Raw genomic sequence first — 113,094 nt, 5'->3', positions numbered from 1 at the left:
TCATTGATGTCGGTCATTGGTTACTCGCTTAACGATAAGATCGTGGTCTCCGACCGTATTCGTGAGAACTTCCGCAAGATCCGCCGCGGTTCTTCTTACGACATCACTAACGTGTCGCTGACCCAGACGCTGAGCCGTACCTTGATCACCTCCATCACTACGCTGGCGATGATCATGATCCTGTTCGTGTTTGGTGGTGCGTTGCTGAAAGGTTTCTCACTGACCATGCTGATCGGTGTCACCATTGGTACCATTTCATCGATTTATGTCTCTTCAGCGCTGGCGCTGAAACTCGGCATGAAGCGTGAACATATGCTGGTACAGAAAGTGGAAAAAGAGGGCGCAGATCAGCCTTCGATTCTGCCGTAACGCGGAGTCAGAAAGTAAACGGGCTGCCATTGGCAGCCCGTTTTTTTATGCCTGTCGATCAGGGCGTGGTTTTCGTCGCTGGAGGCTCAACATCGTGCACGCGCACGTAGCCGAGTTGCTCCGGGGTTAACCCGCTGAGTCGCAGCGGTACGCTAACGGAACTGCGCGGCATTAACTGTGCAGGAACCTCGATGGTCTGGCTCAGGCTGCCCGCGTTAAGCGGTTTGCCGCTGGCCGGATCCATTTCGCCCCATACCACGGTCGCGCGCAGTGCCGGAATCGGCTGATCATTGGTTGAGCGGATATTCAGATTGGCGCGACTGCCGCTGGCTTCACCCGCCACCTGCGAGAGTGACAAACGCAATTTACCTAGCTGCGTCTGTAACTCCACCGGCGTATTGGCTTGCGGCAACAGCCACGCGCCCTGGGTGGATTGGCTGTTCAGCTGTCCCTGAATCTCCAGCGCCGTTGCCTGATTGGTCAGCTTGCGCATCTGCTGATTAAGCTGACTCACCTCCTGATGCAACTCTTTGACCTGCGGTGAAACCGGCGTTGAACTGCAACCACTGAGAACCAGCAAAGAGAGTGCTGCCGGAGCCCAAAACGTCCTGATCGTCATGCAATGTCCTTTCTTTATTCGGGAATTCGTAAAACCTGGCCAGGGTAGATCTTATCAGGATGCGTCAGCATTGGCTTGTTCGCCTCGAAAATCTTGTTGTATTGATTAGGATTTCCGTAGACCTCTTTCGATACCGCACTCAAGGTATCGCCTTTTTTCACGGTATAGAATTTCGCGGGCGTAGCGGCATCGCTGGCGGTGACCTTGTCATCCACCTTGGTGATGCCCGCGACGTTACCGGCGGCCACCAGAATCTTCTCTTTTAACTCCTGAGAGATGCCATCACCAGTCACAGTAACGGTATCGCCTTTGACATCCACCTTGACCTTATCGCTGTCGGGCAAACCGAGTTTGTTGATGTGATCCTGCAATTTCTTGCTGGCATCGTCGCCGCCGCCACTGACGGCATCCCACAGTTTTTCTCCAGCATCTTTCACGAAATCAAACAGACCCATACATCCTCCAGATTTTTATGATGTTGGCCGCCTTGCTGGCGGCTCTTTAAGCGTAGTGGTTTTTTGCCTGTGGTCATGTAGGTGATGTCTTGCATTTGGCTTAACGTCACAAACGGGGATTCACACATTATGTGCCACACACATACATTTTGTGGCGCGATCGCGCTACACTGTGTGGCCTATTTATCTCGCATCAGGAAGCCTCATGCATTGCCCATTCTGCTCCGCTGTGGACACCAAAGTGATTGATTCTCGTCTGGTTAGTGAAGGATCGTCGGTGCGTCGCCGTCGTCAGTGTCTGGTGTGTCATGAGCGTTTTACCACCTTTGAAGTGGCAGAGTTGGTGATGCCGCGCGTGGTAAAAAGCAACGATGTGCGTGAACCCTTCAATGAAGACAAGCTCAGCAGCGGCATGATTAAGGCGCTGGAAAAACGCCCCGTCAGCGCCGATGCGGTTGAAAGCGCGGTCAATCATATTAAAACTCAGCTGCGTGCCACCGGTGAACGCGAAGTGCCAAGCGCACTGATCGGCAATCTGGTGATGGATGAGCTGAAAAAGCTCGATAAAGTGGCCTACATTCGCTTTGCCTCGGTCTATCGCAGCTTCGAAGATATTCGCGATTTTGGTGAAGAGATCGCCCGCCTACAGGACTAATCCATGACTGACGAACGCTATATGGCGCGCGCGCTGGAACTGGCGCGGCGCGGACGCTTTACCACCACACCTAACCCCAACGTCGGCTGCGTGATTGTGCGCGAGGGCGAGATTGTCGGCGAAGGCTGGCATCAGCGCGCCGGCGAACCGCATGCCGAAGTGCATGCGCTGCGTATGGCGGGCGAACGAGCTGCTGGCGCAACCGCGTATGTCACGCTGGAACCTTGTAGCCACCATGGACGCACGCCGCCGTGCTGCGATGCGCTGATTGCCGCAGGCGTGACGCGCGTGGTCGCCGCGATGCAGGATCCCAATCCGCAGGTGGCAGGACGTGGACTCTACCGTTTACAGCAGGCGGGCATCGACGTCAGTCATGGCCTGATGATGAACGAAGCGGAAGCGCTGAACCGGGGTTTTCTCAAACGTATGCGGACCGGATTCCCGTGGATCCAGCTGAAACTCGGCGCATCCCTTGATGGCCGCACCGCCATGGCGAGTGGCGAAAGTCAGTGGATCACATCCGCGGCCGCAAGGCGCGATGTGCAACGTTTACGCGCCCAGAGTTCAGCTATTCTTAGCACCAGCGCCACGGTGTTGGCTGACAATCCGTCGCTCACGGTACGCTGGAGTGAATTGAATGAAGAGGTGCGTGCGCAGCTTGATGAAAGCCAGCTGCGTCAGCCGGTGCGCGTGGTGATTGACAGCCAACAGCGCGTCACGCCGCAACACCGTTTGATTGACCAGCCAGGCGAAACCTGGCTGATGCGCAGCGAGCCCGATCAACACGCATGGCCCGCCAGCGTGACCCAGATTGCGGTGCCGCAGCGTGGTGAACAGCTTGATTTGGTCGCGGTGATGATGTTGCTCGGCCAGCGCCAGATCAACAGCGTGTGGGTGGAAGCGGGTGCCGGATTAGCGGGTGCTTTGCTGCAAGCGGGCCTGGTGGATGAGCTGATTGTTTACATGGCGCCAAAGCTGTTAGGGAATGCCGCACGCGGCCTGTGCACGCTGCCCGGACTGGAACAGCTGGCCGATGCGCCGGCCCTGAATTTTAGCGATGTGCGCCTGGTTGGCGAGGACCTGCGCCTGACGCTTACGCCGCGCTGAAAGCGCGCGGAAAAGCCTGAGCGCGTCGCCAAAGAGTATGATAGAATCCGCCCCCTTCTGCGGGGCCATAAAACAACCCAAAGGATATGTATGAAAGTTATCGAAGCTCCTGTTGCCACGCCTGATGCAAACATTGCCATCGTAATTGCGCGTTTTAACAACTTCATTAATGACAGCCTGCTGGACGGCGCGATTGACGCACTTAAGCGCATCGGCCAGGTGAAAGCAGATAACATCACCGTTGTCTGGGTTCCAGGTGCATACGAACTGCCGCTGGCAGCACGCGCACTGGCGAAAGCCGGTAAGCACGACGCCATTGTTGCGTTGGGCACTGTCATCCGTGGCGGCACCGCACATTTCGAATATGTGGCCGGTGAAGCCAGCTCGGGCATTGCGCACGTCGCGATGACCAGCGAAATCCCGGTGACCTTCGGCGTGTTGACCACTGAAAATATCGAGCAGGCGATTGAACGCGCCGGCACGAAAGCAGGTAATAAAGGTGCCGAAGCGGCCCTGACTGCACTCGAAATGATCAACGTATTGAAAGCCATCAAAGCCTGATTTTTGTAAGGGGAATTTTGTGAAACCTGCTGCTCGTCGTCGCGCCCGTGAGTGCGCTGTCCAGGCGCTTTACTCCTGGCAGCTGTCTAAGAACGACATTGCCGATGTGGAATACCAGTTTCTGGCGGAACAAGACGTCAAAGACGTCGATATTAGCTATTTCCGCGAATTGCTGGCCGGTGTGGCGACTAACAGCGCGTACCTGGACGGTCTGATGAAGCCTTACCTGTCGCGTCAGCTGGAAGAGCTGGGCCAGGTAGAAAAAGCCATCCTGCGTATTTCGCTGTATGAGCTGAGCAAGCGTTCTGATGTGCCTTATAAAGTGGCCATCAACGAAGGCATCGAGTTGGCAAAAGTGTTTGGTGCTGAAGACAGCCACAAATTCGTCAACGGTGTGCTCGACAAAGCTGCCCCGCAAATTCGACCAAACAAAAAATAGCGTTAAAGGCCGGTTATCCGGCCTTTTTCTCATTGAGACCTGACTTATGTCTTGTGGTGAATTCGAACTGATTGCACGTTACTTTAACCGCGTCACCAGCTCCCGCCGCGATGTGGAGAAAGGAATTGGTGACGACTGCGCGTTACTTAACGTGCCAGAAAAACAGACACTTGCCATCAGCACCGACACGCTGGTTGCAGGCGTCCACTTCTTACGTGATATCCATCCCGCCGATCTCGGCTACAAAGCCGTCGCCGTTAATCTCAGTGATTTAGCCGCCATGGGCGCCGATCCGGCCTGGCTGACGCTGGCATTAACGCTGCCTGAAATCGATGAACCGTGGGTGGCGGCCTTTAGCGACAGCCTGTTTGAGCTGCTGGATTATTACGATATGCAGCTGATTGGTGGCGATACCACGCGCGGACCGCTGAGCATGACGCTCGGCATTCACGGTTTAGTGCCAGTGGGAAGGGCGCTGAAACGTTCGGGCGCGAAGCCAGGCGACTGGATCTTTGTCACCGGCACCTTGGGTGACAGCGCGGCCGGTTTATCGCTGCTGCAGCATCGCCATCGCCTGAACGATCCGGCGGTGCACGAAGCGTTGATCAAACGCCATTTGCGTCCAATGCCGCGCGTGCTGCAAGGCCAGGCGCTGCGCGGTCTGGCAACCTCGGCGATCGATATCTCTGATGGCCTGATTTCCGATCTCGGCCATGTGCTGACCGCCAGCCGCGTTGGCGCTCGCATCAATCTCGACGCGTTACCGCTTTCAGCGGCCCTGCGCGATCACTTCGAGCCTGAACTGGTACTGAAATGGGCGTTGAGCGGTGGCGAAGATTACGAGCTGTGCTTTACCGTGCCAGAAGTGAACCGTGGCGCGATTGACGTGGCGCTCGGCCATTTTGGTGTGCCTTATACTTGTATTGGGCAGATTGCACCCGAATCGGAAGGGCTGAGTTTGCTGGAGAACGGCAAGCCGCGCAGTGTAGATGTGAAAGGGTTTGATCACTTCGGCGCGAAGTAAATTGCCCTCACCCTAACCCTCTCCCACAAGTGGGAGAGGGGACAATTAGGTGGGTACTGCACGTTCTACTCCCTCGCCCGCTTGCGGGAGAGGGCTGGGGTGAGGGGAATGGTCCACCTTACTCAAACCCCACCACCGGATGCGGTTGATATACCGTTTCCAGCTCGGCAATCTCATTCTCACTCAATTCAACATCCACTGCTTTCACCAACTCGGCGAACTGTTGCTCGCGCGAAGCGCCAATGATCGGCGCGGTGACCGCCGGTTTATGTAATAGCCACGCCAGCGCCACCTGCGCGCGCGTCACGCCTTTGTCGGCGGCTACGTTAGCCAGACGCTCAGCAATTGCCGCATCGTTCTCTTCGGTGCCGGTATACAGCTTCTCCATCACATTATCTGATACCGAACGTGCGGTGGTTTCGCCCCATGGACGCGTGAGTTTACCGCGCGCCAGCGGGCTCCACGGCAACACCGCGATGCCTTCGCGCTGACACAGCGGATGCATGTCATTCTCTTCCTCACGCTGAATCAGGTTGTACTGATCCTGCATGCTGACAAAGCGTGCCCAGTTATTTTGCTTTTGCAGCTCCAGCGCCTGAGCAAACTGCGATGCGTGCATTGATGATGCGCCGATGTAACGCGCCTTGCCGGATTTCACCACTTCATGCAGCGCTTCCAGCGTCTCTTCAATCGGCGTGGCGTAATCCCAGCGGTGAATCTGCAGCAGATCGACATACTCCATACCAAGGCGCGTCAGGCTGTCATCAATCGATTGCAAGATATTCTGGCGCGACAAGCCTTGTGACAGATTACTCAGCGGAAAATAGACCTTGGTGGCGACCACAACCTGATCGCGGCGGGCAAAATCTTTCAGCGCCCGGCCCACAATCTCTTCGCTGCTGCCATCGGAATAGCTGTTAGCGGTATCGAAGAAGTTGATGCCGGCTTCCAGCGCCTGCTTGATCAACGGTCGGCTGCTCTCTTCAGGCAGCGTCCACGCGTGATTGCCGCGCGTGGGATCGCCGTAAGTCATGCAGCCTAAACAGAGACGTGAAACCTGTAAGTCGGTTTGGCCTAGGGGAATGGTTTTCATCTATTTGGGCTCCTGCTCTTATGCTTGAGGGAAATCGTTCCCTAAGCATAGCAGCAGGCTCGCTCACCGGGCGGTGAGCGAGTCGGGCAGATTACTGGGCGAGCCAGTCAGTGATTTGCTGCTGAATACCGGCGGCATCCAGCTGATAATCCTGACGTACTTCTTCCTGCGTGCCTTGTGGGATGAACTCATCCGGCAGGCCGAGGTTGAGCACCGGCACGCGCAGGCGTTTTGCCATCACGTACTCATTGACGCCGCTGCCGGCGCCGCCTTTGATGGCGCCTTCTTCCAGCGTAACCAGCGAATCGTGGCTGGCCGCCAGCTCGGCAATCAGTGCTTCATCGAGTGGCTTCACAAAACGCATATCCACCAGCGTGGCATTTAGCGCTTCCGCAGCGGCAGCGGCTTCTGGCAGCAAAGTACCGAAGTTAAGGATCGCCAGCTTTTCGCCGCGACGCTTCACGATACCTTTGCCCAGCGGCAAGCTAGCCAGCGGTTCCAGCGTTGCGCCGGTGCCGGTACCGCGCGGGTAACGCACCGCACTTGGGCCATCCTGATAGTGATATCCGGTGTAAAGCATCAGACGACATTCGTTTTCATCGCTTGGCGTCATGATCACCATCTCTGGCACGCAGCGTAAGAACGCGATATCAAATGCGCCCTGATGAGTTTGACCATCCGCGCCGACAATACCGCCGCGATCGATAGCAAACAGCACCGGCAATTTCTGGATGGCGACATCGTGGATCAGCTGATCGTAGGCGCGCTGCAGGAAGGTCGAGTAGATCGCCACAACCGGTTTGTAACCACCAATCGCCATACCCGCCGCGAACGTTACCGCGTGCTGCTCGGCAATCGCCACATCAAAATATTGCTGCGGATAGTCGCGTGAGTAGCTCACCATGCCCGAGCCTTCGCGCATCGCTGGCGTGACCGCCATCAGGCGCGGATCGTCAGCCGCCATTTCGCTCAGCCAGTTGCCGAAAATCTTCGAGTAGCTTGGTAAGCCCGGCACGCTTTTCGGCAGCGCCAGGCTGGCGGGATCGAACTTCGGTACCGCATGCCAGGTAATCGGATCTTCTTCCGCAGGGGCATAACCTTTGCCCTTTTTGGTCATGATGTGCAGGAACTGCGGACCTTTCAGATCGCGCATGTTCTTCAGCGTGCTCACCAGCGTCAGCACGTCGTGACCATCTACCGGGCCGATGTAGTTAAAGCCCAGCTCTTCAAACAGCGTACCCGGCACCACCATGCCTTTCAGGTGCTCTTCTGTGCGCTTCACCAGCTCTTTAATCGGCGGCAAACCGCCCAATACACGCTTGCCGCCTTCGCGCAGGCGTGAATAGGTTTTCCCGGAGAGAATCTGTGCCAGACGATTGTTGAGTGCGCCCACGTTCTCGGAGATCGACATCTCGTTGTCGTTGAGGATCACCAGCATGTCCGGCTTGATGTCACCGGCGTGGTTCATGGCTTCAAACGCCATGCCGGCGGTGATCGCGCCATCGCCAATAATACAGGCGGTGCGACGGCCTTTGCCTTCACGTTCGGCGGCAACCGCCATGCCAAGCCCGGCGCTGATCGAGGTGGAGGAGTGACCTACGCTCAGCACGTCGTACTCACTCTCACCGCGCCACGGGAACGGATGCAGGCCATTTTTCTGGCGGATGGTGCCGATACGATCGCGGCGTCCGGTCAGGATTTTATGCGGATAGGCCTGATGGCCTACGTCCCACACCAGATGATCAAAGGGGGTGTTATAAACATAATGCAGCGCCACTGTTAGCTCGACGACGCCCAGACCCGATGCAAAGTGGCCGGAAGATCGGCTCACGCTATCCAGCAGATACTGACGCAGTTCGTCACACAGCTCCGGAAGTTTTTCTTTCGGTAATAAACGTAATTCCTGAACCGTGTTGGCTAACGCCAGTGTCGGGTATTTTGCAATATCAAAACTCATCAGAGACTCATTATGAAAGTTATTTATCGCGTTCAATTATGAAGCTTGCCAGCGCTTGTAAGGCGAGTGTGTTGTAAGACTGTGCCGCCAGAATATCGAGCGCGCCGAGCGCCTCTTGATAAAGATCCCAGGCTTTACTGCGGGCATTTTCCAGCCCCATCAATGAAGGATAGGTGCTTTTACCCAATGCCTGATCCGCGCCCTGTGTTTTTCCTAACACGGCGGTATCGCCGACCACATCGAGGATGTCATCCTGCACCTGAAACGCCAGTCCGATGGCATTGGCGTAGGTATCCAGTAGCGGCATCGCGGCGCGACCACGATCGCCGGCGGCTAATGCGCCAAGACGTACCGCGACGCGAATTAACGCGCCGGTTTTATGGCGGTGAATCTGTTCCAGCTGCGCCAGATCGATGCTTTTGCCTTCCGCCGCCAAATCCAGTGCCTGACCGCCGCACATGCCTGCCACGCCGCTGGCCTGCGCCAGTTCGGAAATCATCGCAATACGCGCGTCGGCGCTGACGCCGGGCATCGGCTGATCGGCCAGAATCGAAAAGGCCAAAGTTTGCAGAGCATCGCCGGCGAGAATCGCCGTGTCTTCACCATATTTAATATGGCAGGTTGGCTGCCCGCGGCGTAACGCATCGTCGTCCATCGCCGGCAGATCGTCATGAATCAGGGAATAAGCATGGATGCATTCCACGGCCGCAGCCGGCACATCGAGGCTGGCGGCATCGGCCTTTAGCATTTCGCCTGTTGCGTACACCAGAAAGGGACGCAGACGCTTACCGCCTAATAATGCCCCATACTCCATGGCATTCACCAGAGGAGAACTCTGAAAAGGAAGTGGATCTATTAAGCGCGTCAATGCCTGATTAACGCGTTGATGGTAAGCGCTCAGCAGTTTAGCAAAATCCATTACTCATTTTCCGGGGTAAAAGGGGCGAGGGCGGCATCTTTCTCATCGCTAAGCAGAATTTGCACACGCTGCTCTGCCTGCTGCAGGGTTTGCTGACCGGTACGTGCCAATTGTACGCCGCGTTCAAATTCGTTCAGCGCCTGCTCTAACGGCAGCTCGCCACTTTCCAGGCGGCTAACAATCTGTTCCAGCTGCTCTAATGCGCTTTCAAAACTGGCAGGCGCTTCGGCTTTTTTCGGCATAATCAGTGTCGACTCACAGGTTAGGAGATCATCTTGCAATCGGTCATGGTAGCTGACGAGGATTAATTAGCAAAATAATGAATGTGATGAAGGTTGCTTAAAGCAGTCACCCGGCAAAGGTGATATACTTTTGCGCCTCGGATGCGGGGGCTCCTGAATTAACCCGCAATTATATGATTTTAACAGTTAAGTGCCGATGCTTTTAGCACTTATTTGTCCAAACGAACCCCTGTCGCCATGAAGTTTATCGTCAAGCTGTTTCCAGAAATCACCATCAAAAGTCAGTCGGTGCGTCTGCGCTTTATCAAAATTCTCTCCAGTAGCATTCGTAATATTCTGCGCACCGTGGATGAAGAGATCAAAGTCGTGCGCCATTGGGACCACATTGAAGTGCGTTCTAAGAATGAGTCGCTGCGCGAGACCCTTGTCACCGAACTGACGCGCATTCCGGGCATTCACCATGTGCTGGCGGTGGAAGATCGCGCCTACACCGATATGCACGACATTTTCGAGCAGACGCTGGTGCTGAACCGCGAGCGTCTGGAAGGCAAAAGCTTCTGCGTGCGCGTCAAGCGTCGCGGCAAGCACAGCTTCAGCTCGCAGGACGTGGAACGCTACGTTGGCGGCGGCCTTAACCAACACATCGCCAGCGCGCGCGTGCAGCTCAATCGTCCGGAAGAAACGGTGAATCTGGAGATCGACGACGATCGTCTGTTGCTGATCACCGCACGCTATGAAGGCTTAGGCGGATTCCCGATTGGTACCCAGGAAGATGTTCTGTCACTGATTTCCGGCGGTTTTGATTCTGGCGTGTCGAGCTACATGCTGATGCGTCGCGGCTGCCGCGTGCATTACTGCTTCTTCAACCTTGGCGGTGCGGCACACGAGATTGGCGTGCGCCAGGTTGCACATTACCTGTGGCAGCGCTTTGGTCGCTCACACCGCGTACGCTTCGTAGCGATCAACTTCGAGCCGGTAGTCGGTGAGATTCTTGAGAAAGTGGACGACGGCCAAATGGGCGTGGTGCTGAAGCGTATGATGGTGCGTGCGGCGTCAATGGTGGCGGAACGTTACGGCGTGCAGGCGCTGGTGACCGGCGAAGCGCTGGGCCAGGTTTCCAGCCAGACGCTGACCAACCTGCGTTTGATCGATAACGCCTCCGATACGCTGATTCTGCGTCCGCTGATCTCCCATGACAAAGAGCACATCATTGATGTGGCACGTAAGATCGGCACCGAAGATTTTGCCCGCACCATGCCAGAATATTGCGGCGTGATTTCGAAAAGCCCAACCGTTAAAGCGGTGAAGGGCAAGATCGAAGCGGAAGAGCAAAACTTCGATTTCGAGATCCTTCATCGCGTGGTGCAGGAAGCCAGCAACGTCGATATCCGTGAAATCGCCGAGCAGACGGAAGAAGAAGTGGTGGAAGTTGAAACCGTTGACTCCTTCATCAGCAACGACGTGGTGCTGGATATCCGTTCGGCCGATGAGCAGGAGGCGAATCCGCTGATCGTCGAAGGCGTTGAAGTGAAAACTCTGGCGTTCTACAAACTCAGCACCCAGTTTGGCGACCTTGACCAGAGTAAAACCTGGCTGCTGTATTGCGATCGCGGTGTGATGAGTCGTCTGCAGGCGCTCTATCTGCATGAGCAGGGCTTCAAAAACGTGAAGGTTTATCGTCCATAAGCGATAAACCGTAGCGGCGCGATGAATCACGCGTATTTCATGCGGCATCAGTGTTGCAGTGAAATGCGCAATTAATCACGCCGCTACAATCATGTGCAGTGTGCTGTAACAACGTTACCGCTCTTCAAACTCCTGATAATTATAAATCCCTGCTGCCAACACCAGCTGTGAAGCCACTTCACGCGCGGTCTCTTTATCCACCAGCAAATCAATCAGCTTCAACGCAAAATCCATTGCGGTGCCCGGTCCCTGGCTGGTCAGCAGATTAACGCGCGGATCCCACACCACGCGGCGCTCCATCCATTTGCTGTCGGGGATGGTGTCACGCAGGCCGGGAAAACCGGTCATATTGCCGACGGGAAACAGATCGTGCGCGACCAAAACCGTGCCCGGCGCGGCACAAATCGCCGCCACAATCTTGCTGGAGAGATGGAACTGGCGCACGGTTTCCACCAGCAGCGGGCTGTCGCGGAAGGTCTGCGCGCCTTTTAAACCGCCGGGCAGCACAATCGCATCGTAGTCGTTATCTGCCACCTCAACCAAAGGCGCATCCGCCAGCAGCCGCACGCCGCGCGAACAAACGATCTCACGCGTGCCATCGCTCTCCACGCTGGCGGTGGTGACGCTTAATCCGCCGCGTACCAGCAAATCGATAGTGGTGACCGCTTCGGTCTCTTCACTTCCATGTGCCAGGCAAACCAGAACCGATGCGTTCGCGCTCATAGTGGAACTCCTTACGTTTAATCAGATCGTACAAACGGGTGTTTTCCGGCAGTGAAATGCCCTGTGCGCGGGCGCGACGCAACAGGTAGCCGGTGATGTAATCAATTTCGGTCAGACGCTGCGCGCGCACATCCTGCAACATTGATGAGGTATTGGCGGCGGTGCTATCGATCACGTCGTAAATGATGTCGCGCAGATTATCCACCGCCATGTGCTGGCCTTCGCGCTCCATCACCCAGGCGATCTCTTCGCACAGCAGCGCGACTTGTTCCGGCCAGGCGCGCAGCGCCCCGTTTTGGCAATCGTGCTCAACGGTCATCGGATTGATCACGCAGTTGATTGCCAGCTTGCGCCAGCTGGCGGCGGCGATATTGTCATGCCAGGCCACATCCGGCAGCGCCTGATGCAGAATATCAGCGATATCGCTCTGTGCGGCGCTCTCACGATTAGCAGGGCCGATATGGGTGATGCCGTGCGCAATATGCTTAATCACCGTGCCGTCGCGCATTGCCGCGTGCGTGGTGATGCCGCGCAACAGCGGCTGACGCAAATCTTTCAGCTCTTCCAACGTTCCCATGCCGTTATGCAGCAGCAGAATTGGCGCGTGCGTCGGCAGCACGCTTTGCAGATTTTTCACCGCAGGTGAAACCTGGGGCGCTTTGAGCGTCACCAGTAACAGCTGGCTTTCGGCGAGGAACAGCGGATCATTGGCAATAAAGGTGTGATTGCTCACCTCGCCTTGCGGATCGACTACGTTGGCTGAGCAATAGGGCTGCGGTACACGTAACCAGCCCTGCACCTCATGTCCCTGACGGGCGAGAGCGGCGAGCCAAATTTGACCTAAGGCGCCACACCCCAACACGGTAATTTTCATTTTGCCTCCCGTGGGCGGGTTCCTGTTTTCACGTTACGGGTAAGTATAGCTTTCCGCGTATCGTGTTTTATTAGCGCCACAAGACGCGTATTATGCATGTCACTTTAGTATCAGGAGAAGAAAAGATGCCATCTTTCGATATCGTTTCCGAAGTCGAATTGTCGGAAGTGCGAAATGCCGTGGAGAATGCGAACCGCGAGATCTCAACTCGTTTCGATTTCCGTAACGTGAGTGCAACCATTGAGCTCAACGAAAAGAACGAGACCATCAAACTCAGCAGCGAATCTGATTTCCAGGTCAAGCAGCTGGTGGATATTCTGCGCGAAAAGCTGCTGAAGCGTGGCATTGAAGGCGCAGCGATTGAAGTGCCAGAAGAGATCGTGCACAGCGGTAAAAGCTGGTCGGTGGAAGCCAAGCTGAAGAAAGGTATCGAAAGCGATATCGCGAAAAAGCTGGTGAAGCTGATTAAAGACAGCAAGCTGAAAGTGCAGACGCAGATTCAGGGTGAAGAACTGCGCGTAACCGGTAAGTCACGCGACGACCTGCAAGGTGCGATGGCGCTGGTGCGCGGTGGCAACCTCGGTCAGCCTTTCCAGTTCAAAAACTTCCGCGACTAATCGCGTTTGTCGCGCGCCGCACGACGATAAAGCGTGCTGCGCGCGACGCCTAAGGCTTCCGCCGTTTTACTGATATTACCATTGAAGCGCTGCAGCGTTTCGCTGATCAACCGCCTATCATGACTCTGCCGATCGGACTGTGGCTGCACCGCCGCACGCCGATACTCTGCCGGTAAATGCACCTCTGTCACTTCTTCACCTTCATCCGCCAGCGCCAATAGCACGCGTAACAAGCTGCGCAATTGCCGCACGTTACCCGGCCACGGCAGCTGCGCCAGAGCCGTCAACAGCGCAGGTGAGAGCTGAATATCGCGATCCGCGCCGCCCAGCTCCAGCCATAATCGACGGATAAAACCTTCCACATCCGGCCAGGCGCGCAGCGGCGGAATGGTCATCGAGAATTCCTGCAGGCGATAGAGCAAATCTTCGCGGAATTCGCCTTCGGCCACGCGCTGTGCCAAATCGCGGTGCGTGGCGCTGATCACCGCGAAATTCACCGGCCAGCTGCGGCTGGATCCGAGCGGCGCCACCTCTTTCTCCTGCAACACGCGTAGCAAGCGGGTTTGTAGTGCCAGCGGCATATCGCCAATTTCATCAAGGAACAGCACGCCGCCATCCGCTTCACGGATTTTGCCGATGTAACCATTCTTGCTCGCGCCGGTGAACGCGCCGGGTTGATAGCCAAACAGCTCAGATTCAATCAGCGCTTCGGGGATGGCCGCGCAGTTAATGGCAACGAATTTGCCTTCGCGCCAGCGGCTTTGCTGATGCAGTGCGCGGCTGACATACTCTTTGCCGCTGCCGGTTTCGCCGTGAATGCACAGTGAAACGCCGGCATTGAGCAGTCGCACCATCTTCTCGCCATCGCGCCCCAGCGAGAAAGGCAGCTCGCTGGCGGGTTCGCTCGGCGTGGCAAAATGGCTGCGCTGCGGTGCTCGCAGGCGAAAATAGTAGCGCTGCGTAGCGTAATCGAGCGGAGCGGGAATGCTGTTGGCGTGCTGCTGCTGTTGCGGAAACAGTTGTTGAAAGGTCACGCTGCCGAGTTGCCCGACGCTCAGCGCCAGTTCGCGCATCGCCAGCCTGTTGGCGGCGGTCAGGACGTTATCCGAGAACACCAGCAGCAGTTCATCGCTGGTATCGATGCCCTGCGGCTGCAGATGCAGGCTCATCAACCATTGCTGCGGATGCAGGCTCTGCTTCACCCACAGATATTCGATCTGTTTCGCCGCCGCTTTCACCCAGCTAAAGGTCTGCGGATGCGGGAAGTGCGCCGGGCCGGAAATATCCAGCACGCCAGCAATCTGACCGTTGGGCATTTGCAGCGGCATCGCCGCACAGTACAAACCTTGATTGAGCGTCAGGAAGTGCTGATGACCTTGAATCTCGCAGCCATCATCAATCGCCAGCGCGGTGCCAATCGCATTGGTGCCGCGCCCGCATTCACTCCACAAATTGCCTGGCGCCAGCGCATAACGTTGAGCTTTTTCCATCGAAGGCATATCGCCAAAGGTATTGAGTACCAAACCGGTGGCATCCGACAGAATCACCACCGATTGCTTCTCGGCCAGTTTCTGCGCCAGCTGTTTGATCACCGGCTGCGCGAACTGCTGCAGCCCGGCATTGCTGGCAAGCACATCGGCCAGTTCACCCTGGCGAACACGCGGAAAATCATCGGCGGTGCGATCGAGGCCATACAGCTGGCTACGGAACCAGGAGTCGCTTAACAGCGGATTGGCGTTAACGGCAGACGCGGATGGATTTCCCTGCATTGATGACCTCATGCCCAAGCGAAAGTGTTGCGACATTGTAGCGGGTCGGTTTCTGTACTGTTGCGATACGCAACACAGATGGTGAACTTTTCTGCACAACATAGCCAGGTCATGTTGTGCGTCGGCTCTTAACTTAATGATCATATTGGTTTTTTAACAAAACATCCTCTGATGAAAAAAGCTGGCACGCCCGCTGCAATAGCTCCTCTGACAGCACGTTCTCTGTAAGGCGACTGAGCCTTCAGATTATCTGACCCTACATAAAGGAGTTTGCGATGCGTTATGCACATCCCGGTACGCCCGGCGCTTTGGTTTCATTCCAGGCGATTTACGGCAACTACATTGCGGGCAAATTCGTCGAGCCGCTCAGCGGCCAATACTTCACTAACACCTCGCCAGTGAATGGCAGCGATATCGCGCAGTTCCCGCGTTCGGATGCGCGCGATATCGATTTAGCGCTGGATGCGGCGCATCAGGCGGCTGATGCCTGGGGAAAAACCAGCGTGCAGCATCGCGCCAACATCCTGTTGCAGGTGGCGGATCGCATTGAGGCCAATCTCGAAAAACTGGCGGTAGCGGAGAGCTGGGATAACGGCAAACCGATTCGCGAAACCCTGAACGCCGATCTGCCGCTGGCGGTGGATCACTTCCGTTACTTCGCCGGTTGCCTGCGCGCGCAAGAGGGCAGCACCGCGGAGATCGATGAAACCACCGTGGCATATCACTTCCATGAACCGCTCGGTGTGGTTGGGCAAATCATTCCGTGGAACTTCCCGCTGTTAATGGCGGCGTGGAAACTGGCGCCAGCGCTGGCGGCGGGCAACTGTGTGGTGCTGAAACCGGCGGAACAGACGCCGCTGGGCATTACGCTGCTGATGGAGATGATTGGCGATCTGTTCCCGGCTGGCGTGTTGAATGTGGTGCAGGGCTTTGGTCGTGAAGCGGGTGAAGCGCTGGCGACCAGCAAACGCATCGCCAAAATCGCCTTTACCGGTTCAACGCCGGTGGGGCGCCACATTATGGCCTGCGCTGCTGAAAACATCATTCCCTGCACCGTCGAGCTGGGCGGCAAGTCGCCGAATATCTACTTCGCTGATGTGATGGATGGTGAGGACGAGTTTATTGAGAAGGCGGTGGAAGGGTTAGTACTCGGTTTCTTCAATCAGGGGGAAGTCTGTACCTGTCCATCGCGCGCCTTGATTCATGAATCGATCTATCAACCCTTTATGGATCGCGTGATGGCCAAGGTGGCGAACATCCGTCGCGGCGATCCGCTCGATAGCGACACCATGATTGGTGCACAGGCTTCACGCCAGCAATTCGATAAAATCCTGTCGTATATCAACATCGCACGCGACGAAGGCGGGCAAATTCTCACCGGTGGCGATCGCGCCAGCATGGCCACCGAGCTGAATGATGGATTCTACATTCAGCCGACCTTAATCAAAGGAACCAACCAGATGCGCTGTTTCCAGGAGGAGATTTTTGGGCCGGTGATTGGTGTTACCACCTTTAAGGATGAGGCAGAAGCGCTCGCCATCGCCAACGAAACCCAGTTCGGTCTTGGTGCGGGCGTGTGGACGCGCGATACCAATCTGGCTTATCGCATGGGACGCGGCATCAAAGCCGGGCGCGTCTGGACCAACTGTTATCACATCTATCCCGCTCACGCGGCATTCGGCGGTTACAAGCAGTCGGGTGTAGGCCGTGAGACGCACAAAATGGCGCTCAGCGCCTATCAACAAACCAAAAATCTGCTGGTTAGCTATGGCACCGCGCCTTTGGGCCTGTTCTAAGTCCGCATCCGTTCAAATGGAGAGTGAAAGATGAATATGCAAATCAAAACCACCATGAAAGCCGCTGTTGTGAAGGCTTTTGGTGAACCGTTAGTGATTGAGCAGGTGCCGGTGCCGCAGGTCGGGCCGGGGCAGATTTTAGTGAAAATTGCGGCTACCGGCGTGTGCCATACCGATCTTCACGCGGCCGAAGGCGACTGGCCGATTAAACCCAATCCGCCGTTTATTCCGGGCCACGAAGGTGTGGGCCAGGTTGTGGCGCTCGGCGAGGGCGTTAAGCACCTGAAAATGGGCGATCGCGTCGGTGTGCCATGGCTCTATTCGGCGTGCGGTCACTGCGAACACTGTCTCGATAGCTGGGAAACGCTGTGTCTGTCGCAGCAAAATGCCGGTTACTCAGTGAATGGCAGCTTCGCGGAATACTGCCTCGCCGATGCCAACTATGTCGGCATCATTCCAGATAACGTCGATTACAACGAAATCGCGCCGATCCTCTGTGCCGGCGTCACCGTGTATAAAGGGCTGAAAATGACCGACACCAAACCCGGCGATTGGGTGGTGATTTCCGGTATTGGCGGTTTAGGGCATATGGCGGTGCAGTACGCGGTTGCCATGGGTCTGAACGTGGCGGCGGTGGATATTGATGATGAGAAACTGGCGTTCGCTAAACGTCTCGGTGCCAGCGTGGTGGCGAATGCGAAAAATGTCGATCCGGCCAAGGTGTTCCAGGAGAGTTTTGGCGGTGCGCATGGCGTGCTGGTCACGGCGGTTTCACCAAAAGCGTTCGAACAGGCGATTGGTACGCTGCGTCGTGGCGGCACCATGGTGCTGAACGGTTTGCCGCCGGGCAAATTCGATCTGTCGATTTTCGATATGGTGTTGGACGGCATTACGGTGCGCGGTTCCATCGTCGGGACGCGCAAAGATCTGCAGGAAGCGCTGGATTTCGCCGGTCGTCACAAGGTGAAAGCCACCGTAGCGGTGGAACCGCTGACTAACATCAACGATATCTTTGCGCGGATGCACGCTGGCAAGATTGAAGGGCGCATCGTGGTGGATATGTCGCTGTAACAAAAAGCCCGACGCGATAGTCGGGATGGTCATTTAGCAGCTGGCGAGCAGCGCTTCGAGTTCGACGCGGCTCGTCACTTTACTGTCGATTTTGATGTAAGCACTTTTCTCTTCTGGCACGATAAACACCGACGCCACGCCGGGCTGCGCTTTCAAACGCTTCTCCAGATTCGGCACCGCCAGCACCGCATCGCTGAGCATAATGCGCAGGCTGCTGACGTAAGGCGGTTCCTGCATCGACATCGCCACAAACAGCCAGGCAGCCGCGACAATCGCACCGACCAGGAACACGGTTTGAGCATCAACATGACCATAGATCCATCCGCCCATGCTGCCGCCAATCGCCACACCAATGAACTGGCTGGTGGAGTAGATGCCCATCGCGGTGCCTTTGTAGCCCGGCGGCGACTCTTTGCTGATCAGTGATGGCAGAATCGCTTCCATCAGGTTGAAAGCGAGGAAGAACAGCTGCACGCCAATAACCAGCGTCCAGAAGTGGCCTGCCGCGCCCCACAATACGATTTCTGCAATGATGATGATCGCCACGCAGCCGACAAACACGCGCTTCATGCGGCGCTTCACTTCGGCATAGATAATGAAAGGCACCACGGCAACAAAGGCCACCAACATCGTCACCAGATAGACTTTCCAGTGCTCGGCCGCCGGTAAACCGGCTTGTTCAAACTGTCCCGGCAGCGCCACGAAGCTCGACATCAGCAGAATGTGCAGGCAGAGAATGCCGATATTCAGTTTTAACAGTTTTGGATTGGTCAACACCGCGCGGATACTGCCTTTCACCATGCCGGATTCGCGGTTCAATACGTGGTTTGGTGCTTTCGGCACCACTAATAAGGTGATGACGATGCCCAGCGTCGCGAGGATGGCGATCATCCAGAACAGCGCGTGCAAGCCGAGTGCGTGGGTGACAATCGGGCCAACTACCATCGCAATAGCAAAAGTGACGCCAAAGCTGATGCCGATAAACGCCATCGCCTTGGTGCGGTTTTGTTCACGGGTTAAATCTGACAGCAACGCCATTACCGCAGCGGCAATCGCGCCGGAGCCTTGTAACGCGCGGCCTAAAATCACGCCCCAAATGGTGTCGGAGGTGGCGGCGATCACGCTGCCGAAAACGAACAGCAGCAGCCCGCCAACGATCAGCGGCTTTCGGCCGACGCGATCGGAGAGCAGACCAAAAGGAATCTGGAAGATGGCTTGTGCCAAACCATAGATACCGATTGCGAGACCAATCAGTGTTTCACTGGCGCCCTGTAACGCCATGCCGTACGTGGTGAGTACCGGCAAGACCATAAACATTCCCAACATGCGCAGGGAAAAAACGGTACCTAAACCCCATGTAGCACGAAGCTCTACTGGCGTCATTTTATTGTCGTTCATGTTTACCTCAAAATTATACTGCGCCCATTTTAGGCAGCAGGGCAGGGCGGGTAAAACATTTGTTCTTAAGCAGTGGTAACAAAAAGAAAGGGCGCGAAATTCGCGCCCTTTCTGGTTTTGCGGAGCTGAATTACCAGACGTAAGTCAGTAAATCTTTCGACGCCGGCGTCATGAAATCAACGGACATCATCACGCTCAGAGCGGTGATAGCGACAATCGAGAACACAAACAGTTTACGCGCCCAAACTTTATCGTTTGAGGTTTTGTAACCTGAAAGCGCCATCCCGAGCCACCACACGCTAACGGCCGCAGCCACCACCAGATATTTGTAGCCCGCGTAACCGCCAAGGGTCAGCATCAGCGTGGCAATCATGAACGCCAGGATATACAGCGTAATATGATTTTTTGCCACCGAGATGCCTTTCACCACTGGCAGAACCGGGATGTTGGCAGCCTGGTAATCTTTAAAGCGGAAGATGGCAATCGCATAGGAGTGCGGCATCTGCCACAGGCTAAAGATAGCCAGTAAAATCAACGCGCCAGCATCAAACTGGTTGGTCACTGCGCAGTAGCCAATCACCGGCGGCGCAGCGCCAGAGAGACTACCAATCAGCGTGCCGTAGACAGAGTTACGCTTCATATAGAGGCTATAAACGCCTACGTAAACCACGAAGCCCATCACCGCCAGCCACATGGCCAGCGGGTTAGCGCCGAAATACAGCAACGCAAAGCCAGCAATACCCAATGCGGTTGCATAAACCAGGCTTACTTTCGCCGAGATCAGGCCTTTGACCAGAACACGGTTCCGCGTTCTCTCCATTTTGATGTCGATATCGCGGTCAATCACGTTGTTGAAAACACAACCTGATGCGACAACCAGCGATACGCCAACCAGCGAGGCGAGAAACAGGGTGTAATCAATGCTGCCTTTCGAAGCCAGCAGGAATCCACCGATCACAGAAATTAAATTGCCGAAAATAATTCCTGGTTTTGTTACTTGCAGGTATTGCTTAATCATTACGCGACTCTTTAGTGGGCCATCATGTTGTAGTTGAGGTTCCACATAATCCACAGTGAGCCTACGACAACAATCAAGATGATGAGTGCTGAGAAGACAATGGCCACCATGTTCCAGCCACCTTCTGATTTGCTGTCTAAGTGCAGGAAGTAGACCAGGTGAACCAGCACCTGAACTACCGCACACACCAGAACCACACCCAGAATAGTGCCGTGTGAAGCGCCGCCATCCATGACCATCCAGAACGGAATACCGGTCAGGATGATGGAGAGGACGAAGCCGATCATGTAAGACTTCACGCTACCGTGAGAAGCGCCATGTTCGTTAACAGAATGACTCATTACATGGCTCCCATCAGGTAGACAACGGTGAATACGCAGATCCAAACCACATCCAGGAAGTGCCAGAACAAGCTCAGGCACATGATACGGGTGCGGTTGGTTGCAGTCAGACCACGTTTAGAAATCTGGAACATCATCACTGCCATCCAGATCAGGCCAGAAGTCACGTGCAGACCGTGCGTGCCGACCAGCGTAAAGAACGCTGACAGGAAGCCGCTGCGATCGGGACCGAAGCCTTCTTTGATCAGGTGATGGAATTCATAGATTTCCATGCCGATAAAGCCAGCACCGAACAGGAAGGTCAAGGCTAACCAGCTGATGACTGAGCCCTTGTTCTGGTTGTTCATCGCAATCACTGCCATACCATAGGTAATGGAGCTGAGCAGCAGCAGCGCGGTTTCGACCAGAACGAACGGCAGTTCGAAGATGTCTTTACCTGCCGGGCCACCGGCAGTGTTATTGACCATAACTGCATAGGTCGCAAACAGGGTTGCGAAGATAATGCAGTCACTCATCAGGTAGATCCAGAAGCCAAAGACTTTATTGGCTCCTGCATCGTGATGCCCATGCTCCGCATGGGCGTCGTGGTGGTGTTTTGCAGTTTCAGTTGACATTATTTCAGACCTGCTTTGCTGATTTCGTCAAAGTGCTTCTTCTCGATCTGCTCGACTTCAGCAACCGGTACGTAGTAATCCACGTCTTCATCGAAGCTCTTCACAATCCAGGTGACGATAGTGCCCACGAAGGTGAGGCCAGCCAGCCACCAGATATGCCAGATCATGGCGAAACCGAATACAGTCATCAGAGCCGCGATAACAACAGCTGCGCCACTGTTTTTCGGCATATGAATTTCTTCATATTTTTCTGGCTGCTTGTACGCTTCGCCTTTCTCTTTCATTTCCCAGAACGCATCGCGCTCATGGATATGCGGGATAACAGCAAAGTTGTAGAACGGCGGCGGTGAAGAGGTTGCCCACTCCAGCGTACGTCCACCCCACGGGTCACCGGTCAGATCACGGTTCTGGTCGCGGTCACGCACAGAAACGTAGAACTGGGTAACCTGGCACAGGATACCGCAAGCGATCAGCGCCGCACCGCCTGCTGCAACCACCAGCAGTGAGTGGAACTGAGGATCGATGTCCTGGCTGATACGACGCGTCATGCCCATGAAGCCCAGCGCATACAGCGGCATGAATGCCACGAAGAAGCCGATGATCCAGAACCAGAACGCGCGGATACCCCATTTTTCATTCAGCGTGAAGCCGAACGCTTTCGGGAACCAGTAGGTCACGCCAGCCATACAACCGAACACCACACCACCGATAATCACGTTATGGAAGTGCGCGATCAGGAACAGGCTGTTGTGCAGAATGAAGTCCGCACCTGGAACCGCCAGCAGAACACCTGTCATACCACCAATAGAGAAGGTAACCAGGAAGCCGATGGTCCACAGCATCGCTGAGTGGAACTCAACGCGACCCTGATACATGGTGAACAGCCAGTTGAAGATTTTCACGCCGGTCGGGATAGCGATGATCATCGTCATGATACCGAAGAAGGCGTTTACGTTCGCGCCCGCACCCATGGTGAAGAAGTGGTGCAGCCAAACAATGAACGACAGAACGGTAATCGCGATGGTCGCCCACACCAGAGAGGTGTAACCGAACAGACGCTTTTTAGAGAAGGTCGCCGTGACTTCAGCGAAGACACCAAACACCGGCAGAACCAGGATGTACACTTCCGGGTGACCCCAGACCCAAATCAGGTTGACGTACATCATCATGTTACCGCCCATTTCATTGGTGAAGAAATGGAAGCCAAGGTAACGGTCAAGCGTCAACAGTGCCAGCGTAACGGTCAGTACCGGGAACGCAGCGATGATCAGGACGTTAGTACACAGTGATGCCCAGGTGAATACCGGCATTTTGAACAGGTCCATGCCCGGCGCACGCATCTTCAGAATGGTCACGAAGAAGTTGATACCGGTCAGTGTCGTACCGATACCGGACAGCTGGAGACTCCAGATCCAGTAATCGACCCCGACGCCAGGACTGTACTCCGCACCCGAAAGCGGCGGATAAGCCAACCAGCCGGTCTGTGCGAACTCGCCCACACCCAGAGAGATGTTCACCAGGATCACACCGATCGCGGTAAACCAGAAGCTCAGGTTGTTCAGGAACGGGAAGGCAACGTCACGAGCACCGATTTGCAGCGGTACCGCGATGTTCATCAGACCTACCACGAACGGCATCGCCACGAAGAAGATCATGATCACGCCGTGAGCGGTGAAGATCTGGTCGTAGTGGTGCGGCGGTAGTATGCCGGCTTCCCCAGCGGAAGCCATCACTTGTTGGGTACGCATCATTACCGCATCGGCAAAGCCGCGCAGCAACATGACGAAAGCCATGATGATGTACATGATACCCAGTTTTTTGTGGTCAATGGAGGTGAACCATTCTGACCACAGGTACTGCCACTTACCAAAGTAGGTAATCGCAGCAACCAGCGCCAGACCACCTAAGATGATAGCGGCGACCGTAACCACGATAATGGGTTCGTGGTATGGCACTGCATCCAGTGTTAATTTTCCGAACATCGTATTATTCCTCGGCTCCCGCGGAAGCGGCGTGACTCATGTCCATGCCTTTATGTTCTGGCATGTCCATCTTCCCGTGGCTCATCATGAACTTATCAATCACTTGCTTGAACAGTTCTGGATTTGCCGTTGAGAAATATTCCACCGGGTGATTTTCGCTTGGCGTAGCCAGTTTCTCGAAATCATCCATGGTGTTCAGCGCGTTAGGTGCCGCTTTAACTTTGGCAACCCACTGCTGGAATTCCGCATCGTCTTTAGTTGCAATGGCTTTGAACTTCATGCCAGAGAAACCACGACCACTGAAGTTCGCAGAGATACCGTCAAATGTTCCTGGCTCGTTGGCGATCAGATGCAATTTGGTCTGCATACCGGCCATCGCATAAATCTGGCTGCCGAGAGTAGGAATAAAGAAGGAGTTCATCACGGAGTTGGAGGTGATCTTGAAGTTCACCGGAGTGTTTGCCGGGAAGGCAATCTGGTTGACGGTTGCAATACCCTGTTCCGGGTAAATGAACAGCCATTTCCAGTCCAGTGCCACTACGTCGATCTCAACCGGTTTAACGTCAGAAACCAGCGGTTTGCTCGGCTCCAGCGCGTGGGTTGATTTCCAGGTCAAAACGCCGAGGAAGATAATGATCAGGATCGGAATGGTCCAGACCACGGCTTCCACTTTGTTTGAGTGTGACCAGTTAGGGCTATATGTTGCGTTAGTATTGGTTGCCCGATATTTCCAGGCAAAGAATACTGCCATGAAGACTGCCGGGATAACTACGATCATCATCAAGCCGAAAGCTGTCAGAATCAACGAACGTTGCTCCAGTGCAATCTGTCCTTTGGGATTTAACAACGCACTATCGCAGCCACTGAGTAATACAGCGCCTGCAATTAATGACAAAATCCCCAAACTTTTATTGTATTTACTGAGTCTCATTTAACGACCTCAATGACAAAGGGCTCTATTGTCGTTTAAGTGTGCGCGCATTTTACGGGAAGGTTTATGCAGTGTAAACCAGCTTAAGGATGTGTCAGAAGGCTGTTGACACCTTTTGCTAAGGGTGTCACAGATGTTACGCAGGGTGACAAATTATTAACTGCGACAAGCAGTTGGCATCAATATAACAAAAACCAATGGTAGAAACCGCAGAAAAATCAGGGAAAGTATAAACCGTACTCTTAATACTCATTTATTTAACATTTCTGCATCATTTCGGCGATGACTTTTATACAAAGTAATTGCGCACCGGATTTAAATATTCGCTCGCAGTTGTTAATTTAATGTTTCTAATTCGCTTTAAAAAAAATGCTATTGGGAAAATGAGCAACTGATATTTTTAGCCCATTATTTCGTTATGAAAATTGGCTTACTCAACCCAGATTTTCCCGCGCCGCTTTTTTTAATGCCAAACTATCCAAAATAACACCGAGTGCGACCGCCAACAGCGCAAATGCCATGCCGGCTTCAAACAGTGGCGTAAGTAGCGCATCAATCTGCACAACGCCGCTGGCGTTAAGGGCTAAAGCCAGTAACCACAAGGCCAGTAAGCCGCAGCCGATGCTAAACAGACGCACCGTCCAGCGGTAACCTTGCGGCCACAAGCTGCGCATCACAAACTCCCCGCTTTGCTGCATGCTATGTAAAGTGCCGCGACACAGCCATAACAGCAGTAATCCCGGTACGCCAGCAAACACGGTGAAAGCATAGAAGGTCGGCCAGCCCCACATTTCAACCAGCCAACCGGCGGCGGGACCGACGTAAACGCGGCCCACGGCGGAGAGGGCAGAGAGCAGTGCGAACTGCGTCGCCGAGAAGGATTTGTTGCACAATGTCATCAGCAACGCGACAAAGGCCGCGGTGCCCATGCCGCCGCACAGGTTTTCAATGAAGACCGCGCTGGCCATGCTCCACAAGTGCGGTGGCGTTACCGCCAGCAACCAGTAAGCAAAATTCGACACCGCTTGCAGCACGCCAAAAATCATCAGGGCGCGGAACAAACTCAGGCGCTGCATCAGCACGCCGCCATACAGCGCACCAATAATGGTGGCCAACAAACCCAGCGTTTTGTTCACCAGACCGACATCGCCCGCGCTAAAGCCGACGCCGCGAATCAGGAAGGTGGTGGTGAGCGAGGCGGCAAATGCATCGCCAAGCTTGTAAAGGATAATTAGCGTGATCAGCAGCCAGGCATTGTTACGCTGGAAGAAGTCTTTCAGCGGGAATGTCACGGCCTGGCGTAGCGAGTGCGGTTCGCGCGCTGGCGCCACCGGTTCTTTCGCCAGCAACGTGGCGATCAGGCCCGGCACCATCAGCAACGCCATCAGCCAGTAAGTGGCTTGCCAGCCGAGATAGCGATCCGCAATCCACAGCGCCAGTCCGCCTGAGATCAACATCGCCAGACGATAGCCCAGCACGGTGATTGCCGCGCCGCTGCCGCGCTCCTCCGGCGGCAGCACATCGGTTTTCCAGGCATCAAACACGATATCCTGTGAAGCCGAACAGAAGGCAACCAGCACCGCCAGCGCGGCCAACAGCGTTAAGTCACGCGAAGGCTGCATAAAGCCCATGGCAATAATGCCACCTATCAGCGCCAGCTGCGTGACCAGCAGCCAGCCGCGACGGCGGCCAAGAAACGGTGGCGTATAGCGATCCATCATCGGCGACCACAGGAACTTAAACACGTAAGCCTGACCGACAAGGGAGAAGAAACCGATGGTTTTCAGGTCAACATTCTCTACCGTCATCCACGCTTGTAATGTTCCGGCGGTTAACGCCAGCGGTAAGCCTGAGGCAAAACCCAGCAGCAGCAATACCGCCGCATTACGTTGGGTAAAAATTCGCAGATAGTGAGATGTCATAGCCAACCTGAAATGAAGCCCGGCTGAGAGTCGCCGGGCAAAATACTGCGGAAATTAGCGGGCGTTCTGCTTAATGAAGTTGTGAACGCTGGTGTCCTGCGCCATATCAGCAATCACGTCACTCAGGGTTGAGTTAACCGCGTTGGTGATCTTCGCGTTGGTGGCGGTAAACGCGCCTTCTACGCTGTAAGTCTGGCGATAGTTTTTCACCTGCTTGTTACCGTTTTTCGCGGTGGCGATGATGGAGATATCCGCCTTGGTGGTAATGCTGTAGCGTACGTTGCCTTGAGTCACATCCGCATACAGACCATTCACCACGATCTGCAGATCAACGGCACCGCTTGGGCCGATCATATAGCCGCGTGACGTCATCTGCTTCTCTAACACTTCCTGCAGCAGGAAGCGCAGATCGCGTGATGGTGTCAGCGTGATCAACTGACCGTCGCGGTTTACTTTGGCCAGCGCCTGATCGGAACGTTGATCGGCACCGTTAACGCTGATGGTGACGCCCATCAGGCTTGGATCTTGCTGCGGTAATTGAATCTTCGGCTGAATATCCAATGTGGTGTTGTTGCTGGCACAGCCGGCCAAAATAAAAGCAGCCAGCAGAGGGAATAACAGTTTTTTCAACATACTCATTCTCGTTAGCATATGGGTTGGTTTGCAAAACTGCGGCGCATCATAGCATTGCGCAGCGGTGAAAAAAGCCCCGGGCCAATGGAAATTGATTGTAAAGGCTTTTTTCGGACAGGATGAAACGCCAGCCAGTTGACCTGAGAGATAAGCAAGTTACTATGCGCAGCGCTGGCGGATTTATTTACGGCCAACCTGCGGAAGCGGTGAAAAACCTACTAATATTTAAACAGATGGGCACAGCGCTCGCCGGAAAGGAGTGTTAATCATGATTCGCGAACAAATAGAAGAAAAGTTGCGTAACGCTTTCGAGCCTGCACATCTTGAAGTGCATGATGAAAGCTACCGTCATAACGTGCCCGCCGGTTCTGAAAGTCACTTTAAAGTGGTGATTGTCAGCGATCGATTTACCGGTCAGCGCTTTCTGCAACGTCATCGCGCTATTTATGGCGAACTGGCAACCGAATTAGCGGGCAGCGTACACGCGCTGGCACTGCATACCTACACGCAAAAAGAGTGGGATGGATTACAGGATACGGTTTTGGCCTCGCCGAATTGTCGCGGCGCGGGAACGCTCGCCTGAATTCCCTTTTTACTCATCCTTAAAAACGGCCTGCGGGCCGTTTTCTTTTCATTTATTACACTCAAACGCGATCTACGGCGCAAAAAAGCAGCAAAACCGCTAAAAAGTGGTGAGTTTGCAGCCTCGACTCATTCCAGCGATGCCGCTATAATGCTGCGTCTATTTTTCCGGAATGTCTTCGGGACGCTTCTGGTGACAGGGATTTGGTTCTGCCTGCAGAGGCCGTCCCGGTTGTTGGATACGGCGCATTTTATGTGTGGTGTCTGAAGTTGACCGAGCACGTGATTTTTTGAGGTAACAAGATGACAGTTTCAGTAGAAACCACTCAGGGTCTGGGCCGTCGCATTTCGATTACTGTTGCAGCTGACAGCATCGAAAGCGCAGTGAAGAAAGAACTGGTGGAAGTGGCTAAGAAAGTCCGTATCGACGGTTTCCGTAAAGGCAAAGTGCCGGCACACATCATTTCTCAGCGCTACGGTGCTTCTGTTCGCCAGGACGTGCTGGGCGAGCTGATGACGCGCAACTTCGTTGACGCCATCATCAAAGAGAAAATCAATCCGGCTGGCGCACCAAACTATGTGCCGGGCGAATATAAAGAAGGCGAAGACTTCACCTACGCGGTTGAGTTCGAAGTGTATCCAGAAGTTGAGCTGAAAGGCCTGGATGCAATCGAAGTTGAGAAGCCAGTGGTAGAAGTGACTGACGCTGACGTTGATACCATGCTGGAAACCCTGCAGAAGCAGCAGGCGACCTGGAAAGAGAGCGATGCCGCAGCGACAGCTGAAGATCGCGCGACCATCGATTTCAGCGGTTCTGTTGACGGCGAAGAGTTTGAAGGCGGCAAAGCCTCTGACTTCGTGCTGGCAATGGGCCAGGGCCGTATGATCCCAGGCTTCGAAGAGGGCGTTGTTGGCCACAAAGCCGGTGAAACCTTCACTATCGACGTGAAATTCCCAGACGATTACCATGCAGAAAACCTGAAAGGGAAAGATGCGAAGTTCGAAATCGTGCTGAAGAAAGTTGAAACTCGCGAACTGCCAGAGCTGACTGAAGAGTTCATCAAGCGCTTTGGCGTGGAAGATGGTTCAGTTGCCGGTCTGCGTGCTGAAGTGCGTAAGAACATGGATCGCGAGCTGAAAGGTGCTATCCGTAACCGCGTCAAGACGCAGGCAATCGACGGTCTGGTTAACGCCAACGACATCGACGTTCCGGTTGCGCTGATCGACAGCGAAATTGACGTTCTGCGTCGTCAGGCTGCACAGCGTTTTGGTGGCAACGAGAAGCAAGCGCTGGAACTGCCACGCGAACTGTTCGAAGAGCAGGCTAAACGTCGCGTCGTTGTGGGTCTGCTGTTGGGCGAAGTGATTCGTATCAACGAACTGCAGGCTGACGAAGAACGCGTTAAAACGCTGATCGAAGAGATGGCTTCTGCGTACGAAGATCCGCAGGAAGTGATCGAGTTCTACAGCAAGAACAGCGAGCTGATGAACAACATGCGCAACGTGGCTCTGGAAGAGCAAGCGGTTGAAGCGGTACTGGCGAAAGCGAAAGTGACCGATAAAGCCACTAACTTCCAGGAACTGATGAACCAGACCTCTGCGGCCTGATTCATTCGTTAACCGTTAGTGCTAAGCCCGTGACTGAAAAGTCGCGGGCTTTTTCGTTTCTGGCGCCAAATACACCGATTTGCCCTCTATTTGCTTAATTAATCGGCAAATTATCCGCTAAGCTCTTTTTCCGTGTTAGCGAATGGGCAAAAGGTTGTTATGCTTGAAACAACTGGGCAGCATCCCCAGATACAGGGAGAATGCATGAAAACAGTGAGACTGACTGATTAACCGTCTTGTTACTGCGGAGTGAGACTGCAGCGCATAGTTTTCCCGGCGCGCCTCACGTAAAATCGGTACAGAATGTTGCCAATGAAATTTATCAGGAGACGGTAATGTCATACAGTGGCGATCGTGAATTTACTGCACCGCACATGGCGCTGGTGCCAATGGTGGTCGAACAAACCTCGCGCGGCGAGCGTTCTTACGACATCTACTCTCGCCTGCTCAAAGAGCGTGTGATCTTCCTGACTGGTCAGGTTGAAGATCATATGGCTAACCTGATCGTGGCGCAGATGCTGTTTCTGGAAGCTGAGAATCCTGAAAAAGACATTTACCTCTACATTAACTCGCCAGGCGGCGTGATTACTGCTGGGATGTCGATTTATGACACAATGAAGTTTATCAAGCCGGATGTCAGCACCATCTGTATGGGTCAGGCTTGTTCAATGGGTGCGTTCCTGCTGACAGCAGGCACCAAAGGCAAACGTTTCTGCCTGCCTAATTCACGTGTGATGATTCATCAGCCGTTGGGCGGCTATCAGGGCCAGGCGACGGATATCGAAATCCATGCGCGCGAAATCCTGAAAGTGAAGCAGCGCATGAATGAGCTGATGGCTGAGCACACTGGCAAATCGCTGGAAGAGATTGAACGCGACACTGAGCGCGATCGTTTCCTCTCTGCGGGCGAAGCGGTTGAGTACGGTTTGGTTGACTCAATCCTGACGCATCGCCAATAAGACACATCTGTCTGCCCCTTACGCTATAGTTAACGGGTAGCAGGCAGATGGGTTGAATGCATATCGGCCGTTGATGTACGGCCAGCGCCGTACAACAAATTTGGTCTGAGAAAGAAAAGAGGTTAGCTGATGACAGATAAGCGCAAAGACGGTTCAGGTAAGTTGCTGTACTGCTCTTTCTGCGGCAAAAGCCAGCATGAAGTCCGTAAGCTAATTGCCGGGCCGTCAGTGTACATTTGTGATGAGTGCGTTGATCTTTGCAACGACATCATTCGCGAAGAGATTAAGGAAGTTGCGCCGCACCGCGAGCGTAGCTCACTGCCGACGCCGCATGAAATCCGCCATCACCTTGATGACTATGTTATTGGTCAGGAAAGGGCGAAGAAAGTGCTGGCAGTAGCGGTGTATAACCACTACAAACGCCTGCGCAATGGCGATACCAGCAACGGTATTGAACTGGGCAAAAGTAACATTTTGCTTATCGGTCCAACCGGTAGCGGTAAAACATTGTTGGCAGAAACGCTGGCGCGCTTGCTGGATGTGCCCTTCACGATGGCGGATGCCACCACGCTGACCGAAGCGGGTTATGTGGGTGAAGACGTTGAAAACATCATCCAGAAGCTGCTGCAGAAGTGTGATTACGACGTGCAGAAAGCGCAGCGCGGCATTGTCTATATTGATGAAATCGACAAGATTTCTCGTAAGTCTGACAACCCGTCTATCACCCGTGACGTCTCGGGCGAAGGCGTACAGCAAGCGCTGTTGAAACTGATTGAAGGCACCGTGGCTGCCGTACCGCCGCAGGGCGGACGTAAACATCCGCAGCAGGAGTTTTTGCAGGTTGATACCTCCAAGATTCTGTTTATCTGTGGTGGCGCATTCGCCGGTCTCGATAAGGTGATTTCCCAGCGTGTTGAAACCGGGTCCGGCATCGGCTTCGGCGCAACCGTGAAGGGCAAATCCCAGAAGGCGAGTGAAGGCGAATTGCTGTCGCAGGTTGAGCCAGAAGATTTGATCAAGTTTGGCCTGATTCCTGAGTTCATCGGTCGTTTGCCGGTTGTGGCAACGCTGAGCGAACTGAGTGAAGAAGCGCTGATTCAGATCCTGCGTGAGCCGAAGAATGCGCTGACCAAACAGTATCAGGCGCTGTTCAATCTGGAAGGCGTAGAACTGGAATTCCGCGACGAAGCCTTAACGGCAATCGCTAAAAAAGCGATGTCACGTAAAACCGGTGCGCGTGGTCTGCGTTCTATCGTTGAAGGTGCGTTACTTGAAACTATGTACGACCTGCCTTCGATGGATGACGTTGAAAAAGTGGTGATTGATGAATCAGTCATTGAAGGTCAATCCGAGCCGATGTTGATTTATGGAAAGCATGAAGCCCAGGCTTCTGGTGAATAAATAAACAATTGCACCACGTTGTTATCTTAAAAAAGGGGAAAAATCTTTCCCCTTTTGTTTTTCTCTCGCCAGTGACATTGAATGTCGTACAAGCATCCCCATATACTCAATATCCTGTGGGTTTAACTGCAAAACCTCTATTGCGCGGTACCCATCACCTGGCGGACATTAAACTAAGAGAGAGCTCTATGAATCCTGAGCGTTCTGAACGCATTGAAATCCCCGTGTTGCCGTTGCGCGACGTGGTGGTTTATCCGCACATGGTAATTCCGTTGTTTGTTGGCCGGGAAAAATCGATTCGGTGCCTCGAAGCCGCGATGGATCATGATAAAAAGATCATGCTGGTTGCACAGAAAGAGGCTTCAACGGATGAACCTGGCATTAACGATCTCTTCTCAGTAGGGACCGTCGCTTCTGTATTGCAGATGCTGAAACTTCCAGACGGCACGGTAAAAGTGCTGGTCGAAGGTTTACAGCGCGCGCACATCACCACGCTGGCTGATAATGGCGACCATTTTGTTGCCCAGGCCGAATACCTTGTCTCGCCAGAAATTGAAGAGCGCGAGCAGGAAGTGCTGGTGCGCACGGCCATCAACCAGTTCGAAGGCTACATCAAGCTCAATAAAAAAATCCCACCTGAGGTCTTAACCTCCCTCAACAGCATCGACGATGCGGCCCGTCTGGCCGATACCGTCGCAGCGCATATGCCGCTGAAACTGGCTGATAAACAGTCCGTGCTGGAGATGTCCGACGTCAATGAACGTCTGGAATATCTGATGGCGATGATGGAATCAGAAATCGATCTGCTGCAGGTTGAGAAGCGCATTCGCAACCGCGTTAAAAAGCAGATGGAAAAAAGCCAGCGTGAGTACTATCTGAATGAGCAAATGAAAGCCATTCAGAAAGAGCTGGGCGAAATGGATGATGCGCCGGATGAGTACGAGGCGCTGAAACGTAAGATTGAAGCGGCCAAAATGCCGACCGAAGCGCGTGAAAAAGCCGAAGCTGAGCTGCAGAAGCTGAAGATGATGTCGCCGATGTCTGCAGAAGCGACCGTGGTGCGTGGCTACATCGACTGGATGGTTCAGGTTCCGTGGGTGGCGCGCAGCAAGGTGAAAAAAGACCTGCGTAAAGCGCAGGAAACGCTGGATATCGACCATTACGGTCTGGAGCGCGTCAAAGATCGCATCCTTGAGTATCTTGCGGTGCAGAGTCGCGTTAGCAAAATCAAAGGCCCAATTCTGTGCCTCGTTGGACCGCCGGGCGTTGGTAAAACCTCGCTGGGACAGTCGATTGCTAAGGCCACCGGACGTAAATACGTGCGTATGGCGCTGGGTGGCGTGCGTGATGAAGCGGAAATCCGCGGACATCGTCGTACCTACATCGGTTCTATGCCTGGCAAGTTGATCCAGAAAATGGCGAAAGTGGGCGTCAAAAACCCGCTGTTCCTGCTGGATGAGATCGACAAAATGTCTTCTGACATGCGTGGCGATCCGGCTTCAGCGCTGCTTGAGGTGCTGGATCCTGAGCAGAACATCGCGTTTAACGATCACTATCTGGAAGTGGATTACGATCTCTCTGACGTTATGTTCGTGGCGACCTCAAACTCCATGAACATCCCAGCACCGTTGCTTGACCGTATGGAAGTGATTCGTCTCTCCGGTTACACCGAAGATGAAAAGCTGAACATCGCGAAGCAACATTTGCTGCCGAAGCAGATTGAACGTAATGCGCTGAAAGAGAAAGAGATCACTGTCGACGACAGCGCGATTGTTGGCATCATCCGCTACTACACGCGTGAAGCGGGCGTGCGTAGTCTGGAGCGCGAACTCTCCAAGCTGTGCCGTAAAGCAGTGAAGGCGCTGCTGATGGATAAGTCGAAAAAGCACATCGTGATCAATGGCGATAATCTCAAGGATTTCCTTGGCGTGCAGCGCTTTGATTATGGTCGCGCAGAGAGCGAAAGCCGTGTGGGTCAGGTGACCGGACTGGCGTGGACGGAAGTGGGCGGCGATCTGCTGACCATTGAAACCGCCTGCGTACCAGGTAAAGGCAAGCTGACGTACACCGGTTCGCTGGGCGAAGTGATGCAGGAATCGATTCAGGCCGCGCTGACTGTGGTGCGCGCGCGTGCAGAGAAACTGGGCATCAACGGTGATTTCTACGAGAAACGCGACATCCACGTGCACGTACCAGAAGGTGCGACACCGAAAGATGGCCCGAGCGCCGGTATCGCTATGTGCACCGCGCTGGTGTCTTGCTTAACCGGTAACCCGGTGCGTTCTGATGTCGCAATGACCGGTGAAATCACCTTGCGTGGTCTGGTTCTGCCGATTGGTGGCCTGAAAGAGAAGTTGCTGGCGGCACACCGTGGCGGCATCAAAACCGTGCTGATCCCGGACGAAAACAAGCGCGATCTAGAGGATATTCCCCAGAACGTGATTGCCGATCTCGAGATTCATCCGGTGAAGCGTATTGAAGAAGTGCTGAACCTGGCACTGGAAAATGCGCCTTACGGCATGCAGGTTGCGACCGCAAAATAGTGATTAGCGGCATAAACCGCTAAAAAGCGAAGCTGGCAGGCAAAATGGTGCTTGCCAGCTTTTTTTTGTGCCGCTAACTTAGTGGGCTGCTGGATCAACGATTAAGATGAATACCGTTGTTTCAGCTCCACAGGCTTGATATAACTGGCTGCGCGTTCGCACCGGGCGGGAAGCACGGGTGCGATGTGAATAATAAAAGAGGGGATGAAGAGAGTGAATAAGTCACAGTTGATCGACAAAATTGCTGCAGATGCTGACATTTCTAAAGCGGCAGCGGGACGTGTTTTAGATGCATTCATGGACTCCGTTACCGAAGCTCTGAAGGGCGGTGATGAAGTGGCACTGGTTGGTTTCGGTACTTTCTCTGTACGTGAGCGTGCAGCTCGTACTGGCCGTAACCCACAAACGGGTAAAGAGCTCACCATTCCGGCTGGTAAAGTTCCGGGCTTCCGTGCTGGTAAAGCACTGAAAGATTCCGTCAATTAATGACCGCTGATACATCCATTGAAGCATTTTCTTCCGTGGATTGAGGACGCAAAAGCCGTTCTCATGTAACATACGGGCACATCATTTTTGATGTGCCTTTTTTATTCTTGATGCGCGGCGATAGCCTTTGGTTGTTGTCTCCGCATGGTTGCCAACTGCCAGCCTGAACAGCAGTTGCACGATGATGACATCGTGTTAGAGCTTTACATTCACACTACAGCGGAGTGTTGTCATACCATGATGGACAATTTACGCGCGGCGTCGAATCATGTCGTGCTCAAGATTATTCTGGGATTGATCATCCTGTCTTTCGTACTCACCGGGGTGGGCAACTACCTGATCGGTGGCGGCGGTGATTATGCTGCCAAAGTTAACGGCCACGAGATCAGCCGTGCAGAGCTAGAGCAGGGTTATAACAACGAGCGCAATCGTCAGCAGCAGATGCTGGGCGATCAGTTCTCGCAGTTAGCCAGCAACGAAGGCTACATGCAGCAGATGCGCCAGCAGGCGCTGTCGCAGTTGATCGATCAGGCGTTACTTGATCAGTACATCAAAGATCTGCACATCGGCATCAGCGATGATCAGGTGAAACAGGCGATCTTCAATCAGAAAGCTTTCCAGACCAACGGTAAATTCGACAACGCCAAATACAGCGGCCTGATCACCAGCATGGGCTTCACTGCCGATCAGTATGCCGAAGCGCTGCGCAAGCAGCTGGCGACGCAGCAGCTGATTAACGCAATTGCTAACACCGATTTCATGCTAAAAGGCGAAACCAGCAAGCTGGTGGATCTGGTGTCTCAGCAGCGTGAAGTGCGTCAGGCGGTGATTGATGTCAACGCGCTGGCGGCTAAGCAGACGGTCAGCGACAACGAAGTCAGCCAATATTACCAGCAGCATCAGAATAGCTTCATGGCGCCTGAACAGTTCCGCGTGAGCTACATCAAAATGGATGCCGCTAGCATGCAGGAAACGGCCAGCGAAGCGGACATTCAGAGCTGGTACGATCAACATAAAGCGGATTATTCACAGCCACAGCGTAATCGCTACAGCGTGATCCAGACCAGGACGGAAGCTGACGCTAACGCCGTGGTTGACGCGCTGAAGAAAGGCGAAGATTTCGCCGCGCTGGCAAAAAGCAAATCCATCGACCCAATTTCAGCCCGCAAAGGCGGTGACATGGGTTGGCTGGAGCCGAGCACTACGCCAGACGAGCTGAAAAACGCCAATCTGACGCAGAAAGGCCAGCTTTCCGGCGCTATCAAATCGTCGGTTGGCTTCCTGGTGGTGCGTCTGGATGATATCCAGCCGGAGCAGGTTAAGCCGTTGGCCGATGTTCATGACATCGTTGCCGATAAAGTGAAACAAGAGAAAGCGGTTGATGCCTTCTACAAAATTCAGCAGAAAGTCAGCGAAGCAGCCAGCAACGACAACGAATCGTTGGCGGGCGCCGCGCAGGCTTCCGGCTTGAAAGTGGTAGAAACCAATTGGATCACCCGTGATAACCTGCCAGACGAGTTGAATTTCGATCAGGTTAAACAGGCGATCTTCAACGGTGGTCTGGTAGGCCAGAATGGTGCGCCGGGTAACAACTCCGACATCATCTCTGTGGATGGCGATCGTGCCTTTGTCCTGCGTATCAGCGAGCACAAACCAGAAGCGGTGAAGCCGCTGGATCAGGTAAAAGCGCAGATCGTAGACTCGCTGAAGCATGATAAAGCGACACAGCAGGCGAAAGCACAAGCAGATAAGCTGCTGGCCGATTTGAAAGCCGGTAAAGCGGATGCACTGAAGGCTGCAGGCCTGACGCTCAGCGCCAGCAAATCGTTCGATCGCAACGCGCAGGATCCTGTTGCTCAGTCAGCCTTCAATCTGCCACAACCTGCCGACAATAAACCGTCGTGGGGCGTGAGCGAAGATATGCAGGGCAATGTGGTGCTGATCGCGCTGGATAAAGTCAGCGCGGGCAACATGCCGCAGGCGCAGATCGATGAGATGGTAAAAGGCGTAACGCAGAATAACGCGCAAATCGCCTTTGAAGCGCTGCTGGAAAACCTGCGTAAAGAGGCGAAGATTAAGTACGGCGCCGCCGCACAAAACCAGTAAGCCTCACAAAAAAAGTTAAATCACTGCAATACCCGAAAGGCCGCTTATGCGGCCTTTTCCATTTCTATAATTGCCCTTTTGAGCGTTGAATTGTGCTGTGACACCCTGCTGTTGCTGTCAAACACAAGGAGAAACACAGCATGGTTAAATCAACGTTTCAAGCCCTATGCATTACGCTGGCGCTGAGCGGCGCAGTTTATACCACCGGACTGGCGGCTGCCGAAAGTCCCAGTGAAACGCAGGCGACGCAAGTCTCCACGCCACAGGAAGGCCAGGTTAGCATCAATTCAGCCACCGCCGAACAACTGGCGGCTGGTATGAACGGTATCGGGCTGAAGAAGGCGCAGGCGATTGTCAGTTATCGCGAACAATACGGGCCCTTTACCGCCATTGAACAGCTCAAGGAGGTGCCGGGCATTGGTAGCGCCCTGATTGAGCGCAACAGCGCCCGGCTTAAACTGTGAAGCGTCTCGCGACTTTGAAGGATTGAAAAAGCCCGGATTCAGGCTGTGCTATGCTCAACAGGTCTTACCAGTTGTCATTCTCAGCCTGAACAAGGAGCAACAATGCAAACCACAATTAAAGTGCGCGGTTATCATCTGGATGTTTATCAGCACGTGAATAACGCGCGCTATCTGGAATTTCTGGAAGAGGCGCGCTGGCAGTGGCTGGAGGATGTCGATGCTTTTCATTGGCTGATGGAGCAGCAACTGGCGTTTGTGGTGGTGAATATCAACATCAACTATCGTCGTCCGGCGGTATTGGGCGACGTATTGAATATTGAAAGTGAAGTGTCACAGCTCAGCGGTAAAAGTGGCATCATTGCGCAGCGTGTCTTGCTGGCCAGTGATAATTCGGTGGTGGCCGATGCCGCGCTGACCTTTGTCTGTATCGATTTGCGCACGCAAAAAGCGGTGCCGATGGAAGGGGAGTTGCGCGAGCGTCTGATGTCATTGATGGTGGAAAATGAATAACTGGCGCCGATGACGCCAGTTTACCCTGCGGCCTGAATCAGTTGAGGCCGCTTTTTTGTTTCATCGCTGCCATCACCGCCGGCGCGTTCGCCTGATAATCTGCCAGGCCACGGGCGCGTAAATGACAGGCCGCGCATTCGCCACAGCCATCACCTTTTACGCCGTTGTAGCAGGTAAGCGTTTCAGCGCGTACCAGCGGCAGTTGCTGCCAGTAATCGGCCAGCGCCCAGGTTTCCGCTTTATTCAGCCACATCAGCGGCGTCTCAAAACGAATATTGCGCGCCATGCCGAGGCTGACGGCGTTATTCAGTGCTTTAACAAACTCATCACGGCAATCCGGGTAGCCGGAGAAATCGGTTTCGCACACGCCGGTGATCACCGCTTCGGCTTCGACCTGATAGGCATAAATCGATGCCAGCGTCAGGAACAGGATATTGCGGCCCGGTACAAAGGTACTCGGCAAACCGCTGGCATTGGGATCATAGGTCGGCACCGGAATGTTGTCGCGCGTCAGGCTGCTAACGGCTAACTCGTTGAGCAGCGTAACGTCCAGCACTTTGTGTGCGCGCGCGCCCAGCTTGTGCGACAGCTCAGCCGCAACCTCGATCTCTTCACGATGGCGTTGGCCGTAATCAAAAGTAACGCAATGCACTTCATCATAATGTTGCAGCGCCTGAATTAAACAGGTGGTGGAGTCTTGTCCGCCACTGAATACCACAACGGCTCGTTTCATTTTTTCTTCCCCAAAAATCAGTGCGCTTATGGTACTGGCTCGGACGCAGGCTGAACAGCGCTAGCTGTGGTTGGCGGCGGAATCCAGGCGCGGGTGAAATCAAACCATCCCAAACTATTAAGCTGGATGCCCTCCACGCCGGGCGGCGCAAAAACCTGATAGCGATAGTTAAACAGCGGCAGTAAGTGGCCATCGCACATCAGCTGCTGAAACAGTTGCTGAGTCAATTCACCGCGCTGCAGTGCATCAGGTTGTTGGGCAATCGCGCTCAGTGGCGTTTGCAGAACCTGTTCGCGCAGCGGCTGCCAGACCGGATCGTTCTCCAGCCAGTTCACCAGCGTAAACAGTGGTGCATCGCCAATCAGTCGATCGCCCATCACCACATCGGCCTCACTGAGATCGCTATCGTCACGCCAGCTTTTTACGTCATGGAAGATGCAGGTGAGGGCGCAGCCGTGTTGCGCCAGCAGTGGAATCAACGCCTGTGCCATCACATGCAGTTCGACCGGCAAGTGGTAATGCAGCGTTAATGTGGGCGGCAGTGCAATCGTCTCTCTTTCGGCGCGCGGTACCGGCCAGCCAGGCAGCAGCTCATGGCTCGGTGTGATTAAACCCTCATCCAGCGGCAGTTGCTGAATCACACCACTGCGCTGAATCAGGGCAATCAGCGATTGGGCCTGTTCGGCACTGAAGTTCGCCGAGATGCGTGGCGCCAGATAGCAAAATCCCAGGCTGATACTGCGATCAACCGGACGTAGCGAGCCGAGTTCGTCAGGATCGCCAATGGCGATTTGCACCGGATGGCTGCAGCTGGTGCCGAGATCACGATCAAACAGCTGTGGTGTGATCCAGTATTCCATCCGCTGGATCAGCGGACGCTGCAAATGCCAGCGCGCATGGCTCTCCAGCCGCACCATCTCAGCGGTGAAATGCGTGAGTTTCCACGGCCCGCTACCGATATCGGTGAATTCAGGATGCGGTAACAGACATAACTGATGCGCCAGCCGCTGCGGCAGCCAGTAATCGCTTTCGCGCAGTTGAATATGTATCGCTAGCGGATGCGGCGCTTCAATCTGTTCAATCGCCGCCAGCAGCCGCGAACCGCGTGGCGAATGCCTGATCTGTTGCAGCTGCTCAACCAACTGTGCCGCCTGCACCGGTTCATCGTTGTGCCAGCTGAGCTGTGGGCGCAGCCAGAAATACCAGTCACGGCCGCTGGCATCATGCTGCCAATGGTGAGCGAGATCGCCTTCAACATCGTTATCGCGAAAACGCGTTAACCCGGAGAAAACCTGGCGCGCCAGATGTTGCTCGGCGCGTCCGGTCAGCTGCAGCGGACGCAACGGCTCCATCGCGCGGTAGTAAGGAATGCGCAGCACCGGCGATTGCTTCTGCCACTGACCGCCCATCAGTGGTCGCAGCAATTTTACTAATCGCTCGGGATGCAGATCGAGCACCTGCAGCGCCTGTACCGCCTCGCCGGCGTCGAGTTGCTGCGTTAACAACTGCTGGCGCAGCTGTTCCGGCGACACCAGGAAAGTTAGCTCACCCTGTTTGCCACGCCCGGATTCACCGCGCCACTGCAGCCAGCCGGCATCCTGCCACTGACGCAGCAGCGTGCGCAGATGGCGCTCGCTGCAAAAGCAGTGTTGCGCCATCGCAGCGACGCTAAGGCGTTGCGTTTCGCCGTGGCTGAGTTGCCACAGGCGCTGAAATTGATTGACCCGATGAAGTTCACGCATAGCTAAACCCGGAACAGTTTTTAAAAAGTATTCACTATTAGTTCCGTAATTACCAGGCGATAGTAGCTGCCTCACACAGACAGGAGAATTCGCATGGCTCGCCTCGCGGCATTTGATATGGACGGCACGCTGTTGCTGCCTTCGCACCGGTTAGGTAATGAAACGCTGGCAAGCCTGCATGCGTTGCATCAGCGCGGCGTCACGTTGGCGTTTGCCACCGGGCGTCATCTTATGGATATGCAGCGAGTACGCGAACAAATCACCTTGCCTGCGTGGCTGATTACCGGCAACGGTACGCGTATACACGATCTGGAAGGCAACCAACTTTACGGCTGCGATTTATCGCCATCGGTGGCGGAAGAGGTGATTCATACGCATTGGCAAACGCCAGCCTCGATTCATATTTTCAACGATGAGGGCTGGTTTACCGATAAGCCGCTGCTCGGCGCGCTGGAAGCGCATGCGATGAGTGGCTTCCAGTATCAGCTGCGTGATTTGCGTCAGATGTCGGCGCATGAAGTCACCAAAATTTGTTTTATTGCGCCGCATGAAATGTTGCAGGCATTAAGAAGTGAATTGCAGGCCGCGTTGGGCGAGCGGGCCAACATTTGCTTCTCTGCGTGGGATTGTCTGGAAGTGTTGCCGGTCGATTGCCATAAAGGCGCGGCGTTGGGACGTTTGTGCCAGCACCTTTCGCTGTCGCTGGCGGATTGTATGGCGTTTGGCGATGCCATGAACGATCGCGAAATGCTGGAGCGCGTTGGCAGCGGTTTCATTATGGGCAACGCCATGCATCAACTGAAAGCGTCGTTGCCCCATTTACCGATTATCGGACATTGCGAGACACAGGCAGTTTCTCACTACCTTAATCACTGGATGACCACACCACACCTCGATTATTCCCCCGAATGCTGAGGCTTACAGTGAACCGGACAGGACGTCCGGTTTTTTATTGTAGCTCACGCACCCACGGCGCAATGTCGCCGATATTCTGCTTCACCCACTGCGCATTGTAATAGGTGTCGGGATAGCGCTCACCGCTGTCACACAGCAACGTCACCAAAGAACCCTGCTCGCCGTTGTCCCGCATGCGTTTTGCCAACTGCATCATGCCCCAGAAGTTGGTGCCGGTTGAGGCGCCAGGACGACGTCCCAGCACCTTTTCCAGCTGCAGCATCGCGGCGATAGTCGCGCCATCCGGCACTTTCATCATCTCGTCAATCACGTCGGGTAAAAACGATGGTTCCACGCGCGGACGACCAATGCCTTCAATCAAACTGCCGCGTTCGCTGCGCAGCGTTTTGTCGCGGCTCTGCCAGTAATCAAAGAACACTGAATGCTGCGGATCGACCACCAGCAGGCGCGTGTCATGGCCCTGATAGCGGATATAGCGGCCCAATGTTGCTGAGGTTCCGCCGGTACCGGCGCTCATGATCACCGTATGCGGCACCGGGAAGGGTTCGTGTGACATCTGGCGGAAAATGCTTTCGGCAATATTGTTGTTGCCGCGCCAGTCGGTGGCGCGCTCGGCATAGGTGAACTGGTCCATAAAGTGGCCATTCAGTTCACGCGCTAAACGCTCGGATTCGCTGTACAGCTGGCAGGGATCGGCGACGAAATGGCACTCGCCACCGTAAAAACCAATCATCTCGATTTTGCGTTTCGCGGTGCTGGCGGGCATCACAGCGATAAAGGGCAAACCGAGCAAACGCGCGAAGTAAGCTTCCGATACTGCAGTACTGCCGGATGAGGCTTCAATGATCGGCGTATTTTCGTGGATCCAGCCATTCGCCAGGCCATAGAGAAACAGGGAACGCGCCAAACGGTGTTTTAAGCTGCCGCTGGGATGGGTGCTTTCATCCTTAAGATAGAAGTGAATGCCGGGAAAATCATCCAGCTTAAAGCGGATCAGATGCGTATCCGCGGAGCGCTGAAAATCGGCGTTAATTTCATTGATGGCGTGGCGAACCCAGGGCGTTTGCATGTGGCATTTCCGTAATCATTATTGCGCACAGTGTAAGGCACTGGCAGGAAAAAGAGGTTGCTTTAATCACGGTATAATGGTGCGCTTAGAGAAAATTTTTCTCCGGGAGTGGCAAATGTTAGATAAAACTGACCGCACTTTGCTGGCAATGCTGCAGCAGGATTGCACATTGTCGCTGCAGACGTTGGCCGATACGGTGAATCTCACCACCACGCCGTGCTGGAAACGCCTGAAAAAACTGGAAGATGATGGCATTATTCGTGCGCGCGTGGCGCTGGTGGACGGCGAAAAAATCGGTCTGTCGCTCACCGCTTTTATGTTTGTTAAAACTCAGCAGCATAGCAGCGAGTGGTTTAAGCAATTTGTCGCCGTGGTGCAGCAAATGCCGGAAGTGATGGCGTTTTACCGCATGGCGGGCGAGTACGATTATTTGCTGCGCATTCAGGTCGCGGACATGAAGAGTTACGACAGCTTTTATAAGCGCCTGGTGAACGGCGTACCGGGACTGATAGATGTGACCTCCAGTTTTGCCATGGAAGAGATTAAATACACCACCGCCTTGCCGGTAGCGCCCTAACGGGCACAGAAAGAGACACGCTTGTGCAATTATTCAGCCAGTTAAGTTGGTATTTCCTGCGCGAGTGGCGGCGATATCTGGGCGCCGTCAGCTTGCTGATCGTTATTGCCTTACTGCAATTGCTGCCACCGCACGTGGTTGGCGTAATTGTCGACGGCGTCACCCAGCATAATTTAAGCGCCGGGCAGATCTTTATGTGGATCGGCGTGATGCTGGTGACGGCGGTGATTGTCTATCTGCTGCGCTACGTCTGGCGCGTGCTGCTGTTTGGCGCATCCTATCAATTAGCCGTTGAGCTACGTGAAGATTTTTATCGCCAGCTCAGCCGCCAGCATCCGGCATTTTATCTGCGCCATCGCACTGGCGATCTGATCGCCCGCGCCACCAATGATGTGGATCGCGTGGTGTTTGCCGCCGGTGAAGGCGTGCTGACGCTGGTGGATTCGCTGGTGATGGGATTGGTGGTGCTGATTGTGATGAGCACCCAAATTAGCTGGCAACTGACGTTACTGGCGCTGATCCCGATGCCAATTATGGCTTTCGCCATCCAGAAAGACGGTGCCCGCTTGCATCAACGTTTCAAAGTGGCGCAGGCGGCGTTTTCAAGCCTGAACGATCAAACCCAGGAAAGCCTGACCAGCATCCGTATGATCAAAGCATTTGGCCTCGAAGATCACCAGTCGCAGCAGTTTGCCGGCACTGCTGCTGATACCGGCAAGAAAAACCTGCATGTGGCGCGCGTCGATGCGCGTTTCGATCCGATCATTTATATCGCCGTTGGCTTCTCCAACCTGCTGGCGATTGCCGGTGGCGGCTGGATGGTGTGGAACGGCAGTTTGACGCTCGGGCAACTCACCAGCTTTGTGATGTACCTCGGCCTGATGATTTGGCCGATGCTGGCGCTGGCGTGGATGATCAACATCGTTGAGCGCGGCAGTGCGGCGTGGAGCCGTATCCGTTCCTTGCTGGCGGAAGCGCCGGCGGTTGAAGATGGTCAGAAGGTGTTACCGCCTGAGCCTGGCATCCTGCAGGTTGCCATTCGTGAGTTCCGCTATCCGGCCAGTTCTGGCCCGGTGCTGAGCCATCTTAATTTCCAGTTAAAACCGGGCCAAATGCTGGGATTATGTGGGCCAACCGGCTGCGGCAAGAGCACGCTCCTAAGCTTGATTCAGCGCCACTTCGACATCGATCAAGGCGATATTCGCTACCACAATACACCGCTGCCGCAGTTGCGGCTCGATAGCTGGCGCAGCCGGCTGGCGGTCGTCAGCCAGACGCCTTTCCTGTTCTCCGATACCATTGCCGCTAATCTGGCGCTGGGTCGCCCGAATGCGACGCAGCAAGAGCTGGAGCGCGTGGCAACCATGGCCTGCGTGCACGATGATATTCTGCGCCTGCCACAAGGTTATGAGACCGAAGTGGGCGAACGCGGCGTGATGTTATCGGGCGGACAGAAGCAGCGCATAGCGATTGCACGCGCGCTGCTGCTGAATGCCGAAATCCTGATTCTGGATGATGCGCTGTCGGCGGTTGATGGCCGCACTGAACATGACATCCTGCATAACCTGCGTCAGTGGGGCAAAGGGCGCACCTTGATTATCAGCGCGCATCGTCTGTCGGCGCTCACTGAAGCGAGTGAAATTCTGGTGCTGCAGCAGGGTGCCGTGGCGCAGCGTGGCGATCATGAAACTCTGGCGGGCAAAGAGGGGTGGTATCGCGATATGTACCGTTATCAGCAGCTGGAAGCCGCACTGGATGACGATGAAGTGGCAGAAGGAGCTAGCCGTGGCTAAATCACAACGTTTATGGCCGACGCTGAAACGACTGCTGGCGTATGGCAAACCGTGGCGTAAATCGCTGTGGCTGGCGGTCGGCATGCTGTGGATTGCGGCGGCAGCCGAAGTGACCGGACCGGTGCTGGTAAGCTACTTCATCGATAATCTGGTGGCGAAACATCAGATGCCGTGGGGCATCGTCGCGGGCCTGCTGGTGGGCTTTGTCCTGCTGCAATTGCTGGCCGCCGGTTTGCACTATTTTCAGGCGTTGCTGTTTAACCGCGCGGCGATTGGCGTGGTGCAGCAATTGCGCGTGGACGTGATGAACGCGGCGTTGCGCCAGCCGCTCAGCGCCTTCGATACGCAGCCGGTCGGCCAAATCATCTCGCGCGTCACCAATGACACCGAAGTGATCAAAGATCTCTACGTTACCGTGGTGGCCACAGTGTTGCGCGCCGCCGCGTTGATTGGCGCGATGCTGGTGGCGATGTTCTCCCTCGACTGGCGCATGGCGTTGGTAGCGATCGTGATTTTCCCGCTGGTGCTAACGGTGATGCTGATTTATCAGCGCTTTAGCACGCCGATTGCGCGTCGCGTGCGCAGCTATCTGGCGGACATCAACAACGGCTTCAATGAAGTGATCAACGGCATGAGCGTGATCCAGCAGTTCCGCCAGCAGGCGCGCTTTGGTGAACGCATGGGCGAAGCCAGCCGTTCACACTATCTGGCGCGTATGGAAACGCTGCGGCTGGATGGCTTTTTATTGCGCCCGTTGCTGAGTCTGTTTTCGGCGATGATTCTGTGCGGTTTGCTGATGCTGTTCAGCTTCGCCACGCCGGGCGTGTTTGAAGTCGGTGTGCTGTATGCCTTTATTACCTATCTTGGCCGCCTCAATGAACCGCTGATTGAACTCACCACGCAGCAGTCGATGCTGCAACAGGCGGTGGTGTCCGGCGAGCGTATCTTTGAACTGATGGATGCAGAACAGCAAGGTTACGGCAGCGATAGTCTGCCGCTGGCCTCCGGCAGCATCTCGCTGCGGGATGTGAGCTTTGCCTATCGCGATAATCGCGATGTGCTCAGCCACATCAATCTCGAAGTGCCGGCGCGTCATTTTGTTGCGCTGGTGGGGCACACCGGCAGCGGGAAAAGTACGCTGGCGAATCTGCTGATGGGCTATTACCCGGTGACACGCGGCAGTATCGAACTGGATGGTCGCCCGCTGCCGCAGCTGTCGCACGCCGCTTTACGTCAAAGCGTTGCGATGGTGCAACAGGATCCGGTGGTGCTGGCGGATTCGCTGCTGGCCAACGTGCGTTTGGGGCGCGATATCCCGGAAGATCAGGTGTGGCAGGCGCTGGAGACGGTGCAGCTGGCACCGCTGGCGCGCAGCATGGCGGACGGCATCCATACGCGTTTAGGCGAGCAGGGCAATAATCTGTCGGTTGGGCAGAAACAGTTGCTGGCGCTGGCGCGCGTGCTGGTGTCATTACCGCAAATCCTGATCCTCGACGAAGCCACGGCCAATATCGATTCCGGCACGGAACAGGCGATTCAGCAGGCGTTACGTGCACTACGCCAGCACAGCACGCTGGTGGTGATTGCGCATCGCCTTTCCACCATTACCGAAGCCGATCAGATCTTAGTGCTGCATCGCGGTCAGGTGGTGGAACGCGGTACGCATGCTGAGCTGCTGACCGAGCAGGGCCGTTACTGGCAGATGTATCAGCTGCAGCAGGCCGGCGATGAACTCGCGGCGGGCATCCCCGTACAAGCCGAAGGGTGAATTGCACCTTTTTTGCACAGTTTTATCGGAATGTTCTGTATTGATGCACTTCTTTGAGGCTTGAAGCACCAAAGAAGTGCAATATTGCAACACCTTTCCTCTACCCCCTAAGCAAACTGCGCTGTGCTTCACATAACGAAGCGTGATACAGCGCGCCTATGCTACTGACATTCCCCTTTTTTTATTTATGGCACAGCCTTTGCTTATATCCCTACGTGTCCGCGAAGACTCACTCAATTTCTTATCCGGAGGGGAACGTATGAAGCTGGTTACCGTGGTAATCAAACCATTTAAGCTGGAGGACGTGCGTGAAGCCTTATCCTCTATTGGCATTCAGGGACTGACCGTTACCGAGGTTAAAGGTTTTGGTCGCCAGAAAGGTCACGCAGAGCTTTATCGCGGTGCCGAGTACAGCGTTAACTTCCTGCCAAAAGTAAAAATTGATATCGCTATTGCGGACGACCAACTTGATGAAGTGGTCGATGTCATCAGCAAAGCCGCGTATACCGGCAAAATTGGCGACGGCAAGATTTTCGTCGCAGAACTGCAGCGCGTCATTCGTATTCGTACCGGCGAGACCGACGAAGCAGCACTGTAACTGGGGCTCTGAATTGTGATGGGATGGAAAGAAATGAATAAACTGATAACGAAGTTGGGCCTCACCAGCCTTGCGCTGTTACCTTCTCTGGCGATGGCGGCAGCCCCTGCAGTAGCGGATAAAGCCGATAACGCCTTTATGATGATCTGTACCGCCTTGGTACTGTTTATGTCGATTCCCGGCATTGCGCTGTTCTACGGCGGTTTGATTCGCGGCAAGAACGTGCTGTCGATGCTGACGCAGGTTGCGGTGACCTTCTCACTGGTTTGCGTGCTGTGGGTGATTTACGGCTACTCACTGGCGTTCAGTGAAGGCAACTCCTTCTTCGGTAGCTTCCAGTGGGCGATGCTGAAAAATATTGAGCTGAAAGCGCTGATGGGCAGCTTCTATCAGTACATTCACGTTGCGTTCCAGGCTTCCTTCGCCTGTATCACCGTCGGCCTGATTGTCGGTGCGCTGGCTGAACGTATTCGCTTCTCTGCGGTTCTGATCTTTGTGGTGGTATGGCTGACGCTGGCGTATCTGCCAATCGCACACATGGTGTGGGCGGGTGGCTTGCTGGCGCAAGACGGCGCGCTCGACTTCGCGGGCGGTACCGTGGTTCACATCAACGCCGCGGTTGCTGGCCTGGTGGGTGCTTACCTGGTGGGCAAACGTGCTGGTTTCGGCAAAGAAGCCTTCAAACCACACAACCTGCCGATGGTGTTCCTCGGTACCGCGATTCTGTATGTGGGCTGGTTCGGCTTCAACGCGGGTTCTGCTTCCTCAGCTAACGAAATCGCTGCGCTGGCGTTCCTGAATACCGTGGTGGCTACAGCGGGTGCGGTGCTGTCGTGGGTGTTTGGCGAGTGGGCGGTACGCGGTAAACCTTCTCTGCTCGGTGCTTGCTCTGGCTTCATCGCTGGTCTGGTGGCGATTACCCCAGCTTGTGGTTATGTCGGTGTCGGCGGCGCGCTGATTATCGGTCTGGCGGGTGGTTTAGCCGGTCTGTGGGGCGTAACAACCCTGAAGAAATGGCTGCGCGTTGATGACCCATGTGATGTGTTCGGTGTGCACGGCGTGTGTGGCATCCTCGGTTGTATCCTGACCGGCGTGTTCGCATCCTCTTCACTGGGTGGCGTAGGCTACGCAGAAGGCGTGACCATGGGCCATCAGGTTTGGATTCAGCTGTTCAGCGTAGGTGTGACCATCGTCTGGACTGCGGTTGTGGCCTTCATCGGCTTCAAACTGGCGGATATGATTGTTGGCCTGCGCGTTCCGGAAGATCAGGAACGTGAAGGTCTGGATGTGAACAGCCACGGCGAGAACGCTTACAACCAGTAACAGCCGGGCTGAAGAAGAGCAGTGCGCTAAAATTATAAAAAAACAGAGGGGCGATAATATCGCCCCTTTTTTTATGCGTCGCGTTGACGCATCACGCCCTCTTGCACCGTGGTCGCCACCAGTCGGCCATCCTGCGTATAAAACTCGCCACGCACAAAACCGCGCGCGCCGGAGGCGGAAGTGCTCACTACGCTGTACAGCAGCCATTCAGACAAGTCGAACGGACGATGGAACCACATTGAGTGATCGATGGTTGCAACCTGCATATCGGCTTCGAGGAAGCCTTTACCGTGCGGTTGCAGCGCCACCGGCAGGAAGTTGAGATCCGAGGCATAGCCCAGCAGGTATTGATGGATACGACGATCGGCCGGTAACTCGCCGTTGGCACGAATCCACACCTGACGCAGCGGCTTATCGACGTGGCCTTTCAGCGGGTTATGAATTTGCACCGGACGAATATCCAGCGGACGCTCGGCGAGGAATTTTTCTTTCAGCTTGAGTGGCAGATGCGCGGCCAGCTTCTTCGCCAAATCCTGTTCCGATGGCAGATTATCCGGGCCCGGCACCTGCGGCATTTCATTCTGATGCTCGAAGCCGCTTTCAGGTGCCTGGAACGAAGCCGTCATGTAGAAGATCGGCTGACCATTCTGTACCGCGCTAACGCGGCGTGCGCTGAAGCTTTTGCCGTCACGCAGCGTTTCGACATCATAAATGATGGCTTTTTGGCTATCGCCCGGACGTAGAAAGTAGCTGTGGAAGGAGTGAATGATGCGCTCTTCCGGCACCGTTTGTTTCGCGGCATACAGCGCCTGGCCGACTACCTGGCCACCAAACACCTGGCGCAAGCCCAGATCTTCGCTCTGACCACGAAACAGGCCTTCTTCCAGTTTTTCCAGATTTAATAAATTAAGCAGGTTGTGCAGTGCCTGGCTCATAGCGGATTCCTCAGCGTGACTTATCGCGTCAGTGTGAAAGATCCGACCAGTTTCCGTCAATGATTTTGCCGCGATTTCAGCGGGCTGGCGGAGGGTTTAGGCGCAATGCCGATATTTGTGCCAGAATTAAGGTCATTCGGCGGCTGAAAAGCTAAGCAATAAATTTACCGCCGACAATCATAGTGTTCATAAGGAGACGACATCGATGAAACTCTGGCAAGTTATTAGCGGTATGACCCTGGCTGCGGCGATTACCGGTTGTGCGGACCACAGCAAGCCGGTAGCCACACCTACACTCGGCTCAGCGGTAGCGGGGCAGCAGGCCGCGATTGCGCAGCCTAATGTCAGTGGTTCGGTGTATATCCGCCAGCGCATTGCGCTGCCGCCGGATTCTGTGCTGACCGTTACGCTATCAGATGCATCGCTGGCCGATGCGCCTTCGAAAGTGCTGTCGCAGCGCGTGGTGCGTACGGAAGGGAAACAGTCGCCGTTCCAGTTTGTCTTGCCGTTTAATCCGGCTGACATCCAGCCGAACGCGCGCATTCTGTTGAGTGCGGCGATTTCGATTGATGGCAAGCTGGCATTTATCACCGATACAGTGAAACCGGTGATTAATCAGGGCGGAACAAAAGCCGAACTGCTGTTGGTGCCAGTGACTAACGTCGCGATGCAAACCCAGCCGGGAGCAGCAACAACAGTGCCTTCGACTTCACCTACGCAGGTGACGCCATCTGCTTCGGTGCCGGCACCGACAAGTCTGTAATTTCGATTGATGGGACGGGAGAGCGCCGGAAGGCATCGTTGTTCCGTAAAGTCGCTGTCTCGTCCCTGAACGCTCGGCACACGCCATCAATGCCGTGTGACGCTTTACTCCACGACGATGCCTTCCAGCGTACGACGGGTTGGCTGCGGGCTTGTGCGCGACATATCGCACCGCTAAATTTCCCACCGATATTTCTCTAACTCGATCTCCCCAGCGTCGCTCACTTCAATCCCTTCCGCTTCCAGCGCATCGCGCTGACGAAACAAGTCGTCACCCTGCAGTGAAATGCGGCCATGGCGATTGATAACGCGAAACCAGGGTAATTTACTGCCTTCCGGCAAACGGCGTAATACGCCACCCACCTGGCGTGCCGCGCGCGGCGAACCCGCTAATTGCGCAACATCCCCGTAAGTAGTGACCTTTCCTGGCGGAATGGCCGCGATGATCTGCCAGACGCGCTCAGAGAAATTGTTTTGGTCGCTCATATGCGCACCTATTTTTATCTGGAAAGGGCAAACTTTAGCATGCAGAAGGGTAGACATCAGCGCATTGCTGTGTGCTTGCGCAAGAAACCAACGGTTGTCGGGCCTGCGCTTGCAATTGCCGGGGGCATACTTGATAATGCCTGCGCTCTCGAAATGAGGGCTTGTCAATGGGGGCCCTGTTGGTTCTCCCGCAATGCTAACTTGTGAACTCGGTCAGATCCGGAAGGAAGCAGCCGCAGCAGGCGACGCGTGTGCCGGGATGTAGCTGGCAGGGCCCCCACCAATTTGTACCCGCCTCATACTCCACAGAATTTTACGCACAGAAAAATCTGGCAATCCTTTGCCGGTGATTCAATCCTTGATCAAAACGATGATGGTGCAGATCGGCTGTTAGGGGAAAAACTTAGCGGACGAACTTCCAGACAGAAACCGGTACTTTATCGTAAAGCTTATTCATGGTCAGTTCAGCCAGACGATGATCGGCTGCCGAATAGAATACCGCGAGTTCATTATCAGGTAATTCATACTTGTTTTTTTCGATAACCCGTTCGAGGGTATCGATTGAGCGACAGCGGCGCAGTCGCATCAAATAATCTGTTTTAGTTAAGGCTTGGTTGCTCATAAATAAACCGGTCTCAGTCTGGTGCTAAAAGGAATGGCTAGGTTGTTGGAGATAAGCGCACTCTTCGGCAAACAGATTAAATAGGCGTTTTGCTGAACGCTGCCACCGTTGTAGATCCTGAGTATTGATTCCATAGCTGCTGAACAGCATAAAGGTATCGTCAAGATATTCATCGATTTGCGTAATCAGGGCTTCATCTTCAACGTGCTTAATTTTGTAATTCATCGTGAAAGAAGCGATATGCTCAATCAAATCGTTGAGCTGTAAATTGCTTTCCGAAGTAGGATCATTAACCCAACCATGATGGCTGTCAGTCAATGTCGCCATACTTTCGTCGAACAGGTTCTCACACAGGTATTTAAGCTGGGCAATATCATGCCGTTTCGGTGAGTATTCGTCCATCTTTTTCCCCTCCATAGCTAGCACAGTTACCGCAGCGCGGCGAGATTAAGAAAAGCTACCAGGAAGCGATATCGAATAAAATTGAATTCAGCGACTCCTTAAATGTAATCCACAATCATTAGCTTTGCTCACCTCAATTACCAAATATTACAATTCATCGGCGGGAGAGGGGCGCTCATTGCCAATCACGTCAAACACCAGCGCGCCGGGCTTTACCTGAAACAACACTTCTTCACGACGCGTAAACGTTTCATTTAAATCCAGGCAAGGATTAAATAAATTCCAGCTGAAATCGTAAAGCATTTTAAATCGATTATTGTCGGTTGGTTGAATAGATATAATCTGGAAGCTATCGGGAACTAATTGCGCGTTTTGAGAATACCACTGTAAATCACCGGCTAATGCCTCGGCTATTTTGAGAATATTCCCCTGGATAATTCTGACCAACTTTTCGCAATCGTCCTCATCCATAGCAATATCACAATGAATAATAGACGGCATTTTGTATCCAGTAAAAGAATGATGTTTCTATCATTGTGCTTATTGAGTGACATTGCAAGTCGCTAATAAACAGAAAGAGTAATCGTTGTGATGGGTTTTCATAACACAATCATGGCGAAACGGCGAATTAGCGCGGCTATCTTCATGATCGATCAACTTTTGAAACACTTTTGCCTGGGCGCAATTGAGGATGAGTCGGGTATGATAATTGTTATGTTATAACATTATTGGTTGTTGAGTATGAATCACAGCGGTTTACTTCTTTCCCTTGGCGGCCGTTTGCTGGTTGCGCTGATGCTGATTGCCTTGCTAGCGCTGGCCTTAGATTGGGGCATGCAGAAATGATGCATTTCAACCGCTTACAAGCCGGTTATCAAGGCCGTGCGGTGACGCCGGTCGTTAACGGTGAGCTGGCAACAGGCAGCATGACGGCGCTGATTGGCGCTAACGGCACCGGCAAATCGACATTATTAAAAACCATTGCCGGCTTACTACCGCCAATTTCCGGCAACTGCGAATTGCACATCCCACGCAAAGCGCTGGGCTGGTTACCGCAACGCAGTGAACTTGAAACCCGCTTTCCTCTTACTGCCTATGAACTGGTGGCGATGGGCTGCTGGCCACGCTGCGGCTGGTTTGGTGGTATCAATCGCGCCTTGCGCCTGGAAATCGATGCCGCGCTGGATGCGGTACAAATGCGTGAGTTCGCCGATGCGCAGCCATCGACGTTATCTGGCGGGCAACTGCAGCGCGTGCTGTTCGCGCGCTTAATGCTGCAGCGCAGCCAGCTGTGGCTGTTGGATGAACCCTTCAACGGCATTGATAGCCAAACCGTCACCTTGCTGATGTCGATCCTCGAACAGCAGCAGCAGGCGGGCACCACGTTATTAGTCGTGCTACACGATCGTCCGCTGGTGGCGCGCTATTTTAAGGATGTGTTATCGCTCGATGACGCTGATGCCGCACAAACGCCAAAGTTGCGTAGGGTGGCGTCGTGACATTACTCCAACCCTTTATCGAATTTGGTTTTATGCGCCGTGCGCTGGTGGCCTGCGTTGCATTAGCGATCAGCGCCACGCCGCTGGGCGTTTTCCTTTCCCTGCGCCGCATGAGTTTAGTCGGCGATGCCTTATCACATGCTGTGTTACCCGGCGCGGCGATTGGTTATCTGGTATCGGGATTATCGCTGGTGGCGATGGGTATCGGCGGCCTGATTGCCGGATTGGCGGTGGCGCTGCTCTCGGGAGCGGTCAGCCGTTATACGCATCTCAAAGAGGATGCCAGTTTTTCCGGCTTTTACCTCGGCTCTCTCGCACTCGGCGTCACACTGGTGTCGCTGCGCGGCTCCAGCGTAGATCTGCTGCACGTGTTATTTGGATCGCTGCTGGCGGTGGATAACGCGGCGATTCTGCTGGTCGGCGGCATTGCGGCTACGACCTTGCTGCTGCTGGCGGTGATCTTCCGTCCGCTGGTGATCGATGCCTTCGATCCCGATTTCCTGCGCGCTCAGGGCAAATGGAGCGCTCCGCTGGTGCACGGTCTGTTTCTGATGCTGGTGGTGCTCAATCTGGTGGCAGGCTTTCAGGTGCTGGGCACGCTGATGTCGGTGGGATTGATGATGCTGCCGGCCACCAGCGCACGCTTCTGGAGCCGCCATCTGGCTTACATGCTCGGCATCGCCATGCTGCTGGCGATCGTCTCAGCATTTATCGGCCTGATTCTTTCGTGGCATTTCTCGCTGCCGGCTGGACCGGCGGTGGTGCTCAGTGCTGCGGTGCTGTTTCTGCTTTCTGTTTTGACAGGACCATGTGGCGGCCTGTTGCGCCGTCGATAACCAAACCAATAAAGGGGATAGGAATGAAAAAGTTACCGCTGAGTCTGGCGATTGGCGCCATGCTGGCAAGCCCGCTGTCGCTGGCGAAAAGCGTTGATGTTGTGGCGAGCTTTACCGTGCTGGCGGATATCGTTAAACAGGTTGGTGGCGATCACGTTAACGTGAAATCGCTGGTCGGGCCGAATGGCGATCCGCACACCTTCGAACCGACGCCGCAGGATAGCCAGGCGCTGTCGAAGGCGGATGTGGTATTCGTGAGCGGTTTGGGCATGGAAGGCTGGATGGATCGCCTGATCAGCGCGTCAGGCTATAAAGGCACCATCGTAGTGGCATCGAACGGTGTCAACACGCGCAAGATGGAAGAGGACGGTAAAAGCGTCACCGATCCGCACGCGTGGAACAGCATGCAAAACGGTGTGATCTACGCCACTAATGTGATGAATGCGCTGATCAAAGCCGATCCAGAAGATGCGGCGGATATTCGTAAAAGCGGTGAAAGTTACATTCAGCAGCTGCAGAAGCTGGATAGCTGGGCGAAAAATGCCTTTGCCGAAGTGCCGAAGAGCAAGCGTAAAGTGCTGACCAGCCATGATGCCTTTGGCTACTTTGGCCAACGTTATGGCGTCAGTTTCCTGGCGCCGGTGGGCTTCTCTACCGAAGCGGAAGCCAGCGCCAGCGACGTGGCCTCGATCATCCAACAACTGAAGGCCGAGCACATCAAAACCTACTTTATGGAGAATCAAACCGATCCTCGACTGGTAAAACAGATTGCCAGCGAAACCGGCGCGCAGCCGGGCGGGGAACTTTATCCTGAGGCGCTGTCGGAAGCGAATGGCCCAGCAGCGACCTATGTCGCCGCGTTCAAACACAATGTTGACGCCATTTTGCATAGCATGAAGTAAAAAAAAGGCCGGGGAGCATCCCGGCCAACTATCACGACACTTTCCTACCTTTTTTTCTTTCTTCCCTGAACCGCCTTAAAGCGCGGGTTAGTTTTGCAAATCACATAGAGGCGACCTTTACGACGCACGACTTTGCAATCCTTATGGCGCGTCTTTGCAGAGCGCAATGAACTCAATACCTGCATCTGTTCTCTCCAGCGTTACTTGTTGCGCGACAGGAAGCTGCCGAAACGCTGGTTGAAGCGCGCGGTGCTGCCTTCTTTAGCAAAGTCTTTCTGCTTGCCGGTGTAGAACACGTGGGATTTTGACGAGACATCCAGCGTGACATATGGCAGCACTTCACCTTCATACTCAATGGTGCGCTCGGTTTTGATGGTGGAGCCGACTTTAAAGTATTCGTTGGCCGAGGTGTCGTGGAACACCACTGGGCGATAAAGAGGATGGATATTCGGTTTCATAGTAACCTCGCTATGTAATGTTATACTATAACAATAGTATGAGCCCGAACATGGCTGATTGCAACCGTGAAAAACGCAGGGATTTTGGTGGGGCAGGGGAACAGCAATAAAAAAGGCCGCATCAGCGGCCTTTTAGGGAAGAGTAAAACTTAGTGTTTGTGCTCAACCGGATGACCGTGTTCCAGGTCACCTTTGTTCTTACTGAAGCGGCGACGTACCACCACGAAGAACACCGGAACGAAGAAGATAGCCAGCGCGGTCGCTGTTACCATCCCGCCCATTACGCCGGTACCTACCGCATTTTGTGCGCCAGAACCCGCACCGGTGCTGATCGCCAGCGGCATTACGCCGAGGATAAAGGCGAGTGAGGTCATCAGAATCGGACGCAGACGCATACGGGATGCTTCCAGCGTGGATTCCACCAACCCTTTACCTTCCTTCTCCATCAAATCCTTGGCGAATTCGACAATCAGGATGGCGTTCTTCGCCGACAATCCTATGGTAGTCAACAAGCCCACCACAAAGTAGACGTCGTTACTTAAGCCGCGCAGCGTGGTGAAGATCAGTGCGCCGACAACACCCAGCGGTACCACCAACATGACCGAGAACGGAATCGACCAGCTCTCATACAGCGCGGCCAGACACAGGAACACCACAATCAGTGAGATAGCATACAGCGCCGGAGCCTGGTTACCTGACAAGCGTTCCTGATAGGACATGCCGGTCCAGTCGTAACCAATACCCGCCGGCAGTTTTCCTGCCAACTCTTCCATCAGGTTCATGGCATCACCGGAGCTCTTGCCTGGCGCAGCCTGGCCCAGAATCTCCATCGATGGCAAGCCGTTGTAACGTTCCAGACGCGGTGAACCGTACTGCCACTTCGCCGAAGAGAAGGCGGAGAACGGTACCATGGTGCCGCCGCTGTTGCGCACGTACCATTTACTGATATCGTCCGGCAACATACGTGAATCGGCCTTGCCCATAACGTACACCTTCTTCACGCGACCGCGGTCGATGAAGTCGTTGACGTAAGAACCGCCCCATGCTGAAGCCAGCGTGGTATTGATGTCAGACAGCGACACACCCAGCGCCTGCGCTTTCTCCTGATCGATGATCAGTTTGTACTGCGGCGTATCTTCCATGCCGTTTGGACGCACACCTACCAGCGTATCCGAATGCTGGGCGATCATGCCAAACAGCTGGTTACGCGCGGCGGTCAGCTTCTCGTGACCCAGGTTACCCTGATCGGTCAGCATGAAGTCGAAGCCGGTGGCGTTACCCAGTTCGATAATTGCTGGCAGGTTGAACGGGAACACCATCGCATCTTTGATTTGACCGAGCGCCTGCATGGCACGACCGGCAATCGCAGGCACTTTCAGGTTGGCATCGCCACGCTCATCCCACGGCTTGAGGCTGACGAACGCAATACCGGTGTTCTGTCCACGACCGGCGAAGCCGAAGCCGTTAACGGTAAACACGGAGTTAACGCTGTCTTTCTCTTTGGTCAGGAAGTAATCCGTCACCTGATCCAATACTTTCTGGGTACGTTCCTGGGTAGCACCGGCTGGCAATTGCGCCTGCGCCAGTAACAAACCCTGATCCTCTTCCGGCAGGAATGAGGTAGGCAGTTTCAGGAACAGGTACGCCATGCCGACCACGATCACCAGATAAATCAGCAGGTAACGGCCGGTGCTGCGAATGATATGACCGACACTATCAACGTAGTGGTTGGTGCTCTTATCAAACAGGCGGTTAAACCAGCCGAAGAAACCGGTAGTTTTGCCGTGAGCGCCTTTCTCCACCGGCTTCAGCATGGTGGCACAAAGCGCAGGCGTCAGGATCAACGCCACCAGCACCGACAGCGCCATCGCCGAAACAATGGTGATGGAGAACTGGCGATAAATGACGCCGGTTGAACCACCGAAGAACGCCATTGGAATAAATACCGCTGACAGCACCAAGGCAATACCGACCAATGCGCCCTGAATCTGCTCCATCGAACGTTTGGTCGCTTCTTTCGGCGGTAAGCCTTCTTCCGCCATTACACGTTCGACGTTCTCTACCACCACGATGGCGTCATCCACCAGCAGGCCGATGGCGAGCACCATCCCGAACATCGTCAGGGTGTTTATCGAGTAGCCAAAGGCACTGATGATCGCAAAGGTTCCGAGCAACACAACAGGAACGGCGATGGTTGGAATCAGCGTCGCACGGAAGTTTTGCAGGAACAGATACATCACCAGGAACACCAGCACGATTGCTTCGAACAGCGTTTTCACCACTTCGAAAATCGAAATTTTCACGAACGGTGTGGTGTCGTACGGATAAACCGTTTTCATGCCTGCCGGGAAGAACGGCTCCAGTTTCGCCAGTTCAGCTTTCACCGCATCGGCGGTGTCCAGTGCATTAGCGCCGGTGGCCAGTTTGATACCGATACCGGAAGCCGGTTTGCCGTTATAACGCGCGATGATCTCGTAGTTTTCACCACCGAGTTCAATCTTCGCCACGTCACGCAGACGTACCTGCGAACCATCCTGATTCACCTTCAGCAGAATATTGCCGAACTCATCTGTCGATGTCAGACGGGTTTGCGCAATGATCGAGGCATTCAGCTGTTGGCCCGGTACAGGTGGCGTACCGCCCAACTGACCCGCGGCGATCTGGGTGTTCTGGACTTTCAGCGCGTTGATCACATCCACTGGTGTCAGTGAATAGTTGTTCAGCTTGTGTGGGTCCAGCCAGATGCGCATCGCATACTGCGCACCAAACACCTGAGTATCACCGACACCCGGCATACGGCTGACCGGATCTTTGATGTTTGAAGCAACATAGTCAGAAATATCATTCTGCGTCATGGTGCCGTCATCACTGACAAAACCCGCTACCATCAGGAAGCTGCTAGAGGATTTCTTAACCTGAATACCCTGTTGCTGTACTTCCTGTGGCAGTAACGGCGTGGCCAGCTGCAGTTTGTTCTGCACCTGAACCTGCGCGATATCGGCATCAGTACCGGATTGGAAGGTCAGCGTCAGCGTCAATGTACCCGACGAGTCACTGCTCGAGGACATATACATCAGTCCATCGATACCGTTCATGTTTTGCTCGATGACCTGCGTCACCGAATCTTGCAGCGTTTTCGCATCAGCACCCGGATAGGTGGCCTGGATTTCAACCGCCGGCGGTGCAACATTGGGATATTGCTCAATCGGCAGGCTGATAATCGATAGCACACCAGCCAACATGATGATGATGGCGAGCACCCACGCAAAAATGGGGCGATCAATAAAGAACTTAGCCATGTATCAGTGGCTCCTGTTATGACGATGATTTAGCAGACGGTGATTCTGGTGCAGCTTTGGCATCATCGGAGACTTCTTTTGGCGTCACCTGCGCACCCGGTTTGGCACGCTGGATACCGGTGGTGATCACCCGATCGCCTTCTTTTAGACCTTCCGTCACCAGCCATTTGTCGCCAAATGCCTGATTAGCGGTGATGTTACGCGATTCCACTTTATTATCTGCGCCAACCACCATTGCGGTTGCCTGACCGGTTGGGGTGCGTGTTACGCCCTGTTGCGGCACCAGCAGTGCGGTGGGATTGGTGCCCTCATCCAGACGCGCACGAACAAACATGCCTGGCAGCAGGCGATTGTCCGGGTTCGGGAAGATGGCGCGCAGCGTGATCGAGCCGGTGGTTTCATCCACGCTCACATCAGAGAATTCCAATGTGCCTGTCTGCGGGTATGCGGTACCGTTTTGCATCAGCAGGGTGACGTTGGCCTTACCGTCGTTCTGTTTCAGCTGACCGGATTCCAGCTCTGCGCGCAGACGCAGGAAATCATCACTGGATTGGGTCACATCGACATACATAGGATCGAGCTGTTGCACGGTCGCCAGGGCAGTGGTTTGCCCGTTGGAAACCAGCGCACCTTCGGTTACCGACGATTTACCAATACGACCGCTGATGGGTGACGTCACTTTGGTATACGCCAGATTGATGCGCGCAGTTTCGACGTTGGCACGCGCAGCCTGGGCGGCTGCAGCAGTCTGAGCTGCGGTGCCTGCGGCGGTGTCATAGTCCTGCTGACTGATGTACTTAGTACCCAGCAGCGGCTTATAGCGAGTAATGGTTAACTGCGCAACACGCGCATTGGCTTCAGCCTGGGCGAGATCCGCTTTAGCGCTGTCGTAGGCCGCCTGATAGGTGGCTGGATCAATCTGATACAGCGACTGACCGGCTTTTACATCACTACCTTCAACAAAATTACGCTTGAGGATAATTCCTGACACCTGAGGGCGAACTTCCGCAACGCGGAAAGCCGAGGTACGGCCCGGCAGCTCGGTGGTAATTTTCAAGGGTTCGTTTTTTAACGTTACAACACCCACTTCTGGGGGCTGCTGCTGGGCGGCTTGCTGGGATTTATTATCATCACATCCTGTTAACACAAAGCTGCCTGATAGCATCAGGACGGCCGCCAGAGGCGCTAATCCTCTGTTTTTATTCATAAATAAACCTCTAGTGTCCGATATCAAATGATCAATGGATCACAAACCGATAAACCCATTGCTGCGTTAAAACACGGGTCATGCTATGGTACATACATTCACAAATGTATGTAAACTTACAAGTTTGTAAAAAAAGCCCAGCATGGCACGAAAAACCAAAGCGCAAGCTCTTGAAACACGGCATCAAATTCTTGACGCCGCATTAGCACACTTTTCCGAACATGGTGTGGCCGCCACGTCTCTGGCGGATATCGCAACAGCGGCCGGCGTCACGCGCGGGGCTATCTACTGGCATTTCAAAAATAAAGCCGATCTCTTACAGGAAATCTGGCTGCGTTGTGACGCTGGGCTGGACGATGTGGAACTTGAGTATCAGACAAAATACCCGGGCGATCCACTTTCTGTTGTTCGTTCTATGTTGATCTATATCCTTGACGCCACAGCAAAGGATCCGCAAAGACGCGCATTAATGGAGATTATCTTTCACAAATGTGAGTTTGTTGGCGAAATGTCGACGTTACAGGATATGCAGCAGAGCTTACTGCAAGCGTGTTACGATCGAATTGAAACTGTACTACGTCTTTGTATTGATGCCAGCCAATTGCCTGCGAACCTGAATACGCGTCAGGCGGCGCTACTGATGCGCGGCTACATCAATGGCATGATGGAAAGCTGGCTGTTTAACCCGCAAAGTTTTGATTTAGCAGCCGATGCGCCTCAGCTGGTGGATGCGTTTCTTGATATGTTGCGCCTGAGTCCAACGCTGCTTAGTCGGCCTTGATTTCCGCCGCTTGTTTCTGCTCATAATCTCGCTGAACAATCGCCAACGCAGCCAGCACGGTGGCGGTAGGGACATTATTCTCTTCAAGCAGTTGAATCAGATCGACGGCAAGTTTGATTTCGTCGGGTGCGCTGTCCAGTGACATTTTTTCTCCTAAATACGTAATTTCGCCGCGACCAGCAGCATTAACAGTGCGCCCAGCAGTGCGCTGGCGAAACCGGCTGGATGCAGGACGGCCAGATCGCCGGTGGTGAAGTAGGTGGCGATATAGCCGCCAATCAGCGCGCCAATCACCGCCAGTACCAACGTCGGCACAAATCCTCCCGGACGACCGGGAAAAATCACCCGTTTGAGCCAGCCTGCCGCTAAACCGATCACAATCCATAATACCAGCGTCATGATTTTACTCCTTTTTCTCACCGCAATGAGTATAGAGGAAAAAGCGCCGCGTTCAGCGCGGCATAGGCGGCAACTCCAGTTTGTAGATAGCTGCGCGGCAGCGTGCCAAACGTTCTTGCAGCTGATCGACTTCACGAATTAACTGCTGCTGAACGCTCAGCGTTTCAGCGCGCGCCAGATGCTGCTCGCGCTGAGCAATCATCGCCAGTAAGCGTTTTTCGTAGCCTTGATACTCTTCACGCTTGGCCTGGCGTGCATCGACACGTGGCCGCTCGCGCTTGACGCGCAACTGCTGGCTCTGGCATTCGCGCTGTAATGCGGCAATTTGATCCAGCACTTTCTCTGCCAGCCATTGACGGCGCGCCACATCAGTGTCAGCAGCGGTTAACTGCGTCACATTGCCTTTCAGCTCGCGCAGATAATCCGCCAGACGCGTGCCGCTGGTGCGAAACAGGTGAGAATCAAAACGGGGCTGACGACAGGCACCATCCGGCTGCTGCGCAATCTGCTGGCGCAGTAACTCTAACATGGCATGGAGACGTTGCTGGGCGGGCGGTTGGGGCATCACTCTGTTTCCGACTGTGTTAACGTAACGCTGTTTTTGACTTATTCAGGCATCAGGCATGCAGCGCATTTTACTACTGAGCCTTGGCTGGCTGGCGATTGTGCTAGGTACGCTGGGCATTGTATTACCTTTATTACCGACGACGCCATTTGTGTTGCTGGCGGCCTGGTGTTTTGCCCGCTCGTCGCCGCGTTTCCATCATTGGTTGCTATGGAAGTCGCCGTTTGGTCGCTTTATTCGCCACTGGCAGCAGCATCGTGCCATGCCGCCCGGCGCCAAAGGGCGCGCCATGTTGCTGATTGTGATTACCTTTTCGGTGTCCCTTTATTTAGTAAACCTGCTGTGGGTGCGCATCCTGTTAGGCGCGATGCTGTGCCTGCTGCTGCTTTTTATGTGGCGCATTCCGGTTGTAACCGAGGATGCCAACCCGCCACAACAGTAGCGTGAGGGTTGCATTTAGCCGGGTATTTGCATAGATTTGGGCATCTTCGTGCGTGGCTTCCCTTATAAACGACTTCGCTTAACCCGGTTTCCGGGGTTTGGCGCTAGAGAAGCTGCGCGTATTAGATATTTTCTCTAGGCGTAACATTTATGACCGCAACTGCGCAGCAGCTTGAACTCATCAAAAACAGCATTAAAAGCATTCCTGACTATCCGAAGCCGGGCATTCTGTTCCGTGACGTGACCAGTCTGATGGAAGATCCGCAGGCGTATGCCGCGTCGATCGCCATTCTGGTGGAGCGTTATCGTAACAAAGGCATCACCAAGGTGGTGGGAACGGAAGCGCGTGGCTTCCTGTTTGGCGCACCGGTGGCGCTGGGTTTGGGCGTGGGTTTTGTGCCGGTGCGTAAGCCGGGCAAACTGCCGCGTGACACCTTCAGCGAAAGCTACGAGCTGGAGTACGGCACCGATGCGCTGGAACTGCACAAAGATGCCATTAAACCAGGCGATGTGGTGCTGGTGGTGGACGATCTGCTGGCGACTGGCGGCACGCTGGAAGCAACGGTGAAGCTGATCCGCCGCGCCGGTGGAGAAGTGAAAGACGCCGCATTCGTGATTAATCTGTTTGACCTGACCGGTGAAGCCCGCCTGACTGCCATGGGCGTCGAGTGCTTCAGCCTGGTGAATTTCCCCGGCCACTAAGGCCTGCGCGCTCCGCTGCACGGCGGGGCGCCACCTCTGCAAAGTTAGTGGTTGCTGATCCGCTGGTGGCTGTTAAACTACTGCCAAAATAAACAGGGTTTGCGAAGCTGCATTTTCTCCCTTCTCCCTAAATTCCAGTGATTGAATCCACATGAGCTATCAGGTACTTGCGCGAAAATGGCGTCCCCAGGCCTTCGCTGACGTAGTCGGTCAGGAACATGTGCTGACTGCGCTGGCCAACGGGTTGTCACTGGGACGAATCCATCATGCTTATCTCTTTTCTGGCACACGCGGCGTCGGGAAAACCTCGATCGCCCGTCTGCTGGCGAAGGGGCTTAACTGTGAAACCGGCATCACGTCAACGCCGTGCGGGCAATGCGATAACTGCCGCGAAATCGAGCAGGGCCGTTTTGTCGATCTGATTGAGATCGATGCCGCATCACGCACCAAAGTTGAAGATACGCGCGATCTGCTCGATAACGTGCAGTACGCGCCGGCGCGCGGTCGCTTCAAGGTCTATCTGATCGATGAAGTGCACATGCTGTCGCGTCACAGCTTCAACGCGCTGCTGAAAACGCTGGAAGAGCCGCCATCGCACGTTAAATTCCTGCTGGCGACCACCGATCCGCAGAAGCTGCCTGTGACGATTTTGTCCCGCTGCCTGCAATTCCATCTCAAAGCGCTCGACGTTGAGCAAATCCAGCAGCAGCTGGCGCATGTGTTGCAGCAGGAGCAGATTGCTGCCGAACCGCGTGCGCTGCATCTGCTGGCGCGCGCCGCTGACGGCAGCATGCGCGATGCGCTGAGCCTGACCGACCAGGCGATTGCCATGGGGCAGGGCAGCGTAACGCGTGACACCGTGGCACAAATGCTCGGCACGCTCGACGATGAACAGCCGCTGGCGCTGATTGAAGCGCTGGTGGATGGCCAGGGCGAACAGGTGATGGCGCTGCTGAATCAGGCCGCGTCGCGTGGGGTTGAGTGGGAAGCGCTGCTGGTCGAGATGCTGCGTTTACTGCACCGCATTGCGATGGTGCAGCTGCTGCCAGGCTCGCTCAGCGAGGACGATCTCAGCCAGGCCGATCGCCTGCGCGAGTTAGCGCGCGTGCTGCCACCGGCTGACGTGCAGCTCTATTACCAAACGTTGTTGATGGGACGTAAAGATCTGCCGCTGGCACCGGATCGGCGCTTAGGCGTAGAGATGACGCTGCTGCGGGCGCTGGCGTTCCATCCGCAGGCAACGATTGCGGAGCCGGTGGCGCGTCCCACCTTGACGCCACAAGCTGCGCCGCAGGTTGCTGCGCCACAAGCCGCCGCGAAAACCGCGCCCGCACCGGCTGCGCAGCCGCAGATGGCACCGCCAAACCCTGACGCGCCGCCGGTGTCGGATGATTATCCAGACATGCAGCCCGCGCCCGATCCGTTACCTGACTCCACCAGCCAGTTGTTACAGGCGCGAACGCAGTTGCTGCGTCAGGGAGCCGGCAAAGCAAAAAAGAGTGAGCCGGCAGCGCGTTCCGCGCGGCCGGCGAATCCGGCGCTGGAACGTCTCGCTAGCGTCACTGAACGTGTGCAACAACGTGCGTCTGAACCCACGGTAAAAGCCCCGGCCAAACCGGAAGCCTATCGCTGGAAAACGCAGCTGCCGGTGGAGGTTAAAGCGGAGCCGGTGGCGACGCCAAAAGCCTTGCGTTCGGCACTGGAGCATGAGAAAACCCCTGAGCTGGCGCTGCGTCTGGCGGAAGAAGCCCAGCAGCGCGATGCGTGGGCTGCTGAAATCGCCGCGCTGACGCTACCGAAACTGGTGCAGCAAGTGGCGCTCAATGCGTGGAAAGAGGTGGGCGAAGCCGGCGTTACGCTGCATCTGCGCAGCAGTCAGCGCCATCTGAATTCAGCTTCTGCCAGGCAGGCGCTGGCGGAAGCGCTGAGTCAGTCTGCCGGTCAGCCGGTTGAATTGACGATTATTGAAGACGATAATCCTACGGTATTGACGCCACTGGAGTGGCGCCAGGCCATTTATGAAGAGAAGCTGTCGCAGGCGCGACAGTCGATCGAAAGCGATACCCATATTCAGACATTGCGTCGATTCTTCGATGCCGATTTGGATGAAGAGAGTATTCGACCGGTGTGAACATGCTGCCGCGCGTCAACTGCGCGCAGCCCCAGCAGAGAGAGAAAACTATGTTTGGTAAAGGCGGATTGGGCAACCTGATGAAACAGGCCCAGCAGATGCAAGACAAAATGGCCAAAGTGCAGGAAGAGATCGCCGCGATCGAAGTGACCGGTGAATCAGGCGCTGGCTTGGTTAAAGTAACCATCAACGGTGCGCACAACTGCCGTCGTGTCGAAGTCGATCCTAGCTTGCTGGAAGATGACAAAGACATGCTGGAAGATCTGATCGCCGCGGCCTTCAACGATGCGGCACGCCGTATTGACGAAACGCAGAAAGAGAAGATGGCTGCGGTCTCTTCAGGTATGCAGCTGCCGCCTGGCTTCAAGATGCCGTTCTGATGCAAACCAGTCCACTGCTTGAATCTTTGATGGAGTCGTTGCGCTGCCTGCCGGGCGTTGGCCCGAAGTCGGCGCAGCGTATGGCTTTTCAGCTGTTGCAGCGCGATCGTAGCGGTGGCATGCGTCTGGCGCAGGCATTGACCCGCGCCATGTCGGAAATCGGTCACTGCGCCGATTGCCGTACCTTCACCGAACAGGAAATCTGCACCATCTGCGCCAATCCGCGTCGTCAGCAAAACGGCCAGATTTGTGTGGTGGAGAGCCCGGCAGATATCCACGCCATTGAGCAGACCGGCCAGTTTGGCGGCCGCTACTTTGTGCTGATGGGGCACTTGTCACCGCTGGATGGCATTGGTCCACAGGATATCGGCCTGGATCGGCTGGAGCAGCGTCTCGAGCGCGAAACCTTAACCGAAGTGATCCTCGCCACCAATCCCACGGTGGAAGGGGAAGCCACGGCCAACTACATCGCCGAGCTGTGCGGACAATATGGCGTTGATGCCAGCCGCATTGCACACGGTGTGCCGGTCGGTGGTGAGCTGGAAATGGTCGATGGCACCACGCTGTCGCACTCGCTCGCCGGACGCCACAAGATTAATTTCTAATCACTTGCCGATGTCTTCACAGACATCGGCTTGAAATCCTCTCCTTCATCCCCATTTCTCTCTCAACGTATCATCAACCCCGATTCAGTTGAGGTAGCAATGACCATGAAAGGACAAGAGACGCGTGGCTTCCAGTCAGAGGTAAAACAACTTCTGCACCTGATGATCCATTCACTCTATTCAAATAAAGAGATTTTCCTGCGCGAGCTGATTTCCAACGCTTCAGATGCCGCCGACAAACTGCGCTTCCGCGCGCTGTCGACGCCCGATCTGTATGAAGGCGACGGCGACCTGCGCGTACGTATCTCGGTCAATCCGGAAAATCGCACGCTGACGCTCAGCGATAACGGCATCGGTATGCGCCGTGATGAGGTGATTGAGAACCTCGGCACCATCGCTAAATCCGGCACCAAATCCTTCCTCGAATCCATGGGCTCCGACCAGGCGAAAGACAGCCAGCTGATCGGCCAGTTCGGCGTGGGCTTCTACTCTGCGTTCATTGTGGCGGATAAAGTCACCGTGCGCACCCGCGCCGCCGGCGCGAAAGCCGATGAAGCGGTGTTCTGGGAATCTGCTGGCGAAGGCGAATATACGCTGGCAGAGATTGAGAAAGCCGATCGCGGTACCGAAATCACGCTGCACTTCCGTGAAGGCGAAGATGATTTCCTCGATGCGTGGCGCGTGCGTAACGTGATCAGCAAATACTCCGATCACATCGCGCTGCCGGTTGAGATTGAAAGCAAAGACGAAGAGAGCGACACCACCACCTGGGAAAAGATCAACAAAGCCCAGGCGCTGTGGACGCGCAACAAGTCTGAGATCAGCGACGACGAGTACAACGAGTTCTACAAACACATCGCCCACGATTTCAGCGATCCGGCGATCTGGAGCCATAACCGCGTGGAAGGTAAGCAGGAATACACCAGCCTGCTGTATATCCCGGCGCGTGCGCCGTTCGACATGTGGAACCGCGACAGCAAGCACGGCCTGAAACTCTACGTACAGCGCGTGTTCATCATGGACGATGCCGAGCAGTTCATGCCGAACTACCTGCGCTTCGTGCGTGGTTTGATAGATTCCAACGATCTGCCGCTGAACGTATCGCGTGAAATCCTGCAGGACAGCCGTGTGACCCAGAGCCTGCGTGGCGCGCTGACCAAGCGTAGCCTGCAGATGTTAGAGAAGCTGGCGAAAGACGACGCGGAAAAATATCAGCAGTTCTGGAAAGAGTTCGGTCTGGTACTGAAAGAAGGTCCAGCCGAAGACAACGCTAACCAGCAACAGATTGCCAAACTGCTGCGTTTCGCCACCAGCCAGAGCGAAAGCGCAGAGCAGACCGTTTCGCTCGACGATTACGTGACGCGCATGGTGGAAGGTCAGGACAAGATTTACTACATCACCGCCGACAGCTATGCCGCTGCGAAGAGCAGCCCGCATCTGGAACTGTTCCGCAAGAAAGGCATCGAGGTGCTGCTGCTCTCCGATCGTATCGACGAATGGATGATGAGCTACCTCACCGAGTTCGACGGCAAAACCTTCCAGTCAGTCAGCAAAGCGGATGATTCGCTGAGCAAACTGGCCGATGAAGAGACCGAAGAGCAGAAAGAAGCGGAGAAGGCGCTGGAGCCGTTTGTTGAGCGTGTGAAAACGCTGCTGGGCGAGCGTGTGAAAGAGGTGCGTCTGACGCATCGTCTCACTGACACGCCAGCGATCGTCACCACCGATGCTAACGAAATGACCACGCAGATGGCGAAGCTGTTTGCCGCGGCCGGTCAGGACGTGCCGGACGTGAAGTACATTTTCGAGATCAATCCGGATCATACGCTGGTGAAACGCGTGGCTGATACCCAGGACGAGACGCGCTTTGCCGAGTGGGTTGAGCTGCTGCTGGATCAGGCGCTGCTCGCCGAGCGCGGTACGCTTGACGATCCAAACCAGTTCATCCGTCGTATGAACCAGTTGCTGACGGCGTAATCGCACCAAACCCGAAAGGTCGCCATTCATGGCGACCTTTTTTTATATCTGCTGTTAAATCTGCGCCTGATCCCGCAACCAATCGCGAAATAATGTAATCTCCGCATCGTGCTGACGCGAAGTCTTGGTCATCATCAACGTGGCGCGATCGACGCGCACAAAGCCCAGCGGTGCGATCAAGGTGCCGTCACTCAACTCCTGACGCACCAGCAAGCGTGGTGCCATAATCACGCCCAATCCGTTTCTCGCCGCCTGAATGGCTAACGTCAAATTATCGAAATGCTTGCCGATCCAGTAATTGCCGCGTACCCCGCTGGTTTTCGCCCATTCGGCCCACGCATGCAGCCGCGTATCGGCGTGCAGCAGCGGCAACGAGGCGAGATCCAGCTCGCTTTGAAAGCGGGCGGCAAACTGCGGGGCGCACAGCGGACCGATGTAATCATCGCTGATCAAGGTGGCATCAATATCGTCATCCGGCGACTGCTCGGCGCTGAGAATCAGCACATCGGTGTGCTCGCTGCGCAACTGGTCAATCTCCACCAGCGGCTGAAACTGCACTTCAATATCGGGATAGCGCTGATAGAAGCTGGCGATGCGCGGAATCAGCCATTGCGAGAGAAAGCTGGGCGCGCAGGAGACGCTGATATGATGGCGCATGCCGGTACGAATGCTTTCGCAGGTGGTGGAGAGCTCGCTAAAGGCTTTCTGACAACTCACCAGCAAACGTTCACCGTGTGAGGTTAATTTGACGCGTCCATTGGTACGCACAAACAGCGGCTTCCCCATCCAGCTCTCCAGCTGTCGAACCTGATGGCTAATGGCGCTATGGGTGACATGCAGACGTTCGGCCGCTACGCTAAAACTGCTGAACAGTGCCGCCTGGTGGAAATAGTGCAGTGCACGTAACGATGGAAGCACGGTCATACTCGTCCCCTGTGTAAAAACCTAACAGGGATTGTCAGTTTATATCATTTTAATGTCCAGCCGCATTGGCCTAACCTTTCCACCAGATTCTGGCAGGTTGACGGCTACGGCTCTCTGTGTTCTACGCCGACTATCACCGCAGGTTTCACCTCCCACACACAGCATAATAACCAGAGACATACCACGCGATGGCTCCACAACTTGCTTCTGCCAGGGCGGCGGCGGCGCGCGATAAGCTTCGCGGCTCGCTTTCCCGTTATTACCGGCTTGAAAATTTCGATCTCTTCTTCGCACCCTCTTTGCATATCTCGCGAGTGCTGCTTTCCCAGCTGTTTCTCCGTCAGGAGCAATCACGTAATCACACGCGCTATGCCTCGCACTATCCGGTTAGTGAACTGAGCGTGCTGCCCACTTTGCCGATGACGGCGGGCAATATTGCGCTGGTGGATCATGTTGATATGCAGCAAGGTCGCGTGCGAGCGTTAAGCGAATGTCAAAGCCACGGCGTTGCCGATGCATCGGAGTCGTTTGCCACGCAGCTGCATAAACGGCTGGTGAGCGATGCGCGACTGTTTGTCGCCCGCCTTGATCGCCATGCGGCGTTATGCGGCGATCTGGTGTTAATCGCATTGCGCACCGCCGATTTCAGCACATTGGTGCGCAGCGAGCTGCGGCTGTTTGAGCAAGGATTAGCGCTCGGTGGCGCGCCAGAACAGGCGCTGGCAATGATGAAGGACAGCGAATGGCGTCCGTACAATATTGCGATGGTGGAAAAAATCGCGCTCGACTCGCCATTCATCCTGCACTCCATTCAGCAACCGGGTTTACCCTTTGCACTTTTTCCGCTGCCGAACGGCCTTAATGCCAGTGAATTGCCGCAGGATGTTCAGGTGCTGCCCGAACAGGCGCAATTACGCTTGCGCGCCGACGTGCGCGGCGGGGTCAACAAACAGCTGAACGTCACACCAGCACTTAAAAAACGCCTCAAAGACGTGCTCATGCTTAGCCGCGATTCCTAAAAACGGGCACTCTGCTGGTATTTGCTGACAAAGCAGGTCAAAGTAGACCTTTCGTGGCGAGCGCGCCCGTTTCCTTGTGGTGCGCGGGCCATAATGGTATGTTCTTCGCCTTCTCAGATTGAACAATGCGATTCGCAAGGGGAATTACGCAATGCGTATTATTCTGCTCGGAGCTCCGGGCGCAGGTAAAGGCACTCAGGCTCAATTCATCATGGAGAAATACGGTATTCCGCAAATCTCCACCGGTGACATGTTACGTGCGGCAGTCAAAGCAGGTACGGAACTGGGCCAACAGGCAAAAGCGATCATGGATGCCGGTAAACTGGTGACTGACGAGCTGGTGATTGCGCTGGTTAAAGAGCGTATCGCGCAGGAAGACTGCAAAAACGGTTTCCTGCTCGATGGCTTCCCACGCACTATCCCGCAGGCTGACGCGATGAAAGAAGCGGGCATCAAGGTTGACTACGTGCTGGAGTTCGCTGTACCGGACGAGCTGATTGTGGATCGTATTGTTGGCCGCCGCGTACATACGCCATCGGGCCGCGTTTATCACGTCACTTACAATCCACCGAAAGTGGAAGGTAAAGATGACCTGACCGGCGAAGAGCTGACCACGCGTAAAGATGACCAGGAAGAGACCGTGCGTAAGCGTCTGGTGGAATACCATCAACTGACTGCGCCGCTGATTGCCTACTACGGCAAAGAAGCGCAAGACGGCAACACCGAATATCACAAAATCGACGGCACGCGTCCTGTCGCCGAAGTGAGCACGCAATTGGCCACGATTCTCGGTTAATGCGTTGAGGGGCCGGTTGTCCGGCCCTTTTGCAGCAATTGCTTTCCCCTCCTTCAATTTCCGCTACAATTTCCCCCTGATTTTGCATTCGACCCATTCGTTTCGACATCAAGGAAATACCATGAGGCAAGAAAAGCCCGGGGTTTTGCTGGTTAACTTAGGCACACCAGACGCACCCACAACACCTGCGGTTAAACGCTATCTGAAACAATTCCTCGGCGATCCACGAGTGGTTGATACACCGCGCTTACTGTGGTGGCCGATTCTCAATTTCATCATCGTGCCTTTCCGTTCGCCACGCGTATCGAAACTGTATGCTTCCGTATGGATGGATGAAGGATCACCGCTGATGGTGTTCAGCAAGCGTCAGCGTGAAGCATTGGCGCAGCGCCTTGATATGCCGGTTGAACTCGGTATGAGCTACGGCCAGCCAAGCCTCGACAGCGCGCTGAAGCGCTTGCTGGATCAGGGCGTGACCAAACTCATCGTGCTGCCGCTCTATCCGCAGTTCTCCTGCTCGACGGTTGCCGCAGTATGGGATGGCTTAGCCACCAGCTTTAAACCACTGCGCTCGCTGCCAGAAGTGGCGTTTATCCGTGATTACGCGGAGCATCCGGCTTACATCGCCGCGCTGAAAGCCTCGGTTGAGCGCTCGTTTGCGCTGCATGGCGAACCGGATCTGCTGGTGCTGTCCTATCACGGCATTCCGCAGCGTTTCGCCAATGAAGGCGATGATTATCCGCTGCGTTGCAAAGACACCACCGATGCGCTGGCCGCGGCGTTGGGCATTGCGCCACACAAAATCATGATGACCTTCCAGTCGCGCTTTGGTCGCGAGCCGTGGCTGACGCCGTACACCGATGAAACCATGAAAGGTTTGCCGGCCAAAGGCATCAAGCATGTGCAGGTGATGAGTCCGGGCTTTGCGGCGGATTGCCTTGAAACGCTGGAGGAGATCAGCGGTGAGAACTGCGAGATCTTCCTGCATGCCGGCGGCGAAAAGTTCGAGTACATTCCTGCGCTCAACGCCGATGCGGAGCACATTGAAATGATGGTGCAGCTGGTCAACGCGCGTCGTTAAGGGTGTGGCAGAGAGTGTGATATCATTCTCTGCCTGATTTTCCCTGACGGCACTCTCGATGAAATTTCCCGGCAAACGCAAATCCAAACACTATTTCCCCGTCAACGCGCGCGATCCGCTGCTGCAAGCCACGCAGCAAGAGCAGGAAGAGGGCAGTTGGGTGGTGGGTATCGACCAGACGCTGGTGGATATTGAAGCCAAAGTCGACGACGACTTTCTGCAGCGTTACGGTTTAAGCGCCGGTCACTCGCTGGTGATCGACGATGCTACCGCCGAGGCGCTCTACAACGAACTGATGCGCGAAGCGCTCATCAGCCATCAATTTGCCGGTGGCACCATCGGAAATACCCTGCATAACTATTCGGTGCTGGCAGATGACCGCTCGGTGCTGCTCGGCGTGATGTGCAATAACATCCAGATCGGCGGCTACGCCTATCGCTACCTGTGCAACACCTCCAGCCGCATGGATCTGAACTTCCTGCAGGGCGTTGATGGCGCGATTGGCCGCTGCTTTACGCTGATTGGCGAGCAGGGCGAGCGTACCTTTGCCATCAGTCCCGGCTTGATGAACCAGCTGCAGGCCAACAGCATTCCAGAAGAGGTCATTGCGGGCGCGTCGGCGCTGGTGCTGACTTCCTATCTGGTGCGCTGCCAGCCGGGCGAACCGATGCCGGAAGCCACTTTACGCGCCATCGACTACGCCAAAAAACACAACGTGCCGGTGGTATTGACGCTCGGCACCAAATACGTGATTCAGGATAATCCGCAGTTCTGGCGCGATTTCCTGCGCGATCACGTCTCAATTGTGGCGATGAACGAAGAAGAGGCCTTTGCGCTGACCGGCGAGCAGGATCCGCTGCTGGCGTCGAATATGGCGCTGGATTGGGTGGATTTGGTGCTGTGTACCGCCGGGCCAACCGGTTTGTACATGGCCGGTTTCACTGAAGAAGAGTACAAGCGCAAAACCAACCATCCGCTGCTGCCGGGCGCGCTGGCTGAGTTCAACCAATATGAATTCAGCCGCGCGATGCGCCACAAGGATTGCGATCAGCCGCTGCGCATCTTCTCGCATATCGCGCCATATATGGGCGGCCCAGAGAAGATCATGAACACCAACGGCGCGGGCGATGGTGCGCTGGCGGCGCTGCTGCACGACATCACCGCCAACAACTTCCACCGCCAAAAAGTGCCTAACTCCAGCAAACACGGCCGCGCCTACCTGACCTATTCGTCGCTGGCACAGGTGTGTAAATACGCGAACCGGGTAAGTTATCAGGTGCTGAACCAGCATTCACCGCGCCTGACGCGCGGCCTGCCGGAGCGGGAAGACAGCTTAGAAGAGTCGTATTGGGACAGATAAAACGCAAGGTCGCCGTTCATGGCGACCTTGCTAAAGACCGCACTCACTTAAATCGGGCACTCACGTACAATCGGGTTCTGCGCAATCTCTTCTTCCAGCACATGCAGCATGCTGTTGGCGATCTCACGCTCTCCCATCACCACGCGATTCGCGCCACGCTCCATTATGTAGGTCACTTCATCGTCATAATGCGCACGGGCAATAATCTCAATGTCCGGACGCTTTTCGCGCGCTGCCGTCACGACTTCACCGGCTTCGTAGCCATTCGGAATGGTCAGCAGCAGCCAGCGGGCGCAGTCGAGGCGCGCCAGTTCCATGGTATCCACGCGTGCCGCATTGCCCAGCACCGCTTTGATCCCTTGCTCGCGCAGCGCTTCAACGCGCGGACGGGAGTTCTCCACCACCACCAGCGGCACATCCGCTTCCATCAGCTTTTGCCCCAGCAGGCTGCCGACGCGGCCATAACCTACTAAAACCGCGTGATTGCAGATATCCACCGGAATCTGCTTCTCTTCTTCGATCGCTTCTTCCAGCGTCTGCTCTTCGATGGTCTCGGTTTTGTCGAGGTAGCGTTCCAGCACGCTAAACAGAATCGGGTTAAGCATGATGGAGAGAATCGCCGCCGCCAGCACCAGATTGCGGCCTTCCTCGCTCAGCATGCCGAGCGAGATGCCGAGGCCGGCGAGAATAAAGGCGAATTCACCAATCTGCGCCAGGCTCACCGAAATGGTCATCGCGGTGCGACGTGAATGACCCAGCAGCGTTACCAGCAGCCAGGCGGCAATGGATTTGCCCAGCACGATAATCGCCAGCGCGCCAAGCACCGCCAGCGGCTGCTCAATCAGGATCATCGGGTCAAACAGCATGCCGACGGACACAAAGAACAGTACGGCGAACGCATCCCGCAGCGGCAAGGTATCGTGCGCCGCGCGGTGGCTAAGTTCAGATTCGTTCAGCACCATGCCGGCAAAGAAGGCGCCGAGGGCGAAGGAGACATCAAAGAATTCGACGGCGCCAAAGGCGATACCGAGCGCCAGCGCTAACACCGCAAGGGTAAACAGCTCACGCGAACCGGTCGCGGCACTTTTTGCCAGAATCCACGGCACCACGCGACGGCCTACCACCATCATCAGCACCATAAAGGCGACGACTTTACCGATGGTCAGCAGCAGATCCCACAACAGCAGCGTTGGGCTGGCGTTGCCCTGTTCCAGCATGCCGGCGATGGCTGGCAGCAGCACCAGCGTCAGCACCATCACCAAATCTTCCACGATCAACCAGCCAATGGCGATTTGCCCGCGCTGGCTATCAATCAGCTGACGCTCTTCCAGCGCACGCAGCAGCACCACGGTGCTGGCGGTGGAAAGACACAAACCAAATACCAAACCGGTCATCCACGACCAGCCCATTGTCCATGAAAGTCCCATTCCCAGCAGCGTCGCCACGGCGATTTGCGCGATGGCGCCAGGAATGGCGATGGACTTTACCGACATCAAATCCTTCAGCGAGAAGTGCAAACCGACGCCGAACATCAGCAGAATAACGCCGAGTTCAGCCAGTTCAGGGGCAAGGTTGGTATCCGCGACAAAGCCTGGCGTGAAAGGGCCGGCCAGGACGCCAGCCAGAAGATAACCGACCAGCGGTGAGATGCGCAGGCGGTTTGCCAGCATACCAAGGAGAAATGCGAGGACCAGTCCCCCGACAATGGTAGTGATCAACGGTGTGGTGTGATGCATGCCTGTCTCCTTGTGTGCAAATGTATCCGCTTGTAACAACCTAGTGTAATGCACAATCACTCACCGCGTTTAAACATTTGAGCGGTTAAAGCCCACTAAATTGAAAAAATGAGACTAAAACGCAGCTGAAGCTCCATTTTCGTCAGTTATCTCACGATATCGACTGGAAATACGCAGAATGACGGGTGACGCGGAAAAAATAGTTGCAGTGGGAAATTGGCTTCGCAGCAGGGGTTGTTACGGTTAAAGCGGTCCTAAGTCGATAAAGTCACCGCCAAGTGTAGAATTGGGTTGTCATTCCCAGCGAGAAGCGAATTTAAAAATGCTGGTCGTCACGCTGTGCCATGATGCAATGCGTGTTTCATCTTGAGTTAGCCAGCCATCTGTGCGACACAGAAGGGCGATAACGCACATTAAGTCCACCGCTAAGTGGAAAAACGCAGAATAAGGAGATCGACTTTGTTTTTATCACCGCGAAAAGGGCGCTGGCTGGCGCTGACAGTGTTACTGCTGCCGATGCTGGCGCAGGCGTGGCAAACGGATCGCAGTTATCGTTTCAGCATTTCTGCACACCAACGATCATCACGGTCGTTACTGGCCGAACGCACAAGGCGAATATGGCCTTGCGGCACAGAAAACGCTGATGGATCAACAGCGCTACGATGTGCAGGCCAAAGGTGGTGGCGCGCTGATCCTGTCAGCGGGCGATGTGAACACCGGCGTGCCAGAGTCAGACATGCTGGATGCTGAACCCGATATTCGCGGCATGAACCTGGTGGGCTATGACGCCATGGCGTTGGGCAACCACGAATTCGACAAACCGCTCAGCGTGCTACAACAGCAGCAGAAGTGGGCCAAATTTCCGTTCCTTTCGGCCAACATCTATCAAAAAGGCACCGACACGCGCTTATTTAAGCCGTGGGCAACCTTTAACCGCATGGGGCTGAAGATTGCGGTGATCGGCCTGACCACCACCGACACGCTGCGCATCGCCAATCCGGAAAACATTGCGACGATTGATATTCGCGATCCGGTGAAAGAGACCGAAAAAGCGGTAGCGGAACTACGCGCCAGCGAAAAGCCTGATGTCATCATCGCGCTGACACACATGGGCCACTACGACGACGGTCAGCACGGCAGCAATGCGCCGGGCGACGTGGAGCTGGCGCGCAGCCTGCCGCCGGGCACCATCAACGTGATCATTGGCGGCCATTCACAGGATGCGGTGTGCATTGAGAAAGAGAACGTCAGCATAAAAGATTATCAGCCAGGCCAGCCCTGCCAGCCGGATCGGCAAAACGGCGTGTGGATCATGCAGGCAAAAGAGTGGGGCAAATTTGTTGGGCGCGGCGACTTCACCTTCCGCAATGGCGAGCTGACGCTGGAGAATTACCAGCTGATCCCGGTCAACCTCAAGCACAAGGTAAAAAATCTTGATGGCAGCGAATCCTGGCTCACCTGGCAGGAAGAGATCCCGAAAAACAGCGCGATGATGAAGCTGTTAACGCCGTATCAACTGCGTGCTGGCAAGAAACTGGATGTCAAAGTCGGCAGCAGCGACGGCGTGTTTGTCGGTGAGCGCGACAAGGTACGCTTTGAGCAGACCAATCTTGGGCAGCTAATTTTGCGCGCCCAAATGGCGGCGACCAAAGCGGACTTTGCGGTGATGAGCGGCGGTGGCATTCGCACTTCGCTGGCGCAGGGTAATCTCAGCTGGCGCGATTTGTTGCAGGTGCAGCCGTTTGGCAATCAGGTGGTGTCGGTGACGCTGAAGGGTAATGAAGTGCTGAATTATCTGGCGACGGTTGCCAATATTAAAGTGGATTCCGGCGGCTTCGCGCAGTTCAGCAACATCAGCCTGGTGGCGGATGGTAAAGGCGTCAGCGACGTGAAGATTAATGGCGAACCGCTGCAAAAGGATAAAGCCTACCGCATGGCGACTAACAGCTTTAACGCCAGCGGCGGCGATGGTTATCCGAACATTGAAACCCATGCTGGCTTCAGCAACAGCGGGCAGCGCGATGCGGATGTGCTGCGTGAGTATGTCAGCCAGCATTCACCGCTGAAGGTAGCGGATTATCAACCTGGCGGGATTGTGCATCTGACGGCAGCACAAATTGAAGAGCGCAACAAAGCGCTGGAGAAGCAACGCAAACCAAGCTACCCGCAAATGATTCTGGCGTGGATCTGGCCGCGCGCCGCACAACATTGAACTCTGCGCTCGTAGGTCGCCATTCATGGCGACCTCTTTTCAAATGCACATCACGCCTGACACGATTTCTGCGTCACCCAACGGTGGCGCAACTTATCCCACATCCAGTTGTAAACCATGGTATAGGGCAGGAAGAACAGGAAGAACGCCACTTCTAGCACAAAGGCTTCCAGCAGTGAAATATTCAGCATCCAGGCGGCAATCGGCAAGCCAATCAGGATAAAACCGCCTTCAAAGCCTAGCGCATGCATGGCGCGTAAACCGAATCCGCGTTTCACCTGCGGCGGCCAGATGCGGTCAAAGCCGGTGTTATAGATCATGTTCCACAGCATGGCGACGGTCGACAGCATAATCGCCAGCGCGCCCATCTGAAACAGCGGTTTCTCCATGATCCAGGCAGCCAGCGGCGCAACAGTGATAAGTGCTAACCCTTCAAAGCCTGCGGCATGACAAAAACGTTCTTTCAGCGAACGGGTACGCATATAAACCTCCTTATTGGTGATAACCCCTATTTTCGCACTGGGTGATGCTAAGATAAAATGATCACCTATCGATAAAAGCGATGGTTCAACATGAAATATTCCCCGGAATCCCTTGAGGCGTTTGTGCAAACCGTGGCCAGCGGATCCTTTTCGGCGGCGGCGCGCGCGTTGTCTAAAAGCCAATCCACCATCAGTAACGCGATCGCTAATCTGGAAGACGATCTGGGTTTCACGCTGTTTGATCGCAGCGGACGTAACCCGGTATTGACCGAGCATGGCCAGCGCGCGTTTGCGCAGGTGCAGCAGATTCTGGCCGCCAGCCAGCGGCTGGATGAGCTGGCAGTGCGCTTGTCGCAGGGCGTAGAACCGCGCCTTAGCCTGGCGATCTCCGATTTTTGGCAAGCGGATCACCATGAAAATCTGCTTAACCGGTTTGAGGTGCGTTATCCAGATATCGATTTTGAGTGCATGATCGCCGAGGATGCTGATGCATTAGATTTGATACAAGCCGGGCGCGTGCACCTTGGCGTGGTGCGGGCGCAGCCACAATTGCCACCGGATTTGGCGGTGGCACGCTTGCAAGTGGGGGCGCAGATGGCGATTTACCTTCATCAGGATCATGCGCTGTCGCAGGCTCAGCAGGTGAGTGAAGGGCAGTTAGGTGAGTTGCGGCATCTGCGACTCAATACCTGGGTACAAAATCGCGATCCCTTGCCCGCCGGACGCGTGTGGTCGGCGCCATCTTATTTATTGCTGTTAGAGATGGCGGAGCAGGGTTTTGGCTGGAGTATATTACCGCGCTGGCTGGTGGAGCAGTTTGGTCATCAGGTGCTGAAGGAGTTGCCGGTGCCGGGCTGGCCGCAGCATATCGCGGTTGATGTGGTGTGGTCGCGGCGTAATCCGCCGGGACCGGCCGGGCGCTGGATGATCGATCAACTCTGCGCCCAGCAGCCCGACTAATCGCGCCGTGCGACGTCGGCCAGCGGCGCATCCAGCAGGCGAGACAAATCTTGCGCGGCCAGCTCGATATCCAGCCCGCGTTTGCCGCCGGAGATAAAGATGGTGGCAAACTCCGCTGCCTGCCGATCGATCACCGTTGGCAGACGTTTTTTCTGTCCCAGCGGGCTAATGCCGCCTACCAGATAACCGGTCACGCGCTGTGCCAGCTGCGGATCGGCCATATCCGCTTTCTTCGCGCCTAGCGCTTTGGCGACCTTTTTTAGATCCAATTGGGTTGAGACCGGTGTTACCGCAACCGCCAGCGCTTTAGCATCGCCGTTGAGCGATACCAGCAAGGTTTTGAACACCTGGCGCGCATCCAGATTAAGCTTACGCACCGCTTCGTCGCCAAAATTGGTTTCGTGGCTATCGTGGTGGTAGGGATGCAGGGTAAAGGTGACTTTTTGTTTTTCCAGAAGTTTTACCGCGGGCGTCATGATCGGTCCTTGTTAGGAAAATTCTTATTTCAGTTTTGATGGAAAAACAGTGGCGAAATTCTGAACTTTGCGCGAGAATTGGCCCGCGCCAGCAAGAGATTGTTGGTGATAACCAAAATCATAAACAAATTCCTCTTTGACGGGCCAATAGTATTATTGGCCTTCTTTTTTTCTGCCAAACGCACAGTTAATAAAACGCACAAGCCCGTAGCGGCGCGTTTTATCGCGCAATAACTTGCGCCGCTAAGAAATGTGCATAAATCAGCTCTTCAGCAGTCCCGGCAAATTATCATCGCCATACAGATGCAGTGCGCCCACCGCCACCACATAACGCCCTTTCGGTAACGCCAGCAGCAGCTCGCGCCAGTGCTGGTTGCGGTTGCGCATCAGCGTGTCGTTCAGCTCGCTGCTAAAGGTGGTCGGCAGCGCCACCGGTTGCTGGGTGGGCGGCGCATCCAGCCACCAGCTGATCATGGTTTGCAGCAGGCGCGCGTTGGTGTGCCAGTGTTCCAGCGTATCCAGCAACAGCGGCAAACCATCCTGCGGCAGCGATTTCAGCAGGGCGATCTGCGTTTCCGGACCTTCCAGCTCGATAATGCGTTTGTTGGCCGCTTTGGCCGCCTGCAACAGCTGATAATCGATACCAAACTGCGGACGCAATCCCAGCCGCTGCGCCTGTTGCGCCTGCAACATCAGCGCGATCTGCCAGAACGGCAGCGTATCGAACAGGCTCAGTGACAGCGAAAGCTCATCGCACAAGGCCTGCAAGCGCTGCAGCACGTCGTCGTCGAGTCGCATTGCCAGCGGCGGATGTTCATCATCATTGCTGAACGGCGATTCGCCTTGAGTGATATCGGCTTCGACAATCAGCGCGTCGGCTTTATGCAGCTGGCGCAATAGCCCGGCAGGCAGCGGCTGCATATCGCGCGTGCCCATGTGAATGCTGCCCGCCAAATGCAAACGACGATCGCCCAGCTGAATATCCATGGCCGGCCAGCTGTAACTGGCCGGAAAAAGGGTCGCGATCCGTTGTTGGATGCTGTGCCACAGACCGTGTCTCATTCCCTGTCCTTTTTAAGGCAAAAAACCATGCTAGCGATTTCATCTCATGAAAAACAGGGCTGGAATGGCTATTGCCGTTGCGCGGGCTTGAAGCGCAACAAACGGTTAGCGTTGCTCACCACGGTAATGGATGACAGCGCCATCGCCGCGCCCGCGACAATCGGGCTCAGCAGCATGCCGGTAAACGGATAGAGCACGCCGGCCGCAATGGGGATCCCAAGGCTGTTGTAGATAAAGGCGCCCAACAGATTTTGCCGCATATTGCGCAGCGTAGCGCTGGAGATCGACAGCGCATCGGCGACGCAGTGCAGATCGTTGCGCATCAGCGTCATGGCGGCGGTTTCTACCGCCACATCGCTGCCGCCGCCCATCGCAATGCCGACATCGGCCTGCGCCAGCGCGGGCGCATCATTAATGCCGTCGCCGACCATCACCACTTTGCGGCCTTGCTGCTGTAACTGAGTAATCGCCTGCGCTTTGCCATCCGGCAACACGCCGGCAATCACTTCATCAATACCCGCTTCGGCGGCAATGGCCTCCGCGGTTTTCTGGTGATCGCCTGTCAGCATAATCAGGCGATAACCTTGCTGATGCAGACGCTGCAGCGCCGCTTTACTCTCGGGACGCAAGCTGTCACGCAGCGCGATCAATCCCAGCAGCTGCTGATTGTCGGCCAGCAGCACCGGCGTTGCGCCTTGTGCGGCGAAGCGCGCGATATCGTCCTGCGCGGCGCGGTAATCAACCTGCTGCTCATCCAGCAGCGCCTGATTCCCCAGCAGCAGCGTTCTGTTTGCCACTGTAGCGCTGATGCCTTTGCCGCGTATTGTACGAAATTGCTTAACCGCTTCGGCGTTCACCGCAGGCGCAGCCTCAAGAATCGCTTTGGCGAGCGGATGGCTGGAGCCTTGCTCCATCTGCGCCGCCGCGCTGAGCACCTGCTCGCGATTCCAGTCGCCATACAGCACCACATCGCTGACCTGCGGCGTGCCGCGCGTCAGGGTGCCGGTTTTATCAAACACAATGGTATCGACTTCGCTGGCTCGCTGCAGCGCATCGGCGTCACGCACCAGCACGCCCAGCTCTGCGGCGCGTCCGACGCCAGCAATCACTGACATCGGCGTGGCTAAACCCAAAGCGCAAGGGCAGGCGATGATCAGCACCGTGGTGACAATTACCAGCGTGTAAGCCAGTTGCGGCTGCGGACCCGCCAGATACCAAATCACCCCGCTCAGCAGCGCAATCGCCACCACCACCGGCACAAATACCGCGGAGATGCGATCCGCCAGTCGGCCAATATCCGGTTTGCTGCTTTGCGCCTGACGCACCAGATTGATAATGCGCGCCAACGTGGTGTGGCTGCCGATGGCGCGCGCCACAAAGTGCAGCGTGCCGTCTTGTACCAGCGTACCGGCAAAGATTTTATCTCCCGGCTGTTTGGCCTGCGGCACTGCCTCGCCTGTCAGCATCGCTTCATCCAGCCAGGCTTCACCGCTGGCGACGTCACCGTCCACCGGTACGCGATCGCCGGTGACCAGCTTCAGCGTCATGCCGGACTTAACCTCGCTGAGCGGCAGCAGCGTTTCACCCTGATCGCTGATGACCCGCGCCTGCGCCGGGGTTAAATCCAGTAATCGTTCCAGCGCCTGCGAGGCGCGCTGGCGTGCGCGCTGCTCCAGCGCGTGGCCGAGATTGATCAGGCCAACGATCATCACGCTGGCTTCAAAATAGAGATGACGCGCCTGATGCGGGAAGAATTCGGGCCAAAGGGCGACGCTCATCGAATAGAGCCACGCCGCGCCGGTTCCCAGCGCCACCAGCGTGTCCATGGTGGCTGTGCCGTGACGCAAACTGCGCCACGCGCTGCGATAGAAGTGGCCGCCGGCCATCACCATCACCAGCAAGGTTATCACGCCGAGCGTGCGCCACAGCGTTTGGTTATCTGCGCTCAGCATCATGTTGTCGCCGAGCATGCCCCAAATCATCATCGGCACGCCGAGCAGCAACGCCAGCGCCGATTGCCAGCTAAAACGGCGCATAGCGTGCTGCGCGCTAACCTGCTGGCGTTCGCGGCGGGTTTGTTCATCCTCGATCACTTCGGCGGAATACCCAGCCTGATCGACCGCGCTCACCAGCGCTTCGGCGCTTGCATCACCCATGATCAGCGCGCTGCGCTCACCGAGATTGACGCGTGCCTGGCTGACGCCCGGCACTTTTTGCAGCGCCTGTTCCACGCGGCTTACGCAGCTGGCGCAGCTCATGCCGCCAATCAGTAAATGATGCACAGCAAGCTCAGCTTCAGTGGATTGTGCCGGTTGCGACTCCGTTGTCAGCGCCTCCGGCGGCGGCTCTGTAGCTGTCAACGGATCAGGCTTTGGGCTGGCTGCGCCGTCTTTCAGCACCGCGTGATAACCGGCTTGTTCAACCGTAGCGATCAGATCGCTGGCGCTCGCCGCACCGGTCACGCGCGCTTCTTGCTGCGTGACGTCCGCCTGTTCAACATCGCTGCGCTGCTCCAGCACTTCTTTGACGCGTTTTACACAGTGGCCACAGGACAAGCCGTCCAGCGCCAGCAGTTGGGTATGTGACATGGTGTACTCCTCAGGCTAATGATTTTGACTGCATGCAAAATTTGCATTAGAACTACAGCCTAAACCTTCCCCTGAATGGAAGGTCAAGGGGGAAAGATGAACATCAGCGATGTGGCAAAAAAAACCGGACTCACCAGCAAAGCGATTCGCTTCTACGAAGAGAAGGGCGTGGTGACGCCGCCGTCGCGCGGTGACAATGGCTATCGCCATTACGCGGCGCATCATATTGATGAGCTAAATCTGCTGCGCCAGGCGCGTCAGGTGGGATTTACGCTGGAAGAGTGCCGTGAACTGGTGACGCTGTTCAACGATCCCGCGCGCCACAGCGCCGATGTTAAAGCGCGCACCTTGCAGAAAGCCGACGAGATTGCTGCGCACATCGAAGAGTTACATGCAATGCGTGCGCGCTTGCTGGAACTGGCGGAGGCTTGCCCCGGCGATGACAGCGCAGAGTGCCCGATCATCAATCACCTGGCCGGTTGCTGCCATCACGCCGATGGCAAGCGCGGCTGAATCATCAGCGTAATGCCGACCACGCCAGTGACAATCACCGGCGTGCCCGCCGGCAGGTCGCTATCTGCCTGCACGCGCCAGCTGCTGTCGCCAATGCGTACGTGACCAAGGCCATTTTTCAGCGCGTTATCCAGCGTCAGCTGCATGCCCATTAACTGGTTGCCGCGCTGGTTAAGCGTGTTGGCGACCTGCGACGATTCGCGATAGCGCATCCAGTGATGCCAGAAGAACGCGCTCAGCAGCGTCATCACCGCAAACACAATGCCCTGACTGGTCCATGAGATGGGAAACAGCCACTCAATCAGCGCCACCGCGACGGCGGCTAAGCCACTCCACAGCAGATAACCGCTGGTGCCGAGCATTTCGGCGGCCAACAGCAGGCCGCCCAGCGTCAGCCAGAACCAGTGTGGATGCGCAATCAGCTCCATCAGGATCATGGTCTGCGCTCCGTCCGGTTCTCCTTCAGCAACTCACTGATACCGGCAATTGAACCGAGCAGGCTGCTGGCGTCCAGAGGCATCATCACCACTTTGCTGTTGTTGGCTTCGCCGATTTTTTGCAGCGCGTCGGTGTATTTCTGGGCCACAAAGTAGTTCACCGCCTGAATATCACCGGCGGCTATCGCCTCGGAGACCATGCGCGTCGCCGTGGCTTCCGCTTCTGCCTGACGCTCGCGCGCTTCAGCTTGCAGGAAGGCCGAGGTGCGTTCGCCTTCTGCTTTGAGGATCTGCGACTGCTTGTCCCCTTCTGCGCGCAAAATCGCCGCCTGACGTACGCCTTCGGCGGCAAGGATATCGGCGCGTTTGGTACGTTCCGCCTTCATCTGCGCGTTCATCGCGGCGATCAATTCCTGCGGCGGGCGCACGTCACGAATTTCGATACGGGTAATTTTCACGCCCCACGGATTGGTGGCTTCATCAACGATATGCAGCAGACGCGTGTTGATGTTGTCGCGCTGCGACAGCATCTCATCCAGCTCCATGCTGCCAAGCACGGTGCGGATATTGGTCATGGTCAAATTCAGGATCGAGAGTTCAAGATTGCTGACTTCGTAGGCGGCGCGCGCCGGATCGACAACCTGAATAAAGCACACCGCATCAATGGTGACGTTGGCGTTGTCTTTAGAGATGATTTCCTGCGAAGGGATATCGAGTACCTGTTCCATCATATTGATTTTGCGACCAATACGATCCATGAACGGCACAAGCAAATTGAGGCCTGGCGCCAGGGTTTTGGTGTAGCGGCCAAAGCGCTCTACCGTCCACTGGTAACCTTGTGGAACAATTTTTACACCGGCCCACACGGTAACGAGTGCGAGCACAATGATGACGGGAATGACCGTTAACATATAACCTCCTGGCTGTCAGATTGTCGGGCCGAGTCGTTCGGCCCGTTTAACGCGCGGTACCGATCAGTACAGCAGCGAGTAAAGCTGGCGGCGATAGCGCGTGGCGAGCGTGTCGCCGGTGCCGAGTGCGGCCAAAATTTCCTGGAACATTTTACGCACCTGGCCGTCACCGACGCTGAGATCGCTTTTCAGGAAGCTGAATAACAACTCCAGCGCTTCCTCGTTGCGGCCAACCTGATGCAGCTGTAACGACAGTTTAGCAGCCAGCTCGGCATTGGTCGGATCGCTGGCTAACTGCTCCTGCAACAGCTGAATTTCTGGCGTATCGGCGGCCTGCTTTAACAGATCGATTTGCGAAATCAGGCTCTGATAGCGCGTGTCCTGATCCTGCAGCGGCACCGCATCCAGCACGGTTTCTGCTTCGTCGCTGCGGTTCAGGGTGATCAACACTTCTGCCAGCAGGAAGCCAATTTCGCTGTTTTTGTTGCTCAGCTGCCAGGCGTCTTTCAGCAGCGGCAGCGCTTCCAGCGGTTTGCCTTCGTGCATCAATTGCATCGCCTGCTGCGCTTTAACTTCTTCTTCACGCGGCAACACTTTTTGCAGCAGAGCGCGAATTGCCTCTTCCGGCTGCGGTCCCTGGAAGCCGTCAACCGGTTGACCGTTCTGGAACAGATAAACGGTTGGGATCGAGCGCAGGCCAAACTGCGATGCCACCATTTGCTCTTTATCGCAATCCAGCTTCGCCAAAATAAACTGACCCGCATACTCCTGCGCCAGGCGATCCAGCACCGGCGTCAGTTCCAGACAGTGCTGACTGCGTTCGGACCAGAAATAGAACAGCACCGGCAGCTGCATCGACTGTTCTAAGGTCTGCTGCAGGTTGGATTCGTTGATGTCGATAATCAAAGCGTGTGACATGAATACGTCTCTTGTCAGAAAGTGTGTTGAGGATATGGGGGCAAGCTGCCCCGGTTCAAGTTTGATTCTGCGTTGCAGCTTAGTTGCTGCGCAAAATGCGATCCAGTATCCAACCTGGCAGCAGGCGTTTCAGCAGGCTCATCGCCCAGGCCACCAGCGTTACCGGATAGCGCAGGCGCGGATGTTTGCTCTCTAACGCGTGGCGCAGCTTCGGCAAAATCGCTTCCGGCGGCAGCGTGAAACGCGCGGCGATGCCCGGATTTTGTACCGGTTTATCCTGCTGGCCCTGATGCACGTTATCGGTGAAACGCGTGCTTATCGGGCCGGGTTCAATCAGGCTAACGCGCACGCCAGAGTCGCGCACTTCAAGACGCAGCGCATCGCTCCAGGCTTCCAGCGCCCATTTGCTGGCGGCATAGGCGCCGCGCCCCGGCGTCGAGATCAGTCCCAGTACCGAACTGGTATTGACGATGCGTCCGTTGCCGCTGGCTTGCAGCGCGGGCAGCAGGCGCATGGTCAGTTGATGAGTGCCAAACAGATTGGTGGAAAATTGCTTCTCTAATTGCTGACGCGAAACGCTGCTGAGCGGCCCATATTGACCAAAACCGCCGTTGTTAAACAGCGCGTGCAGGCGATGATCGGTGAGTTCCAGCACGCGATCGGCGGCGGCATCGACGCTGGCGGCATCATCGAGATCGAGCTGCACGCCAATAAATCCCAATGCTTCCATGCGCGCCACATCGTCGGCGCGGCGACAGGCGGCCAGCACGCGATAGCCGCGCGATAAAAGGTCATTTGCGGCGACCAAACCAATGCCGCTCGAGCAGCCGGTGATGAGAATTGTTTTTTGCATTTCTTTACCCGTTAAAAATCACACGCCTGCATTAATCATGCTTTACTAGCGGAGCCAGTTCGGTCGCCATCAGGTTGGCGATAAACGGCTGAGCATCCGGATTGGGGTGAATTCCATCCTGCTGCATCCACTCCGGCTTCAGGTAGACCTGCTCCATAAAGAAGGGCACCAGAGGAATGTCGTACTGCTGTGCCAGGCGCGGATAGATCGAGCTAAACGCTTCCGTATAACGACGTCCATAATTAGCCGGCAGACGAATCTGCATCAGCAGCGGCTGCGCTTTCGCGGCTTTCACTTCGTCGATCACTTTGGTCAGATCCGCGGCGATATTCTGCGGCGGGAAACCACGCAGGCCATCGTTACCGCCCAATTCGATTAACACCCAGCGGGGTTGATGCTGTTTTAATAGGCCCGGTAAACGCGCCAGCCCTTGTCCTGCGGTATCTCCGCTGATGCTGGCGTTGACCACTTTGGGCTGCTGTTGCCACTCTTTATTCAGCAGGCTGGGCCAGGCCGCCGTGGCTGACATGCGATACCCGGCGCTCAGGCTGTCGCCCAACACCAGTAAGGTATCGGCGGCGGCGAGTCGGGACACCAGCAGAAGCAATAACAACAGGAAGGGATAATGCCAGCGGAAAACATTGTTGCAGTTCATCATCTTACTAAGTCCGTCGGTCAGGGAGAGCATCAGCTGACCATCCTTACCGGAGTTGAGCTGGTTGTCAAACCAGCTGAGACCATCGCCCTGATTGGCGAGTCCGGCTCGGGCAAATCCACGCTGCTGGGCATTCTGGCCGGACTGGACGACGGCAGCAGCGGCGAAGTGCATCTGCTTGGCCAGCCGCTGCACAGCATGAATGAAGAGCAGCGAGCGGCGCTGCGCGCGCGCGAAGTGGGCTTTGTGTTTCAATCTTTTATGCTGGTGCCGACGCTGAATGCCCTGGAAAACGTGCAGCTGCCGGCGCTGCTGCGTGGCGACAGCGATCGCGAAAGTCGCAGCCAGGCGGTGGAACTGCTGACGGTGCTGGGCTTGAAAGATCGTCTGCACCATCTGCCGGCCCAACTTTCGGGCGGCGAGCAGCAGCGTGTGGCGCTGGCGCGTGCCTTTAGTGGTCGCCCCGGCCTGCTGTTTGCTGATGAACCCACCGGCAACCTTGACCGTAAAACCGGCGATCGTATCGCCGATCTGCTGTTCTCCCTCAACCGCGATTTTGCCACCACGCTGATTCTGGTGACGCACGATGAACAACTGGCGGCGCGCTGCGACCGTCGCTTACGGCTGCGCGACGGCAAGTTGTGGGAGGAGTCATGATTTGGCGCTGGTTCTGGCGCGAGTGGCGTTCGCCCTCGCTGCTGATTGTCTGGCTGGCGCTCACGCTTGCGGTGGCCTGCGTGCTGGCGCTGGGTTCGATCAGCGATCGCATGGAGAAAGGCTTGAGCCAGCAGAGCCGCGACTTTATGGCGGGCGATCGCACGCTGCGCACCACCGCGCCCGCGCCGGAAGCGTGGCTTAACAAAGCGCGTGACGAAGGGCTGTCGGTCAGCAGCCAGCTGCACTTTATGACCATGACCTTCGCGCAAGAGACGCCACAGCTGGCGGACGTGAAGGCGGTGGACAATGCCTATCCGATGTTCGGCACGCTGCAAACCGACCCGCCGGGCCTACGTCCACAAGCGGGCACGGTGTTGGTCGCACCGCGTTTGCTGGCGCTGTTGAATCTGAAAGTGGGCGACAGCGTGGATGTCGGCGACACCACGCTGCGCATTGCCGGGGAAGTGATTCAGGAGCCGGATGGCGGCTTCAATCCGTTCCAGACCGCGCCGCGTCTGCTGATGAATCTGGCCGACGTAGAGAAAACCGGTGCGGTGCAGCCGGGCAGTCGTCTGAGCTGGCGCTATAAATTCTCCGGCGATCCGGCACCCCTGGCGCGCTATGACAGCTGGATCGCGCCGCAGCTAAAAGCCGATCAGCGCTGGATCAGCGTGGATAATTCGGAAGATGCGCTGGGCCGTTCGATGCAGCGTGCGCAGCAATTTTTACTGCTCTCAGCGCTGCTAACGCTGATGCTGGCGATTGCCGCGGTGGCGGTGGCGATGAGTCATTACTGCCGCAGCCGCTACGATTTGGTGGCAGTGCTGAAAACGCTGGGCGCAACGCGCAAGGCGCTGCAGCGGCTGATTATCGGTCAATGGTTGGCGGTGCTGTTGCTGGCGGCGATTGTCGGGAGCGCCTTAGGGCAGGGCATTGAAGTGATTCTGCTGCTGATGCTGAAACCGGTGCTGCCGGGCGCGCTGCCTGCGGCGAGTTTCTGGCCGTGGCTGTGGGCGATCGGCGCGATGTTTGTGATTTCGCTGCTGGTGGGTTTGCGTCCGTATCGTTTGCTGATGGCGACGCAACCGCTGCGCGTACTGCGGCGGGATGCGGTGGCGAACGTCTGGCCGCTGCGATTCTATCTGCCGGCAATGGCGCTGGTGGTGATTGGCTTACTGGCGCTGCTGATGGGCGGCAGCAAAATGCTGTGGGCGCTGCTGGCGGGCGTGGTGATGCTGGCGCTGCTGCTGGCGTTACTCGGCTGGGGCACCTTGCTGCTGCTGCGTCGGCTGGTGGTGCGCAATCTGGCGCTGCGCCTGGCGATCAACCGTCTGCTGCGTCAACCGGCGATGACACTCAGCCAGCTGGCGGCGTTTTCACTGTCATTTATGCTGCTGGCGCTGCTGCTGGTGATGCGCGGCGATCTGCTGGATCGCTGGCAACAGCAACTGCCGCCGGACAGTCCGAACTATTTCCTGCTGAATATCACCAAAGAGCAGGTGCCGCAGGTGCGCGACTTCCTGGCTGGACATCAGCTTAAGCCGGAAACCTTCTACCCAATTGTGCGTGCGCGCCTGACCGAGATAAACGGCAAAGAGGCCGATCCCCAGCTGGATAACGCGCTGAATCGCGAACTTAATCTGACGTGGCAAGCGGAGCGTCCGGATCACAATCCGCTGATTTCCGGTAACTGGCCGCCGCAAGCCGGTGAAGTGTCGATGGAGGTGGAGCTGGCGGATCGTCTGGGCGTGAAGCTCGGAGATAGCTTGACCTTCAGCGGCGATACGCAGCAGTTCAGCGCCAAAATCACCAGCTTGCGCAAGGTGGATTGGGAGAGTCTGCGGCCGAACTTCTTCTTTATCTTCCCGCCGGGCGCACTCGATCAACAGCCACAAACCTGGCTGACCAGCTTCCGTATGGAGAGCAATCCGGCGCTGCTGGCACAGCTTAATCGCGCATTCCCGACGCTGAGCCTGCTGGATATTGGCAGCATGATGCGTCAGATCGGTCAGGTGCTGACGCAGGTGAGCCAGGCGCTGGAAGTGATGGTGGTGCTGGTGACGGTGTGCGGCGTGCTGCTGTTGCTGGCGCAGATCCAGGTTGGCATGCGTCAGCGTCGGCAGGAGCTGGTGGTCTATCGCACGTTGGGAGCCAGCAAGCGCCTGCTGCGCGGCACCTTATGGTGTGAGTTTGCGCTACTTGGCGTGGTGTCGGGGATTGCGGCAGCGCTGGGCGCGGAAGCGGCGCTGTGGGGCTTGCAGCGCAAGATCTTCGATTTCCCGTGGCAGCCAGACTGGACGTTGTGGATCGCCTTGCCAATCGGCGGCGCGCTGCTGCTCTCGCTGTGCGGTGCCTGGTTGGGGATTCGACTATTAAAACAGAAGGCGCTGTTCAGAAGCTTCAGTGCCGGATAAGCAAAACGATTTGTCTTAAATTTAAGTTCTGGTCTGCGTGAGTCGACTCATGAAAGCAGACCAGACTTATTTAAGGCTAAATAAACGCTATCACGGCAAAAAGATGGCGGGGTGTTTTTCTTTAGTACCGGCACTACGGATGAAGTGAGCCATTTGGGAATGAACGACTGGTATATCGCGCCGCGTAATGGGCATATCACGATTCATTCGGAAGCGTCGCTCGATGCGCTGTTTAAGGCGCATGGTTTCCAGATTACGCATCTGAATCGCTGGAGCCATGTGGCGATGAAGATGGTGGGGTAAGGGGAGTTCTGAGCGGGCTGATGCCCTCACCCCGGCCCTCTCCCAGAGGGAGATGTTAGCTCGATTGGTTCCCTCTCCTAGTGGGAGAGGGCTAGGGTGAGGGAAAAACAGCTGAACTACAGCTTCTCAACCGCCCACGCAATCCCGCTTGCATACGCTTCCGGCAGCAGCGGCACCAGCGCATTCAAGGCTGACGCCAGACGCGCGTGATCGCTATCGGTGAGATTAAGATGCCCAACCTTGCGGCCTTCACGCACCTCTTTGTCATACCAATGCAGATGCACCAGCGGCTGCTGCAGCCACGCCAGATTCATCTCAGTACCAATCAGATTCACCATCACCGACGGCGCAAATACCACCGGCTTTGGCAGCGCCAGGCCCAAAACCGCACGCAGATGCAGCTCGAACTGGCTGATTGACGCGCCATTCTGCGTCCAGTGGCCGCTATTGTGCACGCGCGGTGCTAACTCGTTGATCAGCAAACCTTCTGGCGTAATGAAACACTCCATCGCCATCACGCCGACGTAGTTCAGCTCATGCATGATGGCGCTGAGCATCGCTTCCGCCTGTTGTTGCTGTGCGGCATCGGCCTGCGGGAACGCCACGCTGGTGCGCAGAATGCCGTCCTGATGCAGGTTGTGCGTCAGCGGATAAAACACCGTGCTGCCATCGTGCCCACGCGCACCGACCAGCGACACTTCGCCGCTGAAATTAATGCCCTGCTCAACGATGCATTCGCCGTAGCACTCATCCGGCAGCGCGTCAGTTTCATTGGCGCGCAAACGCCACTGGCCACGGCCGTCATAGCCGCCGGTACGACGCTTTACAATCGCCAGTTCGCCAAGCGAGTTGAACACATTTGGCCACTCGGCTTTATCGGCCAGCAGCTGCCACGGCGCGGTGGCGAGGTTCAGCTGATCCAGCAGCTGTTTTTGCGTCAGGCGATCGGCCAGACGCGGGAAAATATCGCGATTCACAAAGGCCGGATGGCTCGCCAGTTCACGGGTTAACGCGGTTTCCGGCCAGCGCTCGATCTCAGCGGTGATCACACTTTTGGCGATCGGCAGCGCAGAAGGTTCCGCATCCAGGCCCACCGGATACACCGCGATGCCCAGCGGTTCTCCCGCCTGGCGCAGCATGCGGCCTAACTGACCATTTCCTAATACGCAAACCGGCTTCATGCGTCCTCCCGCGGATCCGGGTTGTTCAGCACTTCATCAGTTTGCGTTTGACGCCAGTTGGCGATGCGCGTTGACAGCGCGCTGTCGTGGATCGCCAGAATCTGTGCCGCCAGCAGGGCGGCGTTGGCAGCACCGGCTTTACCAATCGCCAGCGTACCCACCGGAATGCCGCGCGGCATCTGCACGATGGAGTAGAGGCTATCGACGCCGCTCAGCGCCGCGCTTTGCACGGGCACGCCCAGCACCGGCACCAGCGTTTTCGCGGCCAGCATGCCCGGCAAATGGGCAGCACCGCCGGCACCGGCGATGATCACCTGAAAACCGTTGTCGGCGGCGGTTTCCGCGAAGCTAAACAGTTTGTCGGGCGTACGGTGAGCTGAGACCACTTCAACGTGGAAGGGAACATCCAGGCTGTTAAGAATTTCCTCGGCGAACTGCATGGTAGCCCAGTCACTTTTGGAACCCATGACAATGGCGATACGGGCCGGGGCGGCGTTGGATGACATGCGGTCAACTCCTGTGAATATGCAAACGAACCTGGCCGGGCGGGCAGGCGAAGAAGGGCACAGAGAATAGCATGAGATGGCAGCAAGGAAAACGGTTGCGTAGGCGGAAAACGGGCATTGATGCCCGGATTTCAGAAGGGGAATTCGATCAGGCTTACGCCGCTGGCATCAAGCTGAATCATCGATCCGTTCTCATGCCAGGCACCCAGCACCGCACGCTGGGCGCTTTTGCCGTGCAGCGGGAAGGCGTGAATGGCGGGACGATGCGTGTGGCCGTGAATCAGAATCGGCACCTGTTGGCGCGTCATCGCGGCTTCCACCGCGGACTGATTGACGTCCATGATGCTGACCGATTTATGCTGATTCGCCTGCTTGCTGCCATTGCGCATGCGCGCGGCAATGCGCATGCGCAGACGCAGCGGCAACGCGAGGAACAGACGCTGCAACCAGCGCTGATGCACTTTGGCGCGGAAACGCTTATAGCCTTCATCGTCGGTACACAAGGTATCGCCGTGCATGATCAACACGCGATGTCCGTAGCGATCGAGCACCTTTTCTTCCGGCAGCAGCGTCATGCCACTGGCACGCGCAAAATGCTGGCCGAGCAGGAAGTCGCGATTACCGTGGATGAAGAATTTCGGTACCGGCAAGGCTTTGAGCGCCGCAGCGATCTGCTGATGCAGCGGATTAGGATCGTCGTCGCCGATCCAGGCTTCAAACAGATCGCCGAGGATGTAAAGCGCATCGCACGTGCGCGCTTCTCCCTGCAAAAAATGCAGAAAACCGGCAGTAATTGCCGGTTCTTCATGACACAGATGCAGATCTGCGATAAACAGCGTGCGCGACATTACTCGCTAACAGTCACTTTCTGGATGACAACATCTTCAACCGGAACGTCCTGGTGCATGCCGCTGCGGCCGGTTTTCACCGCTTTGATTTTCTCAACCACGTCCATGCCTTCAACCACTTCAGCGAACACGCAGTAACCCCAGCCTTGCAGGCTTTCGTCACGGAAGTTCAGGAAGTCGTTGTCTGCCACGTTGATAAAGAACTGGGCTGTTGCAGAGTGTGGCGCCTGAGTACGCGCCATCGCCAGGGTGCCTTTGGTGTTTTTCAGGCCGTTGTTCGCTTCGTTGCGGATGTCTGCTTTGGTATCTTTCTGCTTCATGCCAGGCTCAAAACCGCCGCCCTGAATCATGAAACCGTTGATTACGCGATGGAAGATAGTGTTATCGTAAAAACCTTCCGCGCAGTATTCCAGGAAGTTCTTCACGGTAGCCGGCGCTTTGTCATCGAAAGTTTTGATTACGATATCGCCATGGTTCGTCTGGAAAGTGACCATTATTTTCTTCCTGTCAAGGTTGTCGTCAGTATCAACTGCCACGCCTGTAAGGCGGCGGGGCATTTTTGTAGACGCTTCTTATATCACAATTTCCAATAACGCGTCAGTAACCGGACGGCAGTTGGCAACCGAGCGATGCACAAGTCAGAAAAATACGGCACAATAACCGGCTACGCTGCAAGGGCGTATCCCGCAAACGTCAATAACGGAACCATTCAATGTTGAAGATCTATAACACCCTGAGTCGACAGAAAGAGGAATTTAAACCTATCCACGCCGGTGAAATCGGTATGTACGTGTGTGGTATCACGGTTTACGACCTCTGTCATATCGGCCATGGGCGTACATTTGTGGCATTCGACGTGGTGGCGCGTTATCTGCGTTACGTGGGCTATCAGCTGAAGTATGTGCGTAACATCACCGATATCGATGACAAAATCATCAAACGTGCCAACCAAAACGGGGAAAGCATCGAAACGCTGACCAATCGCATGATTGCCGAGATGCACAACGATTTCGCCGCGCTTGGCATTTTGCCGCCGGATCTGGAGCCGCGCGCGACCCGCCATATCGACGAGATTATCGAGCTGGTCGGCAGGCTGATTGAACGTAAGCACGCGTACGTGGCGGACAACGGCGACGTGATGTTCGACGTGATGAGCGACAAAGATTACGGCGTGCTGTCGCGTCAGGATCTGGAGCAGCTGCAGGCCGGCGCGCGCGTCGAAGTGGCGGACGTGAAGCGCAATCCGATGGACTTCGTGCTGTGGAAGATGTCTAAAGCCGACGAACCGGCGTGGAACTCGCCGTGGGGCAACGGCCGTCCAGGCTGGCACATCGAATGTTCGGCGATGAACTGCAAACAGCTTGGCACCCATTTCGACATTCACGGCGGCGGTTCGGATCTGATGTTCCCGCACCACGAAAACGAAGTGGCGCAATCCACCTGTGCGCACGATGGCCCGTATGTGAATTACTGGATGCACTCCGGCATGGTGATGGTTGACCGCGAGAAGATGTCGAAATCGCTGGATAACTTCTTCACCGTGCGCGATGTGTTGCAGCACTACGATGCCGAAACCGTGCGTTACTTCCTGATGTCGGGCCACTATCGCAGCCATCTCAACTACGGCGAAGATAACCTCAACCAGGCGCGTGCGGCGCTCGAGCGCTTGTACACCGCGCTGCGGCATACCGATGCCAGCGCCACGGCGGCGGGTGGCGAAGAGTTTGAAGCGCGTTTCCGTACTGCGATGGATGACGACTTCAACACGCCGGAAGCCTATTCGGTGCTGTTCGATATGGCGCGTGAAGTGAATCGCCTGAAGACCGAAGACAAAGCCTCCGCTGATGCGCTAGCAGCGAAACTGCGCCAGATCGCTAACGTGCTCGGCATTTTGCAGCAGGATCCCGAGCAGTTCCTGCAAAGCGGTGCGCAGGTGAATGACGATGAAGTGGCGGAAATCGAGCATTGGGTGAAAGCCCGTTCCGACGCGCGTGCAGCCAAAGATTGGGCGCAGGCGGATGTAGCGCGCGATAAGCTCAATGAGTTGGGCGTGATTGTTGAGGATGGGCCGCAAGGTTCCAGCTGGCGACGCAAATAACCGGAGAGGGCGAGAAATCGCCCTTTTTTATTGATGGCGATTGAACAGATTCATATTCACGGCTTCCGATCGGTGCGCGACCTGACGCTACCGCTGCAGCAGCTCAACGTGGTGAGCGGCCCGAACGGCTGCGGCAAATCCAACCTGTATAAAGCGGTGCGATTGCTGCACGAAGCGGCGAGCGGACGTTTAGCGCTGGCGCTGGCGGAAGAGGGCGGCATCCAGAAAGCGATGTGGGCGGGCGGATTATGGCGCGGCGATCGTCGCCACGATCCTAAACGTCTGGCGCTCGCGGTGGTGATGGATGATATGGATTATCAGCTTGATATCGGTTTTCCTGAGCCGTTAGCCACCAGCATGTTTAACCTCGATCCGCTGGTGAAAGAGGAGCGTATATGGATGAGCGGCCAGCGTCGGCGTCCTTCCTCCTGCATCCTGCAGCGGCAAAATCAAACCGCTTTCCTGCACAACGTTGAGGGCGAACGCGTTGCTTATCCTGCGGTGCTGCATCCGGAAGAGTCGCTGTTTGGGCAGCTTGGCGAGCCGCACCTTTATCCCGAGCTTTCGCAGGTACGTGAAAGGCTGCGCCAGTGGCGTTTCTATCATGAGTTTGCGGTGTGGCCCGGTTCGCCGATTCGTGCGCCGCAGATTGGCGTGCGCGCGCCGGTACTGAGCCACGATGGCAGCAATTTGGCCGCAGCCTGGGCTACGATTGTTGAACGCGGTCATTCCGAATTACTGCTTGAGGTGATGGCCGAAGCCTTCCCGGACACGGAATTTCACGTTGATGTGCAGAACGGGCGTTTTCAGATGCTGATGTCACGGCGGGGAATTTTGCGTCCGCTGGAGAGCGCCGAGTTCTCGGATGGCACGCTGCGCTTTCTCTGCTTAGTGGTGGCGCTGCTCAGCCCGCGTCCGCCGGCGTTTATGGCGCTGAATGAACCGGAAAACAGTTTGCATGAAGATTTGTTGCCTGCATTAGCACGACTGATCGCCGAAGCCAGTCAGTTTAGCCAACTGTGGATCACCAGCCATTCACCGAAACTGGCGACGCTGATTGCGCAACATACGGCGGTGAATCACATCGCGCTGGAGCAAATCGAAGGGGAAACCCGGGTGGTGGGGGAAGAGCGGATTTAGGCGTCCCGATTGGGACGCCTAAAGGTCAGGCAACAACCGTAATCTTAAAGCCCGCAAACTCGACCTTCTGGCCTTCAACAATCTTGCAGCGCTTACGCGTTTCAACTGCGCCATCGACGCGCACTTCGCCTTCCGCAATCACCGCTTTCGCCTGCGCACCGCTTTGCACCCAACCTTCGAGTTTCAGCAGGTCGCACAAATCTACGTGGGCATGTTTACCGAGAGAAAAACTGGCCATTATGCCTCCTCAATGTCGTGAAATTCTTCACACGCCGTCAGCGTGTTTTGGATCAGTGTCGCGACCGTCATTGGACCGACGCCGCCTGGAACGGGCGTGATGAACGAGGCGCGCTCAGCAGCGGCTTCGAACTCCACATCACCCACCACTTTGCCGCTGTCGAGACGGTTGATACCCACATCAATTACCACCGCGCCCGGCTTGATCCAGTCGCCCGGAATAAAGCCCGGCTTGCCGACCGCCACCACCAGTAGATCGGCATGCTCAACGTGATGACGCAGATCTTTGGTGAAGCGGTGCGTGACGGTGGTGGTGCAGCCGGCAAGCAGCAGCTCCATGCTCATCGGACGGCCAACGATATTCGATGCGCCAACCACTACGGCGTTCAGGCCGTAAGTATCGATATTGTAGCGCTCCAGTAAGGTGACAATGCCGCGCGGCGTACACGGACGCAGCTTTGGCGCGCGCTGGCACAGACGACCGACGTTGTACGGATGGAAGCCATCCACGTCTTTGTCCGGCACGATGCGCTCCAGCACTTTGACGTTATCGATGCCGGCTGGCAGCGGCAGCTGCACCAGAATGCCGTCGATGTCGTTATCGTTGTTGAGCGTATCAATCAGCTCCAGCAGCTCGGCTTCGCTGGTGGTGGCGGGCAGATCGTAGGAGCGGGAGATGAAGCCCACTTCATCACAAGCACGACGTTTGCTGGCGACATAGATCTGCGAAGCCGGGTTTTCACCCACCAGCACAACTGCCAAACCGGGCGCACGTTTACCGGCCGCCAAACGCTGCTGTACTTTTTCGGCAACCTCAAGGCGCACCTGCTGCGCAATCGTTTTACCGTCAATAATTTTTGCTGCCATCAGAGAGGAAATCCATCTGTAGAGGGTTAGATCGGGGATGGCGCCTATTCTGTCAGAAGCGCGTGCGGCTGTCAGGTAGAGATTCGCCATCAACGCCGCTTTCCCGATTTTTCGCCGTGGCGCCCGCCCGCGTTAGCGCTTATGATGCCGGGCAGTGAATGAGATGGATGACGTGATGATTTGGTTAATTCTCGCCACGCTGGCGGTGGTGTTCGTGGTAGGTTTTCAGCTGCTGACGGCCAGCTCGCGCCATGCGGTGCAGGCGCTTAATAAACGGTTGCAACTGCCGCCGGTGCATATCGAATCGATGTTGTCGCTGATGGGCAAAGAGGCGGCAAAAGAGTTTACCGATTACATCTCGGGCGATAACGACACGCATCTGCACAACGGCGCGGCGGTGCTGCTGATTTGGCAGGTGCTGATTGTCGATGGCAGCGACGAAAATAGGCAGCGCTGGCATGGCATTTTGAGCCGGGCGGGATTTTCTGCGTTGATTTCGAGGCAGCAGCTGTTGCTGGCGTTGGGGTTCTTGCGCCAGTTGGAGCCGGACAGCCAGGAACTGCATGCCCTACGCGAGCAGTACAATGCGTACTTCACGCAGCAAGGGATTGAGCTGGAAGGCGAAACGGAACAGGGCGGGAATCTGGTGTCGATGAGCGAGTGGCGTAAGCGGCATTAAGGGGTTTTGGTTAATCTGGCAGCACTCCGCTTCCGTTCAAGGGCAAAAACGTTGACGCGCGAGCCGCTGGACGTATAATCCGACCCAATCACTATGCGCCCTTAGCTCAGTTGGATAGAGCACCGGCCTTCTAAGCCGTAGGTCACAGGTTCGAATCCTGTAGGGCGTACCAAATTCATATCAAGAGACGTCAACTGACGTCTTTTTTTATGCCTAAAATTCAGTAAATTAGCGCTATATCAAGCATTCAAATTCAACCTGAGTCTATCGACATAAACCCACATCAAGTAATCTTTGTTGGTATATGTGTTGGTACAACTCCGTTCAATGGTTTTTGTACCAACATCCAGTGATGGAGAGCAGCCAATGGCGCTAACAGATGTAAAAGTCAGAAGTGCGAAACCCACCGACAAAGCCTTCAAGCTCACCGATGGAGAAGGGATGCATTTGATGGTGCACCCGAATGGTTCTAAATACTGGCGGCTGCAGTATCGCTTCGATGGTAAGCAGAAAACGTTGGCGCTAGGGGTTTATCCTGAGATCTCGCTTTCTGAAGCAAGACAACGTCGTGATGAAGCTAAGAGAAAGATTGCCAACGGCATCGATCCAGGTGAGCAGAAGAAGGTTGATAAGCAAACCCGTAAAATTGCCATTGAGAACAACTTCAAAGCGCTTGCTCTGGAATGGCATGAGTACAAGCGTCCGGGATGGTCGAAAGGTTATGCCGATGATCTGATGGAAGCGTTTGAAAACGACATCTTCCCGGATCTTGGTAAGCGTCCCATAGCTGAAATCAAACCGCTAGAGATGCTGACGACGCTACGTAAGTTAGAAAAGCGCGGAGTATTGGATAAGCTGCGTAAAATTCGGCAAGCCTGCAAGCAGGTGTTTACCTATGCCATCGTGACGGGCAGGGCGGAGATCAATCCAGTAGCGGACCTCGCAAGTGCATTAGCGACGCCAAAACCTCAACACTTCCCTCATTTACTCGCTGATGAGTTGCCAGCGTTTTTACAGGCATTGCAGAATTATACCGGTAGTCCAATTACCCGACTTGCTACGCGTATTCTGATGCTGACTGGCGTTAGAACTATTGAGCTGCGCCTTGCTGAGTGGAAAGAGTTTGATCTAGATAAAGGGATTTGGGAAGTGCCGAAGGAGCGCATGAAGATGCGACGACCACACATTGTTCCTTTATCTACTCAGGTCGTTGAAGCGTTGCGAGAGATACAGGCTGTAACTGGGCGCTACGCCTTGGTGTTTCCGGGAAGGAATGATGCTGCAAAACCAATGAGCGAGGCGAGCATTAATCAAGTGTTAAAGCGCATTGGGTATCATGGTAAAGCGACAGGGCATGGGTTTAGGCACACCATGAGCACCATTTTGCATGAGCAAGGGTTCAACACGGCCTGGGTTGAGTTGCAGTTGGCCCACGTGGACAAGAACACCATCCGCGGGACGTATAACCATGCACAGTATCTGGAGCAGAGAAGGGAAATGTTGCAGTGGTATGGGGATTTTATAGATGCTTATCTGGTGAAAAATGTTGATGATTGTGCCACCCAAAAATTAGGTTAACCTATTGATTTATAAGTTTTAGATTAAATAATTTCAAGAAAGGTGGGTCATATCGGATTGGTTTTATCTGTGTAATTTTTGAAAATTACAAAAAATACAATTGACGGCAACACAACCATGTAGTCAAATGTCCTCAGTTTCAAGTTGGTAATTTTTTAAAATTACCAACTTGGACGTGAGTGGGTGAGTTCTTGGCGGAATACCCACAAATCTAAAATGTGAAAGCGAGGATTGAAACATGGTAACAATTAAACAATGGGCCGAGATTGAGGCCAATTACGATGATACTTTACTTTTGGGAAATGGTGCAAGTATCGCTGTTAATAGCGATTTTGCCTATCGCAGCTTACGTCAGAAGTTGACCGAACTCAGTTCAGATGGGCAGCTGACAGCTTTGTTCGAACTATTTGATACGCAAGATTTTGAGTTGATTCTGCACCGTCTTTGGATTGCAACTCAAGTAAATCAACAACTCGGCGTGCCTGAAAATGCAACGACTGAAGGGTATAAGCTACTTAGAAATCTGTTGATTCAATGTGTGAGTCAAAATCATCCGGAGCATCATGAGATATCGGATGTTCTAGTTAAAATTCGTTCTTTTATAGGCAAATTCAAGACGATTTTATCCCTGAATTACGATCTTATTGTGTATTGGGCATCTTTGCTTGAAGATACAACTTCCGGAAAATTAAAGGATTGTTTCATTAGCCGGCTGTTCAATGAACAGTTAGATTGGAATGAATTTAGAGACTTACATTGGAAGGATCGTGAAAAAGGTTACAAGACGACAAGCTTAGTTTTCTACCCACATGGTTCTTTGATTTTGGCCCAAGACTTCAGTGGTCAAGAGTTCAAATTACATACTAATCCTCGTGGTGACGGAAATTATCTCCAGCAAATTTCTCAGCAATGGAGTTCTGCAGCAGTTACACCAGTTTTTGTTTCTGAAGGGACAAGTAAGCAAAAACTAAGTGCGATTGCTCGTAGTCGTTATCTTGACACTGTCTACCGTGAAGTATTACCAGAGAAAAAGGAAAGCATCGTGATCTATGGATGGAGTATGGGGGAAAATGACACCCATATACTAGATGCACTGAAAAAAAGTCGGCCATCAAGAGTTGCGATTTCAGTGTATGGCACTGATACCTCTGGCTGTGATGCAATTGAAGGGATGTTAAAAGCGGTGTTTGGTGAAGCTTTGCTTGTCGAGTTTTTCGACAGTGAAAGCGCCAACTGCTGGTGCCATTAAATAAGCGAAAGGGGGCGTAGCCCCCGATTTTACGAGGATAAAATGGGAAAAATAGTCTACGGCGACATTGCGAATTTTATCCCCGGAGTAAACCTGTCACGCATAGAGCCGGAAGAATCAGGTGAAGCATATCGCTTTTATACAGCACAATTGCATCAGCTCGATGACTGGCAACATGAAGTGATAGTTTCTGATAAAGAACAGGTGGTTAAGAGTACATCGTTACTAAAAGTGACAAGAGTAAATGATGTCATTATTAACTTAGCGAATGCTAAAGCTGTTCTTGTTAAGCAGGAGCATGCAGGGCGAATATTGAGCAATAACTTTGTTAAGGTCGAGTTGGATGTTAGCAGAGTCTCTCCATTATTTTGGGTTTGGCATTTCAATGAGAGCAAAGCTATAGCCCAACAAAAATCATTTGTTCTACAGGGGTCAACTGTACCTAAGTTAACTCTGCAAATGGTCCGTCAATTTGAACTCGATTTACTTGGACTAAAAAAGCAACAAGCGATAGGTGAGCTGTATCTTCATCTCAGGATGAAAGATTACTACGAGTACAACTTGATGAAATTAAAACAAAAATATTATTTTGCTAAAATAGAAAATTCATCAAAATAATCAATAACTAAGGTTTATTATGTCTCCCCAGATTGAAGCGCAAAATTTAAGTGAACTGCAAGGCCGCCTGTGGAATATCGCCGATACCCTGCGCGGTAAGATGAATGCCGATGAATTCCGCGACTACTGCTTAGGCTTTATCTTCTATAAATACCTGTCGGAAAAATTTGTTGCGTACGCTAACAAAATCCTTGCAGAAGATGGCATTCAGTACAACGAATTGACTGCAGAACATCCGGCGTATCAGGACATCGTTGATGCGATAAAAGAGGATAGCATCCAGACATTAGGCTATTTTCTGCCGCCAACGGATTTGTTCCACACCATGGCGGAACGTGTGTCTAAAGATCCCAGAGGTGCAGGCACCGGCTTTATTCTTGAAGACCTCGCCACTACCCTACGAAGCATTGAACAAAGCACGCTGGGTACCGACTCCGCGGATGACTTCAGCAACTTGTTTGAAGATCTTGATTTAGGCTCTAGCAAGCTTGGCAGTTCAGCAAAAGCGAAAAATGAGCTGATTGGTAAAGTGATAACTGAACTCGACAAGTTGAGCTTTAATCTAAGTGAAACCAGCTCCGATATTCTGGGCGACGCCTACGAATATCTGATCGGCCAGTTCGCCTCAGGCGCAGGTAAGAAAGCCGGTGAGTTCTATACTCCGCAGCCGGTTTCGTCTCTGCTGGCTAAAATCGTCACCACCCACAAGCTGAAACTGAAAAACGTGTATGACCCGACCTGTGGCTCTGGTTCGTTGCTGCTGCGTGTTAAGCGTGAAGCCTCTTCAGTGGGTAAAATCTACGGTCAGGAGATGAACCGTACCACCTATAACCTGGCGCGTATGAACATGATCCTGCACGGAGTTCATTATGCGGACTTTGAGATCATTCAGGAAGATACGCTGGAGCATCCGCAGCATACGCATCTGAAGTTTGACGCCATCGTTGCCAACCCACCATTCTCCGCCAAATGGAGCGCCAGCCCGCTGTTTATGAACGATGACCGCTTTGCTCAATACGGCAAACTGGCCCCGTCCAGCAAAGCAGATATGGCGTTTGTACAGCATATGTTTCATCACCTGGAAGATGACGGCACCATGGCGGTGGTTCTGCCTCATGGGGTCTTGTTCCGTGGCGCAGCGGAAGGCCATATTCGTCAGTTTATGATTGAGAAGTTGAATTGCATTGATGCGGTTATTGGCCTGCCTGCCAACATCTTCTACGGTACCAGCATTCCGACCTGCGTACTGGTACTGCGCAAGTGCCGTAAGCACAACGATAGTATTCTGTTTATCGACGCCAGCAACGATTTTGAGAAGGTGAAAACCCAGAACCGCCTGTTGCCGGAACATATCGACAATATTGCCGATACTTATAACGACTGGAGAGCGCTCGAGAAGTACAGCCATACCGCAACGCTGGAAGAGATCCGTAGCAACGATTACAACCTTAATATTCCGCGTTATGTCGATACTTTTGAAGAGGAGGAAGAGATTGATCTCAACGCGGTGGCGCAGGAGATTCGCGAGCTAGAAGAGAAAGTAGCGACAATCGATAAAGCTATTGTTGGGTTTTGTAAGGAACTGGGTATTAGCGCGCCCTTAGTGCTGGAGGAGGGTGATAAGTGATGGTGCCGAAGTTGAGATTCAGTGAGTTTATTAAAGGTTGGCAACAAAAAAAAATAGGTGATGTTTTCACTATTTTTTCTGGTTTTGCATTCAAAAGTACAGATGCAACAACCTCCGGTTGCAGATGGTTAAAAATTGCGGATGTTGGATGTCAGGTTATGACTCCTGGTACGCCATCATTTTTACCCAACCATTTCAGCAACGAATATCATAAATTTCTTATTAGAAAAGATGATTATGTTATTGCATTAACTAGACCAATACTGAATGGCAAACTAAAAATTTCTGTTGCTGGAAAAGAATACGATGGTTCTTTATTGAACCAACGAGTTGGAAAGATAGTAACAATAAACAACCCCAAATTTGTTTACTCTCTTTTGCAAATGGAATCAACAGTCTCAAAAATAAATAATTGCATTGCTGGGACTGATCCACCAAATTTATCCACTCAAGATATCAAAGATATGATTGTTTATGTTCCAATAATTGAGGAACAAATAAAAATAGCCGACTTTATGTCCTCTGTTGACGAAAAAATCGCGCTACTAAATAAGCAGTACGACCTGCTATGCCAGTACAAAAAAGGCATGATGCAGAAGATTTTTAGTCAAGAAGTGCGGTTTAAGGAAGATGATGGGTCTGCATTTCCTGATTGGGAGAACCAAAAACTTGGTGATGTGGCTGTCTTTTTAAAAGGAAAAGGGGTTGCAAAAACAGATGTTTTAGAAAATGGCGAACGAGAATGTATTCGTTATGGTGAGCTATATACAGACTATGGAGAGGTAATTAGTAAAATAAAATCCAGAACAAACCAACCACTGAATGATAGCATTTTAAGTATATCCCGTGATGTTTTAATTCCATCATCAGGAGAGACAGCTATAGATATATCTAAAGCTTCATGTGTTTTGAGTGATGGTGTAATATTAGGAGGGGATCTGAATATTATACGGTCAAAGGTCATTGATGGCATATTCCTATCTTATTATATCAACTCTCAGAAAAAATACGAAATTGCTCAGATGGCTCAAGGTAACTCGGTTGTACATTTGTATGCAAAACAGTTAGCAAAAACAGAAATATATTATCCCTGTAAAAAAGAACAAATTAAAATCGCCAACTTCGTCTCTGCTCTAGACGATAAAATCACTACCAAAAAAGCAGAGCTGGACAAGTTAAAATCCTGGAAGCACGGCCTGCTCCAGCAAATGTTTGTATAAAAATAATCCGGCCCGACCTACTCCGGGCCAGCACAATAACAAAAGGCGCTACATACTGATGGCAACGCAAAGCGAATACGAGTTAGAGACGCAACTGGTGGAACAACTGGTGGGCATGCACTACGAACGGGTGAATGTCACCGATGAAGCCAGTATGAAAGCCAACCTGCGCAAGCAGATTGAAATTCATAACCGACTGGAATCCTCTCCGCTAACGGACAGCGAATTTAACCGTATTTTCTTGCACCTGACCAAAGGCAATGAAGTTATCGATCGCGCTAAGATCCTGCGCGATCGCTACCAGTTATTGCGTGATGACGGCACTGAGAAGTGGCTCAGCTTTATCAATAAAGAGGAGTGGTGCCAGAATGAGTTTCAAGTGACCAGCCAGGTGAAGCAGTTCAATGCCGAGCAAAACACACGTAAAACCCGATTCGACGTCACGCTGCTGATCAACGGCCTGCCGCTGGTGCAAATCGAGCTGAAGCGTCGCGGCCTGGGGCTGAAAGAGGCCTTCAACCAGATCGATCGCTACCATCGGGATGCGTTCTGGGTCGGCAGCGGTTTGTTCCAGTATGTGCAGATCTTTATCATCAGCAACGGCGTGGATACCAAATATTACGCCAACAACCGCGCCAACCACTTTGAACAGACATTCTTCTGGACCGATGAAAAGAATAATCCGCTCAAAGCGCTGGAGAAATTCACAGACGCATTTCTGAAAGTCTGCCATATCGCCAAAATGATCACCCACTACACGGTGCTGAACGAAACCCGTAAGTGCCTGATGGTGATGCGTCCGTACCAGTTTTACGCCTGTGAGGCGATGATCCGCCACGTGAAGGAAAATCTCCACAAGCATGAACGGCCAGAGGACGGTTATATCTGGCATACCACCGGCTCCGGTAAGACGCTGACCTCGTTCAAAGCCAGTCAGGTGATCATGGAAATGCCGGAAGTGGATCGGGTTATTTTTGTGGTTGATCGCCGGGATCTGGATTATCAGACGGCGAAGGAGTTCAACGGCTTTGCGAAAGACAGCGTGGACACCACTAATAACACCAGCACGCTGATAAAACATCTCAAGCAAAGCAGCACCAAACTGACCCTGACAACTATTCAGAAGCTGAATAACGCCATCACCCATGAAGGGTATAAAGCGCAACTCGCACACCTGCGTAAAGAACGCATCGTCTTTATCTTCGATGAGTGCCACCGCAGCCAGTTCGGTGATACGCATAAAGCGATCGTGAACTTCTTCGAAAACGCGCAGCTGTTTGGTTTTACCGGAACGCCAATCTTTGCCGATAACGTCAATATTACCAACGGGGTCAAACAGACCACCGAGCTGTTGTTCGATAAATGCCTGCATAAATACGTGATTGTCGACGCCATCCGGGATGAAAACGTTCTGCGCTTTGCCGTGGAGTATGTTGGTACTTACAAGCGTAAAGAGAGCAGCAATGAGATCGATATTGATGTGGAGGATATTGATACCAAGGAGGTGATGCAAAGCGGCATCCGGTTGGGCAAAGTCACCGACTATATTCTTGCTCATCATGACGCCAAGACTCGAAATCGTGAGTTCACCGCGATGTTCTGTGTCGGGTCAGTCGATATGCTGATCACCTACTACAAACTCTTTAAAGACAAGCAGGCCGCACTGCAGGCGGCGGATGCCAACTATAAGCCGTTAAAGATTGCCACTATCTTCACTTATGCAGCCAATGAAGCGGACAAAAGTGATAAAGAGGCGGTAAACGGTCTGCTGGATGAAGAAGATATAAGCCTGCCGCAGGGGGCGAAAGTTGACATCTCGAGTCGCGATCATCTGGATAGTTTTATCGAAGACTATAACGAGCTGTATGGCACCAGCTACTCTGCCAGTGACTCAAAGAGCTTTTACAATTACTACAAAAATATCGCCCAACGCACCAAAGAGAAAGGCATCGATATTCTTCTGGTGGTGAATATGTTCCTCACCGGCTTCGACAGCCCGGCGTTGAACACTCTGTACGTCGATAAAAACCTGCGTTTTCACGGCCTGGTGCAGGCGTTTTCCCGCACCAACCGCATCCTCAACGAGAAGAAAAGCCACGGGAATATAGTCTGCTTCCGTAATCTGAAGAAAGCTACCGACGATGCTATTGCTCTGTTCTCGAATAAAGATGCCTCTTCTGCGGTGCTGGTGAAACCCTTTGACGAATACTTCAGTGATTATCAGGATGCCGTCGATCGCTTGTTAAGGCTGACGCCAACGGTAGAAAGCGTGGACGATTTAATTGATGAAGAGGCACAGCTGGCGTTTGTAACAGCATTCCGCGATGTAATGCGTTTGAAAAACATCCTCGAAAGCTTTGCTGATTTTGACGATGCGGCTAAACCGCTCTCGGACCAGACGCTGGCAGATTTCACCAGTAAATATCTCGATATCCACGACAAGGTGAAAAAACACTCCAGCAAGGAGAAAGTCTCGATTCTCGAAGACGTGGATTTTGAAGTCTCGCTGATTCATCGCGACGAAATTAACGTCGGCTATATTTTGCTTCTGTTGGCTGGCATTCAGGCTATGCCGCCAAAAGAACAGCAGGAGCAGAAGAAAAAGATCATGGATATTATCGACAGCGACGTCACGCTACGCAGTAAACGCGAACTTATTGATAATTTTATCGAGAAAAATATTCTGCATGCTACACACGATGAAGACATCACTCAGTTATTTGAAGCTTATGTGGAGCAAGAGAAAAGTAAAGCGTTGGCAGATCTGTGTATAGAGGAGCGACTAGACCCAATAAAACTGTCAGATTTATTGGATCACTATATTTTTACCGATGTAATGCCTCGTGAGGATGAGGTGGCAGAAACGCTGATTTGGACGCCTAAAATTCTTGAGCGCAGGAGTGTCCGTGCTCGTGTTTATGACCGTGTACGGGATGTGATTGATAAGTTTATTAATGGGATGCGTGGTTTTTAACATAGGAGGGCTAAAATATTGATGGCCTGCTGTTATCGCCGACTGGCCGGTCAATCGCATCGGTGAGTTACTGCCGTGGCGCGTCACCCTGCCCGGGGAATAATCTCCGGGCCATCCTGTCAATACGGCGCTCGCTGTACACTTACAAATGTTGCAGTAGTATGGAAGTTGTAAAAATGGATTAAATAACGTCCAATGAAAATTTATGTGCATCATCTGTTTTAACAAACACTGCTCATTAAACACGTCAATGTCAGGCTTGTCGTTTGTAAGGTCTTTTATTAGTTGATTTGAAAACTTGATTGCTTATTTCACCAGTAAAAATGTCTTCGTCAAGAAAATCGAGAAGAGCTTTGACCTCTTTTTTTGTTTGAGGTATAACTATTTTCTCACTGCCGTCTATAACGACAGTTTGTAGCGGAAAATCAATTTTTAAGGCAGAGGCTCTGAATTTAGGTATATTTTCGTTAGTTAAAACACCATTCTTCTGTATTATTGTCACTTTTGTTCTAACTACAGTATCTGCAATTGCTCTTAAATCAAACCCAGATGATATAGAGAATAGAGGATCATTGGTGAATGATACCAACTCACTATCAGTTGCTTCTTGGAAATAAGAATTCATTTCGAAAACGCTTCTTAACTTAAAAAAACTACGAAAATATATATTGTCGCCATCCAAAAAAGACACTAATTTATCATCAACATTAAAACCTACGTCCTTAGCCTTACTGAATGTATTTTTACTTTCAATTAGTCCAACTAGGAAAGATTTAGATGTATCAAGGATCTGGTTTTTACTAAATGTCTGGATGGCAATAATATTATTATTTTCAGGGGCATCTACACCTACAAATAGGGCCTTTATATGCTCAATGCCAACAGAAGCAGGATCCCATTCAGGAATTGCAGTGTCTCGTGTAACTGCATCAATCAAAAGCGCTGACTCCGCAAATTGCTCAATTTTAAAGCATTCATCGTAGCGAGGGGAATAACCTGCGATAAAATCAATTATAGTTGAATGATGTGCTTCAAAGTAAGTTTTTTGATCTTTAAATAAAATATTGATTATAGAGCTAGAATCCTTGTCTAGTTTAACTCTTAAAACTCTGGCCCCAACCTGACCATCCATCAAAGCAAAAAGTGCCATAAATCACTCTCTATCAGTTGTGTGTAAATAGGTATAATCAGTTAGCTTTACAACTTTAAATGTTTTGTTTCTTATATCTGTAATGACCTCTTTTGAAATCAGTACAAATCCAACGCCTGTGTCATCCTCGGCCTCGTAAAACTTATAACCATGCAATGAAAGCAATGGGTTGAAATTATAATTCTCAGAAAAACAGATGTAAAACAACAATGACAGATAAAAGAATATAGCATATTCTTTTTTTTCCGCAATGGAATCTGTTCCAAGCAACGGGAACAAATAACTTAGAAAGTAATTTGTGACTTCTTTATTCGCAGGAGACAGCGAGTCAATTATTTTATGAGATCTTTCAAGTTTATATTCCGCGAACTGCATTAGTGACCAGCATAATCCCCAGCTAATAAAAGCGGTGATAGCACTGTAAATCATTAAAGATCTGGAGTCTTTCATCCACCCAATGAAGATTAGCGTTAGGCACACTGGCGCAATCGAACTTGCTGTAAGCAGTAGACGAGATAATTTGTTCACAATGCCCCCTTCTTAAAGTACTGTTTTAATATACAGTATCAAGAGCGCAGAATGTAAAAATTTACATTCATGATGTTTAACAGATTCACTAAAAAAAAGTAGCTTTCAAAAAAGTATTTTTTTTCAAGGGATTAAACTTAGCCTTGCAAACCGTTGGTTAAAGAAGACATGTCAGCGATTATTACCAGATAAGATTTCCATCTAGATTTGTAAGAATATCCCTAGCCGTCTAAAACTGCTACACCTGCCTTATACTGACATGAAGCATACTGCGTAAGGACAACGCCTCTAAGAACTGATGTGGTGCGATTAGACATCTAAAATAGCCTCAACGCCTTATCTTGCAAGAGCTGGCAGAAAGCGGAATGCTTTTCCACGCAGCAATTCAAACTACTTTTGTATATTAACCGTGTACATAAAGTATTTTTCAAATCCAATACCCCTCGCCTTATCAGGGTCAAGCTCCTCCTAACTGTACACAATCCGCCAGTCATTTTTACGAATATCCGGCGTGCGGTACTGTGCGACGATGGCAACAAATTGTGCCTGTTCGTCCATCGGCATGGTGAACGGCACCGTTTGCTGCGGGCGGATTTGCACTTTTTTTTTGCGACCAAATCGGCACTCAGCGCATGCTCTGCATCGCTAATCAGCGTGTTGTAATCCGCTTTATCAAATGCCTGTCGATCTTTGAGCGTAAAGACCTGCACGCGCGTAGCGAGTGACATGCCATCCTCGTCCGTATTCAGCTCTGCGCGGGCACGAAACTCCAGATGTACGGTTTTTACTTTTTTTATAAAACACCGCTTTTGCCACGTCTTTTGTGTCGTCAGTGACGCTTTGCGTCAGGCCACACCCTGCCACCAGCGCGGCTATTACTAGGGGGTAGAGTGCGTTGTATTGTCCGTTTCATTAATCGTCATCCACTTCTGTCACTGTGCGTTGGTGTGGATTGAGCGTTAGCCCTTCATAAAAGCCGAGCGGCACCGTCAGCGTAACTGAATCATTGTCATCGTTCTGTCCCGGCAGGAAGGCATAACCTGCGAAGGTACTGTACAGGGCGTCAGCTTTTGCGCTCAGACGCCGAGCCGGGAATAACTGGCGCGGCAGAGTCAGCGTAATGTGCGCGTCGTATCGCCAGCCAAGGTATACCCGCAGCAGGGAGAGCAAATCATGGTAGAGCGGTTGGTTCGGTGGCAGCCATCCACGCGCATCGGCAGGACTTTCTGTATAGAGCTGGATCTCCACCGTGTTGTTCACATCGATAGCTTTCCCCCCGAGCACCGGCTGATTGTCCAGGCTGAAATGCCTGTCGAGCCGTGGCTCAGGTACTTTAACCCGGCGCTTAAAATTTGGGACGATGGTAGCGCAGGTGTCAGGTGTAACAAGCCGAACCAGCGCTACAAGTCCTTCGGCAGTTCTCCCCGGCTGGGGCAGAATGCCCGGCAGCGACAGGAAGCGAGACAGCGGCGTACTCAGATGCTCTGCGGTGCCAGAGATCCCCAGCCCAGCAAGGCTCAGCAGGCACTGCAACACGCTGTCCGTTCCGCCAGGCTTAAAGGTGGCCGGATAATTGTGCTTGCGCCAGATGCGGTAGAACTGCGTCAGGATGCGGTGGTTAAAGATGTCGAGGAAGTGCTCAACGGATTCGTGCCCCTCCCGGCGCTGAGCAATGTCATCGATATTGGATCCCGGCAGTAGAGACGTAATGCCGTACATGCCAAGGAAGGTAGTGCGTACAGTCGGTGGCGAATCCGGATCATCATCCGGGTGCAGTTCAATGCCCTTTAGCTCGCTGGCCGGAAATCCCATACCTGCATGAGGGCGCAGCCGCACCGGATCGTTTTTAATCTGCGCGGTGCTGCCGATGGGGGGCAGATGCGGGTGGCGATGTTCAAGCCACTGCATGAAGTGGTAAAAGTTGCTGTAAGGCAGCCGATCGCCCATTGTTTCACTGAGTTCGGTATAGCTCAGTGGTGACTCTCTTTCCATCGCAGGCATTTCCCTGAAGGCTGCAGTATTAGCGTAAGTCGGTTATTCAGATGCTCGTCGGCAAACTGCGCCAGAAAACGGTTGAGCAGCGAGCCAAACAGCCACACATCTCCTTCACCGGCAAAGTGAGCGGTATCCAGCGTGACTTCAATATCTACGCCGCGCTGCAGATAACGCTGCCAGCGCTGAAGCCGCCAGTGCCGCACGTCGGTGATGCCCGCCAGACGCTGCTGATTGATCGCGCCATCAGACCAGCAGTGACGTTTCAGCGTATTTCGCAAAACATCGGCGTTATCCATCATCCACAGAAAGCTGCTGCCGGTCTGGCTGAGCAACTGCCAGTGGAAGCGGTCGCGCTGCGGCGGATATCCATTAGCATTTAACAACAGGTGCATAGCCAATGAGGATGGTGGGGATAAGTGTGCGTTTAAGGAGCGACCACCGTGCGATATGCGAATAAGACATACTCATCCATCGCGTTGGTCAGTGCGACATTCTCTGCCTGCCGGTCGCACATCCATTGAGTGACCTCCGCATCTGATTTGAATTTCAGGTTCTCAATCCAGTCGGTTAGATCATTGCCTAACATCAAGTCGTACCAGCATAGCCATACCAATTTGAGGCGTATTTCGGTGCCACTAAATTGTTGAAACAGGCTGATTAACTTGTTGGTTAATGAACGTTGTTTCAAGCGAACACATTCAGAGAGTAAGACACCTTCAAGCATAGGATGATGAACCAAGAGATCTTCCTGCGTGCTCAAGCTAACGTTTTGATCATCTATTGGGAGGGAAGATTTTTCCACCTGTGGACAAAAAATTATCTTGTGCAAACACTGAGGAACAACCGCATGAGCAGGTTCTTTGTTGGGAAAGTTTAAGCAACCTATCATCAGATAATGAGAGTAATAAATATTCTGGTGACACATCCCTTGTCGAACAGCGAGTTTTGAAAATCCCATCAGCCACGCTTGATAGTATTTAAGAATCTCTTCATAGCGCGTTTTATATTCTTTCATGATTTTTTCTCATTAGTAATTAGGTGACATGTACTTCCGATGTCACCTAATAAATTTTAACTGGGCAAGTAAATTGGCTTGTTACGTTACTGCCGGGAATGACTGATGCGCTCATTTAGCCAGCCTTCCACTTCGCTTTTTAACCATCGAGAGCTTCGGCCAAATTTGATTGGCTTAGGGAAGTGATTCTCCTGGATTAGCTTGTAGAACCATTTGTCTGTCAGGCCAGTTAAATGGGTAATGAATTCCATAGTGACGAATTGATCGTCAAGTACGTTTGGATTTGTGGTCATTGCGAGGGGCTCCAGTTGATAGTGAGCCGGAGAGCGACTTATGCATAATCTCCGGCATATCACTGGCTCTTCCTGTAAAAATGTTGAGTTCACTAATCGTTAGTTCTGGCTAGTTCCGAAATTTCTAAATCCATCCTCGTTATGTTTACTGCGCACTTTTGCCAGATAAAGCGCTCTGTGGCGTAGTTTCCAATAGGACTCATTAAAATCAGGTTTATTAATGTCCAACCACACAAGTGGATCTTTTGGGAAATGAGCCAAAGTATGAGCTCGCAGTACGTTGGTTTCTCCCAATCCTAAGGCTCGGCACCATGCTTCTTTAATCATGAAGGCTAAATTATGAATTTCGGAGTCATATTTACCTGGTGCGCAGTAAGTATCCTTATTTAGAAGAAGTAGGATATGATAATGATGCTTGATTCCTCGTTGTTCAAATTCTCGTACCCATGCATAGCGAACGCCAGTTGGATGACTACGCTTGTTATTTTTTTTCTTTCTTAATAAATCGGCTTGAATCTGCTCCTTCAATGATTGAAAGAAACGAGTGATAGCTTTGCTTTCAGTACCTCCAAAATTTTCATGATCTATATCGGGTAGTCTTAAATCGAACCTCAACGCTAATGTCCTGGAGTGCGATTCCAGTGCTTTACCGATTGTCTCTTCGATTCTTATAACGTAGTGCTCCCACAGTTCACCATAAACCGGGTCATTGATAATTCTATTATTCATTTTCAACCACTCATGTTGTTTACACATAGTGGTTGAGTGTCATGTGATTTTGTAGACCACAGTGGTAATACAGAGACCTCAGTACATCACTAGCGTTCTAAACCATCACAAATAATATTACCAATCCGACACTTTTCACTTTGGGAATGACCGTGGCTTTTGTAGCACAGCCTAGAGGCATAGGGGGGGGCACAAGTACAGGCATCATCAATACAGCACATTTTCTACTCTTAAGTTAGGGTGAGCACGTTCATTTTGAGCACTAAAGGCCATTTAGCATGGGTAAGACAATCCTTTTTCTTAAAAACTACTACGTAGAGTTACATGTAGAGTGCTACGATGATTTCTACTCGAAAACTTACACACGAAGCTACACTTAAAGCTACGTAGGATTGTGATTATTTAATACAAATTAAGGTGCGAGCATGGTTAAGGAATTAGTGACAACTCAAGAATTAAGAATGAATTTTCAACTGCTCATTAAGCTCTTTGAAAAGGGCTTCATTTCAAAAGAAAAAGTAAAATACCTCTTTTCTATAATTAGATTTAGCCATTTTAAAACATCCGTGTCTGATGAAATAACATCCTCTTTTGGTGTTTTAAATAGTTCAGGTGATAATCATTTTGAAAGAGAAAAGAGAGAGCTTCAGAACAGTTTGGTTGATCTCGAATGTCTGGATTGGTTGAAAAGTGAAAGATCTAGAAATTATATTCTTATTAGTCTCTGGGAAGAATACGCTGTCATATCTCAATCCGATGTTTGCTACAACTTTGCATTTATAAAAATCATTGAAAACAGATGCTGGGGTAATGTTGATATCAACCTT

General features: G+C 54.0%; 110 protein-coding genes, 1 tRNA gene, 1 other RNA gene, 3 pseudogenes and 1 other annotated feature (2 of these 116 cut by a window edge). Of the genes and pseudogenes, 58 read left to right on the top strand and 57 right to left on the bottom strand.

Annotated elements, in window-relative coordinates:
- Window positions 1–369, top strand: partial view of a protein translocase subunit SecF gene (gene secF / locus Q3H59_RS15520; RefSeq protein ID WP_101762444.1) — the final stretch only. Its footprint begins 600 nt before the window's first position; the window shows 369 of its 969 coding nt (coding positions 601–969); its start codon lies beyond the left edge, outside the window; the stop codon is at window positions 367–369.
- 58 nt (window positions 370–427) lie between these two features.
- Here secF and Q3H59_RS15515 read toward each other — a convergent pair whose 3' ends face one another.
- Window positions 428–988, bottom strand: a complete 561-nt coding sequence (locus tag Q3H59_RS15515; RefSeq protein WP_280172522.1) for a DUF3251 domain-containing protein — start codon at window positions 986–988, stop codon at window positions 428–430.
- Window positions 989–1,002: 14 nt separating this feature from the next.
- On the bottom strand, window positions 1,003–1,443 hold the full coding sequence (gene lysM, locus Q3H59_RS15510; protein ID WP_110867754.1) for a peptidoglycan-binding protein LysM: 441 nt from the start codon (window positions 1,441–1,443) through the stop codon (window positions 1,003–1,005).
- A 205-nt stretch (window positions 1,444–1,648) separates the two neighbouring features.
- On the opposite strand from lysM, the gene nrdR reads away from it, so the two are divergent.
- The 5 genes from nrdR (at window position 1,649) to thiL (ending at window position 5,229) form a co-directional block, all read left to right on the top strand.
- Complete coding sequence (gene nrdR, locus Q3H59_RS15505; RefSeq protein ID WP_008103978.1) at window positions 1,649–2,098, top strand: transcriptional regulator NrdR; 450 nt, start codon at window positions 1,649–1,651, stop codon at window positions 2,096–2,098.
- A gap of 3 nt (window positions 2,099–2,101) precedes the next feature.
- Window positions 2,102–3,205 carry a bifunctional diaminohydroxyphosphoribosylaminopyrimidine deaminase/5-amino-6-(5-phosphoribosylamino)uracil reductase RibD gene (ribD, locus tag Q3H59_RS15500; RefSeq protein ID WP_309835712.1) on the top strand — a complete coding sequence of 368 codons (1,104 nt, stop codon included), beginning with the start codon at window positions 2,102–2,104 and terminating at the stop codon, window positions 3,203–3,205.
- 90 nt (window positions 3,206–3,295) lie between these two features.
- The gene (ribE, locus tag Q3H59_RS15495; protein WP_007887008.1) at window positions 3,296–3,766 is read left to right on the top strand and encodes a 6,7-dimethyl-8-ribityllumazine synthase; all 471 of its coding nucleotides are present in this window, start codon (window positions 3,296–3,298) and stop codon (window positions 3,764–3,766) included.
- Between the two features lie 19 nt (window positions 3,767–3,785).
- Window positions 3,786–4,205, top strand: coding sequence for a transcription antitermination factor NusB (nusB, locus tag Q3H59_RS15490; protein WP_007887007.1), 420 nt, complete (start codon window positions 3,786–3,788; stop codon window positions 4,203–4,205).
- 46 nt (window positions 4,206–4,251) lie between these two features.
- The gene (thiL, locus tag Q3H59_RS15485; RefSeq protein WP_101762440.1) at window positions 4,252–5,229 is read left to right on the top strand and encodes a thiamine-phosphate kinase; all 978 of its coding nucleotides are present in this window, start codon (window positions 4,252–4,254) and stop codon (window positions 5,227–5,229) included.
- Between the two features lie 118 nt (window positions 5,230–5,347).
- Here thiL and Q3H59_RS15480 read toward each other — a convergent pair whose 3' ends face one another.
- From Q3H59_RS15480 to xseB, 4 genes are all read right to left on the bottom strand, one after another.
- Window positions 5,348–6,322 (bottom strand): aldo/keto reductase, encoded by a 975-nt coding sequence (locus tag Q3H59_RS15480; RefSeq protein WP_101762439.1) that lies wholly within the window; start codon window positions 6,320–6,322, stop codon window positions 5,348–5,350.
- A 91-nt stretch (window positions 6,323–6,413) separates the two neighbouring features.
- Window positions 6,414–8,279 (bottom strand): 1-deoxy-D-xylulose-5-phosphate synthase, encoded by a 1,866-nt coding sequence (dxs, locus tag Q3H59_RS15475; protein WP_101762438.1) that lies wholly within the window; start codon window positions 8,277–8,279, stop codon window positions 6,414–6,416.
- A gap of 19 nt (window positions 8,280–8,298) precedes the next feature.
- Entirely contained in the window at window positions 8,299–9,198 is a 900-nt protein-coding gene (gene ispA, locus Q3H59_RS15470; RefSeq protein WP_192414019.1) for a (2E,6E)-farnesyl diphosphate synthase, read from the bottom strand.
- Window positions 9,198–9,440: an exodeoxyribonuclease VII small subunit gene (xseB, locus tag Q3H59_RS15465; protein WP_101762436.1), complete on the bottom strand. Its 243-nt coding sequence runs from the start codon at window positions 9,438–9,440 to the stop codon at window positions 9,198–9,200. The genes ispA and xseB overlap by 1 nt, the downstream gene beginning before the upstream one ends.
- A 237-nt stretch (window positions 9,441–9,677) precedes the next feature.
- Here xseB and thiI point away from each other — a divergent pair, with 237 nt between their 5' ends.
- The gene (gene thiI / locus Q3H59_RS15460; protein WP_110867750.1) at window positions 9,678–11,126 is read left to right on the top strand and encodes a tRNA uracil 4-sulfurtransferase ThiI; all 1,449 of its coding nucleotides are present in this window, start codon (window positions 9,678–9,680) and stop codon (window positions 11,124–11,126) included.
- A gap of 114 nt (window positions 11,127–11,240) precedes the next feature.
- Here thiI and yajL read toward each other — a convergent pair whose 3' ends face one another.
- Together yajL and panE are read right to left on the bottom strand one after the other, a co-directional pair.
- On the bottom strand, window positions 11,241–11,849 hold the full coding sequence (gene yajL / locus Q3H59_RS15455; RefSeq protein WP_137385266.1) for a protein deglycase YajL: 609 nt from the start codon (window positions 11,847–11,849) through the stop codon (window positions 11,241–11,243).
- Entirely contained in the window at window positions 11,803–12,723 is a 921-nt protein-coding gene (gene panE / locus Q3H59_RS15450; protein WP_309835704.1) for a 2-dehydropantoate 2-reductase, read from the bottom strand. The genes yajL and panE overlap by 47 nt, the downstream gene beginning before the upstream one ends.
- Before the next feature lie 125 nt (window positions 12,724–12,848).
- On the opposite strand from panE, the gene Q3H59_RS15445 reads away from it, so the two are divergent.
- Complete coding sequence (locus Q3H59_RS15445; RefSeq protein WP_101762432.1) at window positions 12,849–13,340, top strand: YajQ family cyclic di-GMP-binding protein; 492 nt, start codon at window positions 12,849–12,851, stop codon at window positions 13,338–13,340.
- Here the strand turns inward: Q3H59_RS15445 and Q3H59_RS15440 are convergent.
- Window positions 13,337–15,109: a sigma-54-dependent Fis family transcriptional regulator gene (locus Q3H59_RS15440; protein ID WP_192414022.1), complete on the bottom strand. Its 1,773-nt coding sequence runs from the start codon at window positions 15,107–15,109 to the stop codon at window positions 13,337–13,339. The two genes, Q3H59_RS15445 and Q3H59_RS15440, sit on opposite strands and share 4 nt — an antisense overlap.
- Window positions 15,110–15,384: 275 nt before the next feature.
- Between Q3H59_RS15440 and Q3H59_RS15435 the strand changes: the two genes are divergently transcribed.
- Together Q3H59_RS15435 and adhP are read left to right on the top strand one after the other, a co-directional pair.
- Window positions 15,385–16,905 (top strand): aldehyde dehydrogenase family protein, encoded by a 1,521-nt coding sequence (locus Q3H59_RS15435; RefSeq protein WP_192414023.1) that lies wholly within the window; start codon window positions 15,385–15,387, stop codon window positions 16,903–16,905.
- Window positions 16,906–16,935: 30 nt separating this feature from the next.
- Window positions 16,936–17,976, top strand: a complete 1,041-nt coding sequence (gene adhP, locus Q3H59_RS15430) for an alcohol dehydrogenase AdhP (protein ID WP_137385269.1) — start codon at window positions 16,936–16,938, stop codon at window positions 17,974–17,976.
- A gap of 33 nt (window positions 17,977–18,009) precedes the next feature.
- Here the strand turns inward: adhP and Q3H59_RS15425 are convergent, their stop codons facing one another.
- The 8 genes from Q3H59_RS15425 to Q3H59_RS15390 form a co-directional block, all read right to left on the bottom strand.
- On the bottom strand, window positions 18,010–19,374 hold the full coding sequence (locus Q3H59_RS15425; protein ID WP_309835701.1) for an MFS transporter: 1,365 nt from the start codon (window positions 19,372–19,374) through the stop codon (window positions 18,010–18,012).
- Window positions 19,375–19,504: 130 nt separating this feature from the next.
- Complete coding sequence (gene cyoE, locus Q3H59_RS15420) at window positions 19,505–20,392, bottom strand: heme o synthase (RefSeq protein WP_008103945.1); 888 nt, start codon at window positions 20,390–20,392, stop codon at window positions 19,505–19,507.
- Between the two features lie 11 nt (window positions 20,393–20,403).
- Window positions 20,404–20,733 carry a cytochrome o ubiquinol oxidase subunit IV gene (locus tag Q3H59_RS15415; protein WP_007886986.1) on the bottom strand — a complete coding sequence of 110 codons (330 nt, stop codon included), beginning with the start codon at window positions 20,731–20,733 and terminating at the stop codon, window positions 20,404–20,406.
- Complete coding sequence (locus Q3H59_RS15410; protein ID WP_007886985.1) at window positions 20,733–21,347, bottom strand: cytochrome o ubiquinol oxidase subunit III; 615 nt, start codon at window positions 21,345–21,347, stop codon at window positions 20,733–20,735. The genes Q3H59_RS15415 and Q3H59_RS15410 overlap by 1 nt, the downstream gene beginning before the upstream one ends.
- Window positions 21,347–23,329 (bottom strand): cytochrome o ubiquinol oxidase subunit I, encoded by a 1,983-nt coding sequence (gene cyoB, locus Q3H59_RS15405; protein WP_192236708.1) that lies wholly within the window; start codon window positions 23,327–23,329, stop codon window positions 21,347–21,349. Before cyoB ends, Q3H59_RS15410 begins: the two co-directional genes overlap by 1 nt.
- A 4-nt stretch (window positions 23,330–23,333) precedes the next feature.
- On the bottom strand, window positions 23,334–24,260 hold the full coding sequence (gene cyoA, locus Q3H59_RS15400) for a cytochrome o ubiquinol oxidase subunit II (protein ID WP_101762426.1): 927 nt from the start codon (window positions 24,258–24,260) through the stop codon (window positions 23,334–23,336).
- A gap of 434 nt (window positions 24,261–24,694) precedes the next feature.
- Entirely contained in the window at window positions 24,695–26,182 is a 1,488-nt protein-coding gene (gene ampG / locus Q3H59_RS15395) for a muropeptide MFS transporter AmpG (protein ID WP_277974594.1), read from the bottom strand.
- A gap of 54 nt (window positions 26,183–26,236) precedes the next feature.
- Complete coding sequence (locus tag Q3H59_RS15390; RefSeq protein WP_007886975.1) at window positions 26,237–26,815, bottom strand: lipoprotein; 579 nt, start codon at window positions 26,813–26,815, stop codon at window positions 26,237–26,239.
- A gap of 268 nt (window positions 26,816–27,083) precedes the next feature.
- Here Q3H59_RS15390 and bolA point away from each other — a divergent pair, with 268 nt between their 5' ends.
- The 9 genes from bolA (at window position 27,084) to Q3H59_RS15345 (ending at window position 37,474) form a co-directional block, all read left to right on the top strand.
- Window positions 27,084–27,398, top strand: a complete 315-nt coding sequence (gene bolA / locus Q3H59_RS15385) for a transcriptional regulator BolA (RefSeq protein WP_008103937.1) — start codon at window positions 27,084–27,086, stop codon at window positions 27,396–27,398.
- Between the two features lie 302 nt (window positions 27,399–27,700).
- Window positions 27,701–29,005: a trigger factor gene (gene tig, locus Q3H59_RS15380; protein WP_101762423.1), complete on the top strand. Its 1,305-nt coding sequence runs from the start codon at window positions 27,701–27,703 to the stop codon at window positions 29,003–29,005.
- A 335-nt stretch (window positions 29,006–29,340) separates the two neighbouring features.
- Window positions 29,341–29,964 (top strand): ATP-dependent Clp endopeptidase proteolytic subunit ClpP, encoded by a 624-nt coding sequence (gene clpP / locus Q3H59_RS15375; RefSeq protein ID WP_007886971.1) that lies wholly within the window; start codon window positions 29,341–29,343, stop codon window positions 29,962–29,964.
- A gap of 129 nt (window positions 29,965–30,093) precedes the next feature.
- Complete coding sequence (gene clpX / locus Q3H59_RS15370; protein WP_008103932.1) at window positions 30,094–31,365, top strand: ATP-dependent protease ATP-binding subunit ClpX; 1,272 nt, start codon at window positions 30,094–30,096, stop codon at window positions 31,363–31,365.
- A gap of 188 nt (window positions 31,366–31,553) precedes the next feature.
- Window positions 31,554–33,908, top strand: coding sequence for an endopeptidase La (gene lon / locus Q3H59_RS15365; protein WP_101762422.1), 2,355 nt, complete (start codon window positions 31,554–31,556; stop codon window positions 33,906–33,908).
- 213 nt (window positions 33,909–34,121) lie between these two features.
- Entirely contained in the window at window positions 34,122–34,394 is a 273-nt protein-coding gene (gene hupB, locus Q3H59_RS15360; RefSeq protein WP_036648244.1) for a nucleoid-associated protein HU-beta, read from the top strand.
- Between the two features lie 237 nt (window positions 34,395–34,631).
- The gene (gene ppiD / locus Q3H59_RS15355) at window positions 34,632–36,500 is read left to right on the top strand and encodes a peptidylprolyl isomerase (RefSeq protein ID WP_280172526.1); all 1,869 of its coding nucleotides are present in this window, start codon (window positions 34,632–34,634) and stop codon (window positions 36,498–36,500) included.
- Window positions 36,501–36,640: 140 nt separating this feature from the next.
- The gene (locus Q3H59_RS15350; protein ID WP_271460108.1) at window positions 36,641–36,964 is read left to right on the top strand and encodes a helix-hairpin-helix domain-containing protein; all 324 of its coding nucleotides are present in this window, start codon (window positions 36,641–36,643) and stop codon (window positions 36,962–36,964) included.
- 102 nt (window positions 36,965–37,066) lie between these two features.
- Window positions 37,067–37,474: a thioesterase family protein gene (locus Q3H59_RS15345; RefSeq protein WP_101762420.1), complete on the top strand. Its 408-nt coding sequence runs from the start codon at window positions 37,067–37,069 to the stop codon at window positions 37,472–37,474.
- A 37-nt stretch (window positions 37,475–37,511) separates the two neighbouring features.
- On the opposite strand, the gene queC is transcribed toward Q3H59_RS15345, so the two are convergent.
- A complete protein-coding gene (gene queC / locus Q3H59_RS15340) occupies window positions 37,512–38,207 on the bottom strand; it encodes a 7-cyano-7-deazaguanine synthase QueC (RefSeq protein ID WP_101762419.1) in 696 nt (231 codons plus the stop codon).
- A gap of 26 nt (window positions 38,208–38,233) precedes the next feature.
- Window positions 38,234–39,949 carry an SgrR family transcriptional regulator gene (locus Q3H59_RS15335; protein ID WP_309835691.1) on the bottom strand — a complete coding sequence of 572 codons (1,716 nt, stop codon included), beginning with the start codon at window positions 39,947–39,949 and terminating at the stop codon, window positions 38,234–38,236.
- Between the two features lie 93 nt (window positions 39,950–40,042).
- On the opposite strand from Q3H59_RS15335, the gene cof reads away from it, so the two are divergent.
- The gene (gene cof, locus Q3H59_RS15330) at window positions 40,043–40,864 is read left to right on the top strand and encodes an HMP-PP phosphatase (RefSeq protein WP_176971272.1); all 822 of its coding nucleotides are present in this window, start codon (window positions 40,043–40,045) and stop codon (window positions 40,862–40,864) included.
- 34 nt (window positions 40,865–40,898) lie between these two features.
- Here cof and Q3H59_RS15325 read toward each other — a convergent pair whose 3' ends face one another.
- Complete coding sequence (locus Q3H59_RS15325; RefSeq protein WP_309835688.1) at window positions 40,899–41,933, bottom strand: PLP-dependent cysteine synthase family protein; 1,035 nt, start codon at window positions 41,931–41,933, stop codon at window positions 40,899–40,901.
- Window positions 41,934–42,048: 115 nt separating this feature from the next.
- Here Q3H59_RS15325 and Q3H59_RS15320 point away from each other — a divergent pair, with 115 nt between their 5' ends.
- From Q3H59_RS15320 to amtB, 5 genes are all read left to right on the top strand, one after another.
- Entirely contained in the window at window positions 42,049–42,510 is a 462-nt protein-coding gene (locus tag Q3H59_RS15320) for an Lrp/AsnC family transcriptional regulator (protein WP_222210807.1), read from the top strand.
- Window positions 42,511–42,533: 23 nt separating this feature from the next.
- On the top strand, window positions 42,534–44,303 hold the full coding sequence (locus Q3H59_RS15315; protein WP_309835686.1) for a SmdA family multidrug ABC transporter permease/ATP-binding protein: 1,770 nt from the start codon (window positions 42,534–42,536) through the stop codon (window positions 44,301–44,303).
- Complete coding sequence (locus Q3H59_RS15310; protein ID WP_309835684.1) at window positions 44,296–46,071, top strand: SmdB family multidrug efflux ABC transporter permease/ATP-binding protein; 1,776 nt, start codon at window positions 44,296–44,298, stop codon at window positions 46,069–46,071. The genes Q3H59_RS15315 and Q3H59_RS15310 overlap by 8 nt, the downstream gene beginning before the upstream one ends.
- A gap of 259 nt (window positions 46,072–46,330) precedes the next feature.
- The gene (glnK, locus tag Q3H59_RS15305; RefSeq protein ID WP_007886947.1) at window positions 46,331–46,669 is read left to right on the top strand and encodes a P-II family nitrogen regulator; all 339 of its coding nucleotides are present in this window, start codon (window positions 46,331–46,333) and stop codon (window positions 46,667–46,669) included.
- Window positions 46,670–46,702: 33 nt separating this feature from the next.
- Window positions 46,703–47,992 (top strand): ammonium transporter AmtB, encoded by a 1,290-nt coding sequence (gene amtB / locus Q3H59_RS15300; RefSeq protein WP_064740463.1) that lies wholly within the window; start codon window positions 46,703–46,705, stop codon window positions 47,990–47,992.
- 71 nt (window positions 47,993–48,063) lie between these two features.
- Here the strand turns inward: amtB and tesB are convergent, their stop codons facing one another.
- Window positions 48,064–48,927: an acyl-CoA thioesterase II gene (tesB, locus tag Q3H59_RS15295; RefSeq protein WP_309835682.1), complete on the bottom strand. Its 864-nt coding sequence runs from the start codon at window positions 48,925–48,927 to the stop codon at window positions 48,064–48,066.
- Between the two features lie 205 nt (window positions 48,928–49,132).
- On the opposite strand from tesB, the gene Q3H59_RS15290 reads away from it, so the two are divergent.
- The gene (locus tag Q3H59_RS15290; protein ID WP_110867736.1) at window positions 49,133–49,690 is read left to right on the top strand and encodes a YbaY family lipoprotein; all 558 of its coding nucleotides are present in this window, start codon (window positions 49,133–49,135) and stop codon (window positions 49,688–49,690) included.
- 173 nt (window positions 49,691–49,863) lie between these two features.
- On the opposite strand, the gene Q3H59_RS15285 is transcribed toward Q3H59_RS15290, so the two are convergent.
- Window positions 49,864–50,175 (bottom strand): MGMT family protein, encoded by a 312-nt coding sequence (locus Q3H59_RS15285; RefSeq protein WP_008103902.1) that lies wholly within the window; start codon window positions 50,173–50,175, stop codon window positions 49,864–49,866.
- Window positions 50,176–50,352: 177 nt separating this feature from the next.
- Here Q3H59_RS15285 and ffs point away from each other — a divergent pair.
- Window positions 50,353–50,449: signal recognition particle sRNA small type (gene ffs / locus Q3H59_RS15280), an RNA gene on the top strand.
- A 129-nt stretch (window positions 50,450–50,578) separates the two neighbouring features.
- On the opposite strand, the gene Q3H59_RS15275 is transcribed toward ffs, so the two are convergent.
- The 3 genes from Q3H59_RS15275 to Q3H59_RS15265 all read right to left on the bottom strand — a co-directional run bounded on the left by Q3H59_RS15275 (window position 50,579) and on the right by Q3H59_RS15265 (window position 51,700).
- Window positions 50,579–50,797, bottom strand: a complete 219-nt coding sequence (locus Q3H59_RS15275) for an HHA domain-containing protein (protein ID WP_007886938.1) — start codon at window positions 50,795–50,797, stop codon at window positions 50,579–50,581.
- Window positions 50,798–50,821: 24 nt separating this feature from the next.
- Window positions 50,822–51,199 (bottom strand): Hha toxicity modulator TomB, encoded by a 378-nt coding sequence (tomB, locus tag Q3H59_RS15270; protein ID WP_007886936.1) that lies wholly within the window; start codon window positions 51,197–51,199, stop codon window positions 50,822–50,824.
- A 147-nt stretch (window positions 51,200–51,346) separates the two neighbouring features.
- Window positions 51,347–51,700, bottom strand: coding sequence for a hypothetical protein (locus Q3H59_RS15265; protein ID WP_309835679.1), 354 nt, complete (start codon window positions 51,698–51,700; stop codon window positions 51,347–51,349).
- A gap of 341 nt (window positions 51,701–52,041) precedes the next feature.
- Here Q3H59_RS15265 and Q3H59_RS15260 point away from each other — a divergent pair, with 341 nt between their 5' ends.
- From Q3H59_RS15260 to Q3H59_RS15250, 3 genes are read left to right on the top strand one after another with little or no spacing between them, the layout of a single operon-like run.
- A complete protein-coding gene (locus Q3H59_RS15260; protein WP_277974599.1) occupies window positions 52,042–52,698 on the top strand; it encodes a metal ABC transporter ATP-binding protein in 657 nt (218 codons plus the stop codon).
- On the top strand, window positions 52,695–53,534 hold the full coding sequence (locus tag Q3H59_RS15255) for a metal ABC transporter permease (protein WP_101762408.1): 840 nt from the start codon (window positions 52,695–52,697) through the stop codon (window positions 53,532–53,534). Before Q3H59_RS15260 ends, Q3H59_RS15255 begins: the two co-directional genes overlap by 4 nt.
- A gap of 23 nt (window positions 53,535–53,557) precedes the next feature.
- Window positions 53,558–54,436 carry a metal ABC transporter substrate-binding protein gene (locus Q3H59_RS15250; protein ID WP_110867733.1) on the top strand — a complete coding sequence of 293 codons (879 nt, stop codon included), beginning with the start codon at window positions 53,558–53,560 and terminating at the stop codon, window positions 54,434–54,436.
- Between the two features lie 44 nt (window positions 54,437–54,480).
- Here the strand turns inward: Q3H59_RS15250 and ykgO are convergent, their stop codons facing one another.
- The 4 genes from ykgO to Q3H59_RS15230 form a co-directional block, all read right to left on the bottom strand.
- Window positions 54,481–54,621, bottom strand: a complete 141-nt coding sequence (ykgO, locus tag Q3H59_RS15245) for a type B 50S ribosomal protein L36 (RefSeq protein ID WP_309835673.1) — start codon at window positions 54,619–54,621, stop codon at window positions 54,481–54,483.
- Between the two features lie 15 nt (window positions 54,622–54,636).
- On the bottom strand, window positions 54,637–54,894 hold the full coding sequence (locus Q3H59_RS15240) for a type B 50S ribosomal protein L31 (RefSeq protein ID WP_101762406.1): 258 nt from the start codon (window positions 54,892–54,894) through the stop codon (window positions 54,637–54,639).
- A 149-nt stretch (window positions 54,895–55,043) separates the two neighbouring features.
- Entirely contained in the window at window positions 55,044–58,193 is a 3,150-nt protein-coding gene (locus Q3H59_RS15235) for a multidrug efflux RND transporter permease subunit AcrB (protein ID WP_101762405.1), read from the bottom strand.
- A 16-nt stretch (window positions 58,194–58,209) separates the two neighbouring features.
- Complete coding sequence (locus Q3H59_RS15230; RefSeq protein ID WP_309835669.1) at window positions 58,210–59,400, bottom strand: efflux RND transporter periplasmic adaptor subunit; 1,191 nt, start codon at window positions 59,398–59,400, stop codon at window positions 58,210–58,212.
- 142 nt (window positions 59,401–59,542) lie between these two features.
- Between Q3H59_RS15230 and acrR the strand changes: the two genes are divergently transcribed.
- On the top strand, window positions 59,543–60,181 hold the full coding sequence (acrR, locus tag Q3H59_RS15225) for a multidrug efflux transporter transcriptional repressor AcrR (protein ID WP_110867732.1): 639 nt from the start codon (window positions 59,543–59,545) through the stop codon (window positions 60,179–60,181).
- On the opposite strand, the gene rsmS is transcribed toward acrR, so the two are convergent.
- The 3 genes from rsmS to Q3H59_RS15210 are packed head-to-tail and all read right to left on the bottom strand — an operon-like array spanning window position 60,168 to window position 61,145.
- Complete coding sequence (rsmS, locus tag Q3H59_RS15220) at window positions 60,168–60,326, bottom strand: pleiotropic regulatory protein RsmS (protein ID WP_192414050.1); 159 nt, start codon at window positions 60,324–60,326, stop codon at window positions 60,168–60,170. The genes acrR and rsmS overlap by 14 nt on opposite strands.
- An 8-nt stretch (window positions 60,327–60,334) precedes the next feature.
- Window positions 60,335–60,580 carry a GlsB/YeaQ/YmgE family stress response membrane protein gene (locus Q3H59_RS15215; protein WP_137385287.1) on the bottom strand — a complete coding sequence of 82 codons (246 nt, stop codon included), beginning with the start codon at window positions 60,578–60,580 and terminating at the stop codon, window positions 60,335–60,337.
- A gap of 52 nt (window positions 60,581–60,632) precedes the next feature.
- On the bottom strand, window positions 60,633–61,145 hold the full coding sequence (locus tag Q3H59_RS15210; RefSeq protein ID WP_309835665.1) for a primosomal replication protein: 513 nt from the start codon (window positions 61,143–61,145) through the stop codon (window positions 60,633–60,635).
- Between the two features lie 58 nt (window positions 61,146–61,203).
- Here Q3H59_RS15210 and Q3H59_RS15205 point away from each other — a divergent pair, with 58 nt between their 5' ends.
- The 6 genes from Q3H59_RS15205 (at window position 61,204) to htpG (ending at window position 67,378) form a co-directional block, all read left to right on the top strand.
- The gene (locus Q3H59_RS15205) at window positions 61,204–61,587 is read left to right on the top strand and encodes a DUF454 family protein (RefSeq protein ID WP_101762399.1); all 384 of its coding nucleotides are present in this window, start codon (window positions 61,204–61,206) and stop codon (window positions 61,585–61,587) included.
- Between the two features lie 149 nt (window positions 61,588–61,736).
- Window positions 61,737–62,288: an adenine phosphoribosyltransferase gene (gene apt, locus Q3H59_RS15200; RefSeq protein ID WP_101762398.1), complete on the top strand. Its 552-nt coding sequence runs from the start codon at window positions 61,737–61,739 to the stop codon at window positions 62,286–62,288.
- A 151-nt stretch (window positions 62,289–62,439) separates the two neighbouring features.
- The gene (dnaX, locus tag Q3H59_RS15195) at window positions 62,440–64,419 is read left to right on the top strand and encodes a DNA polymerase III subunit gamma/tau (RefSeq protein WP_309835662.1); all 1,980 of its coding nucleotides are present in this window, start codon (window positions 62,440–62,442) and stop codon (window positions 64,417–64,419) included.
- Window positions 63,761–63,822: a sequence feature (DnaX frameshifting element), on the top strand. Its footprint overlaps the gene before it by 62 nt.
- A gap of 50 nt (window positions 64,420–64,469) precedes the next feature.
- Entirely contained in the window at window positions 64,470–64,799 is a 330-nt protein-coding gene (locus Q3H59_RS15190) for a YbaB/EbfC family nucleoid-associated protein (protein ID WP_008103874.1), read from the top strand.
- The gene (recR, locus tag Q3H59_RS15185) at window positions 64,799–65,404 is read left to right on the top strand and encodes a recombination mediator RecR (RefSeq protein ID WP_008103873.1); all 606 of its coding nucleotides are present in this window, start codon (window positions 64,799–64,801) and stop codon (window positions 65,402–65,404) included. The genes Q3H59_RS15190 and recR overlap by 1 nt, the downstream gene beginning before the upstream one ends.
- Window positions 65,405–65,503: 99 nt before the next feature.
- The gene (htpG, locus tag Q3H59_RS15180) at window positions 65,504–67,378 is read left to right on the top strand and encodes a molecular chaperone HtpG (protein WP_101762396.1); all 1,875 of its coding nucleotides are present in this window, start codon (window positions 65,504–65,506) and stop codon (window positions 67,376–67,378) included.
- A gap of 54 nt (window positions 67,379–67,432) precedes the next feature.
- On the opposite strand, the gene Q3H59_RS15175 is transcribed toward htpG, so the two are convergent.
- Entirely contained in the window at window positions 67,433–68,302 is an 870-nt protein-coding gene (locus Q3H59_RS15175; RefSeq protein WP_309835657.1) for a LysR substrate-binding domain-containing protein, read from the bottom strand.
- Between the two features lie 188 nt (window positions 68,303–68,490).
- Between Q3H59_RS15175 and Q3H59_RS15170 the strand changes: the two genes are divergently transcribed.
- From Q3H59_RS15170 to Q3H59_RS15155, 4 genes are all read left to right on the top strand, one after another.
- The gene (locus Q3H59_RS15170) at window positions 68,491–69,321 is read left to right on the top strand and encodes a DUF6024 family protein (RefSeq protein WP_309835655.1); all 831 of its coding nucleotides are present in this window, start codon (window positions 68,491–68,493) and stop codon (window positions 69,319–69,321) included.
- Window positions 69,322–69,472: 151 nt separating this feature from the next.
- On the top strand, window positions 69,473–70,117 hold the full coding sequence (adk, locus tag Q3H59_RS15165; RefSeq protein WP_008103865.1) for an adenylate kinase: 645 nt from the start codon (window positions 69,473–69,475) through the stop codon (window positions 70,115–70,117).
- Window positions 70,118–70,238: 121 nt separating this feature from the next.
- Window positions 70,239–71,198, top strand: a complete 960-nt coding sequence (hemH, locus tag Q3H59_RS15160) for a ferrochelatase (RefSeq protein WP_192414060.1) — start codon at window positions 70,239–70,241, stop codon at window positions 71,196–71,198.
- Window positions 71,199–71,256: 58 nt separating this feature from the next.
- Window positions 71,257–72,558, top strand: coding sequence for an inosine/guanosine kinase (locus Q3H59_RS15155; protein ID WP_101762392.1), 1,302 nt, complete (start codon window positions 71,257–71,259; stop codon window positions 72,556–72,558).
- 47 nt (window positions 72,559–72,605) lie between these two features.
- Here Q3H59_RS15155 and ybaL read toward each other — a convergent pair whose 3' ends face one another.
- A complete protein-coding gene (gene ybaL / locus Q3H59_RS15150; RefSeq protein ID WP_101762391.1) occupies window positions 72,606–74,294 on the bottom strand; it encodes a YbaL family putative K(+) efflux transporter in 1,689 nt (562 codons plus the stop codon).
- A 459-nt stretch (window positions 74,295–74,753) separates the two neighbouring features.
- Between ybaL and ushA the strand changes: the two are divergent.
- A pseudogene (gene ushA, locus Q3H59_RS15145) lies at window positions 74,754–76,506 on the top strand (bifunctional UDP-sugar hydrolase/5'-nucleotidase UshA).
- Between the two features lie 50 nt (window positions 76,507–76,556).
- On the opposite strand, the gene Q3H59_RS15140 reads toward ushA, so the two are convergent.
- Complete coding sequence (locus Q3H59_RS15140; protein ID WP_110865657.1) at window positions 76,557–76,988, bottom strand: multidrug/biocide efflux PACE transporter; 432 nt, start codon at window positions 76,986–76,988, stop codon at window positions 76,557–76,559.
- A 90-nt stretch (window positions 76,989–77,078) separates the two neighbouring features.
- Here Q3H59_RS15140 and Q3H59_RS15135 point away from each other — a divergent pair, with 90 nt between their 5' ends.
- Window positions 77,079–77,948, top strand: a complete 870-nt coding sequence (locus tag Q3H59_RS15135) for a LysR family transcriptional regulator (RefSeq protein WP_101762388.1) — start codon at window positions 77,079–77,081, stop codon at window positions 77,946–77,948.
- Here Q3H59_RS15135 and ybaK read toward each other — a convergent pair.
- The 3 genes from ybaK to copA form a co-directional block, all read right to left on the bottom strand.
- A complete protein-coding gene (gene ybaK / locus Q3H59_RS15130; protein ID WP_210081219.1) occupies window positions 77,945–78,424 on the bottom strand; it encodes a Cys-tRNA(Pro)/Cys-tRNA(Cys) deacylase YbaK in 480 nt (159 codons plus the stop codon). The genes Q3H59_RS15135 and ybaK overlap by 4 nt on opposite strands.
- Window positions 78,425–78,685: 261 nt before the next feature.
- The gene (locus Q3H59_RS15125; protein WP_192414064.1) at window positions 78,686–79,486 is read right to left on the bottom strand and encodes a TraB/GumN family protein; all 801 of its coding nucleotides are present in this window, start codon (window positions 79,484–79,486) and stop codon (window positions 78,686–78,688) included.
- Between the two features lie 68 nt (window positions 79,487–79,554).
- Window positions 79,555–82,074, bottom strand: a complete 2,520-nt coding sequence (gene copA, locus Q3H59_RS15120; RefSeq protein WP_309835651.1) for a copper-exporting P-type ATPase CopA — start codon at window positions 82,072–82,074, stop codon at window positions 79,555–79,557.
- 96 nt (window positions 82,075–82,170) lie between these two features.
- Here copA and cueR point away from each other — a divergent pair, with 96 nt between their 5' ends.
- Window positions 82,171–82,587 (top strand): Cu(I)-responsive transcriptional regulator, encoded by a 417-nt coding sequence (gene cueR / locus Q3H59_RS15115; RefSeq protein ID WP_101762384.1) that lies wholly within the window; start codon window positions 82,171–82,173, stop codon window positions 82,585–82,587.
- On the opposite strand, the gene Q3H59_RS15110 is transcribed toward cueR, so the two are convergent.
- The 5 genes from Q3H59_RS15110 to tesA form a co-directional block, all read right to left on the bottom strand.
- Window positions 82,563–83,024, bottom strand: a complete 462-nt coding sequence (locus Q3H59_RS15110) for an NfeD family protein (RefSeq protein WP_405041879.1) — start codon at window positions 83,022–83,024, stop codon at window positions 82,563–82,565. The genes cueR and Q3H59_RS15110 overlap by 25 nt on opposite strands.
- Window positions 83,021–83,935, bottom strand: a complete 915-nt coding sequence (locus Q3H59_RS15105) for an SPFH domain-containing protein (RefSeq protein WP_101762383.1) — start codon at window positions 83,933–83,935, stop codon at window positions 83,021–83,023. The genes Q3H59_RS15110 and Q3H59_RS15105 overlap by 4 nt, the downstream gene beginning before the upstream one ends.
- Before the next feature lie 63 nt (window positions 83,936–83,998).
- Window positions 83,999–84,853 carry a co-chaperone YbbN gene (locus Q3H59_RS15100; RefSeq protein WP_101762382.1) on the bottom strand — a complete coding sequence of 285 codons (855 nt, stop codon included), beginning with the start codon at window positions 84,851–84,853 and terminating at the stop codon, window positions 83,999–84,001.
- Window positions 84,854–84,932: 79 nt separating this feature from the next.
- Entirely contained in the window at window positions 84,933–85,706 is a 774-nt protein-coding gene (locus tag Q3H59_RS15095; protein ID WP_137385302.1) for an SDR family oxidoreductase, read from the bottom strand.
- Window positions 85,707–85,737: 31 nt separating this feature from the next.
- Window positions 85,738–86,364: a multifunctional acyl-CoA thioesterase I/protease I/lysophospholipase L1 gene (gene tesA, locus Q3H59_RS15090; RefSeq protein ID WP_309835646.1), complete on the bottom strand. Its 627-nt coding sequence runs from the start codon at window positions 86,362–86,364 to the stop codon at window positions 85,738–85,740.
- Between tesA and ybbA the strand changes: the two genes are divergently transcribed.
- The 3 genes and pseudogenes from ybbA to Q3H59_RS15075 form a co-directional block, all read left to right on the top strand.
- Window positions 86,332–87,018, top strand: coding sequence for a putative ABC transporter ATP-binding protein YbbA (gene ybbA, locus Q3H59_RS15085; RefSeq protein WP_176971306.1), 687 nt, complete (start codon window positions 86,332–86,334; stop codon window positions 87,016–87,018). The two genes, tesA and ybbA, sit on opposite strands and share 33 nt — an antisense overlap.
- Complete coding sequence (gene ybbP / locus Q3H59_RS15080) at window positions 87,015–89,432, top strand: putative ABC transporter permease subunit YbbP (RefSeq protein WP_309835643.1); 2,418 nt, start codon at window positions 87,015–87,017, stop codon at window positions 89,430–89,432. Before ybbA ends, ybbP begins: the two co-directional genes overlap by 4 nt.
- Window positions 89,433–89,540: 108 nt before the next feature.
- Window positions 89,541–89,735, top strand: a pseudogene (locus Q3H59_RS15075) (methyltransferase domain-containing protein); the annotation flags it as partial.
- A 116-nt stretch (window positions 89,736–89,851) separates the two neighbouring features.
- Here the strand turns inward: Q3H59_RS15075 and purK are convergent.
- From purK to ppiB, 4 genes are all read right to left on the bottom strand, one after another.
- Window positions 89,852–90,916, bottom strand: a complete 1,065-nt coding sequence (gene purK / locus Q3H59_RS15070; RefSeq protein WP_309835640.1) for a 5-(carboxyamino)imidazole ribonucleotide synthase — start codon at window positions 90,914–90,916, stop codon at window positions 89,852–89,854.
- On the bottom strand, window positions 90,913–91,422 hold the full coding sequence (gene purE / locus Q3H59_RS15065; protein ID WP_008103823.1) for a 5-(carboxyamino)imidazole ribonucleotide mutase: 510 nt from the start codon (window positions 91,420–91,422) through the stop codon (window positions 90,913–90,915). The genes purK and purE overlap by 4 nt, the downstream gene beginning before the upstream one ends.
- Window positions 91,423–91,553: 131 nt before the next feature.
- On the bottom strand, window positions 91,554–92,270 hold the full coding sequence (locus tag Q3H59_RS15060) for a UDP-2,3-diacylglucosamine diphosphatase (RefSeq protein ID WP_309835637.1): 717 nt from the start codon (window positions 92,268–92,270) through the stop codon (window positions 91,554–91,556).
- A complete protein-coding gene (ppiB, locus tag Q3H59_RS15055; RefSeq protein ID WP_008103818.1) occupies window positions 92,270–92,764 on the bottom strand; it encodes a peptidylprolyl isomerase B in 495 nt (164 codons plus the stop codon). The genes Q3H59_RS15060 and ppiB overlap by 1 nt, the downstream gene beginning before the upstream one ends.
- Before the next feature lie 218 nt (window positions 92,765–92,982).
- Between ppiB and cysS the strand changes: the two genes are divergently transcribed.
- The gene (gene cysS, locus Q3H59_RS15050) at window positions 92,983–94,368 is read left to right on the top strand and encodes a cysteine--tRNA ligase (RefSeq protein ID WP_309835634.1); all 1,386 of its coding nucleotides are present in this window, start codon (window positions 92,983–92,985) and stop codon (window positions 94,366–94,368) included.
- A 33-nt stretch (window positions 94,369–94,401) separates the two neighbouring features.
- Window positions 94,402–95,508: an AAA family ATPase gene (locus tag Q3H59_RS15045; RefSeq protein ID WP_309836720.1), complete on the top strand. Its 1,107-nt coding sequence runs from the start codon at window positions 94,402–94,404 to the stop codon at window positions 95,506–95,508.
- A 25-nt stretch (window positions 95,509–95,533) separates the two neighbouring features.
- Here Q3H59_RS15045 and ybcJ read toward each other — a convergent pair whose 3' ends face one another.
- Complete coding sequence (ybcJ, locus tag Q3H59_RS15040; protein ID WP_007890771.1) at window positions 95,534–95,746, bottom strand: ribosome-associated protein YbcJ; 213 nt, start codon at window positions 95,744–95,746, stop codon at window positions 95,534–95,536.
- Entirely contained in the window at window positions 95,746–96,612 is an 867-nt protein-coding gene (folD, locus tag Q3H59_RS15035) for a bifunctional methylenetetrahydrofolate dehydrogenase/methenyltetrahydrofolate cyclohydrolase FolD (protein ID WP_309835632.1), read from the bottom strand. Before folD ends, ybcJ begins: the two co-directional genes overlap by 1 nt.
- A 175-nt stretch (window positions 96,613–96,787) precedes the next feature.
- Between folD and Q3H59_RS15030 the strand changes: the two genes are divergently transcribed.
- The 8 genes from Q3H59_RS15030 (at window position 96,788) to Q3H59_RS14995 (ending at window position 106,557) form a co-directional block, all read left to right on the top strand.
- A complete protein-coding gene (locus tag Q3H59_RS15030; protein WP_309835630.1) occupies window positions 96,788–97,291 on the top strand; it encodes a DUF1198 family protein in 504 nt (167 codons plus the stop codon).
- A gap of 95 nt (window positions 97,292–97,386) precedes the next feature.
- Window positions 97,387–97,463: transfer RNA gene (locus Q3H59_RS15025), tRNA-Arg, on the top strand.
- Between the two features lie 194 nt (window positions 97,464–97,657).
- Window positions 97,658–98,869 (top strand): phage integrase central domain-containing protein, encoded by a 1,212-nt coding sequence (locus tag Q3H59_RS15020; RefSeq protein ID WP_309835628.1) that lies wholly within the window; start codon window positions 97,658–97,660, stop codon window positions 98,867–98,869.
- Between the two features lie 238 nt (window positions 98,870–99,107).
- Window positions 99,108–100,118, top strand: coding sequence for a DUF4917 family protein (locus Q3H59_RS15015; protein WP_309835626.1), 1,011 nt, complete (start codon window positions 99,108–99,110; stop codon window positions 100,116–100,118).
- Between the two features lie 42 nt (window positions 100,119–100,160).
- Window positions 100,161–100,736, top strand: a complete 576-nt coding sequence (locus Q3H59_RS15010) for a restriction endonuclease subunit S (protein ID WP_309835625.1) — start codon at window positions 100,161–100,163, stop codon at window positions 100,734–100,736.
- 19 nt (window positions 100,737–100,755) lie between these two features.
- Window positions 100,756–102,363 (top strand): type I restriction-modification system subunit M, encoded by a 1,608-nt coding sequence (locus Q3H59_RS15005; protein ID WP_309835623.1) that lies wholly within the window; start codon window positions 100,756–100,758, stop codon window positions 102,361–102,363.
- On the top strand, window positions 102,363–103,583 hold the full coding sequence (locus Q3H59_RS15000; protein ID WP_309836718.1) for a restriction endonuclease subunit S: 1,221 nt from the start codon (window positions 102,363–102,365) through the stop codon (window positions 103,581–103,583). Before Q3H59_RS15005 ends, Q3H59_RS15000 begins: the two co-directional genes overlap by 1 nt.
- A gap of 58 nt (window positions 103,584–103,641) precedes the next feature.
- Window positions 103,642–106,557 carry a type I restriction endonuclease subunit R gene (locus tag Q3H59_RS14995; RefSeq protein ID WP_309835622.1) on the top strand — a complete coding sequence of 972 codons (2,916 nt, stop codon included), beginning with the start codon at window positions 103,642–103,644 and terminating at the stop codon, window positions 106,555–106,557.
- Between the two features lie 253 nt (window positions 106,558–106,810).
- On the opposite strand, the gene Q3H59_RS14990 is transcribed toward Q3H59_RS14995, so the two are convergent.
- The 8 genes and pseudogenes from Q3H59_RS14990 to Q3H59_RS14955 form a co-directional block, all read right to left on the bottom strand.
- Window positions 106,811–107,707, bottom strand: a complete 897-nt coding sequence (locus Q3H59_RS14990; RefSeq protein WP_309835620.1) for a DUF4868 domain-containing protein — start codon at window positions 107,705–107,707, stop codon at window positions 106,811–106,813.
- Window positions 107,708–107,710: 3 nt separating this feature from the next.
- The gene (locus Q3H59_RS14985; RefSeq protein ID WP_309835618.1) at window positions 107,711–108,235 is read right to left on the bottom strand and encodes a hypothetical protein; all 525 of its coding nucleotides are present in this window, start codon (window positions 108,233–108,235) and stop codon (window positions 107,711–107,713) included.
- A 468-nt stretch (window positions 108,236–108,703) separates the two neighbouring features.
- A pseudogene (gene tssJ / locus Q3H59_RS14980) lies at window positions 108,704–108,984 on the bottom strand (type VI secretion system lipoprotein TssJ).
- Window positions 108,985–109,147: 163 nt separating this feature from the next.
- Complete coding sequence (gene tssG / locus Q3H59_RS14975; RefSeq protein WP_309835616.1) at window positions 109,148–110,227, bottom strand: type VI secretion system baseplate subunit TssG; 1,080 nt, start codon at window positions 110,225–110,227, stop codon at window positions 109,148–109,150.
- A complete protein-coding gene (locus Q3H59_RS14970) occupies window positions 110,206–110,622 on the bottom strand; it encodes a type VI secretion system baseplate subunit TssF (RefSeq protein WP_309835615.1) in 417 nt (138 codons plus the stop codon). The genes tssG and Q3H59_RS14970 overlap by 22 nt, the downstream gene beginning before the upstream one ends.
- 32 nt (window positions 110,623–110,654) lie before the next feature.
- A complete protein-coding gene (locus Q3H59_RS14965) occupies window positions 110,655–111,245 on the bottom strand; it encodes a hypothetical protein (RefSeq protein WP_309835613.1) in 591 nt (196 codons plus the stop codon).
- Window positions 111,246–111,331: 86 nt separating this feature from the next.
- The gene (locus tag Q3H59_RS14960; protein ID WP_091004207.1) at window positions 111,332–111,538 is read right to left on the bottom strand and encodes an AlpA family transcriptional regulator; all 207 of its coding nucleotides are present in this window, start codon (window positions 111,536–111,538) and stop codon (window positions 111,332–111,334) included.
- A 99-nt stretch (window positions 111,539–111,637) separates the two neighbouring features.
- A complete protein-coding gene (locus Q3H59_RS14955) occupies window positions 111,638–112,267 on the bottom strand; it encodes an inovirus Gp2 family protein (protein WP_309835610.1) in 630 nt (209 codons plus the stop codon).
- Between the two features lie 425 nt (window positions 112,268–112,692).
- Here Q3H59_RS14955 and Q3H59_RS14950 point away from each other — a divergent pair, with 425 nt between their 5' ends.
- Window positions 112,693–113,094: the 5' end (the start) of a hypothetical protein gene (locus tag Q3H59_RS14950; protein WP_309835608.1), read on the top strand. Its footprint extends 516 nt past the window's final position; the window shows 402 of its 918 coding nt (coding positions 1–402); it begins with the start codon at window positions 112,693–112,695; the stop codon falls past the right edge of the window.

Source organism: Pantoea sp. SORGH_AS_0659 (genome assembly GCF_031453915.1).
In the GTDB taxonomy this organism is placed as follows: Bacteria; Pseudomonadota; Gammaproteobacteria; order Enterobacterales; family Enterobacteriaceae; genus Pantoea; species Pantoea leporis.
This window is presented reverse-complemented; position numbering and strand designations above follow the sequence as displayed.

Excerpts from the sequence above, each read along its gene's own strand:
- Q3H59_RS15515 (WP_280172522.1), bottom strand. The coding sequence starts at position 988 with ATGACGATCAGGACGTTTTGGGCTCCGGCAGCACTCTCTTTGCTGGTT.
- lysM (WP_110867754.1), bottom strand. The coding sequence starts at position 1,443 with ATGGGTCTGTTTGATTTCGTGAAAGATGCTGGAGAAAAACTGTGGGAT.
- nrdR (WP_008103978.1), top strand. The coding sequence starts at position 1,649 with ATGCATTGCCCATTCTGCTCCGCTGTGGACACCAAAGTGATTGATTCT.
- ribD (WP_309835712.1), top strand. The coding sequence starts at position 2,102 with ATGACTGACGAACGCTATATGGCGCGCGCGCTGGAACTGGCGCGGCGC.
- ribE (WP_007887008.1), top strand. The coding sequence starts at position 3,296 with ATGAAAGTTATCGAAGCTCCTGTTGCCACGCCTGATGCAAACATTGCC.
- thiL (WP_101762440.1), top strand. The coding sequence starts at position 4,252 with ATGTCTTGTGGTGAATTCGAACTGATTGCACGTTACTTTAACCGCGTC.
- Q3H59_RS15480 (WP_101762439.1), bottom strand. The coding sequence starts at position 6,322 with ATGAAAACCATTCCCCTAGGCCAAACCGACTTACAGGTTTCACGTCTC.
- dxs (WP_101762438.1), bottom strand. The coding sequence starts at position 8,279 with ATGAGTTTTGATATTGCAAAATACCCGACACTGGCGTTAGCCAACACG.
- ispA (WP_192414019.1), bottom strand. The coding sequence starts at position 9,198 with ATGGATTTTGCTAAACTGCTGAGCGCTTACCATCAACGCGTTAATCAG.
- xseB (WP_101762436.1), bottom strand. The coding sequence starts at position 9,440 with ATGCCGAAAAAAGCCGAAGCGCCTGCCAGTTTTGAAAGCGCATTAGAG.
- thiI (WP_110867750.1), top strand. The coding sequence starts at position 9,678 with ATGAAGTTTATCGTCAAGCTGTTTCCAGAAATCACCATCAAAAGTCAG.
- yajL (WP_137385266.1), bottom strand. The coding sequence starts at position 11,849 with ATGAGCGCGAACGCATCGGTTCTGGTTTGCCTGGCACATGGAAGTGAA.
- panE (WP_309835704.1), bottom strand. The coding sequence starts at position 12,723 with ATGAAAATTACCGTGTTGGGGTGTGGCGCCTTAGGTCAAATTTGGCTC.
- Q3H59_RS15445 (WP_101762432.1), top strand. The coding sequence starts at position 12,849 with ATGCCATCTTTCGATATCGTTTCCGAAGTCGAATTGTCGGAAGTGCGA.
- Q3H59_RS15440 (WP_192414022.1), bottom strand. The coding sequence starts at position 15,109 with ATGCAGGGAAATCCATCCGCGTCTGCCGTTAACGCCAATCCGCTGTTA.
- Q3H59_RS15435 (WP_192414023.1), top strand. The coding sequence starts at position 15,385 with ATGCGTTATGCACATCCCGGTACGCCCGGCGCTTTGGTTTCATTCCAG.
- adhP (WP_137385269.1), top strand. The coding sequence starts at position 16,936 with ATGAATATGCAAATCAAAACCACCATGAAAGCCGCTGTTGTGAAGGCT.
- Q3H59_RS15425 (WP_309835701.1), bottom strand. The coding sequence starts at position 19,374 with ATGAACGACAATAAAATGACGCCAGTAGAGCTTCGTGCTACATGGGGT.
- cyoE (WP_008103945.1), bottom strand. The coding sequence starts at position 20,392 with ATGATTAAGCAATACCTGCAAGTAACAAAACCAGGAATTATTTTCGGC.
- Q3H59_RS15415 (WP_007886986.1), bottom strand. The coding sequence starts at position 20,733 with ATGAGTCATTCTGTTAACGAACATGGCGCTTCTCACGGTAGCGTGAAG.
- Q3H59_RS15410 (WP_007886985.1), bottom strand. The coding sequence starts at position 21,347 with ATGTCAACTGAAACTGCAAAACACCACCACGACGCCCATGCGGAGCAT.
- cyoB (WP_192236708.1), bottom strand. The coding sequence starts at position 23,329 with ATGTTCGGAAAATTAACACTGGATGCAGTGCCATACCACGAACCCATT.
- cyoA (WP_101762426.1), bottom strand. The coding sequence starts at position 24,260 with ATGAGACTCAGTAAATACAATAAAAGTTTGGGGATTTTGTCATTAATT.
- ampG (WP_277974594.1), bottom strand. The coding sequence starts at position 26,182 with ATGACATCTCACTATCTGCGAATTTTTACCCAACGTAATGCGGCGGTA.
- Q3H59_RS15390 (WP_007886975.1), bottom strand. The coding sequence starts at position 26,815 with ATGTTGAAAAAACTGTTATTCCCTCTGCTGGCTGCTTTTATTTTGGCC.
- bolA (WP_008103937.1), top strand. The coding sequence starts at position 27,084 with ATGATTCGCGAACAAATAGAAGAAAAGTTGCGTAACGCTTTCGAGCCT.
- tig (WP_101762423.1), top strand. The coding sequence starts at position 27,701 with ATGACAGTTTCAGTAGAAACCACTCAGGGTCTGGGCCGTCGCATTTCG.
- clpP (WP_007886971.1), top strand. The coding sequence starts at position 29,341 with ATGTCATACAGTGGCGATCGTGAATTTACTGCACCGCACATGGCGCTG.
- clpX (WP_008103932.1), top strand. The coding sequence starts at position 30,094 with ATGACAGATAAGCGCAAAGACGGTTCAGGTAAGTTGCTGTACTGCTCT.
- lon (WP_101762422.1), top strand. The coding sequence starts at position 31,554 with ATGAATCCTGAGCGTTCTGAACGCATTGAAATCCCCGTGTTGCCGTTG.
- ppiD (WP_280172526.1), top strand. The coding sequence starts at position 34,632 with ATGATGGACAATTTACGCGCGGCGTCGAATCATGTCGTGCTCAAGATT.
- Q3H59_RS15350 (WP_271460108.1), top strand. The coding sequence starts at position 36,641 with ATGGTTAAATCAACGTTTCAAGCCCTATGCATTACGCTGGCGCTGAGC.
- Q3H59_RS15345 (WP_101762420.1), top strand. The coding sequence starts at position 37,067 with ATGCAAACCACAATTAAAGTGCGCGGTTATCATCTGGATGTTTATCAG.
- queC (WP_101762419.1), bottom strand. The coding sequence starts at position 38,207 with ATGAAACGAGCCGTTGTGGTATTCAGTGGCGGACAAGACTCCACCACC.
- Q3H59_RS15335 (WP_309835691.1), bottom strand. The coding sequence starts at position 39,949 with ATGCGTGAACTTCATCGGGTCAATCAATTTCAGCGCCTGTGGCAACTC.
- cof (WP_176971272.1), top strand. The coding sequence starts at position 40,043 with ATGGCTCGCCTCGCGGCATTTGATATGGACGGCACGCTGTTGCTGCCT.
- Q3H59_RS15325 (WP_309835688.1), bottom strand. The coding sequence starts at position 41,933 with ATGCAAACGCCCTGGGTTCGCCACGCCATCAATGAAATTAACGCCGAT.
- Q3H59_RS15320 (WP_222210807.1), top strand. The coding sequence starts at position 42,049 with ATGTTAGATAAAACTGACCGCACTTTGCTGGCAATGCTGCAGCAGGAT.
- glnK (WP_007886947.1), top strand. The coding sequence starts at position 46,331 with ATGAAGCTGGTTACCGTGGTAATCAAACCATTTAAGCTGGAGGACGTG.
- amtB (WP_064740463.1), top strand. The coding sequence starts at position 46,703 with ATGAATAAACTGATAACGAAGTTGGGCCTCACCAGCCTTGCGCTGTTA.
- tesB (WP_309835682.1), bottom strand. The coding sequence starts at position 48,927 with ATGAGCCAGGCACTGCACAACCTGCTTAATTTATTAAATCTGGAAAAA.
- Q3H59_RS15290 (WP_110867736.1), top strand. The coding sequence starts at position 49,133 with ATGAAACTCTGGCAAGTTATTAGCGGTATGACCCTGGCTGCGGCGATT.
- Q3H59_RS15285 (WP_008103902.1), bottom strand. The coding sequence starts at position 50,175 with ATGAGCGACCAAAACAATTTCTCTGAGCGCGTCTGGCAGATCATCGCG.
- Q3H59_RS15275 (WP_007886938.1), bottom strand. The coding sequence starts at position 50,797 with ATGAGCAACCAAGCCTTAACTAAAACAGATTATTTGATGCGACTGCGC.
- tomB (WP_007886936.1), bottom strand. The coding sequence starts at position 51,199 with ATGGACGAATACTCACCGAAACGGCATGATATTGCCCAGCTTAAATAC.
- Q3H59_RS15265 (WP_309835679.1), bottom strand. The coding sequence starts at position 51,700 with ATGCCGTCTATTATTCATTGTGATATTGCTATGGATGAGGACGATTGC.
- Q3H59_RS15260 (WP_277974599.1), top strand. The coding sequence starts at position 52,042 with ATGATGCATTTCAACCGCTTACAAGCCGGTTATCAAGGCCGTGCGGTG.
- Q3H59_RS15250 (WP_110867733.1), top strand. The coding sequence starts at position 53,558 with ATGAAAAAGTTACCGCTGAGTCTGGCGATTGGCGCCATGCTGGCAAGC.
- ykgO (WP_309835673.1), bottom strand. The coding sequence starts at position 54,621 with ATGCAGGTATTGAGTTCATTGCGCTCTGCAAAGACGCGCCATAAGGAT.
- Q3H59_RS15240 (WP_101762406.1), bottom strand. The coding sequence starts at position 54,894 with ATGAAACCGAATATCCATCCTCTTTATCGCCCAGTGGTGTTCCACGAC.
- Q3H59_RS15235 (WP_101762405.1), bottom strand. The coding sequence starts at position 58,193 with ATGGCTAAGTTCTTTATTGATCGCCCCATTTTTGCGTGGGTGCTCGCC.
- Q3H59_RS15230 (WP_309835669.1), bottom strand. The coding sequence starts at position 59,400 with ATGAATAAAAACAGAGGATTAGCGCCTCTGGCGGCCGTCCTGATGCTA.
- acrR (WP_110867732.1), top strand. The coding sequence starts at position 59,543 with ATGGCACGAAAAACCAAAGCGCAAGCTCTTGAAACACGGCATCAAATT.
- rsmS (WP_192414050.1), bottom strand. The coding sequence starts at position 60,326 with ATGTCACTGGACAGCGCACCCGACGAAATCAAACTTGCCGTCGATCTG.
- Q3H59_RS15215 (WP_137385287.1), bottom strand. The coding sequence starts at position 60,580 with ATGACGCTGGTATTATGGATTGTGATCGGTTTAGCGGCAGGCTGGCTC.
- Q3H59_RS15210 (WP_309835665.1), bottom strand. The coding sequence starts at position 61,145 with ATGCCCCAACCGCCCGCCCAGCAACGTCTCCATGCCATGTTAGAGTTA.
- Q3H59_RS15205 (WP_101762399.1), top strand. The coding sequence starts at position 61,204 with ATGCAGCGCATTTTACTACTGAGCCTTGGCTGGCTGGCGATTGTGCTA.
- apt (WP_101762398.1), top strand. The coding sequence starts at position 61,737 with ATGACCGCAACTGCGCAGCAGCTTGAACTCATCAAAAACAGCATTAAA.
- dnaX (WP_309835662.1), top strand. The coding sequence starts at position 62,440 with ATGAGCTATCAGGTACTTGCGCGAAAATGGCGTCCCCAGGCCTTCGCT.
- Q3H59_RS15190 (WP_008103874.1), top strand. The coding sequence starts at position 64,470 with ATGTTTGGTAAAGGCGGATTGGGCAACCTGATGAAACAGGCCCAGCAG.
- recR (WP_008103873.1), top strand. The coding sequence starts at position 64,799 with ATGCAAACCAGTCCACTGCTTGAATCTTTGATGGAGTCGTTGCGCTGC.
- htpG (WP_101762396.1), top strand. The coding sequence starts at position 65,504 with ATGACCATGAAAGGACAAGAGACGCGTGGCTTCCAGTCAGAGGTAAAA.
- Q3H59_RS15175 (WP_309835657.1), bottom strand. The coding sequence starts at position 68,302 with ATGACCGTGCTTCCATCGTTACGTGCACTGCACTATTTCCACCAGGCG.
- Q3H59_RS15170 (WP_309835655.1), top strand. The coding sequence starts at position 68,491 with ATGGCTCCACAACTTGCTTCTGCCAGGGCGGCGGCGGCGCGCGATAAG.
- adk (WP_008103865.1), top strand. The coding sequence starts at position 69,473 with ATGCGTATTATTCTGCTCGGAGCTCCGGGCGCAGGTAAAGGCACTCAG.
- hemH (WP_192414060.1), top strand. The coding sequence starts at position 70,239 with ATGAGGCAAGAAAAGCCCGGGGTTTTGCTGGTTAACTTAGGCACACCA.
- Q3H59_RS15155 (WP_101762392.1), top strand. The coding sequence starts at position 71,257 with ATGAAATTTCCCGGCAAACGCAAATCCAAACACTATTTCCCCGTCAAC.
- ybaL (WP_101762391.1), bottom strand. The coding sequence starts at position 74,294 with ATGCATCACACCACACCGTTGATCACTACCATTGTCGGGGGACTGGTC.
- Q3H59_RS15140 (WP_110865657.1), bottom strand. The coding sequence starts at position 76,988 with ATGCGTACCCGTTCGCTGAAAGAACGTTTTTGTCATGCCGCAGGCTTT.
- Q3H59_RS15135 (WP_101762388.1), top strand. The coding sequence starts at position 77,079 with ATGAAATATTCCCCGGAATCCCTTGAGGCGTTTGTGCAAACCGTGGCC.
- ybaK (WP_210081219.1), bottom strand. The coding sequence starts at position 78,424 with ATGACGCCCGCGGTAAAACTTCTGGAAAAACAAAAAGTCACCTTTACC.
- Q3H59_RS15125 (WP_192414064.1), bottom strand. The coding sequence starts at position 79,486 with ATGAGACACGGTCTGTGGCACAGCATCCAACAACGGATCGCGACCCTT.
- copA (WP_309835651.1), bottom strand. The coding sequence starts at position 82,074 with ATGTCACATACCCAACTGCTGGCGCTGGACGGCTTGTCCTGTGGCCAC.
- cueR (WP_101762384.1), top strand. The coding sequence starts at position 82,171 with ATGAACATCAGCGATGTGGCAAAAAAAACCGGACTCACCAGCAAAGCG.
- Q3H59_RS15110 (WP_405041879.1), bottom strand. The coding sequence starts at position 83,024 with ATGATCCTGATGGAGCTGATTGCGCATCCACACTGGTTCTGGCTGACG.
- Q3H59_RS15105 (WP_101762383.1), bottom strand. The coding sequence starts at position 83,935 with ATGTTAACGGTCATTCCCGTCATCATTGTGCTCGCACTCGTTACCGTG.
- Q3H59_RS15100 (WP_101762382.1), bottom strand. The coding sequence starts at position 84,853 with ATGTCACACGCTTTGATTATCGACATCAACGAATCCAACCTGCAGCAG.
- Q3H59_RS15095 (WP_137385302.1), bottom strand. The coding sequence starts at position 85,706 with ATGCAAAAAACAATTCTCATCACCGGCTGCTCGAGCGGCATTGGTTTG.
- ybbA (WP_176971306.1), top strand. The coding sequence starts at position 86,332 with ATGCCAGCGGAAAACATTGTTGCAGTTCATCATCTTACTAAGTCCGTC.
- tesA (WP_309835646.1), bottom strand. The coding sequence starts at position 86,364 with ATGATGAACTGCAACAATGTTTTCCGCTGGCATTATCCCTTCCTGTTG.
- ybbP (WP_309835643.1), top strand. The coding sequence starts at position 87,015 with ATGATTTGGCGCTGGTTCTGGCGCGAGTGGCGTTCGCCCTCGCTGCTG.
- purK (WP_309835640.1), bottom strand. The coding sequence starts at position 90,916 with ATGAAGCCGGTTTGCGTATTAGGAAATGGTCAGTTAGGCCGCATGCTG.
- purE (WP_008103823.1), bottom strand. The coding sequence starts at position 91,422 with ATGTCATCCAACGCCGCCCCGGCCCGTATCGCCATTGTCATGGGTTCC.
- Q3H59_RS15060 (WP_309835637.1), bottom strand. The coding sequence starts at position 92,270 with ATGTCGCGCACGCTGTTTATCGCAGATCTGCATCTGTGTCATGAAGAA.
- ppiB (WP_008103818.1), bottom strand. The coding sequence starts at position 92,764 with ATGGTCACTTTCCAGACGAACCATGGCGATATCGTAATCAAAACTTTC.
- cysS (WP_309835634.1), top strand. The coding sequence starts at position 92,983 with ATGTTGAAGATCTATAACACCCTGAGTCGACAGAAAGAGGAATTTAAA.
- Q3H59_RS15045 (WP_309836720.1), top strand. The coding sequence starts at position 94,402 with ATGGCGATTGAACAGATTCATATTCACGGCTTCCGATCGGTGCGCGAC.
- ybcJ (WP_007890771.1), bottom strand. The coding sequence starts at position 95,746 with ATGGCCAGTTTTTCTCTCGGTAAACATGCCCACGTAGATTTGTGCGAC.
- folD (WP_309835632.1), bottom strand. The coding sequence starts at position 96,612 with ATGGCAGCAAAAATTATTGACGGTAAAACGATTGCGCAGCAGGTGCGC.
- Q3H59_RS15030 (WP_309835630.1), top strand. The coding sequence starts at position 96,788 with ATGATTTGGTTAATTCTCGCCACGCTGGCGGTGGTGTTCGTGGTAGGT.
- Q3H59_RS15020 (WP_309835628.1), top strand. The coding sequence starts at position 97,658 with ATGGCGCTAACAGATGTAAAAGTCAGAAGTGCGAAACCCACCGACAAA.
- Q3H59_RS15015 (WP_309835626.1), top strand. The coding sequence starts at position 99,108 with ATGGTAACAATTAAACAATGGGCCGAGATTGAGGCCAATTACGATGAT.
- Q3H59_RS15010 (WP_309835625.1), top strand. The coding sequence starts at position 100,161 with ATGGGAAAAATAGTCTACGGCGACATTGCGAATTTTATCCCCGGAGTA.
- Q3H59_RS15005 (WP_309835623.1), top strand. The coding sequence starts at position 100,756 with ATGTCTCCCCAGATTGAAGCGCAAAATTTAAGTGAACTGCAAGGCCGC.
- Q3H59_RS15000 (WP_309836718.1), top strand. The coding sequence starts at position 102,363 with ATGGTGCCGAAGTTGAGATTCAGTGAGTTTATTAAAGGTTGGCAACAA.
- Q3H59_RS14995 (WP_309835622.1), top strand. The coding sequence starts at position 103,642 with ATGGCAACGCAAAGCGAATACGAGTTAGAGACGCAACTGGTGGAACAA.
- Q3H59_RS14990 (WP_309835620.1), bottom strand. The coding sequence starts at position 107,707 with ATGGCACTTTTTGCTTTGATGGATGGTCAGGTTGGGGCCAGAGTTTTA.
- tssG (WP_309835616.1), bottom strand. The coding sequence starts at position 110,227 with ATGGAAAGAGAGTCACCACTGAGCTATACCGAACTCAGTGAAACAATG.
- Q3H59_RS14970 (WP_309835615.1), bottom strand. The coding sequence starts at position 110,622 with ATGCACCTGTTGTTAAATGCTAATGGATATCCGCCGCAGCGCGACCGC.
- Q3H59_RS14965 (WP_309835613.1), bottom strand. The coding sequence starts at position 111,245 with ATGAAAGAATATAAAACGCGCTATGAAGAGATTCTTAAATACTATCAA.
- Q3H59_RS14960 (WP_091004207.1), bottom strand. The coding sequence starts at position 111,538 with ATGACCACAAATCCAAACGTACTTGACGATCAATTCGTCACTATGGAA.
- Q3H59_RS14955 (WP_309835610.1), bottom strand. The coding sequence starts at position 112,267 with ATGAATAATAGAATTATCAATGACCCGGTTTATGGTGAACTGTGGGAG.